This is a genomic window from Pseudoalteromonas sp. OOF1S-7 (genome assembly GCF_022347765.1).
GTDB lineage: Bacteria > Pseudomonadota > Gammaproteobacteria > Enterobacterales > Alteromonadaceae > Pseudoalteromonas.
Map to the genome: position 1 here is coordinate 1 of NZ_JAKRFZ010000003.1, position 115,343 is coordinate 115,343.

Below are 115,343 nucleotides of genomic sequence, written 5' to 3' on the forward strand. Positions count from 1 at the left end.
GGAGTGGACGAACCGCTGGTGTTCGGGTTGTCATGCCAATGGCATTGCCCGGTAGCTACGTTCGGAATCGATAACCGCTGAAAGCATCTAAGCGGGAAGCGAGCCTCGAGATGAGTTCTCACTTGGACTTTGAGTCCACTAAAGGGCCGTTGAAGACGACAACGTTGATAGGCGAGATGTGGAAGTGGTGTGAGCCATTAAGCTAACTCGTACTAATTACCCGTGAGGCTTAACCATACAACGCCAAAGTGGTTTTGTTTGTTAGAAGTTAAGAACTAAAGTAGACGAAGAATTTAATACGCTTTTCCAGATTTTACAGAATTTGCTTGGTAACCATAGCATTTTGGAACCACCTGACTCCATGCCGAACTCAGTAGTGAAACGAAATAGCGCCGATGATAGTGTGGGGTTTCCCATGTGAAAGTAGGACATTGCCAAGCACCTATTTAAAGAAAGCCCGATTCGAGAGAGTCGGGTTTTTTTGCGTTTATGGCTAAAATCGTGTGGTAGGAGGCATTTTGGAACCACCTGACTGGAAGGCCAGCCCCGCCCATGCCGAACTCAGTAGTGAAACGAAATAGCGCCGATGATAGTGTGGGGTTTCCCATGTGAAAGTAGGACATTGCCAAGCACCTAATTAAAGAAAGCCCGATTCGAGAGAGTCGGGCTTTTTTGCTATATGTGATTTAAAAAAGTTGCGTAACTTTCCGATCATAAAGCCCACACTAGCGTCATCCCGCACTTGATGCGGGATCTTCTAACAGGCCACACCGTGAGATGCACTGAGATCCGACAATTGTTATCAGATTTCAAACAAGAAAAGCTAGATTCGAAATAAGTAGGCTTTTTTGTGTTTAAGTCATTTAAAGCCGTTGTAGACGGAATAGTGTTGTCTATTCATCCATGAAGCTTGGTCCCATCGCGCATCTCGATAATTGCTCCTGCATTATTCTACTTCCCCACATCCATGTGGGTCCCTGCGCTCATCTCAATGAGCTGCGAAGCGTTGCTTCGGTCTCATTTCGTCCATGTGAAAGTAGGACATTGCCAAGCACCTATTTAAAGGTCGACGAAAGACATTCATCCATGAATATCATCGACATTTGTACCTCCTTGTACATCAAAGCCCGATTCGAAAGAGTCGGGCTTTTTTGTTATATGTGATTTAAAAAAGTTGCGTAACTTTCCGATCATAAAGCCCACACTAGCGTCATCCCGCACTTGATGCGGGATCTTCTAACAGGCCACACCGTGAGATGCACTGAGATCCGACAATTGTTATCAGATTTCAAACAAGAAAAGCTAGATTCGAAATAAGTAGGCTTTTTTGTGTTTAAGTCATTCAAAGCCGTTGTAGACGGAATAGTGTTGTCTATTCATCCATGAAGCTTGGTCCCATCGCGCATCTCGATAATTGCTCCTGCATTACTCTACTTCCCCACATCCATGTGGGTCCCTGCGCTCACCTCTTCGAACTGCGAAGCGTTGCTTCGGTTTCTCATCGCCCTTGCGCAAAGTAAATGTACTCGCGATGCTCGCTGTCATTGTACTTTGTACTTTCATTAACTTAGCTCTTTAATTGCTTCGCTAAGCCCATCTAAAGTTAACGGAAACATGCGACCTGCCATCAGCTCATCGATCAGGCCAATAGACTGGTAGTAGGGCCAGTGTGTTTTTGGCTGGGGGTTGAGCCAGGCGACTTTATCAAAATGCTGAGTGAGCCTTTGTAACCACACTGAACCGGCTTCCTGATTCCAGTGTTCAACACTGCCGCCGGGATAGGCTATTTCATAGGGGCCCATGGTGGCATCGCCGACAAAGATTAGTCGATAATCCCGGCCAAAGCGGTTGATCAGCTGATGGGTATCGAGCAAGGTGTTATCCAGCCTGTCGTTATCCTGCCAGACATGCTCGTACACACAGTTATGAAAGTAGAAAAACTCCAGGTGTTTAAACTCGCTGTGTGCGGCGCTGAACAGCTGTTCACAGATCTGAATATGATCATCCATAGATCCGCCGATATCAAACAACATAATGACGTTGACGGCATTGTGCCGCTCAGGGGCCATTTTCACATCCAGCATACCGCCTTGCTTAGCCGTAGCGCGGATGGTTTCGTTCAAATCGAGTTGATCGCTGGCGCCACTGCGGGCAAATTTACGCAACTGCTTAAGCGCCAGCTTGATAGTGCGGTTACTGATATCGCTGTCGGCATCTAAGTTACGGTATTGGCGTTTATCCCACACTTTGACTGCACGGCGGTGACGGCTGCCATCCTGGCCAATCCGCACACCTTCCGGGTTATAACCGTACGCCCCAAAAGGCGAGGTACCACCGGTGCCTACCCATTTATTGCCACCGGCATGGCGTTTTTGCTGCTCGGCGAGCCGCTGCTTTAAAGTGTCCAGTAACTTATCGAGTCCACCGAGTGCTTTCAGCTTAGCTTTTTCTTCTTCACTCAGGTGCTTTTCAAACTCTTTGCGCAACCAGTCCTGCGGCAGGGCGTTTTGCTGCAACTGGCTGAACAGATCCAGAGACTCCACCCCTTCAAAGTAATCGGCAAAGGCGCGGTCAAACTTATCGAACTGGGTTTCATCTTTGACAAAGATGGTTTTGGCCAGATGATAAAACCCGTCGGTGTCAGCGAAACACACGCCTTTATCGAGCGCATTGAGGCAGTCCAGCAGCTCCCGCAGGCTGGCTTTGACGCCATAGCGCCTGAGCGTGAATAAAAAGTCGATCAACATGATCAGCGCTTACCTAAAAAAGCCAGCTTCTCAAGCAAGGTCACATCCTGCTCATTTTTCAGCAGTGCGCCAAACATGGGCATTAATCCACCTTTGTGGCTGCGGTCTTGCAGTGTATCGGGGTCAATGTCTTCTGCCAGTAGCAGTTTAAGCCAGTCGAGCAGCTCACTGGTGCTGGGCTTTTTCTTCAACCCGGCCACGCTGCGTAATTCAAAAAACACTTCCAGTGCTTGTTTTACTAAGCGAGGCTTAATCGCCGGGAAATGCACATCAATGATCGCCTGCATTTCTTCTTTGTCCGGGAAGTCGATATAGTGGAAGAAGCAACGACGTAAAAATGCATCGGGGAGTTCTTTTTCGTTGTTGGAGGTAATGATCACGATTGGGCGAACCAGAGCTTTAACCTGTTCACCGGTTTCGTACACGTGAAACTCCATGCGGTCTAACTCTAGCAGCAGATCGTTGGGGAACTCAATGTCTGCCTTATCGATTTCGTCGATCAGCAGAACAGGGCGTTTTGCCTGAGTAAAGGCCTGCCACAGCTTGCCCTTAATGATGTAATTGCCAATATCGTGCACTCGTGCATCGCCCAGCTGGCTGTCGCGCAGACGCGATACCGCATCGTATTCATACAGGCCTTGCTGCGCTTTGGTGGTCGATTTGATGTGCCACTGAATAAGCTCTGTATCCAGGCTTTTGGCCAGCTCTTCGGCCAGCAGGGTTTTACCTGTGCCAGGTTCCCCTTTTATCAACAGTGGCTTTTCCAGGATCACGGCTGCATTCACAGCCTGTTGCAGCGCTGTGCTGGCAATATAAGACTCGGTACCTTTAAACATAAACTTCTTAACTCTGGTCTGATGAGTAATAGAGGTTCAGTGTGCCACAGCGCAGTCGGGCAGTGCAAATACGCGTCATTCGGCGGCCCCTAAATACGCAAAACGTGGGCGCTGCTGACCATCTACTTCAACCGTTTCGCAAAACATGCTGAGCGGTCTCACCCAATGATCAAAGTTGCCATACAAGGTCTGGTATACCACCATCGCTTCTTCGGTTTCACTGTGGGTGGCGACAAACAGCACCTGATATTTAGGGCCTTTGTAATGCTGGTAAATGCCGGGTTTAAGTTCTTTGCTCACGGTCGTTGCTCCAATTGGGTATAATGTCGGGGTTTTAATTAATAGGTATCTGACATGAATTATATTGCGCTCGATGCGTTCAAGAAAGCCTGGGTGTTTCGTCATCAGGACTTGCCCATTGAGGAGGCCGATCTGGCTCGGATCAAGCCGATGACGGAGCAACGTGCTGCGGTGCTGTGGACCACTATGGTCAGTCGTGAGCAGGATCACCCCGACTTTTTTACGCCCCATGACTGGCCAGGTAAAGAAGAAAATTGGCATGAAAGCCTGGACTGGGAAGGTCCGTGGGAAGCGGGTGAAGCCACCCTGCCAGACACCATTTGTGATTTCCTTAACTGGGAAGACAACACCACAGTGTACTTTTGTATGTCGCGTGAGCTGATCATTGAAACCCAGTTTGATGTATTTAAACGCACTTGGCAGAACTTTATGTTTCTGGCCGATGGCAGCCTGCTGCTGGGCAAAAAGCGCGATACGGCGGTGATGTTCAGTGAATCCGGAGAAGCCAGGCTCGGCAAGCGACCTAAAAACCTGTAATTGTGCTTGACCGCCTGATATCGGTGGCTTTCATGTTAGTGCGCTATATTTAACCGTGTGGTCGTGATATAACCTCTGTGTAAAGGAGGCATTTTGAACGGTCCAGGTCACACTAAGCAACAAAGCACGATATGGCAGGATGAGGCTACCCGGTTGGCGTATGCTGAGCTGGCGAATGTCTTTTATGCGCGTGAAATACCCGGCTTATCGGCAGAGCCCGACCCGGCGCGGTTGCAAAGGCGCTTAAACAGCTTGCCTTATTATGTAGAGCGAGCCGCTACGCACATTGTGCTTGGCGAAGTGCCCCTTGAGCTTGACAGCCACAATGGCTGCTGGCTGGCTAAGCAAGGCAAATGCCCCCAGTGGCAAGCTGAGCAAACCCAGGCATATTACGCCAATCAGGCCACGGTTGGGTTAGTGGTGCCGGTACTGGTCGTTGATGGCGGGATTACCAGCCTGTATTTAGACACGCTCGACCAGAGCCGTGACGGCTTTTGGCATTGCAATCAGTTTGGCTGGTTTGATAACTCAGGCAAAGCGCACGGTGATGATGAGTATGCCCAATTGCCAGCAACACGCTATTTACTCAAACCCAGTAAAGCATTAATGACGGCCGCCTGTTGTGGTCACCGCTGGCAATATCATAAAATGTTGCCACCCAGAACACTGGGATTACGTGAAATGTTACTGGCGAGCAGTATAAACTGGCCAAACGTCAGGAAAAAACAACAACGCAAGTAGTGCACATTGCCTGGGGCAATGCATGATCCTGTAAAGCAATTAAGGTAGCCCTGATGCGATATTTCCAACTTGCATTGCTATGTCTGTGTGCATACACCCAATACAATCTGTGGTTCGGGCATAATGGCCTGGAAGATTTCAGACGCATCAAAGCGGCGGTCGATAAACATCAGGCCGCCAATGCCGACCTGGCAAAGCGAAATAAATTACTAAAAGCTGATATCGAAGATCTTAAGCTCGGCCTTGAAGGGGTTGAAGAGCGCGCTCGCCATGAGCTGGGGATGATCAAACCCAACGAAACCTTTATCCGCGTATTATCAAAGAAGCATGATGAATAACATAACCATTGCAGCGGTTGTACCTGCTGCCGGCGTAGGGGCCAGAATGGGGCTGAATCACCCCAAGCAATACCTGAAAATTGGCGATAAAACCGTGCTTGAGCATACGCTCAGCAAACTGGCGAAGGTGCCCAAGCTGGATAAAATCTATGTCGCGGTGAGTGAAACCGATGGCTATTTTGCAGCGCTTGATTTAAGTGCGCTGGCTGTTACCCGGGTGACGGGCGGGCAGGAGCGCGCCGACTCTGTACTGAACGCTTTACTGGCCATGCAAGTTACACCACCTGATTGGGTGCTGGTCCATGATGCTGCGCGCCCGCTGGTAGAGGTCAGCGATATCACCAATCTGATTGAGCAATGCTTAACACATCAGGAAGGGGGTATCCTGGCGAGTAAAGTCAAAGATACCATTAAGCGCGGCACCAGCCACAGCGAAGAGACGGTGCCAAGAGAGACCTTATGGCAAGCCTTAACGCCGCAGTTCTTCCCTTATCAGCAACTGCTCACAGCATTGCAGCAGGCACGGCAAAACAAGTTACAGGTGACCGATGAGGCATCTGCCATCGAGCAGGCCGGGCAACCCGTACGGTTAGTCAGCGGCCGCTCAGACAATATTAAAATTACCACACCAGAAGACTACGCACTGGCCAGTTTTCTGATGTCACAACAAAGCAAAGCGAGGTCACTATGATACGCATAGGTCATGGGTTTGATGTTCATAAGTTCGGTGGCGAAGGCCCGCTAACCATTTGTGGCGAAAAGATCCCCTATAGTCAGGGGTTTATTGCACATTCCGACGGTGATGTGGCCATTCATGCCGTGTGCGATGCCTTACTCGGGGCACTGGCACTGGGCGACATTGGCAAGCATTTTCCTGATACTGCCGCTGAGTTTGAAAACATCGACAGCCGTATTTTGCTGCGCAGAGTAATGGAGCAGGTCAGCGAACTGGGTTATCAGCTTGGTAATCTGGACGTTACGATTGTGGCACAGGCACCAAAAATGCGCCCGCACATAGATGCCATGCGCGCCAACCTGGCGGCAGACTGTAATGCTGATCTTGGCCAGGTCAATGTTAAAGCCACCACCACAGAAAAACTAGGCTTTGAAGGGCGCAAAGAGGGCATATCCAGCCATGCCGTGGTGTTGCTGACGAAGGTGGCCTAGTGTGAAAACCTCTGTATCTGATCTGAATTACCTCTACGGTGAGCCATTAGCGCGGGCTGAGTTTAAGTCTCAGCCGGAAGACTTTATGGTCGACGAGATCCTCGACATTGAATTCACCGGGGAAGGGGAGCATGTTTGCCTGCAGATAGTTAAAAAAGGCGAAAACACCGCTTTTATCGCCCGTAAGCTGGCCGAGTTTGCCGGCGTCGCGCCAAGAGATGTCAGCTACGGCGGACTGAAAGACCGTCACGGTGTGTGTACTCAGTGGTTTAGCGTCCCGGTGCCAATCAAGCAGGAGCTTGATTTCAGCACGCTCAACTGCGATAGCCTGTTTGTGCTTAAGCAGGTTCGTCACAACCGAAAACTACGCACCGGATGCCACAAAGGTAATCGTTTTACGATCACACTACGTAATGTCAGTGAACCACTGGATCTGTTGTCACGCGTTAACGCGGTGCGTCAGGGCGTGCCCAACTATTTTGGTGAGCAACGCTTTGGTCATGATGGGTATAACCTGGAAATGGCGCAAAGACTGTTTGAAGGAGAGCGGATCCGTGATAAAAAATTACGAGGTCTGGTGATCTCGGCTGCCCGCTCACACATTTTTAATCAGCTGGTTTCAAGGCGGGTTGCTGAACATGGCCTGGCAAAGACCTGGCATCGCGAAGTCTTTATGCTTCGTGGCAGCAACGCGTTTTTTGAAGAAGACATCAGTGATGCGCTGATAGTCCGGCTGCTTGAAGCGGATATTGTGTTGTCGGCCCCATTACTGGGCAAAGGCGAAAAAGGCCTAACCGCACTTGAGATTGAATGGCTCAAACCGTTTTCCGATTGGTGGCAGGGGCTTGGCGCTTTGGGGCTTAAAAATGAACGCCGCGCCTTACGGGTGATCCCTGAAAACCTGACGGTGAAAACACTCGACCCAACAACCATTCAGCTTAGTTTTGACTTACCAAAAGGGTGTTACGCCACCGCAATACTGCGAGAGCTGGTGCATCATGAGGATGTCAGCCACCGCAACCATGATAAAAAAGGAAGCAACCAAAATGAAGATCCTGCTCAGTAATGATGACGGAGTACATGCAAAAGGAATAGAAGTACTCTACCAAGCTTTGTGCGAAATAGCGGAGGTAGTGGTGATTGCGCCAGACCGTAATTGCAGCGGTGCAAGTAACTCACTGACACTGATGAACCCCTTGCGGGCAACCACCCTGGAAAATGGCTTTATAAGCGTGAATGGGACACCGACCGACTGCGTACATCTGGGTGTGAACCAGCTGCTGGACGAAGCGCCGGATATGGTGGTCGCCGGTATCAATAACGGTGCGAATTTGGGAGACGATACACTGTATTCAGGTACCGTTGCTGCGGCCACAGAGGGGCGTCACCTTGGTTTGCCCGCCATTGCCGTATCATTGTGCTCTAAGCGCGAGGTCCACTACGAAACTGCCGCTGCCGTCACGGTTAAACTCATCAAAGCGCTAAAAAGTCATCCGCTACCTAAAGATCAGATCATTAATATCAATGTGCCCGATATTCCACTGTCGGACCTCAAAGGTATGCAAGTGACTCGCCTGGGAGCACGACACAAAGCTGAGACCATGACCCGGCAACTGGATCCCTGGAACCGCGATGTGTACTGGTACGGATCACTGGGTCAGGAACTGGATGCGGGAGAAGGCACCGATTTCTATGCGGTTAAGCAGGGATATGCCGCAATTACACCTCTAAAAGTAGATATGACAGCGCATGAAAGTCTGGACTCTTTATCAAGCTGGATCGCTGCGCAGGAGTAATCACATTGCTCAAAAACTACAAACGCAGCGCCGAGGCGCTGGTTGCGACCTTAGGTCGCCATGGGATAAGCGACCCTGAAGTATTAAATTGCCTTGAGATCACACCCCGGCATCTGTTTGTCGATGCGGTGTTGCAACATAAATCTTACGAGAATACCGCGCTGCCGATTGGTCAGGGACAGACGATTTCTCAGCCGCTGGTGGTGGCGAGAATGACAGAGTTGTTGCGTCAGGCTGGCGTGCGTAAAAAAGTGCTGGAGGTTGGTACCGGCTCTGGCTATCAAACCGCAGTGCTGGCGCAGTTGTTTGAACAGGTGTACAGCATTGAGCGGATCAAAGCCTTGCAATGGCAGGCTAAGCGTCGTTTACATATGCTGGACCTATATAATGTGGCCATGAAGCACGGTGATGGCTGGCAGGGCTGGGCGTCTAAAGGTCCTTATGATGGTATTATTGTCACTGCCGCGGCAGCGCAAGTTCCGCAGGCGTTACTAGAGCAACTTTCGGATGGTGGTGTGATGGTGATCCCCGTAGGTGAACAGTATCAGGTACTCACTATGTACCAGCGACAAGGCCAGCAGTATATTGAAAGCAAACTGGCTGAGGTGCGCTTTGTGCCTTTGATCCCGGGTGCGCTTAGTTAGAAGCTACAAAAAAGGCGAGAAAATCCAGACGAGTATGCTAAAGTGGATGGTCGAATTAACAAGCGGAAAGTAATTAAGGCATGAATCGGGCGCGCATCAATACTCTATTGCTATTGTGCTATTTTCTGGCCGCATGTACGACGCCACATTCCCCAGCACCGGTTGTTAACCTCTCCAAAGGTAAGACCAGTTATAAACAAAAAATTCAAATAAAAAATAATCAATATAAGGTTAAAAAAGGAGATACGCTGTTTGCTATTGCTTTTAGTGCAAATAAAGATGTTAGAACTGTTGCCAAAATCAATAAAATTAAGCCTCCTTACACCATTTTCCCTGGTCAACTCATTCTATTAGAATATCCGAAAAAGAAGTATAAACCGTCCAAAAAGCAGCCAGTTAAAACCGTAAATTTAACCGATAAAAAACAAAAAAATAACATTTCACCGAAAAAAGAGCTTGATCGACCTAAGCAACGAGAGTATGTTCAAAAGCAAGCCAGCGAAAAATCCAGTCATACCAAGCAGTTGTCAAATAATAAGGTACGATGGCGCTGGCCCGCAGTTGGTAAGGTGACCCGACGTTTTTCTGTCAAAGAAAACGGCTACAAGGGAATTCAGATTACAAATAAAAAGGGAACATCTGTTAAGGCTGCGGCAAATGGCGTTGTTGTATACGCAGGGAGCGCATTACGAGGATACGGCAATTTAATCATTCTGAAACATACTGATGATTATCTCAGCGCGTACGCCCACAACTCCAAATTGCTAGTAAGAGAGCAGCAGCAAGTTAAAGCCGGGCAAAAAATTGCCGAAATGGGAGATACAGACGCATCATCTGTTGCGTTACGGTTTGAGATCCGTTACCGGGGACAAGCCGTAAACCCTAGTAGGTATTTGCCTAAATAATAGCCTATCGACGTAATGATGGAAGACTGTCACTTATTCGCTTGGGGGGATGCTTATGGCTCAAACAGCAAAATTGAATAGTAAAGTAAATCCAGAGTTGGACGAGAAGTTTGACGATGTTTCAGTCGAGGAGCCCAAATCGGAGCTGCTTGAAGATATTGAAAACGATGAAGACCTTTTCGCCAAGGACGACAGCGTAAAGAATTTAGATGCAACTCAGTTGTATCTGGGAGAAATTGGTTTTTCGCCACTGCTCAGTGCTGAAGAAGAAGTCTACTTTGCACGTAAGGCGTTGAGAGGCTGCGAGGCATCGCGAAAGCGCATGATCGAAAGTAACTTACGCCTGGTTGTTAAAATTGCGCGGCGTTACAATAATCGAGGGCTGGCACTGCTTGACCTGATTGAAGAAGGAAACTTAGGTCTGATCCGGGCCGTTGAGAAGTTTGATCCGGAACGGGGTTTCCGCTTTTCTACCTATGCGACCTGGTGGATCCGTCAGACTATTGAGCGGGCCATTATGAACCAGACTCGCACCATTCGATTACCCATCCATGTGGTTAAAGAGCTCAATGTGTACCTTCGAACGGCTCGTGAACTGACCCAAAAACTGGACCACGAGCCGACCGCGGAGGAAATTGCAGAGTCACTCGACAGACCGGTTGAAGACGTCAGTAAGATGTTACGTCTGAATGAGAAAATTACGTCTGTAGACACGCCCATTGGGGGGGATAATGACAAGGCATTGCTCGACATTATTGCTGATGAGCGCGGTTACGAGCCGGAAAGCGAAGTTCAGAACAAAGACATTAACCGCCATATTGTTGACTGGCTGGGGGAATTAAACCCGAAACAAAGAGAAGTGCTGGCACGTCGCTTTGGGTTGTTGGGTTACGAGCCATCAACACTGGAGGATGTTGGCCGCGAGATTGGCTTAACACGTGAGCGTGTGCGTCAAATTCAGGTAGAGGCATTGCGTCGCTTAAAAGATATTCTGCAACACGAGGGGTTAAGCACCGACAGCTTGTTTGAACAAATGTAAGCTAAGTCGCAGCGCAGGTATTTCATTTTCTCATTTGTTTAGCGTTGCCAGAAACATACTCGTAGAGTCATTCTGTTGTTTGAATGGCTCACGCATCTCTCCAGCACGCTCCCTGTTATTACTTCATCTTTCATCGTTTGGTGACATTGCTTAAAAACAAGTTAGGCCTGACGATTCTGAGTGCGTGATTCAAACTGGTGCTCCGAATTTATAGACTAGACATTGCTCTGTACATAGCACATTGCTTTCTTTTACTCAAAATTCAGTCATCCCGGCCAGCGAGCAGGGAACGATTAGCAGGCGATTCAGAAAGCCAGTTATATGCACCGCATTTACATGCCACACCGTCATCCCGGCCAGCGAGCCGGGAACAATTAGCAGGCGATTCAGAAAGCCAGTTATATGCACCGCATCTACATGCCACACCGTCATCCCGGCCAGCGAGCGGAACTATTATTAGCTGGCTACTCAGAGAGTCAGTTCTATACCGCATCTACATGCTATACCGTCACCCCGGCCAGCGAGCCGGGAACGATTAGCAGGCGATTCAGAGAGCCAGTTCTATACCGCATCTACATGCCACACCGTCATCCCGGCCAGCGAGCGGGAACTATTATTAGCTGGCTACTCAGAGAGTCAGTTCTGTACCGCATCTACATGCCACACCGTCATCCCTGCCAGCTATCCGGAAGCCGCCAACACCAAATCACAATCAATAAAAAAGGGCTAAACCCTAAGGTTTAGCCCTCATTATAAAGCCCGGGGAAAAGCGCTTATTGAGCTTGTGCGCTCAGTGTTACGCCAGAGAATGAGCGATAAGCGTTAAGACCGAAGTACCAAGTACCCGCTTGCGGGTTAGTGAAGGTACAGGTTTCAGAGTTACCACCTTTATAAGGACGGCAGTCCCAGTTTGAGCTGCTAGGTACACTACCTTGCTTAACAAACAGGTCAGCATCACCTGTACCACCAGAGATGGTGACAGTCAGGTTGCTCATACCCGCTGGTACTTCTAGTGACTTCTGAACCCAGCCACCAGTGCTTGCAGACAGGTTAGACTCGTTTAATTCAACAGGACCCGTTGAACCACCGGCAGTTTCAGCTTTCAGGCTAACACCGCTGTATGCAGAGTAACCATTCATCATCACGTGATAAGTACCTGAAGATGGGTTATCAATGGTACAAACTTCGTTGTTACCGCCTTCGTACGGACGACAGTCCCAAACGCTGGTTGTAGGCTTAGCGTTTGCACGTACATACAAGTCAGCATCGCCCGTACCGCCACTCATAGTGAAGGTAACTTTGCTTACACCGCTGCCTACCTCAAAGGTGTAGAAAGTTTGGCTGCCTTTTGAGCCACTCAGGCTTGTTTTAGCAACGCCATCTTCCAGCTCGTTACCGCCAGTGTCGTTCAGTGCTGCATCTACCGCGGCTGACGCATCAATGATACCAGTACCACAGCTTGTGCAAGTAGCCGGGAAGCTACGTGTTGTGTTCTTCAGAATGCTTTCTACTTCGTCCGGCGTTGCAGTAGGCTTAGCTTGCTTGATAAGTGCCGCTACACCTGCAACGTGTGGTGCCGCCATTGACGTACCTTGTGAGTAAGCGTAGCTGTCGTTTGAAGGCGTGTTGCTGCCTGAGTTGTAAGTAGACAGAATACCTTCAGGGTCATTTGCGAAGCTTTGAGCACCACCTGGCGCCGCAACGTCGATGTTTGAACCGTAGTTTGAGTAGTAAGCACGGCCACCGTTACGACCTACAGACGCAACGTTGATGATGCCAGAACAGTTGCCCGGGTTATAGTTTGCAGAGTTGTCGTTGTCGTTACCTGCTGCAATAACAATAGTCGTACCGTTAGCGCGCGCTGTGTTGATCGCGCTCTGAGTGGTCGAGCTACATGCGCCGCTGCCACCTAAACTCATGTTGATAACGTCTGCTGGGTTGGCGTTTGCAGGTACACCCGATACTGAACCACCAGATGCCCAGATGATACCGTCTGCGATATCTGAAGTCAGACCACCACATTTACCTAGTACACGAACTGGTACAACTTTCGAGTTGTATGCAACCCCGGCAACACCCTCACCGTTGTTAGAAACCGCAGCAACTGTACCGGCTACGTGCGTACCGTGCCAGCTTGAATCACGTGCGCTGTGCGTATAACCACACTCGTTTGCAGAAACTGCATCACCCGGATCACGTGCATCGCTATCGCGACCGCCGCCATCGTTTGCCACAGACAGGTTAGAGATCATGTCGTAACCAGGCAGGATATTAGCGTCCAGGTCCGCATGAGGGCGGTAACCAGTATCCAGTACCGCGACTACAACGCCGCTACCGGTTGCTTTATCCCATGCTGCTGGTGCATTGATGCCGCCAGCGGCTTCAAAATAGTGCCACTGATCTGAGTAACGAGGATCGTTTGGTGTTGCGAAAGGCTGGAGCATTTGGTCAATTTCGATGTACTCGATGTTGCCAGTTGCTGCCATTTCTTGCATCAGACTTTGTGCTTCCGCCGCAGTCAGTTTTTTGTCAACACGCATAACGTGGTGGTTGCTCAGTGCCATCTTACGAACGTACTTAGTTTGCAGTGAAGATTTTTTCTTGCTTTTGAAGTTCTTCACGAAACTTTGAGCGCGTGAGTTCATCATGGCTGGTGACATATCAGCACCAGAAATAGACATAAGCTGGTTGCTGTTGTCTTTGTACTTGATGATGAACTGCGTACCGGCTGTGTTCTGGCTTTGCATTTTCTGGCTTAGTTGCGCCATGCTCACGCTGTTGTTAAGTGCTTCAACGTTATTAGCCATAGCAGTAGAGGCGGCAAACATGCCAGACATTGCCAGCGCTACTGCGCCGATTTTCAGGTTACGTGTTGTCATTGTTAGAATTCCCTAGTTTCTTACTTGTTGTTGTTCTGTTTGCGTGTGCAAGCAGATGGTTATCGAAGGTAAAGAGTTGGTTAAAGTATTTAAAGTGCTGTTTTGTTATTTACACTATTGTTTTGGTTATAAGCGGATGGCTAGATAGTTCGTTTATTGCAATAATCTGTTGTTTTTATTGCATAATTATTCTTTGTTACAGGATGAAGTATGATTTAGTTAGTATTGTAAATGATTGTAAATGGTTAATATTTTATTACTACTTGTGATAAATTTATGTGCCTTTGTTTGCTAAATAATCGCATTACTCCACCTCTGGGGCATAAGTTGATACAATGCGCGCATAACTTTTTCAGGACACAATATACAATGTTGAACTTTGATGTGGTGATCATCGGCGCGGGCGCGGCTGGCCTGATGTGCGCGGCACAGGCCGGATATCGGGGCCGCAGTGTGGCGGTGGTTGATATGGGCAAAAAAGCTGGCCGAAAAATACTCATTAGCGGCGGCGGTCGTTGCAATTTTACCAATGAGGGTGCCACACCACAGAACTATTTATGCGCAAACCCGCATTTTGTGAAGTCCTGCCTGAGTCGCTATACCCAGCACGACTTTATTGAGCTGGTGGACCGCCACGGCCTGGCTTATCACCATAAAACCCTGGGGCAGCTGTTTTGTGATAACAGTGCGCAGGACATAGTCGACATCTTATTAACCGAGTGCGAGTGGGCCGGGGTAGAGCTGTTCCTGCGCAATGAGGTCATTAAGGTAGAGCGTACCGAGGGCGGCGGCTATCGTGTGACCACCTCAGAGCTGGTATTCAGTTGTCAGTCTCTGGTGGTGGCCGCTGGTGGCCTGACCATGCCCAAGCTGGGCGCCACCCCCATTGGCTATAAAATTGCCGAGCAGTTTGGCCTGAAAGTATTGCCCACCATGGCAGCGCTGGTGCCGTTTACTCTGCATGACCACGACAAAGCCCGCTTTGATGGGCTCGCGGGCGTAAGCTTACCCTGCACTGCACAAAGTGAAGACGGCACCAGCTTCAAAGAAAACCTGCTGTTTACCCACCGAGGCCTCTCGGGGCCGGCAATTTTACAGATCTCCTCTTTCTGGCGCGCCGGGCAGGGGGTGATTGTTAACCTGCTGCCAGAGACCGATATGCAGGCACAACTGCACGACTGGCGTCATGAGCAAGGCAGTAAGTCTCTGAAAAACTTACTTAGTACTGTGTTACCTAAGCGTTTTGTTGAGGTCCTGATCAGCGAGCAAACGGTACCGGATAAAAATGCCAACCAGCTCAGCCACAGTGAAATCGACACGCTGGCCCACGCACTGCACCATTGGCACATAAAACCCAATGGCACAGAGGGCTACCGCACCGCCGAAGTCACCCTAGGCGGCGTCGACACCGACGAACTCAGCTCTAAAACTTTCGAAGCCAAAAAAGCCCCGGGCCTGTACTTTATCGGCGAAGTCACCGACGTCACCGGCTGGCTCGGCGGCTACAACTTCCAGTACGCCTGGAGCTGCGGCTGGGCGTGCGGACAGGCGTGTTAGGTGGGGCGTTATAATAAAGTTTGTATACTGCTAAGATGGGTCATCTAATCTTCTAGTTAGGTGACCCATTTTACTATGCCATTACAATCAGGTAAGTTGCTGGAATATGCTGAGGGCAACAACTTTAGCAGTGAACGTGTATACGGAAAAAGAGTATTAGCTTGAGTGCCTAATACTGAAAGGATTATAAAAATGAGAAAAATATCCGCTACGGCCTTGTCATTGCTATTGACGGGCTGCTTGTTTGACTCTCATTTTGACACACCAGCAAGTGCCCAAAAGAAACATGGCTCAGGATTAGTACAATCGTCAGACCTATCTCAAAACGGTGCTTTGTCTGTCATTGCAAGGCAAGATGACGTTTGCCTGTGGAGTAACATCTCAGATAAAAAAGTATTTCCCTGTATCGCGGAGGGCAACATTGAGTTGACCGATTTCGCTGACAACGCAAGTGTATTTTACATATCCAACAGGCTGTCTGTTAGCCTGTTTTCTGCCAAGTCGGGTAAGCTGTTAGGCGCGTGGACTAGCGGTGAAAATATTATTAGAGATATAGCGATATCCAGCGACGGTGAAACGCTACTGTTAGGCTACAGAAGCGGCATAACGGAAGTAATAAATGTCAGAAGCAATCGTCGATCACAACACACATTACACGACTTAGATGTAAACACTGTGGCGCTGTCAGCTGATGGGCGCACTGCGATGACAGGTTCCAGCGATAAATTCGTTAAATTGTGGGATGTGCAAACAGGCAAAGAATTACAGTCTTATAAATTTTCGACCAGAATCAACCATGTTTCTCTTAACGCAGATGCGACGATGGCGTTCGTACTGGACTCTGTGAATGCTCGTCAATTTATTGATTTAAAATCACAAGAGTTAAGCTCTTCTTTATCTACATATAGCAACTTTATCGAGTTTAATCAGTCGGCATTTATTAACAACGATCAGTGGTTACTCACCGCCTCGCCAAATCAAAAAGTGCAGATCTGGCGCGTTGCAGATGGAGATTTAATTGCAAAGTTTATGGCGAATAAAATCGATGGCCGAGATCGGGCGTCAGTATTAAGCATCGCAATGGATGAGTCCAGGCAAGTGGTCATCAGTGAAACAAATGATGGGGTTGTGGAAACTTGGCCAATCAAACCTCTACTTTAAGCTCATATGAGGGCAAAATGGTATGTCGTTTAAATTGTTCAAAAAGCTGATTTTGCTGTGATTCAATAAAACCGGACACGGGTTTAGAGGGCATTACTAGCACTCGAAAAGAAAAGTCTGTGTTCAGAGAACGTTGTACTTTTATATTGTAATTCAAAATTGGAAGCCGCCGTCTTGCGATGCCTCTTGCCGTATCAGCAGCACCAACAGCCGCTTGACCTGAGGGGATACTTGTCAGCTTGCTAAACATGAACTGTTTCGTTTTCCCTGCCAAATTAAAATAACTGTTGTTTCCAGTAGTGCTTAATTCGATGCATCAGGCAGCGCAATGGCGTTGCTGAGTCGTTATGCCTGGCGTTGCAGTCAAAGAGTTTTACGGAAAATGGGGGGTTGCTTTTGATTGCTGGCACAAATGCGGCCTCGGCGTGATTAAAGTGGTGCTCAAAAAAAGCGGCATTTAGTCTGGCTACGTCCAGGATAGCATTGAATTGAGGCGTGTCTTTCAGGCCGTTTTCTAGCCAGTTTTTTAGTACCACAATGTCAGAAAAACTGACGTGATTGAGCGATTCAAACAGCGCTAAGTAGCCTTTATTGTGTACGTTGAGAAAGATTTCGCTGAAGTATTCTTCTTCTGCTTGCACGTACATAAAAGGTTGTGTAATGGTGATGTCTTGCCAGCCAAATACAGTGCCATCCATATTAACAATAGCGGTTACTTCGGGGGTTTTTGCCGCGGTATAAAACGCCGCTGCACCACCGTAAGAATGACCCAGAATACCTACTTGGCCATTGAGGGCGTTGAAAAGCGGGCTTTGCGGGTCGTGATTCATGTGTTGTATTTTAGCCAGTACAAAACGCTGATCAGCAGACCACATAGGTAAATCAATACCCAGATCGTCTGATGGCAGGTCTATCGTTTTTATCGCTTTTGAATTGGGCGGCTGATAATAATCCGAGCCAAAACTGTGATTAATGGCAGCGACCAGGTATCCCCGGCTGGCGATATGTGCAGCCATGATGGTAAACAGCTCGGGGTTAAGATAATAACCGTGGGAAAAAATGATCAGGGGTAAAGCGTTGTGCGACAGCTGAATTTCGCTATCTGCTGCGATGTTCCATGTCATTGCGCTCAGCGGAGCGATATGTGTCATATCTGCGTCTGTATCATAAATCAGCCTGTGCGAGCGCGAAAACTGATTGCTTAACAGCGGTAATCTCTGGTTGCTGGCAGTTAGGTTGGTAGGGTAAAAAAATCGTACACCAAGTTGCCTGGACGCGTTTGGTTGTGTTCTGTGGCTGTGACGATCTAAGTCCTCAAAATGCATGTAATGCGTGCCAACCGGGTGCTCCAACGGCAGAATAAGTGTATTTTCAGTGTGGTCAATACTGAGCTGCGCAAATAATGGCTGTGTAGTTAGCTGGCAACATAGGCTGAATAGCAGGTAAAGTGATAGTCTTGGCATCAATAGATTTTTGTTATTTTTATCAGGCGTGTATAACGTTAGGTTATAACACTTTCAGGCATATTTCAGCTTCTTACGGCGCCTTCAGCTTGTGCAGAATCCTGCACTGGTCGACCTGCTCGGCGCTGCATGAGGTGAGGGTTTGCAGGGATTGCTCCTGTGGTGCGAGTTCACGTGGGTACCCAAAGCTATCTATTTTTTAATTCAAAATAACGAAGTTTTATAAAAACGGGACTTGATGTTGCTAAAATGGAAAAAGTTACCATTGTCAGGATAACTCTAATTACACGGAATATCGGGAATTACATGTCTAAAGATAAATTGAAAAAAAATACCTCTTCACCTGTTGAAGGGGTTGAAATATCGCGCCGAAAAATGATGTATGCTTTGCCTGTATTAGGTGGCGCGGCCATTTTGGGGTCGAAAAAGTCACAGGCATCAGAGTCAGAAGAATCAGATGCGAGCTCATTAATGGTCACGTCTTCGTTGGATGGTAAGTCGTCTACTACGCCCAGAGCATTAAGTGAACGCTTTACAGACCGAGTTTATGCCAAGGATTTTGGTGCAACCATGTGGCATCAAGACACCAGCGCCAGTTCAAATATCCCAGGGCTGAAAGCTGCTTTTGAGTTTGCGAATCAGGAAAGTCACAATGGAGAGCGCAAAGTTGTTGACTGTGGCCCGTCAAGAATATCGGTCAATAAGAGCACAACCGCAGCAGGGGTTGTGGACTTTAATTTGTTAGACTGGCCGAAAAATACGACGGTTAACTACACAGGCCCTGCAGGCGAACAGGTACTATTTCTAAATCATTTTAGCAACCCTTATGGAGGCTATCCAAATGGTGTCCCGGTTAATGAGCTAAATATCACTGCGCCTTATCACCCCGGGCTTATTTTAAATGTAAAGACTAAAGCGTCTTTTGGGCAATATGAGCAAAAAGCACATCAAATAGCCGAAGCGGCGGGATCAGACACCGTTGATTCTTCATCCATAGGATTTAGAATTGATGACGAAAACATCTGGCAGTGGACTGTTAATGGTGACAGGTCTTTCCATAAAAATTTGTGGAGTCAAGAACAGGGGTTACTGGTCTATCGTTTTGTTATGAGCGGTAATACGGGTGATGTGGGTATTCAAAGGCGCAATCCCCAATATCCGATGGATATTGCTGGTGGCATGCGAGTCATAGCAACAGATGAAAATGCTCCTGGTTACAATCAGTACGATAATGTAAAGCGTTTCCCTTCGCCAGAAATTGTCCTGGAAAACAACATACAAGGAAAAAGCAACGGTATAAAATTGGGAATAGATGAGACAGGAAAGACGCTTAAAATTGCCTCTCTTGACAAGGCATCGGCTCCCGAAATTGCCTTAGAAACCAAGGTAAAAGATGAAAGTAATGGCATAAAGCTGGGAATAGATGAGACAGGAAAGGCGCTCAAAATCACCTCTTTAGACAAGGCATCGGCTCCCGAAATTGCCTTAGAAACTAAGGTAAATGATGAAAGTAATGGTATAAAGCTGGGAACAGATGAGACAGGAAAGACGCTCAAAATCACCTCTTTAGACAAAGCATCGGCTCCCGAAATTGCCTTAGAAACCAGCGTCGAGGGCCAAAGTAAAGGAATAAAACTTGGTACCAGTCCAAATGGTGATATGCTCAGTATCTCTGCTTTACACAATGCCCCTCAGGGCAGTGCCTACCTCGGCCTGGACAGAGGCTATTTCTATACTGTTGACGGTTATTCCCCAAGCTGGCAGGGTGCAGCATTTAAATTAGGGCACAATACCGTGACCCAGAGATCTATCAATGTATCAGGCACAATCAATACGGATGGCAGAGATTATGCCGAGTATATGGTTAAGAATGAGACCTGCGGAGACATACGTAAAGGCGATGTGTGTGGTATTGATAGCAATGGGCAGCTTACCGACAAATGGCATGAAGCCGTATCCTTTGTTGTAAAGTCGACCAACCCTTCATTTGTTGGTGGAGATGACTGGCATGAAAATGGCTTTAGACCATTGCCTGATGCTTATACGGAAGAAGAGCAGAGACAGCACCTTGAAGCACAAAGGAAAAAGGTAGACAGAATCGCGTTCTGTGGACAGGTACCCGTCAATATCATTGGTGCGGAGCCTGGTTCCTATTTAGTGCCTGTAGATGCAAATGGCGGGATTGGTGTTGTCGCTAAGCGTAAGTCAGATTTATCTTTTAGCGAATATATGGATTGCATCGGCCAGGTAATTGCTGTTGAAGAAGATGGCAGGGCAAGGGTGATTGTGAAAGTCAGCTAAGATACATGAGCCATGTTTCAGGCATTACCTTTGAAGTATGGCCTGAACTTTCAGGTTAGGCATTTTTAATGATGATAACTCAAAGCGTTATATCACTTTTCAACCTCTTCCCGCGCCTTTAACTTATGCAAAATTGAACACTGGTCTACCTGCTCGGCGCTGCATGAGGCGAGGGTTTGCAGGGATTGCTCCAGCAGCGCGAGTTCGCGCTGGGCGCGTTGTACCTGAGCGAGTTGTTCGGCGATGATTTTATCGACGACGGCGCAGGAGGCGTTGGGGTCGGCCTGCACTTCTACCAGGCGCTTGATGTCGTCCAGCGGGATGTTGAGCTCGCGGCAGCGGCGGATAAAGATCAGGGTGTCTACGTCGCCCGGTTGGTAATGGCGATAGCCATTGCTGGCGCGTTGCGGTGCTTTGAGCAGGCCAACTTGTTCATAATAGCGGATGGTTTTCGCATTTATCTGGGATTTCGTCGCAAGTTCGCTGATTTTCATATTGACCTTCCTGTCGCTGTAACCTTTAGCATCGGCAGTATCATTTATTCCTGTCCTGAGGGTCAAGTAATTCGTTATGTCTGATACGTTTCGTTCTGCCGGTTTGGTTTTGTCTTTAAGTTGTTTATCACTGGGGATGTCGGTGAGTGTGGCGGCACCGCTGAGTCCGCTGGCCATTGCTGTGAGTGCTGCGCTGGTTGCGCCGGGGCCTGAGCATCAGGCACAGGAGCCTCATGCTGAAGAAAAGCATGAAAACGGGCATCATGATGCGCATGCTGACGATGAGCACCATGATCACGGTCATGAGATGGAAAAAATCGTTATTCAGGCAACGCGCTCTGGCCGGATTGCCGATGAGCAGCCGGTGCGGGTGGAGCTGATCAACCGCGAAGAAATCGAAGAAAAGGCGGCGATGCGCCCGGGCAATATCTCCATGCTGGTGGCAGAAACCGGCGGTGTTCGGATGCAAACTACCTCGCCAGCGCTGGGCAGTGCCAATATTCGATTGCAGGGCTTGTATGGTCGCTACACTCAGCTACTGGCCGATGGCCTGCCGCTGTATGGTAATCAGGCCGCGTCGATTGGTTTGTTGCAAATTCCACCCACGGATTTAGGTCGGGTGGAGATCATCAAAGGCTCGGCGTCGTCTTTATATGGTGGCTCGGCGCTGGGCGGGGTGATCAACCTGATCTCCCGTAAGCCGGGCGGCGAATTCAAGGGCGAGGTGCTGCTAAACCTGACCACTCGCGATGGGCAGGATCTCACGTCTTATATCGAAAGCCCGCTGAGCGATGACCTGAAAGGCTCACTGACGCTGGGTGCACACCATCAAAAGTCGGAAGACATAGACAACGATGGCTGGTTCGATTTGGCCGGCTATGAGCGCTACACCGCACGGCCGCGCTTGTTCTGGGAAGGTGAGCAGGGCGAATCTTTGTACGTGACGGCGGGTGCCATGACCGAGCAGCGCAATGGTGGTACTAAAGACGGGTTTACCATGGCGGATGGCAACCCGTACGTACAAACGCAGGACTCAGAGCGCCTGGATGGCGGGTTTGTGTATAGCCAGCCGATGTCCGACACGTTGACGCTGCATGCACGCTCATCGGCCATGGTGCAAAACCATGAGCACGGCTTTGGTCTGGTGCTGGAAGAGGACAGGCACGAGAGCTATTTGTTTGAAACCAGTGTCAGTGGTTACAACGACAAAACCGACTGGCTACTGGGGGTTGCCTATCAGTCGGATGTGTTTGAATCCGAGACGTTTCCGACCTTTGATTACAGCTATGACGTGCCGGGCCTGTTTGCCCAGCTGGATCACACCCTGAGCGATACGCTGACCGCTTCGGTGAGTGCACGAGTGGATGACCACAATGAATATGGCACTCAGTTTAGTCCGCGGATGACCTTGTTGTATCGTCCGGGTGAGCTGACGGTGCGCGGTGCCTATGCGCAGGGCTATTTTGCGCCAACGCCGTTTGTGGAAGACATTGAAGCGGCGGGGTTGTCACGCCTGGCACCGATAGGTAAATTGCATGCAGAAGAGGCTGAAACTGCCTCGCTGGACTTTACCTACACCTTTGATTCGGTTGAAACCAGTCTGACCCTGTTTGGCTCGAATGTGGATAACGTAACCGAGCTGGAGGTGGTGCCAGCATCGGATGGCACGCCACCGCCCCAGGTACGGCTAACCAATGCACTGGGCGAAAGTCAGATCCGTGGTTCTGAAGTGCTGCTGCGTTATTACTGGCGCGACGTCAAACTGACCGCCAGCTATTTATATCTGGATGCAACCCAAAGCGTGGATGGTCAGACCCGCACTGAGATTGCGCTGACGCCTAAACACTCGGCCGGGTTTGTGGCCATGTGGGAGCAACACGGTAACTTCCGCGCCGGGTTTGAGGCCTATTACACCGGGCCGCAGCGCCTGAATGCCAATCCGTTTGTCACTGAGTCCGATCCTTACTGGCACCTGGGTTTGATGGGCGAGATCACCACCGGGCGTTACAGCTGGTTTATCAACTTTGAGAACCTGCTGGATGTGAAGCAAACCGATGAGCATCCGCTGTTGTTGCCACAGCAGGCAGTCAGTGGTCAGTGGACAACCGATATCTGGTCACGCAACGATGGCTTTATTGTCAATGCCGGTGTGCGTATTAAGTTTGGTCATTGATCCCTGATGAGGCCGCTTGGATTCCTGACTTTACTGTTTTAAGTCTGAAACCTGGTGGCTTTCTTTATCCCGGCCAGCGAGCCTTTAGTCATCCCGGCCAGCGAGCCGGGAACAATTCGATTTCTCAGAGTAAGACTGCGAGTGGTATACTTTTTCCTAAAAAAGGGATAAAGGAAATATAAAATGCAGTTAGCCTCTGACACGCTGGCAGGAGAGTTGATCCATCGCCGGTTTTCAAGTGAGATTTACCCGGCCACAACTCGGGATTACTGGGTGTATATTCCGAATGGGTATCACGCTGATCACGCGTCGAACTTAATGATCTTCCAGGATGGTTATCAGTATATCAATCCGGACAAGCCGATGAACATTCCAGCGGTGTTTGATCAGCTGATCAAAACCGGCGACATGCCCCATACCATAGCGGTTTTTGTTAACCCGGGCGAAGTGGCCGTGCAGGAAAAACCGGACCATCATCCCGATACTCTGCGTAGCATTGAATACGATACGGTGAGCGATCAGTATGCTCGCTTTTTGCTAACCGAGTTACTTCCTGACGCATTAAGCGGCCTGAATGTCTCACAGGATCCAAAAAACAGGGCGATCGCCGGGTTTAGTTCGGGTGGGATCTGCGCCTGGACAGTAGCCTGGTATCGCAGCGATCAGTTTAGTAAAGTGCTCAGTCACTGCGGCAGTTTTGTGGATATCAGAGGTGGCGGCGTATACCCCTATCTGATCCGAAACGAGCACATTAAGCCGATTAAAGTATATCTGCAAAGTGGCGAGAACGATCTGGATACCCGCTATGGTAACTGGGCGCTTGGCAATCAGGCGATGGCATCAGCACTTAAATTTAAGGGTTACCACTATCAGTTCGCTTTTGGTCAAGGCGGACATACGCTGGAGCACGGTAGCAAAGTGTTAATCGATTCTCTCAAGTGGCTTTGGCATGATGAGCATCGTACCGCTAGTCAATCAGCACCAGCTCCTGCTCAATAGCAATAAACTGCTCCAGCAACAGCTGCGCCTGATGCACGTCGCTGATTTTCCAGGCGGTGGGCTTCAGGGGGCGCAGCGTGTTAAGCAGAGTACCGTCTAAGTCGTAGCGGTTCAGCGTCAGGTTTGTCTGATCCACGCTGTAAATATGCTTATCTTTTATGACCATAGCGCGCCCATTCAGGGTGGTAAGCACTTTGGCGTGGGCGGGGTCGTCACCCGGTGTAAAGCGTTTTACCTTGCCCTGTGCGTCACTATAGTACACCTGCTCACCTGCCTGCCATGCGCGGTGCACGCCATTAATCCCCAGTGTACTCAGCTCTCCACTTGCTAAATCATACAGATACAACCCGCCGGGCATTGGGTCGTTGATCAGCACCAGCGCTTGCCCCGGTTTATGCCAGGCCTGTACCGAATGAACTGGCAATTTTGTGCTCAGGCTGTGATGCTGACCAGATAAATCAGCGCGATACAGTTTGCCACCCTGTGCCCAGAGTAAGTGTCTGGCATCCGGCGACCAGGCAAAGCCATGAATAGGATGCGAAGCGCCGATGTTGCTGAGTGCAGTGGCCCGATCTTCTTTCCATATCCAAAGCTGATCCGCACCGTTGCGATTAGAAATAAAAGCAGTCTGCCGGCCGTCAGGTGAAAACTGAGCCTGCCGCTCCTGCGCCTGAGTGCGCGACAGGCTCGGGTAGGGCAGGGCGCGGGCGTTCAGATCGTGTACCGGATCAGCAGCCGAGTCTGCGTGGCTGAGCGGCAGTTGTGCAATATCAATGTCCTTCTGGCCATTTACAGCCAGCAAGGTTTGACGGCTCGGATGTTTGTCTGCCCCAAGCAGCCCAGTGGCGGGCGTAGGAAGCAGGCTTAATTTGCCACTCAGGGTAAGGCTGTACAGCTGGCCATTGCTGACAACCAGCAAAGTGCGGCCATCGGGGGCAAAACGACCGGCGAGGGAGGCGGTTGGGTCCATGTTCGGCAGCAACGCAATGGCGTTGCGCTGCACTGTTTGTGCGTTTTTATCCAGCACTGTCAGAACGTAATTAAGCGACTGATCCCGGCTAAACAGGGCAAAGTGCCGCTGGTGTGGATGATAGTCAAAGTGGTACAGGTATTCGTCCGCAGCGGAATACAGGGTGTCGACGGCCTTGGTCAGGTCGTTGTACTGCACCAGCCGGGTTTGGTTTTCGTCGCTGTGCAAATAGGCATACGCATGGCTGGGCAGTGCTTTGAGGGCGTGTGGCTGCCCTGCATCACACAAATAACGCGGCTCGATAGCCTGTGGCTTAGTGAGTGCCCGGGCAAAATCCACCGTCGCCAGTGCCCAGCAGGACTGGGCGCTTGGTTGCGCACAATCGGCTTTGGCGGCAAACACCAGCTCGCGGCCATCCGGGGTAAAAGCGGGCGCACCGAACTGTCCGGATGTGGCGCTGAGCTGATGCTCCTGGCCACTATTTATGTGCCGCGCCCATAAATGGCTGGTGCAGCTTCCGGCATAGCGGTTGAAGATCAGGTAGTTGCCATCCGGACTAAAAATAGCATGTGATTCATGGGCATCGGTGTGGGTTACTGGAGTCAGGCGGGTGTAACCGGGCGGCTGTGTGCCGGGCCACAGCAGATACAAAAATACACACAGTAAGAAAGTGCTTACTATCAGAGTGCGTGCTTTAAAATAAGGCTTTGCTGCTTTGTTTTTGGGCTGGTTTGTGGCAGACTCGGGCCAGCGAACGGGGACCAGCAAGCGGTATCCAATTTTGGGGTGCGTTGCGATTATGCTGGGGTTTTTGGCATTGTCTCCCAGTACCTTGCGCAAAATGGCAATGCAACGTTGCAGGGCATTGGGCACCACTTCAACACCTTGCCAGACATGCGTCATGATCTCTTCATGGGTGACCACCTGCTCGCCATGCTCACGCTGGCGCTGTGCCAGTAGCAGCAGTACCTGCAACACTTTGGGCTCAACCTGAGTATGCTGGCCGTTTTGGATCACCACACTGCGGGAGAGGTCGATTTCAAACTCGTTAATAAAGAATCTTGTCTGTGCCATCGTAATCCGCTACTGCCTGAATCCGGCATTGAGTGTACGGCGCAATATTATGTCTGTCGAGGTATACAAGCGCGGATCTGGTCCGGTGATGTGTGACAATGTGTTGCTGCGCGCAGTGATTTGAGGTGGTATTTGTCTGAGTAAAGAGACTGGGACGAAGTAGAAAAGAGCTTGGAACAACGAAGAATATAAAACTTATCTAATTTATTCAGTTGGTTAGCTGTTTTTTCAGAAGTTGGATCGGTCAATTACTGCCCCTCAGCAATTCATCAGCTTTTCATTAGGGGGGCTTTGTGGCCTTGCTCTGTGCCTTTGGGTTCAATGGCGGGCAAGTAATAACAACAGAGCGCAAAGCCTATGTACTGTAATAATAACAAACGTTTTATTTACCCTTTGGGACAGGTCTTCAATCATTTCGCCTGTGTGGCTGAGCACCTTAAGCCAGGGTTGAGCCTGTGTGCCAGGCGGCCATTCGTTCTGGTACTGATGTACGCCCTTGCCATGATGGGGATATCTCCATTCGTTCATGCGCAATCGCGCGAAGCACAGATCATTGAACGCACGGTAGCGGCTTATGGTGGTGAGCATTTACAGACCTTGCCGGGCATCTCGGTCAGCGAAACCTTGTATCACTATTCTCAATGGCTGAGCGGCCATGCTTTGCAGGGGCCCATGGTCACTTATTTAAGCGAGCTGCAAAATGACTATCGTATTGATTTTGTCGCTCAGCGTAAGGTATTTAAACAGGCTAATTCGCGCCGGGTGGGCAGTCATGGCAGTAATGCACCGGAAGTGATCCACCGGTTGTTTGCAGGCAACCAAGGGACGAGCATTGATCATGCACTACAACGTTACCAACCCAGGGCGCGTATCACCTTTGACAACACCACATTGGGCTATGAAGCCATGCTGGATACCCTGATCGTGCGTAAGCTGGCGCAGCTTAAGCAACCCAGCCAGTGGCTGGATACGGCGTATATTGCGGGTGTACCCCACGATGTGATAGCGGTACCGCTGGATGATAACCCGCAAACCAGTCACACTCTTTATCTCAACCAAAACAACGGGCTATTGAGCCGGATGATGACCGAGCAGCAGGGCAAAAAGCGCTTTTATGACTTTATGGCTCATCGCAACAGCGGGGCCATTCGCTGGGCATCACACGTGCTTGTCAGCACCGCGGATGGCCCGCAGTATCACAGTAAAGCACGCACTGTCACGGTCGGTAAGCCTGTGGATGCGTCGTTCCAGACTCCAGCGGCGTATCAGCGCGCACCTGCGGTAACGCCTTTTGATGTCTCTGAACTGACCGTGCGTGAGCTGGCAAGCGGTGTTTATTTTGTCGGCCAGGATTGGGGCTACAGCTTATTTGTTGATGCTGGTGATTATCTGATCTCGGCGGGTACCTGGCAGATGAACGAACAGGCTGGCGCCGGGACCGGGTCATGGGCAAAAGCTCTGGCCAGGTTAAGGCACAGCACCTCACTCAGCAAACCCGTGAAATACCATATTGTGACGCACCATCATACCGACCACCTGAGAGGGCTGCGGGATACGCTGGCTGAAAACACCACCTTGCTGGTGCACCCGGCAGACAAAAACGCAGTGGCGGAAGCGCTGGGCCCACACGTCAGAATGGAATCTATCCCGGCGTCTTACACCCTGGCCGGGGGAAAAATCCGCCTGCTGGATGTGCCCAACAGCCATGCCGCGCACAATCTGGTGGTGTACCTGCCGCGCTCGCAGATTCTGCTGACGGAGGATATGTTCGGCAGCAGCTTTGAGCTGGCATTGCATTCACCGGCACGCTGGCCGGATCTCGACACCTATTATCGCCTTGATGGACTGGTGGAGAGGCTGAACGAGCTGGGTATTAAAGTCGCTCGGTATGTGTCTTCCCATCATGGCAGAGTGCTGAGTCAGGCCGATATCGACCGCGCCATGGCAATGCCACGCACGGAGCGCCCGGTATTGTTGCAGCGTTTATTTGAGGGCGAGTAAGAAAAGCGGCGCACACGAGTAGGCGAGTGCGCCGCTTGGTTGTGGCTAACCGGGGCGGTTACTCATAACGGAGTATCAATGAAGGACGGGTGCTGGCGGCTTTAAAAGCCAGACAGGCCACAGTCAGCCAGGTAATGGCCAGCACGCCCAGCGTGGCGGCGGCGTAAACCCAGGCGGTCTGCTCAATGCGTTCGTTAAAGTTGCTCAGCCAGGTGTTCATCACCCAATAACTCACAGGTATGGCCAGCAGAGCGCCAATGCCAACGATACTCATGAACTCCCTGGATAAAATGGTCACTATGCTGATGCGAGAAGCCCCCAGCACTTTGCGTACGGCCACTTCTTTTTGCCGACGAATGGTAGCGAATGATGCCAAACCTAAAATGCCCATGCAGGTTAGTACAATCGACAGCGTGCTGAACAGCAGCACCAGTTGCTGCATTCTGAACTCATTGATATGAGCGCGCTGATAGTCGTCTTCAATCAGACTGATCTCCACCTCTGGCATCGCCAGCTCATCGCGTATAATTTGCCCGGCCTGGCGTACCACCTGCGCTTTGTTTGCGCCGGGTTGCAGCTTCATCACCAAAGTGCCAATGGCGACATTGATATCGCCAGCGGTCAGTAATACCGGGAGTTGCTGCTGACGCGCTGAGCCAATTTTGATGTCTCTGACAATGCCAACTACCGTAGCGCGGGCGCGGCCCGAGTGTGAGCTGAGGGTTTGACCAATCAGCACGCTGGGGTCGTCGTAGCCGGCTTGTTTTGCCAGGCTCTGTGACAGCAATACGGAAAATGACCGAATGTTATCATCGCTGGTCTGGATCCAGTCACTGGCAAACTGAGGAGAAAAATCGCGTCCGGCTATCAGCTCCAGTCCCAGGGTTTCAACCGCATGAAAGCCTGTGGCTATGGTCGGTTGCGTGCCTTCCAGGCGCTCACCATTTGGGAACACTAAAAACAGTTCTGAGGTCATGTCGTTTGTCAGCAAAGTATCCGACTGAGTGACCTGGGCAACGCCATCCAAAGCGCTCAGAGTTCTTAGTACCCGGGGCTGAGCTTCCTGATACAGTGCCTCTGCGGGCAGGTTTTTGATGATCAGCCGGTCGTTTTTCGCATACCCCACTGGCAGGTCGTTGATCAATGCCATCTGCTGGTACACCACGGCAGCCGCCACAATCAGCGCCACAGACAAGGCCCCTTGCAGCCCCAGTGTGAGTTTGCGCACCCAGATGGCGGTTTTACCACGTTGCAGATCGCCACTGAGCACCCGTTTGGCACTAAACGAGGCAATGAACAGTGCAGGATACAGACCAGATATCACCCCGATCAGCACGACCACGGCCATGACCGCCACCAAAAACAGCGGCGAAAAACTCAATGACAAGCTGCGCTCCAGCAATTGATTGGCGTAGGGGATCATCATTTCCACCAGCGCCAGCGCCACCAGCGCGGCAATCAGAACAATAAACAAAGACTCCGTTAAAAACTGGGTGATCAATTGTGTTTTACTGGCGCCCAACGCTTTACGCACGCCCACTTCTTTGGCGCGCTTTGCCGCACCGGCAATGTTGAGGTTAATAAAGTTCACACTGGCGATGACCAGCAGCAAAATGGTTAACGCAATACACACCTGCATCACCAGGCGCGAGCCTCCTTGTTTCATCTCAAACGGACCACTGCTGTTAAAGTGCAGCTCCGACAGGCGGCTAAGCTCCAGTGCTCTGAGTTTACGCCGGCCGGTCGATTGCGCGCGCATGGTTTCTGTCATCTGCTGAGCGATAAGTGCTGCATCTGCGCCCTCAGTCAGACGCATATAAACATAGCCGATAAAGGGCATTTTGGTCGCTTTGGGCAGCGCTGTGAGGGTGTCAAACACAAAGTGGGTGTTGTCCGGTAAGTCATCAAAGACGGCGGCAATCTCGTATTGACCGCGCTGGTACGACAGGGTTTTTCCCACCGCGTCAATGTTGCCAAACAGGCGTAGCGCCTCGGCGCGACTGATGGCCAACAGGCCCGGTCGGCTCAGGGCGGTGTTGAGGTCGCCGTGCAACACCGTCATAGAGATAAACTCCGGTAAATTGTCCGTCGCCAGATAGACCTTGCTCAGGCGCACCTGCTCTCCGGCCACACTGACATCCAGCGCCATCGGCTCGGCCGAGTAAGCCAGGTTGTCGGTTGAAACCAGCATCATCACGTCTTCCACCTGAGCATGATTTTGCATGTTCAGGGCATGCTGTGAATCGGACGCGGCGATCAGTTGCAGGCCCCAGGCGCGGTAGTCGGTATGCACCCGGTAGACGCGCTCGGCATTGGGGTGCTGCTTGTCAAAAGACAGTTCATAGGCGCCAAACAGCGCCACCATTATGGCTGCCGCCAGGCCGATGCTAAAGCCAGCCAGATTCAGGGCAAAGTGGCGGGTGTCTTTTTTAATCGCCCTGAGCGTGGTTTTAAAATAGTTCACTAACATAACGGGGTCTTCCTTCTTATTCCGGGCGTTAAGCGGCTGGCGAAACACTGTTGGCTTTGTCCAGCATTACCTGGCCATCAAGCAGCCTTACCAGGCGATCGGCATAAGCCCCTTCTTTTTCGGAGTGGGTGACCACAATCACTGTGGTGCCTTCGCGGTTCAGCTCTCGCAGCATGGCCATCACTTCTTCGCCATTTCTGGAATCCAGGTTACCGGTGGGCTCGTCCGCCAGGATCAGTTTGGGGTTGATCACCAGGGCCCGGGCAACGGCCACCCGCTGTTGCTGACCGCCCGATAACTGCTGCGGCAGGTGATCGGCGCGGTGATCAATGGCAACCCGTTTTAAAATCGCCTCAACACGTTGTTTTCGTTCGGCTTTAGAGATGTTTTGGTATTGTAGTGGCAGCTCGACATTTTCGAATACGGTCAGCTCGTCAATCAGATTAAAGCTCTGAAAAACAAAGCCGATGGAGGCTTTACGCAGCGCTGCAAGGCGTTTTTCGTTGTACCCGGCAATGTCGGTGCCGGCAAATTCAAACGCGCCGGAAGTGGGCGAGTCGAGCATACCCAAAATTGACAGCAGGGTTGATTTACCGCAGCCCGAGGGGCCCATAATGGCCAGAAACTCGCCTTCATTAACCTGTAGGTTAATCTCGCTCAGCGCTGTGGTTTCTACGTCTTCGGTACGAAATACCCGGCTTAGGTTGGTTAGTTTAATCATCTTCAATTCCTTCAGGCTGTTGTTATTCTGGTTCTAGTTCAGTTGTAATGTCTGTGCTTTATCAAACTGGCTGTAGCTGGAGGTGATCACCTGATCGCCCGGTGCCAGTCCTTCTAATATTTCAAAGTAATCGCGGTTTTTCTTGCCCAGTACTATGTCTTTGCGCACCGCACGGTCACCCGCCAGCACATAAACCCAGTTACCGCCGCTGCTGGTATAAAACGCGCCGCGGTTGATCAGCAGGGCATTGTTATTGCTGTCTCCCAGCATCAGCGCGACATCCAGGTTCTGACCGCGCTTGATGCCAGCCAGCCCCGCAGGCAGTGCCACTTCAACCTGAAACTGCGCGTTGGTGACCCGGCTGTCAATTTTGCTCACCCGCGCGTTAACCTGCTCGCTGCCCAGCGAGACCTGTACCGCCATGCCGCTGTGCACCTGGTTCAGATAAAACTCATCGAGACGCACTGTGAGTTTGTATTCGTCGGGGATATCTATCTGACCGAGGCGTGCGCCACGCTCTTTCGATTCGCCAATTTCAACGTCCAGCTCACTCAGATAGCCAGAGACCGGCGCTTTGATCAGCAGATTGTCCAGATTGTGGCGGGCAAACTTAAGGTTCTTTTGCAGCATCTCGGCGCTGTCTTCGAGCTGGGCAACCTGCACCTCACGTATGGTGTTTTCCTGCTTCTGGCGATCCAGTGTCAGCTCCTTGCGGGCCTGGTAGTAAGCGAGATCGTCTTTTATTTCATCCAGGGTGTCCTGCGCCAGCACGCCTTTTTCGGCCAGCTTAACCGACTGCGTGTAGCGCCTTTTCAGATGGTTGATCTGCAGCTCTATTTCCAGCAGGTCGCGACGCAGATTGAGGCGACTGGTTTCCATGTTCATTTGTGTGTTACGCAAAAAGTTAAGCTGCTCGGTCACCTGGGCTTCGCGGCTCATCACATCCAGTTGCAGGTTAGTGTTACTCAGGCGCACCAGTGGCTGCCCCTGTTCAACATACTCGCCCTGCTCAACCAGACGCTCTTCAACCCGCCCGCCTGCCACGGTGTCGAGGTAGATGGTGGTTTTTGGTACCACCTGGCCGCGCAGACTCAGCGCATCAATAAACTGGCCTTGCTGTACGGTGCTGATGGTCAGGCTGTTAAGCGCCACCGTCTGACTGCGCCCGGTGCTGCCGGGTTGGGTAAAGGCATAGGCCAGAGCGGTGGCCAGTATCAGACCGACGGCCACGCCCGTTTTCAGGTGTTTTTGTAATCCTGAACGTTCAATTTTCTTATCCATAGTGCCACTCCTGTTGTCGATTCTTTGCAGGTATATGTACTCAGTTAATCAAGCGGCGTGCCAAAAGTTAAAAATCAATAAATACAGTTGGTTATTGGGTTTTTGTAAGAGGGTGCTGAGCACAAGTGTCCGCTAATAGAACAGTGCTGTTTGTGCAACTGCCCATAAATGGACACATCCATGTGCAATGCGCTAAGCTAGCAGGCAAATAAAAATAAAACAGGGACAGCGTGTGAGTGCAAAACAACCCGGGACCATTTTAGTGGTGGACGATAATCCGGATATTCTGATTGCGGCAAGGCTGCTGCTCAAACAACACTACCAGGTCGTAAAAACCACCGACAACCCGTTCGATATAGAAGACATGGTCAAGGCCCATGGCATTGAAGTGATCCTGCTGGACATGAACTTTAATCGCGATGCCATTAGCGGTCAGGAAGGGTTTTACTGGCTGAAGAAAATCATCCACCAGGACCCCAGTATTGTGATACTACTGATGACTGCCTATGGCGATATTCAGCTGGCGGTCGATGCCATCAAGGCCGGGGCGGCGGACTTTATTGCTAAGCCCTGGCAAAACGAGCAGTTGCTAGGCGCCGTAGCGGCGGCATTTGCCCATGCTAAAGATAAGCAGCAGCTGGGTAAGCTGACCCGCCAGACGCAGGGGCTCAATCAGGCCTTAACTGAATCTTCAACGGGCCCGGCGTTTGATTTTCTGGGCCAAAGTGCGGCCATGCAGCAGGTGTTTGCCACCATAGACAAAGCGGCTCAGTCAGATGCCAATATTCTGATCACCGGGGAGAGTGGCACAGGTAAAGAGCTGGCCGCCCATGCCATTCATCGCGCCAGTCTGCGTTCAGCGCAGCCGATGATCAGCCTGGATATGGGGGCGATTTCCGAAAGCCTGTTCGAAAGCGAGCTGTTTGGCCATAAGAAGGGCGCGTTTACCGACGCCAAAACTGATAAAATAGGGCGCTTTGAACTGGCCAGTGGCGGCTCACTGTTTCTTGATGAGCTGGGGAACCTGCCTTTACAGCAGCAGGCCACCTTGCTGGCAGCGCTACAAAATCGCTGTGTAACGCCGGTGGGCGGCACAAAAGCGCTCGGGGTCGATATCCGGCTGATCTGTGCAACCAACGACAACCTGCAACAGGCGGTTAATGAAGGGCGTTTCAGGCAGGATCTGCTGTATCGTATTAACACTGTCGAAATTCGTCTGCCGCCGCTGCGTGAGCGCAGCGAGGATATTCCGTTGCTGGTGAACTATTATCTGACGCACTTTGCACACAAATACAAACGCACATTGCAGATCGCTGAGCAGGATATGGTCGCGCTGTGTGGCTACACCTGGCCTGGCAATGTGCGCGAGCTGGCCCATGCCATTGAGCGCGCGGTGATCCTGTCTGACGGTGGCAGGCTGGATATCAGCTCAGTGCTAGGTGCAAATTCGGCGGCTCAGAGCGAGCCGGACAAAGGCCCTGATGGCGATTACGATACATTCGATTTAGAGGTGCTGGAGCAGCGGGCAATTCGCGCTGCGCTCAAGCATTATCAGGGTAATGTCAGTCATGCCGCCAAAGCACTGGGATTAACCCGGGGTGCCATGTATCGGCGCCTGGAAAAATATGGTTTGTAGGGTCTGGTTATGCATAATCTGAAACGCCACCCCCGCTGGTTGTTGGCCATACAGCTGGGTGTTTTGTGCATGCTGGTCAGCGGCGCAACGGGGCATTATCTTCAGGGGGGGCTCAGTGCCAGCTGGTTGTTATTGTTGTTGCTGATAGCCGTGTGTGGGGGCGCGGTGTTTACCCTGTTTGGCCAGCAGCAAAGGCAAAGCACGGCGGTGATCCGGGCGCTGGTAAACGGCGACAGCACGTTGCGGCTGGGCCCCAGCCATCCGCTCAATCAGGAGTATGACGAGATCCGCCACACCTTGCAGGCAGCGCGTTTTAAAGCCGAGCAGCAGGCGCAGTTTTTTCAGGCTTTATTGCTGCACATTGAACTGGCGGTGCTGGTTTGTGATAACGACGGTAAGGTGATTGAATCCAATCCGGCAGTGGCGCGCTTGCTGGGTAAGCCGGTAAGCTGTGTGCGGGAGCTTGAACACCTGGGCGAATTAATTCAGCGCTGTGATACCCAGTTAAAAACCAGTGCGCCCTGGCAGCGTGGTGAGCAGCAGGATACCTTGTCGGTGCAGATCAGCGTGGCACAAATTCAGGGCCAGATCCGCAAGGTGATCACACTGACATCCATCCACAATGCACTGATCAACAAAGAGCAGCAGGCTTATAAGCGTCTGACCCGGGTATTAACTCATGAGGTGGCTAATTCTATTACCCCTTTGTCCTCGATTGCTCAGTCCTGTCGTGGGCTATTACCCGATACGTTATGTTTTGATGATGAGGACGATAAAGACGACCTGGTTTTGGCGCTGAACACATTGGCGGCCCGTACCGAGCATTTAGGGGAATTTATCACCCGCTTCAGAGCGCTCAGCAGTTTGCCGCGCCCGAGCCTGAAGCCCACCGCTTTGGCACCTTTGCTGGAGCGGTTAGTCGTGCTGCACAAAAAGCAGCTTGATGAGGCGGGGATCCGCTGTGAGCTGACGTTCTCAACTAAACTGTTAGTAATGCTGGATCCCGGACAGGTTGAGCAGGTGTTGATCAATCTGTTCACGAATGCCATTCAGGCCATGGCACAGACACAGCCGGGGAGCGCGCAACAAACAGGCGATCCGGTTATTCACCTGACGCTGGCTCAGAACGACGCGCAGCAGGTGTATGTGGAAGTTCGCGATAATGGCCCGGGTGTGGAGCCCCATGTGGTGGATATGATGTTTGTGCCTTTTTTTACCACCAAACAGCAGGGCTCGGGTATTGGCCTGAGCCTGTCGCGGCAGATCATGGTCAGTCATGGCGGCGACCTTATCTATCTGCAAAAACCTCAGGGTGCCTGCTTTCGTTGTGTGTTTGGCTGAGCCTTGTGCGCGCTAATAGTTAATATGCAGGCTCAGCTCAACGGTTCTTGGTGAGGCAATGGCAGCCTGCGCCGGGTAAAAAATATCTGCCCAGGGTACATAGGCTTCGTTTAGCAGGTTGCGCACATTGAGGTTGATCCTGGCGTGCTCAAACTGATAGGCGGCGAACAGGGTAACCGTTTCATAGCGTGCAAAGGTCACTGAATTTTGAAAGTTACCGTAGCGGTCACTGACATGGCGCACACCACCGCCAATCTCCAGCGGTAAGCCCATAATCTGATCCCAGCTAAACCAGGCGTTGGCCACAATTTCAGGCACATTCGGTGGAATATGCCCGCTGGCATTGACGCCAAAATCCGGATCGACAAAGGATTCATAGCGGGCGTCGGTATAGGCAATATTACCTCCCAAGCGAAAATGCTCGGTTGGCTGGCTGGTGATGGCCAGCTCCAGTCCACTTGCCACATGAGTCCCTGAGTTGCCCACGGTATCGTGGGATGTGAGCAGCAGGATATTGCGCCGCGCGATATCGAACCAGGCTACGGTCAGCTCGCTCTGCCATGCGCTCAGTAGTGCTTTGATGCCAAATTCGTACTGACGAATATCGGTGAAATCAAAGTTCTCATTGGCATTGACCAGGTAAATATTAGATCCCACAGGGTCGTGTCCGGTGCTCCAGTGGGCATACGCGCTAAGCGATTCGCTGAGTTGATAGCTGGTGCCCAGCTGATAGGCAAGTGGCGTAAAGGTGCGTTCAAAACTGTCATCGGCAAGAAAATTGCCAGATACGTCATAATTGTCCCGGTCCAGCCGGATGTGGTCGCGGCGCAGCCCGCCAAACAGACGCCAGCCCGGGGTGACGGACAGGGTATTGTTAAGATAGATGCCCCACTGGCGAATGTCGGTTGGGCTGAGGTGTTTGTCTAAGGTGCCGAACTGACCGGCAACGGGGGCAAATAAAGAGACGCTGTCGCCCTCGGGAAAGCCCCTTTCGCGGCTAAAGTCGGTGGCTTTAAATTCCGCGCCAAAGGCCAGCTGGTGGGGCTGGTTCGCGATTTTGTGGCGATATACCACTTCAAACTTATTGCCATAAAAGGTGTGGTCGTGAAAAACAAAAAAACGGTCCCGCTCAACCAATCCGCTGGCCGGGTTAAAGACATAGCTTTCGGCGTTTTGCCAGGCGCGATCGGCTTTAAAATGGAACAGCGTATTGCTGAGCGACAGCGCGTCTGTGAGCTGCCAGTTGACACTCAGGCGCGACCACAGGTGCTCGGAGTCAGAGCGGCTGTCTGCCACATTGTAGTTGAGATAACGAGTTTGCAGATCCAGCACCCGATCGTCGGTGCTGGTGACGATGTCGCTGACCGGATCCCTGGCTGCATCAACCGGGACTAACGGGGTACCCCAGTAAGCAGGGAGGTCATCCTCCAGATAATCAAAGCTCACCAGCCAGCTGAGGTCCGCTGTGGGTTGCCAGAGCAGAGATGCTGTCGCATTGAGAGAATGAGACTGAGTCTGCGCAACCCAGCCATCGGACTGCGTTTTATTCACATCGACCCGCGCAGCAGCGCTTGACGACATGGGCAGGTTCAACCCTACTCCCCATTCCCGGGTGTCAAAGCGTGACTGAGATACAAAGGCTTCGCCGCTTACTGGCGCGTCCAGCTGCGGCTTACGGGTGATCATGTTGATCACACCGGATGCGGTGCCCTGGCCAAATTGTAGTGTGGCTGGCCCTTTGACGACCTCGATTTGTTGCAGGTTAAAGGTATTGTGGGGGCGCATGGTCATCGAAACCGGGCCGAGTTTAATGCCATCGCGCACTACAGAGACAGAATCGCGAATATAGCCACGCATGGCAAAGCTCGAAGGCTCGGCGGGTGACTCGCCCGATATGACGCCCACCAGGTTCTCGACTGCGCCGGTCACTGAGGTCAGGCCGCGCGCACGCATGGTTTTACGTTCGATGACATCGATACTGAAGGGCAGATATAGCGTGCTCAGGTTAAATGGATTGGCACTGACTGGGGTGGTCTCCAGGTTCAGGTCGCGCACGGCCGAGCCACTGAGGGTGACATTGAGTAATTCATCGAGGCTCAACTCGAATAGGTCTGTTTCCTCGGTGGCTCGAATAGTGGCAGCAAATAGCCAGAGACAGCACAGCAGTAGCGCATGACAGGCCTTCAGCGCATGGGGTATTATCATTCAGAATCATATTATTAAACTTATGTTTACTTAGTGTAGCTCAGGATATCAAAGCCGTGTCAGTGCTTCTGTCAATTGCGCGCAACTTATTCGTCTGGCCCCGAAGGTGCTGTCATCTCATAACAGGGGGAGCTGCAAAGTAAAACAGGCGCCTGACAGCGCATCCGAGTCACGGACACTGAGTTCCCCCTGGTGCCATTGCGCTATCCGCTGTGCCAGTGCCAGACCAAGCCCGAAACCACTGCGTTGTGTGTTGATTGCGCTGGTGGCGCGGACAAACGGCTTGAAAATATGTAGAGCGTCTGGTGGGGAGATACCCATGCCGTTGTCATGCACTGCCAGTATGGCGTGTTCGCCCTGGCAGGTTAACTCCAGCCGCACTTGTCCCCGGCCATATTTTTGCGCATTCCCCAGCAGGTTATTGAGCAATGTGCTGAGATAAAAGGCATCCCCGCTCAGTTGTACGGGCGTATCAGGGAGGATGAGGTCGATTGTCAGTGAGGACGTTTCAAACGCCGCGCAGGTTTTTTTGATCAGCTGGCACAAGTCGAGCGGCTGACTGGATCTGTTATGTATGGTCTGATCCAACCTGGCGTAATTCAGCAAAGTATCAATGAGCCTGGAGAGGGTATCCAGATCGCGGTTGATCCTGGCTTCATAGTGACGCCGTTTGTCGGGATCGGTGGTTTCTTCCAGTGTATCCATACCGAGACGGATCCGCGCCAATGGTGTGCGCAGCTCGTGTGACATGGCACCGCTGAGCAGTTTGACGTCCTGCACCAGGTACTCAATGCGTTCAGCCATGTGGTTAAAATCACGCTCCAGGTCGCGTAAATATAGTACAGATCCAACCTGTAGGCGTTGCGACAGGTCGCCGGCACCAAATTGCTGGGCAGCCCGACGTAGTCTGAGCAGCCGCAGTAAGAAGGGCAGCAGCCAGATCAGTATCAAGGCCATGACAGCCGCGTAAAACAAGCCCGTCAGCCACCAGGCCAGGCCACTGTGAGGTGCTACCTGGTCGCTTCGAATGACTAACAAATCATGGGTATTTGGCAGTCGATGCAAAAACAGTCGATGTTGATCGGTTTCCAGTTGGATCTGTTCATTGGCTTGTAACTTAGTTTGCAGTGCTGCGGGGAGCGGGAATGCCGCTGCCGGGACAATCTGTGGCTGCAAAAGCGACTGAGCAGGCCAGTGGTTCAGCAAAGAGTGCGGCGAATCTGTTGCAGCAACCAGGGCATGTATGTCCCGAGCCAGGTGCGCAAGCTGCGTCTGAGGCGTGTGTTGTAGCTGCTGGATTGGTGTGAAAACCTGGTAGAGGTGGTCAAACAGCCAGCTGGTGGCAATGGAAATGACCACGATGGCCAGCAGCAGTGACAGGGCAAAATGACGCATTACCAGGTTTCCCGAACCAATTGATACCCCTGCCCCCAGACAGTTTTGATGCGAAAGGGCGCAACCGGGTTGTCACCGAGTTTTTTGCGTAACCGTGAGATGCGCAAATCGATGGAGCGATCAAATCCATCGTATTCAAATCCGCGTAACGACTGGGTGAGGAAGTCCCGGGTGACCAGCTCGCCGGCTGACTTGGCTAACAGCCAGAGTAAATCAAACTCTTTGGACGAAACGTCAATCGTCTGGCCCTGTAAGGTCACGGTTCGGGCGCTTTTGTCCACTAACAGGCCTTGTATCTGGATACTTGCAGTATTCTGAGGGGCATCAGGTTCAGCATTGGTTGCGCCGTGGCGACGCAGTAGTGCACGGATGCGGGCGAGTAATACCCGTGCTCGCACCGGTTTGGTGAGGTAATCATCGGCACCCATTTCCAGCCCCAGCACTTCGTCCATATCTTCATCTCGTGCCGTTAGCATCAGAATTGGACCGGGATACTGAGGCCTGACCTGTTTACAAACGTCCAGTCCATCCAAACCGGGCAGCATGCCGTCAAGAATGACCAGATCCGGATTCAGGTTCAGGATCTGCTGCGGAGCAGCATCGCCACGATGGCACAGGCTGACGGTAAAGGACTTTTCCGTCAGGTAGTCACAGATCCAGTGTGCCAGTTCGTGGTCATCCTCTATCAGTAACAGGTGTGTATTTGGTGTTGTTGTCATCAGAACATTCGCCATCTTACGCGTGTGTTTTTACTTTTATTATAGACCCAGGCATAGGTTAACTGGGTGCTGGCCAGCGTGTTTTGCTGGTTATCTTGCAGGGCAAAGCGTACATTTTGGTTGAATTTAAGCGCCAATGTCAGTGTGCCTGCCGTGGTCTTTTGCCAACATTTTAGCGGTTGTTCACGATTGGATTGAGTCAGGCAGTAGTGCCCCTGAGTATCGGCTTGCCAGTGGAGTGTCAGTTCGCTATGGCAGTACTCACCCTGGTGCAGCGCGACACATTGTTGCGGGCTCAGTGTCAGTGTCACCGGCGTACTCGCATCGGCCGGGTAATGGACTAGGGTTATGCCAGTAAAGGCTAAGGTGAAGATAAATTTATGCATTATCGGCCCCCTAAAAAACATAGCTGACGGACAGACCTAATCCCAGCGCGTTGCGACTGCGATTATCACCTCGTGCCAGATTACTCTGTATGATTGGGCTATCGACAATGGCGCTGGGGGTATGGTAGTAGCGTAAAGAGGCATCAAACAGCCAGTGCTCAGTGAGCGGATAGGTGACGCCGAGGTGCAGGCTGTGAGATAAGCCGCTACTGGCGATGTACTCGGGCAACCCGCTGATCCGGTTATTACTGTTATTCTCTGTGTTGTTGACGCCATAATAGTAATTCAGCATATCACCTGACAGATAATTAACCCGGTAAGCACTGAACACATGCCAGTTTTTTATTGTCCAGTGTTTACTGATCTGCGAACTCATGTAAGCACCCCGGTCATCACTCAGTTTCGGGGTGGCAATTAACTGAAATCGTAACCCGGACCAGATCCCACGAAAACGGACACCCAGATAATTAGTCGGATTTTTTGTAAAACGTAGCTCGGAGCCGTCCTGTTGAATGTATTTGGTATCGGCACCTGAGTGTGCCGATGAGGCCAGAAAATCCACATCCCAGTGTGCGTTGCGATACAAGTTGTAGCCCACGCTGGTGCTGCCGAGAATATTATTGGGCCCGCCCGGGACTTCAACAAACAGCCCGTTATCCCATTCATAGGCACCATTGATAAAGTAACCCAAGCCCGCACTGGCATCGCCAAATGGGCCTTGTCCGGCAAAAGCGCCAACGCCAACCGCGATAAACCCTTTGCTCTCGGTGTGTGGGTCCTGTGGTGACTCTGCCGCCTGTAGTGTTTGACTTATCAGCCCGGTCAGAGACAAGCAGCCTGCCAGGGTACGTATCATTACCTTGTTCATTGTTTTTATTCCTGTGGTCACATTTGATACGAACAGCTTAGCGAGCAGCTGAGGGGAAAACCGTAACAGTCACTACCAAAATGTATCAAAGTGTAGCGCAGGTTATATATAATTTAGGGACATACGTCTATCCCTCGAAATTGCCATTCTGGGTTATAACGCACACCGTGTGCTTATTTCAGGACCGCCGGCTCGGGCATCGCATCGGTCACAGGTTGAGTCTGTAAGGTCAGCCTTAGCGCCAGGCCTGGTGTCATCCGGTGGGCTGTTATCTGGCCTTGCTGAGCACTGATCAGTTGTGCGACCAGCGCCAGGCCAATCCCGGTTCCCTGAGTCGTGCGGGTTAGTTCATTGCCTCCCCGATAAAATAACTCAAATAGCTTATCACATTGCTGTTGCGACACACCGGGACCGTAGTCGCGGAACTCCAACTCCAGTTTGTCTCGACTGTGGTCGTTGCGTCTAAAGGTAATGTCGAGTTGTCTGCGTACCGGGTCGATGATGCCCTCGGCAGCAAAGAACTTGACGGCGTTTTCAGTAATGTTAATCACCACCTGCGCGAAGGCATCCTGATCAACTAACACGGCTGTCTCCTCAGACAAAGGAGACTCAATGACCATATTCAGGGTAAAGGCGTGTTTATCTAACAAGGTTGACGTCTTTGAACGAATAATATCGGCCAGCATAGTGACTGGCACGTAATCGGGATTAACCTGGCTCAGCCCGTCCTGATTTTGATGATTTAACCGTGTCAGGAGCAGGATATTGTCGATCAGACGGCTTAGCCGTTCACTTTCACTGTGCATAAAGCCGTAATAGTCCTGCCGGGCATCCGACGAGACCACAGTACCTGAGCGCAGCATTTCGGCATACATACGAATGGCGGTCAGGGGGGTTTTGAGTTCATGGCTGACCGAAGACACAAAATTCATTCTTTGCTCTGCAAGCGCCAGCTGCTTGACACTCAGTCGATAAAATCCGTAACAAGCACCGAGAATCGTCAATATCAGCAACAGGGCAAACACACTGCTGTACAACATGGTCGGACTCATTGGCAAAGAATGGGTCGTAAAGTGCAGTGTGAAGTTGTTAAATGGCCAGCGCAGGGGGCTGCTATATATGAACTGTTCATGCAGCTCTGCGGGGATCTCGGTTTGCGCCAGGCGGCGAGCAGATGACTGAGAACGGGTAAATAAAAAATGCACAGGCTCCGGCTGAGCTGCCATTGCGTTATACAATGTGTTGGAGCCGCTTGAACTATTTGCATCCAGCGTCAGTAGAACCGGGAGGTTAAACTGACTTTGGCTCAGATACTCACTGACAAGATTCAGTAAATAAGGCTCTCGCCTGACCAGGTAACCTTGTAACTTGCGCTGCGCGCCAACTTTGGGCAGACGATAGAAAATAAAGTAACCAGGCACATCAAACCACAGCTGGTACAGGCCGCTTTCTTTGCTTAACCCTTGCGACAGCTTACTCTGTAATGCTTCGGATTTCGCCAGGATCTGGTATATAAATTTTGCCCGATCGTAACGCTGTTGTAACTCGGGTGAGGCTTTCTTTTGCTCTGAACCAGGCTTCGCAATGTCTTTATCCGACAGGGGCTCTGGCCAGATTGGACTGTTGAACCGGCCTTGCGCATCAAACTGAAAATAACCGACCAACCCCTGAATAGGGCGGGTGGCCGTTGGTCTGGCAGGATCCAGATGTGATAGCACTGAGGGCATCTGCAGGGTTGCGTCGGTGAGTGGGTTGTACACCGCCTGATAGTAGTCAAATGCATTGACTGGCAGCGCATCGGTAAGCAATCGGCGTTTAAACATCTGGCGGTCAATTTGTAATATCAGATTGCGAGCCTGTTCCTGATAAGTGTGAAGCTGGTTCTGTTTAAGTTGTGCAAAACCAAAGTAGAGCACAATACCCAGTGGTAATAACAGGCATAGTAAAAAGGTATAGGCTTGCCAACGCAGTCGCTGTCTGCGTTGTGGATAGCTCATTAGTTGAGTGTTTTTAAACCACATCGCGATGCCGTTACTGAGTGTGCAATTGATAGCCTTCACCACGATGGGTGACCAGATGGCGTGGTGATTTAGGATCCTGCTCTATTTTTTTGCGCAACTTGGCAATATGAATATCGACCGTACGCGTATCTATGTCCCCCACGGTTTTATAGCCCCAAACCTGATGTAATAGCTCATCACGGCTGACGGGTTTGTTCTGACGTAGCAGGTAACTTAATAAACTGACCTCACGACGCGTGTACTTTACGGGCAGCTGATAAGATGTTCCGGTCAGTGTGTGTGGACAAACACTGACGTCTTTGCTCAGGATCAGCTCTCCGTCATGCTGGCTCCAGCCCGAGCGGCGTACCAGCGCATTGACGCGCAACACCAGTTCCGAGGTTGAAAAGGGTTTGGCCACATAGTCATCGGCGCCGAGGCTCAGGCCATTGATAATGTCCTGCTCAGTGCTTTTGGCCGTCAACATCATAATGGGTTGCGTTGCAGAGGTTTGTCTGAGCGCTTCGCAGATCTCAAAGCCGCTCATTGATGGCAACATGACATCCAGCAAAATACAGGCATAGTCGTTCTGTTGTGCACGCTTAAGGCCTTGTGCACCGTCCATTTCACTGTCGACGTCATAGCCATGAAAGACAAATAAATCGGTCAGACCACGCAGGATGGCTGGTTCATCTTCTACGATCAGCAGGGTGGGCTTCATCTTGTTGTTATTCCCTTTTTAGTCGCGGCCAGTGATGTGAAAAATCTAGCTGGTCCGGCGCCAAAGCGCACGTAAACTTTTGTAAAACCTGCGCCGTTTTATTTTACATAGCCTGCCTGTTGTCACGCCCATACGCCCACTAAAGTAGAGTGCATCGTCCCGTTGGAGAAGTCACCATGGATATAGTGAGAACGAAGAAAAGCCCCCTGTTAAGACATAGAGGCAAAGCGATGAGTGCACTGGGCTTGGTTGTGATGGCCAGCCTGGCTGTGTTTTTTAACCGCCATACTAGCGCGACCAACCTGGTAGATAAAGCCCCGTTGTTGATTGATACCGTTCGCCGGGGCGAGCTAAAAGTCACGGTACGAGGCAGCGGCGTGCTGGTACCCGCTCAGATCCGCTGGATAACGACCCCGGTAGATGGCCGGGTGGAACAGGTATTTAAGAAAGCCGGTGCGCAGGTAAAACAGGGGGATGTACTGCTGCAACTGAGTAACCCTGAACTGAAAGAGTCGCTTGAACAGGCGCGTTGGCAGCTACAGGCACTGGAGGCACAGATCCACGCGGAGCAGGTGACGCTGGAGTCTGCTTTGCTTGACCAGGAAATTGCGGTGATTGATGAAAAGCTAAACCTGGAACGCGCCGAACTGACCCTGGCTGCACAGGAAAAGCTGCTGGCTCAGGGGATCGTTGCCGTCTCTAAGATTGATTTTGAAGAAGTCAAAATCAATGTGGCCCAGTTTCGCCAGCGTTTTTTACTTGAGCAGCAGCGCCTTGATAAGCGGCGCGAAAACCTGGCAGCGCAGTTACGCGCTGGTAACGCAAGACTCAACAGTTTGCGCAAACAGGTCGAGCGCATTGAACAGCAGGTGAATGGGCTTACAGTGATAGCCACTATGGATAGTATTGTCCAGGCCATGCCTCTGGAGCCCGGACAGCAGATCAGTGCCGGGAGTAACCTGGCTATGCTGGCCAGAAATGATCAGTTTGTTGCCCAGCTGCGCGTACCGGAAAGCCAGATCAAAGATGTACAGATTGGTCAGGCTGTTGTGCTGGATACCCGGGCAAGTCAGATCAATGGCGCTGTACAGCGCATTGATCCGGCCGTCAGCGATAGCGCGGTGCTGGTGGAAGTTGCGCTCAGTGGAGCACTGCCCAAAGAAGTCCGTCCGGCCTTGAGTGTGGATGGGGTCATAGAGATAGCAACGCTTGCTGATACCTTGTTTGTTAAACGCCCGGTCATGGCCAGTGGATTTAGTCAGGCCAGCCTCTACCTGCTGGATCAGTCTGGCGAGCAGGCCAGTCGTCAGCCTCTGACATTTGGTCACATGTCCAGTCAGTACATTGAAATTGAACATGGTGCGACGGTCGGCACCCGTATCATTTTGTCGGACACGTCACACTGGCAGCACAGCAATGTGCGCTTTAGTCAGCCGTTTTCTGCGCAGTATTAGCCCTCACTCTACAGGAGCACCGAGTATGTCAACTCAACACCCAAACCATGAAATGCTGGTTGAGCTAAACCAGTTAAATAAAGTCTTTGTCAGCGATGATGTTGAAACCTGGGCGCTGAACAACATCAATTTGCGGATCTCAAAAGGGGAGTACCTTGCCATCACAGGGCCATCCGGCTGTGGTAAGTCGACCTTGCTGGCTCAGCTTGGCTTGTTGGATACCCCGACCGATGGTACCTACTGGCTGGCAGGGCACGATGCCGCACAGATAGACAAAAATGAACGCGCACGGATCCGGAACAAGGAAATTGGGTTCATTTTTCAGGCATTTAATTTGATCAGTGACTTGAATGTTGAGGATAACGTGGCCTTACCACTGACATATCGTCAGGACCTGAGCCGGGAGCAGCGACGTGCACGTGTCGCGGCGGCACTTGAGCAGGTGGAGATGGTTCACCGCGCCGGTCATTTTCCTGCTCAGTTATCTGGGGGGCAACAGCAACGGGTGGCCATCGCGCGGGCCATTGCCGGGGAGCCTGCGATTATTTTAGCGGATGAACCAACGGGCAACCTGGATTCCAAAAATGCCGCAGCTGTGATGGCACTGTTAGATACCCTGCACCATAACGGCGCGACGATTTGCATGGTAACCCACGATATGTCATCGGCATTACGTACCGGGCGGATCATCGAAATGAAGGACGGCGCAATTGTGTCGGACAGTCCCACGTCTGCCCGTGCTGCCCTTGCAGTGTAGTTAGCAATTTGCTGAAGAGGAATTGAGAATGCCTGCCTGGATAGATATCCGATATGCAGCTCGGCTGCTGCTGAAAAAGCCCCTGTTTACCCTGACCACCACCGCCATTGTGGCGGTGGGACTGGCACTGACGTTGTACACCTTTACGCTGATGCAGCAGCTGGTGTTTAAGCCCCTGACCTTAGGTCAGGATACGCAGCTTATCGCCATAGCGGGTGAATTTAAGGCTGCCCATGGTGTCCGCCAGCGTGTTGATCCCTATCATCTGAATCGAATCCAGGCGCACAGTACGTTGTTACAGAGTATGAGTCTGTATCAGTCGGCAGTGCGCACTGTGGGCAGGCTGGGCAATGAAGCCATGTCGCAAAAAGTGCATCTGAGCTACGTGCAGTGGGATATATTTGAGGTAGCAGGTGTGCAGCCTCTGCTGGGCCGCAGCTTTAGCCCTGCTGATCAGCAAAATGAAACACAGTCGACGGTGGTGCTGAGCCATGATATCTGGCAACGGGTCTTCGATGGCAATGAAGCTATTATTGGCCAGGTGATTCAGGTTGAGGCAATCCCCGTACAAGTGATAGGTGTCATGCCGCCTGGGTTTGCTTTTCCAACTCAGGCTCAGGTTTGGCAAATTATGACCCAGACCCGGCTATCGCCTGCCAGCCCGTCGAACCGGGGAGGGTTGCATGCAATAGCCAGGCTGAAGCCTGATGTTGCTCTGACACAGTTTCAACATGAGCTGGCCACTTTGTTGCAGCGCCAGATCCAGGCCTTGCCGCAGGAGTTTGCCTGGCGCGCTGATGTGCCAGGGGGCTACCTGCAGGCGGTACCGTTTAAACTCAGCGTTGATGTGCTGTATCAGCACTATTCCGTGTTGGTGGCCATGATGTTGGTGGTGTTACTGATCTTACTACTGACCTGTATCAATGTCGGTAATTTACTGCTGGCCCGGGTGAATGAGCAGATCCGCGATGTGGCTATTCGGGTTGCGCTGGGTGTGCCACAGCGGCGTTTAATTTTGCAGATGTTGTGGGAAAGCACGTTGATTTGTTGTATTGGCGGAGTACTGGCACTGGGGCTGGCACACTGGGGGATGACACTGACCAATCAGGCATTAGACGAAATCTTTGCATTGAGCGGCGCGCGCCCTTTCTGGTGGACGATCAATTTGTCGCAGGACTCCGTCTGGATGTTACTTGGCGCTGTTTTACTGATGATACTTATCACGGGGTTAATTCCGGCATGGCGTGCTTTGCAAGGAGATATGAATGGCATTTTACGTGATGGAACCCGGGGCGCGGTAAGTAAACGTGCAGGCAGAATAAACCAGGTATTGGTGATTACAGAAATCGCTTTGTCCTGCGTTGTATTGGTCATTGCAGCAATGCTCCTGGGGAGTAGTTTGGCTGCACAACAGGCTGATTATGGTGTACAAACCGAGCAGCGCCTGACAGCGTCAGTGCGTCTGGCATGGGGGAGTTATCGCTGGAATGGGGGTGAGCCACAAGCGCGAAAAAAGCGCAACGATTTTTACTACGGACTTAAAGAAAAGCTGGAACAGCTTCCAAACGTGCGCAGTGTCGCTTATTTCAGTAGTCTGCCCGGCACCGGCGGGGGCACCTCACACTTTGAGATCCAGGGACAGGCGGCAGAGGTTTTTAGTGACAACCCAATGTGGAATTTTGAAGTAGTCAGCCGCGATGCCTGGGGTACAGTGGGTATGCACTTACTCGAAGGCCGGGATTTCAATCTAGGGGATTTGGCTGTCGACAGTCGAGAGCTGCGCAATCAGGGATCTGTGGTCATTATTAATGCGGCTATGGCACGAGAGTTGTTTCCGCAAGGGAGTGCTGTAGGGCAGCGTATTCGCACTCTGGATGGAGAAGGCTGGCATACGGAATGGCGGACCATAGTCGGTGTGGTGTCCGACAGCATTCATGGCCCAACACTGAATGCCACCAGTACTGCGTATACCGGGTATGGCCTGATGGATCTGCGGTCATGGTGGATGAATATTGTCGTGCATTATAGTGGCGCTGAATCAGAGGCCATTGCTGCGTTGCAGCAGATTATGATTGATCTGGATGCGGATGCAACGGTGCACCAGATCCAGAGCTACCAGAGTTTAATTAAACAGCCACTGCTATTGATGGAATCACTTAATCAGGTGTTCTTAGTCGGTGGGCTGATCGCCTTGTTTTTAGCGGCCAGTGGCATTTATGCGATGTCTGCCAACAGTATTACTTTGCGCAGTCAGGAGATTGCCACCCGGCGCGCCCTTGGCGCACCGGATAAACAAGTGGTTGGCTTGTTTGTCAGACAGGCGCTTGTGCAGCTGGCAGTAGGGCTGGTCATCGGAGTACTCGTGGCATTATGGCTAAGTAGACAGCTTAGTGCTGCAATGATTATCGACCCTGAAAGTTATGTATTGGCGCTACTGGGGATCCCCGCCTTTATCGTCTTACTTGTATTGCTGGCCACTTTATTGCCAGTCTCACAGCAGGTTAAAGCGCCGCCGGCACAAGCATTACGACAGAGTTAACTGTAGAGATATGTGGTGGACACCGTAACAGGGTTGCGGCACAGTAGGGTTTTTTGATCACTGTAAACTCCTATGCTTGCTCATTTTATTACGCGTGTTCACCACGTCGCGATTATTTGCTCAGACTATGCGGCATCAAAAACTTTTTATACCGATATTATTGGCTGTCGAGTCGTTGCTGAACATTATCAGCCAGGACGTGAGAGTTATAAGCTGGACCTGTCACTACCCGACGGTACTCAGATTGAATTGTTCCACTTTGCCTCGGCACCTGCGCGGCCCAGTTACCCGGAAGCTCAGGGGCTGCGTCATCTTGCGTTGTCTGTCACCGACATCGAGGCGGCACGCAATGCGCTGCTTGCCCTCGGGGTGAGTTGTGAATCTATCCGAGTCGATCCATATACCCAGCATCGTTTTTGCTTTTTTGCTGATCCAGATGGCTTACCCCTGGAACTGTATGAAATGGCGGCCCGGTGAAATACGATTGTGGACGAGGCGCTGAGGGTTCGATTGTTCCTTTTTTAATTCCATTTAATACCATCGGGATCTCGTCATATCGTGGCCAAAGGCGATAAAAACGACAAAGAAATAGCCAGACAAACATCATCAAACCAGCCTGCCGACAATAACAACATAAAAAGGGCCGCATCGATATGCGGCCCTGTCGTGATTTATTCGAATGACGTTAATCAAACGAGATTAATCGAACCAGGTTACTGGAATGAAGTTAATCAAACCAGGTTACTGGAACGAGATTACTCGAAACTCACACTCACTTCGTTCGAGCAGATATCACTTGACTGACAGATCTTGTAAGTGAAACCGGTTACAGCAGGGTCACGACCGAAATCACGGAACTGGCCTGAGTTATTAACCGTGCGCAGCAATGCACCATCGCGGTAGACGTCGACTTGTTCAGCGCTGCTGCCAGACCAGGACAGTGACACCCGGTAGAAACCAAGACGAGACTTGTTGGTGCGTACCACTTCCAGTGCGATATCGTCTGAGCTGACGGTGACTTCCTGCGTGGTGCTATTGCTGTTGCCTTCACTGTCAGTGACGGTCAGTGTGGCAGAGTAAGTGCCCGATGTGGTGTAGATATGCGTTGGGTTAGCGTCACTGCTGCTGTTGCCATCACCAAAGTCCCACTGCCAGCTGACGATATCGTTGTCGGCATCAGTACTGCTGTCAGTAAAGGCAACGCTCAGGCCGTTTTTCTCGAAGCTGAAACCGGCAACAGGAGGCTGTGCCGACACTTCGCCAAGGCCGGTCAGCGTCAGCGTCCAGTTATTCAGCGTGCCGGTATCTACTCCTGCATTGTCTGACACACTCAGTGTCCAGTCACCGCGCGCAGCTTCGCCATTAAAGGCTGCTGAATTGAAGGATTCAACCAGATTATCAGCGCTGCCACCGGCACGATTGTGCAGAGTCACTGAGGTACCTGCCGGAGAAGTCAGGGTCACCAGTAGATCGCCAATAAAGGTGTGAGTGATATTCACCAGCGTGTTGCTGTCAAAGATAGTGATGTCATCGGCTACTGTAATAACAGAGCTAATCCCGGTGGCATCGTTATCAGGAATATCCACAGCCGTTGTGTTGTCATAGCTGAAGTCGCTCAGTCCCTGTGGCAGCACAGACAGGCTAACAGCTTTGCTCTCAGCCAAATCGCCAGATGTGGCGTTAACAGTGAAGCTGTAGTCGCCCCACTGAGTATCTGCTGTGGTAGGAACAGTCAGGGTGACTGTATTACCTGGTGTTACCGTATTTTGTGATAGCACAGCACCTGGCAACGGGCTGTCCAGTGTCAGGGCAATGTCGCCCTGCCAGTCAGCCACTGAAGTAAAGCTGAACTCATAGCTGGCGGTCTCGCCTGCAGTGATCTCCTGCGCACCGGGTGTTACACCCACTCTGAAACCGGGAGCCGGATCGGCATCGATCAGTGCCTGGTGTGCGTTCAGACGCGTGCCTGCCACCGTTTTACCTTGCAGCGCGGCATTCGCATCACCGCTTTGCATCAACAGATTTTTCAGTGAAAGAGTATCCAGCGTCGGGTCGATAGACAGCACCAGAGCGGCAACACCGGCAACGTGTGGGGTGGCCATTGAAGTACCAGAGAAGCTGCTGTAGCCGTCGCCCGGTACCGTTGACAGAATGGCGCTACCAGGCGCCCCCATATCAACCGAAGTCAGGCCCCATTGCGAGAAAGATGACATAGTATCGTTGTCAGTGGTTGAGGCGATTGAGAACACGCTGTCATGCTCATAGCTTGAGGGGTAGTGCGGGTTGCTGTCGTTATCTACCGCGCCGTTACCTGCCGCTGCGACAAACAGGATATCTGCATTTTCACTGGCGGTAATGGCATCTGCCAGCGTCTGGCTGAAACCGCCGCCGCCCCAGCTGTTGTTCAGAACGCGAACGTTGTGGCCTGCCTGCTTCAGTGCAACCATGTAGTCGATACACTCAATGGCGTCCGATGTTGAACCGCTACCAGAAGAGCTTAAGAATTTACAGCCCACAATGGATACTTCGTGGTTTACACCCACGACACCGGTGGCATCGTTACCGGTTGCACCTATGGTACCTGATACGTGTGTACCATGGCCCTGATCATCCATAGGATCGCCCGAACCTGTGATGGCATTGACACCATATACGTCATCGATGTAGCCATTGTTGTCGTTATCTATGCCGTCTCCTGGGATCTCACCCGGGTTCTGCCACATGTTTGCCGCCAGGTCCGGGTGGGTGTAGTCAACCCCCGTATCGATAACACCGACAATTACGTCACGTGAACCGATGCTGATGTCCCAGGCTTCAGGCGCATCGATGTCAGCATCTTCAACACCGCCAGTTTGTCCTGTGTTGTGCAGGCCCCACAGTTCGCCGAAGCGCGCATCATCAGGAATGCCCAGCGCCTGAACCTGATAATCCGGCTCAACATAATCTACCGCAGGGTGCTTGGCCAGTTTGGCAATGGCCTCTTTGCTGCTGATCCCGTCCAGCTTGAAATTGGCAAGACGGCCCGCCAGTACATGCTTGTAGCGATCATCGACTTCGTCAGCATTATTATCCGAGATACGTGCTTTAACCAGATTACGAGCCTGGGCGCGCAGCGCACTGGATGCATCCTTTTTGAAGACCACCATGACGCTGTTGTCATTGGTTTTTTCTGTTGCTGTGATTTGTACTGCAGCTTGAGCTGCGCCGCTGAAAACTGGCAGTAATGCCAACGTTAAGGCAGAAAGTTTTAATTTCATCATTTGTCCTAGATAGTAAGTTGAGTTATTGGCCATGACGTCATGGCGTGTGCTCGACTAAGTGGGCATGATGGGTGCTCCGCCAGGCCCTGAGGCAGACGGTTGATAACTCGGTTTGGCAACTCAGGCCACGCTAAAACAGCCTGAATTATGGATGCAATTTTAAAGCGTGTTTTAGTCGTAAAAATCCGACTTTATTGCCAGTGGGATGAGTTTTAGAGGAGGGTTCTCATACTTTTTTGTTGGATACGTTGCCAGGTTTTGGCCATGCTCAGACTCATACTATTTTGTGAGATTGCGTCGTACCAATATCGGTAATTTTGGTGTTTTATCTTTAAGTTAATGAATTGTATAGAGTTACAAGATTCAAGATTATTTCTAATTTCCCTGCCTCGCGCGGCGCTCTAGAGTGATTGTATGAGTCCATAAAATGAAACGTGCAAATACTGCGCAGCCAGGTGCTGGGCAGTGGACTCTGGCTTTAATGGCTAAGCGAGTATGAATGCGGCCCGGTTGATAGCGATATCGGGTTTCGTGACATACGGGAAGCTGCAGATAACCCGGGTTAGATTGTACTGTGTCTGCCTCAGCGTATGCGTCAGGAGCTGGCAACCTCCACCAAGACGGTGCGCTTAACACATCCAGGCAGGCTGGGGTGCAAGTTGAAGGATATTGCAAAAATGACTAATAACTCTAAGGAGAACCAGGTGAAATTTTCGAAATCACTGACCTGCTGTGCAATTGCATTGGCATTATCTGGTGTCAGCGTGGCACAGGCTGCCGACACAGAAGCAAAAGCGGCTTCAACGTCTGAGCTGGCACAGCTGATCCAGGTAGACAACACGGGCAATACGCTGACGGTGACCCAGCGTTCTAATAATGGTGCAGGCAATGTGCTAACCAGTTCACAGCAAGGCGAGTCCAATGTCAGCGAACTGTCGATTGAAGGGGATAGCAATATCACCACAGTATCGCAGGCGGGCACGGGCAATTTGACCAAAGTGACTGCAGCGGGCGATGGCAATACGCAGGAGTATAGCCAGGATGGTGAGGCCAATGGGTCACTGACTGAGCTCAATGGTAACGACAACAGTTTAAACATCACGCAACGTGGGGTTGGTTACCTGGGTATCAATAACGAAGTCATAAACACCATTAATGGTGACGGCAACCGTATCCATGTTGAGCAAAGCAGTGGTGGTCACTGGTTCTACAATACCGACATGCAGGGTAACAACAACCAGATCACGGCAACTCAGCAAGGTACCTGGGGCGAAGTGAATATTGACCGTGTTCAGGGCGATCAGAACAGCATTGAGGTCGATCAAAACGGGACTTACAACGAGCTGAACCTGGCCAATTTGCAGGGCAATGACAATGATCTGAGCTTGTCTCAGGAAGGCAACTACAACAAGTTCACCATTGATGCGTTAACTGGCAATGACAACGAACTCCAGGTAGAGCAAAGCGCAGGTAATGGTAATCGGGTTGAGCTGGCTGAACTGCAAGGTGAGAGTAATCGCGTTGACCTTGAGCAGGAAGGTAATGACAATCGCATGACGTCGACCCTGTTTAGCGGTGACAGCAACTATGTTACGGTGGCGCAGCTGGGTGACAACAACCAGACAACGTTTGATGTGATTGGCAATGACAACGACTTCGATGCACAGCAACGTGGTAACGACAATCAGGCTTACCTTGGCGCTGCGGGCAATGATAATGAGTACAGCACGCTACAATTGGGTGATAACAACCAGTTGCACATTGCAAAATTTAACAGCAATGGCAGTGAAGTCGGTGTCATTCAAAATGGTACCAGCAATGAGGTGGTGCTGCAGTCATCGCATCCTGACAATTCGCTGACCAGTAACAACAACATGCTGAATGTTGCGCAAACGGGCAGCAATAATGGTGTGTCGGTCACGCTTGCTTCTGTGGCCGAAAGTGGGCTGAATCAGCTTGACCTGGTACAAAGTGGTGAGCTTAATGCCATCGACCTGATGCTAGAGGGCAGCAGTAATGACATCGCCATTGAGCAAACCGGTGGTGCTAACTTTGTGGTCGGTGTTGACTCTGGTGCGTTTGTTGTCAGTGGCAGCGATAACAACATCCAAATCAACCAGGATGGCTTTGGCAACCTGGTTGAAGGTGGCGTTAACGGCAGTGGCCAGACTATCAACATTACTCAGGTCGGCGACTATAACGTCGCGACCGTGACTCAGCAGTAATCACAATGGCCACAAAGCCTGATGGTTTTGTGGCCAAGTTGTCTATATGAAGATATCTATATTTGTTTTGGCTGTCATACTGGGTAGTTTTATACCGTACAGCCATGGAGCCGACGAAGAGGTTGAGCTGGGTGGACTGGTCATCGACCAGAGCATTAGCCGTTTTGGCTATCAGTTTTACTTTGATTTTTCTCAGTTGTGGCGTGATGTACCGACGACCGCCGGTGTGAATATCACGATTAAAGAAACCGTGCTGCCGCGCGCAGGCACTCGGTTACAGGTCTTTATGAACAACCAGCTGGTGTATGCCACAGCGATGGGGCGTCGCGGCGGGCCGCTTAGAGCACGCGTCGAGGCGGCGCTATTTGCCATCATGGATGCGATGGCCAGCGCACAGCATCAGCAACACTCTCCAGATTTAGCAACAAGCGGGTGGTAACAATGAAAACAACAATAATATGCTGCTTTGGTATGCTATGCAGCCTGTCGCTGCATGCCACGGAATTAGTCTACAAGCCCATTAACCCGTCGTTTGGCGGCAATCCTCTCAATGCCAATATGCTACTAAATAAGGCACAGGCGCAAAATAAGCATCGTGCGCCTGTCATTGAAAAATCCTATGGTGACCGCTTTCAGGAGTCCCTGGAGCGGACTTACCTCAACCGCATGGTGCGGGAAATTACTTCCACAGCTTTTGGCGATGAAGTTGAGGACAGTATTTTTGATAAAGACTCGACCTTTATGAGTGGCGATTACGAAATTCAGGTGATCACCAGCACACCGGATTCCATTACGGTGCAGATCACTAACACACTGACGGGCGATATTACGACACTGGAAGTACCGAGGTTTGGTTAATGAAGTACCTGAGTATTATGTTTATGATGTTACTGTTGAGTGCCTGTAGCACTCTACCGGTGCTGCCGCCGCCGATGGCAAAAGCACAGCCGCTGGCAGCCACTGACGTGTTCAGTGAATTAAAAGCACTGCCAGCACCACGCGGCCCAATCCCGGTTTCTGTGTATTCGTTTCGCGACCAAACCGGGCAATATAAACCTCAGGAAAATGTCAGTTCATTTTCAACGGCGGTGACGCAGGGGGCCAACTCGATCCTGATGCAGGCACTGCACGAAACCGATTGGTTTATTCCCATTGAACGTGAGGGTCTGCAAAACCTGCTGACCGAGCGTAAGATCACCCGGGCTGCGATACAGGATCAGGAAAACTCAAGCAGCCTGCCGCCACTGACGCATGCCAAGCTGATCTTTGAAGGTGGCATTATCAGTTATGATGCCAACATTAAAACGGGTGGTATGGGAATGGAGTACTTTGGGATAGGTGCCTCCGAGCTATACCGAGAAGACACCATCAGTATCTATTTACGGGCGGTTGATGTACGCACAGGACAAATTTTGTTGTCGGTAGCCACCAGTAAAAAAGTACTGTCAAAAGAAATGCGTGCGGGCTTTTTCCGCTATGTCAGCTATAAACGTCTGGCCGAAGCGGAAGCAGGGTACAGTGAAAATGAGCCCATGCATATTTGTGTCACTCAGGCGATTGAAAAGGCCCTGACACTACTCGTTCATCAGGGCCTCGAAAAAGGGGTTTGGGCGGCAAAACCCGCACAACAGCAGGCTGGCTAATTCGCCAGTCCGCCGAAAGGGATATGTTGCTGGGCCCAGTTGGCCAATTCAATCCGGTTGCGCGAGTTGGTTTTTTTAAACGCGCTGTAAATGTGGGTTTTGACGGTATGGCTGCTGATATTCAGAGAATCGGCAATATCGTCGTTCTTGGCCCCATCGGCCAGCAATCGGATCACGGATTTTTCGCGTTTGGTAAGCGAAGCCAGTGTAATATCACGCTGCTCGTCTGACAACCCGGGCAGGGTTTGTGGCAGGCGCTGCATCAGGGCACTGAATGCCAGTGAAATAGCACCTCTGCCAAACCACAGCTCACCACCCAATACTCGCTGAATGCCTTTAAACTGGCTTTCCGGAGAAGCCCCCTGATAGAGCACCCCTTTGACATTGGCGAGCAGAGCGGTTTGTTCGTTCAGGGTGTCCGGGCAGGCATTGAATAACAACACACTGTGATGTTGAGCCAGCGCCCTGAGCTGTGCGCTAAGTAAATCGCGACACTCACGATGGCTGACATCGACCAGAAACAGCTGGTACTGTGATCGTTGCTCAGTGGTGGGCAGGCGGGTATCGACCTTGATATTGTTACCGCAAGCCTCAAGCATTTTGACAAACATGAGGAAATCCTGACTCAGCGTGTTGGTCTTTTGGTCTGTCAGGACAAACAGAGCACCACGCGTTTGGTTGTCTGAATACATCATTTTCTCGACTGTCCTTTTGTTGTTCCGTTAACCCAAATATACATATTTTTTACAAGATGTTTAGTACTTATTTTCAATTTTTGGAACTGACCAGAATTGTATGTCTTATTGGAACATTCCATTTTGTTACTGACAATACTGTGATGAATTGGCGAATGGCTATTCAGAGCTGGGCAGGCGTCACGATGTGACGCCTGAAATGGGATGATGGGCTATACTGGCCCGACCACCCTGAGGTGTTACCGGTAGAGTGCCCGCCAGGCACAGGTACGATAACCATTACGTTCAAAATAAAAGCGACTGCAATTGTCGTCGTAATTGTAATTACCGACATCTACGCGATAGCCACTGATATAGGTATTGTGTAAAGACACAAAGCGACCGTTGTACAGTAAGGAAAAGTGCAAATGTGGGCCGCTAGACTGACCACCCTGACACAGTGCGGTGTTGTAGTCACTGGCATAGCGACCTAGCCAGGCACCGGCATCGATCACATCGCCGCTTTGATATTGCAGTGCGTCCATGTGGTAATACTGAGTGGCATAGCCACTGGGGTGAGTGACGCGAATATTACAGCGAGAATAACGAGTGACTGTACCACCATGTGCCGCCTGAACCCAGGGGGTGTTCGACCCCCAGCCACCGGAGTTATTATTGAAATCCAGCGATGAATAAGGGTAGCCGGAACCGGTGTTGGAGTGCGCTCCGCCACTGTACCAGGCATAGCCTGATGGCCAGGGGAAGTTGAGATAAAATTGATTATTGGCGGCAGCGGATTCTGAGGCTGGGGCGGCGATGCGTGCCGCCGGGTTGAACAAGGCATCACCAAAGTACAGCTGATAATGTTTAGCTACACTGGCAAGCCTCGATGTATTACCCAGCAGTGCATTGAGTGCAAACGAAGCCGCACTGGCAGCATGCAATTGGCTGCGTGTTTCTGCGGATGTGCTCGTGTGCTGCTGATTTTGCCATTGTTCATAGGCATAGAAACGCTGCGAGAGTGCAGTGGTGACGGCCTCCAGCTGAGCTGAAAATCCGGATTGTGCGACCAGCGACCCAAATGGTCGTTCGAGCGCTTTGGCTGAGGGCGCGGATAGCAGCTGACTGTGCTGCTCCATCAATGCCAGTAACAGCTTGGGGTTAATACTGGCGTGACCTGCCCAGTGCAACAGGGTTTCCTGGTGCGCCAGCAAGTGCGGTGCATGGGTTGCCAGTATGGCCGTCCAGTCGGTTTGCTGCATAGAATTAGTGAACAGAAATTGCTGTATGTCTATGTTCAGCAATGGGCTAAGGGTGTGCTTTGCCAGGGCTTCTTTGGAAAGCTGATAGGCTGTCTGATCATGATGCTGACCCTGAGCGTGGACGGGTAAATTCGCCACCCCGGCTGCCAGTAAAGCGTATTGTAGTGTTTTCATGTTGTATCCTCATTGGGTTGAGTGCACAATCAGATATATCCTTTTGTTGAATAAATGTACAATTTGAGTTTTTACTCTGTAATTTGTTTTTGTTTCTTAATGTTTACAAATTTGTTTCATTTTTGGCGGCAAGGACGCCAATAAGTAAGAGGATGAGTCTGGCCGGGCTCAGCTGTTCAGTCAGGGGCTTATATTAGGGGTAATGAGGTTTGCTGGCAGGCCTGATAGGTGTTGGCCATCAGGCGCTGAGATTACGCTGAGTTACGGGTGGGCTGCGCCAGCAGAAAAGGCAGTGACTGAGTTTTGGCCTCATACATGGTTTTATCTGCGCAATTCAGCAGGGCGGTTGGCGCATCGCCATGATCCGGAAACAGCACGGCACCAATACTCAGGTCCAAAGTCACTTCGCGCATGTTACCTTGCTGATCCTGTAAGCAGTAGCTGTCTGCCAGCAGAGTGTGCTTATAGCGGGTGAACAGCTCCAGCTGGGCCGGGTTATCTATATTCGGGGCAATCACCACAAACTCATCACCCCCATAGCGCGCCACAAAATCTGAACTGCGCTTGTACATTTTGAGTTTGGTGGCGAGCAACTTGAGTAACTGATCGCCCGCCTGGTGGCCTAACTCATCATTAATGGCCTTAAAGTTATCAAGGTCGATAAACAACATGGCAAACTGTTTGCCATAACGCAGGGCATCCTGTACCAGCGTGTGTAAATGCTTGTCCAGTGCCCCGCGGTTACTGAGCATAGTGAGCCTGTCCAGGCTGACCAGGTTTTCCAGGTTGCGCTGCATATCAAAGCGCTCCTTGGAAAACACAATGGTTCGTCTGAGTAAATGGGTGCTGAGTTCGTGTTTGGGTATATAATCCTGTGCCCCCAGTTGGATGGCTTTTTCACCAAACATTTCATCAGACATCCCCGTCAGCACGATGATAGGGATATGTGCGGCAAAATCTTTGACGCGCAGTAAGGTTTCGAGCCCCCGGCTTTGTGGCAGATTAAGGTCCATTAAAATGATTTCTGGATTAAGCTGGGCGACGGCATCACGCAGTGACTCTATGGTTTCAAAGGCGTTGACGGCGTAATGGTGTCTCGCGTTGTGCTGACTCAGGAGTTCTTTCACCAGATAGATGTCATCCTGATTGTCTTCGAGCAAATAGATTAATCTGGCATTCATAGCTTATCCTGTGCGTTGTTGGTTGTACTGAAACCAGTACTTAATGAGGGTCTGGACCAGATCGGTCAATTCCGTCAACCGGTTCGGCTTGGTTAAGTAGGACTTGGCACCCAGACGATACGCTTTGGCGATATCTTTGGGGCTGTCCGACGTGGTGTAGCAGATCACCAATAAGGAATTCACCAAACCCTGCTGTTGTAGTTCTTCCAGCGCTTCCAGCCCGCCTTTGTGTGGCATATTCAGGTCAAGCAGATATACCGGCATTTGGTTGTCGCTTTGCTGCACATGAGAGATAAACTCAACGCCGTTGTTTAGTACTGTAACTGCCGGTTCTTCAGGCAGCTCGGCGCAGGCTTGCTGAAAGAAATAAATGTCATCCGGGTCGTCTTCTACCAATACAATTTCCATCATAGCTCCCGTTGTTTAAGCGTGATCACAAAGCGTGCACCGGTTTGTTCGCTGTCGGTGCAGGCGATCTGTCCGCCATGCAGATCAACTATCTTCTTACACAAGGATAGACCAATCCCGCTGCCTTTGTGACTGTCGCCGTGTAAACGTCGGAAGGGTTCAAAGATCTGCTGTCTGAATTGCTCAGGCACGCCTATGCCATTGTCCCGGTAAGTCAGTGTCAGTGTTGCACCTTCACGGCTGGCACTGATCCGTATGCTTGGCGCATCCGCGCCACAGAATTTAATACTATTGGCAATCAGATTCTGCCAGATTTGAATAAACAAAGAGGCATCCACCTCCAGTTCACACTCCGGGTGTTCACAGGTAATTTGCGCATGACTTTCCTCAACTTTAAAGCTCAGCTGATCGCAGGCTTCGGTTATTAAGCTATTGAGGGATACCCGGGTTAGCTTAAGCTGGTGCGCATTGAGCCTCGAAAGCTTCAGCAGATCCTGGATCATGGTACGCATGCGCTCAGTTGCATCCAGTAATCGGTCCATTTCAAAACAGGCTTTATCGTCTTCTTTCAGAGCCGGTGCCAGCCGCTGTGACAAGCTGTCGGAGAAGGCGGAAATCTTGCGTAGTGGCTCTTGCAGGTCATGGGATGCAATAAATGCAAAATGCTCCAGGCTGGCATTGGACTCCTGCAATTCGCGTAGCAGGTTTGTCTGCTCCGTGATATCCACAAAGGTGCCCAGCATCAGCTCAGGTGCGCCCTGCTCATCACGGGTGACTATGGTATCCAGAGAGTAACACCAGACCCAGTGTCCCTGTTTGTGCTTAAAGCGATATTTTAAGGGGATCAGCTCATCGCTTTGGCTGCTGGCAACCTCTTTGGTGTGGGCCTCCAGCAACGCGTGCTCATCAGGGTGGAACAGGTTCATCATGCTGAGGCTTTCCAGTTCCTGAAGGGTATAGCCGAGCAGCTGCGTGTATCTGTGGTTGATTTTCACATTAGTTTGCTGTTTCAGATCGAACAGATATAAACCACACACGGCGGAGTCAATAATGCGCTGCAAAAACTGCTGGCTGTCGCGCAGCTCGGTTTCGGCATATTTACGCGCTGTGATGTCAATGGCGGTGCCCACCAGTTGTGTTACTTTGCCCTGACTGTCGAGCAATGGGTAAAGGGTGGTCTGATACCACAGCTCCTGGCCATGCATCGGTAACATCTCGATATATTCCAGTGGCTTTTTAAGCTCGCAGCAGGTCCGGTAGTTGTCCTGAATGTGATTGATTATCTGATCATCAAACACTTTGCCGCGCAGCGCAGACAGGCGTTTGAACTGAATGTCCTCAAGCTTAACGGCTGCCCGTTGGCAGGCGGTGGGGTTAAACTCCAGGAAGGTAAAATCTTCATCTTCTTCTACTTGTAACAGCCAGATGGCCTGGCTGGTGCCGTTGTAAATCGCATTTAAGATATTGGTTTTCTCACTGACCTGACGCTCCAGTATTTTGCTGGAGTCGATATTACGCAGGGCGCCAGACATCAGCAGTGGTTTGCCCTGTTCATCAAACTGGCTATTGCCCACTGCCATAAACCAACCGTATTCGCCACGTTCGTTTCGGCCCTGATATTCTACCTGGTACTGCTCTTTGCTTTGAAAGTGTTGTTCAATGGCCTGCTCCACTCGCTGGCGGTGATCCGGGTGAATATGTTCATACCAGTCGTCATAGCTCGGGTGTTCGATACTGGCTTTGCCTATCATCGCCATCAGACGAGGTGAATAACTGACCTCGCCGGTCACCACATTCCACTCCCAGATACCATCAGCAGTGGCATTGATGGCCCGGCGCATTTTTTTGTCCGACTCTTTGAGCGCCCGCTCGGTGTTTTTCAGGGTGCTCAGGTTGTTAAACAGGGCCAGCACTACACTTTGTCCTTCAAACTGCGCTTTAACCAGTTTCATTTCCATGGGGATTGCTGCTTTAGCTTGTACTTTGACCTGACATAAGGTTGCCAGCTCTGCCGTATCGGTATTGCCCAGTTTATGGGCCAGCGTATCTATGGTGGTAAAGGGATCGCTGAATTCAATTAATTCGCTCAGAGGCTGACGGTCAACTTGATCATTACTCGTACCTAAGGCATTCAGAAAATGCGAATTACACTGGGTGATTTTAAAGTTTTCATCAAGTACCACGATACTGGCAGGCAGGGTGTTGAGAATGAAGTAGGTTAATTCATGCTCAGCCAGTTTTGAATCCAGCAGATGCTTTTCCTGCGTGACCTTATCGAGTTTGCGCGACACCCCCTGAAACTGATTTGGTGTGGGAATGGCAATGGCATTGGGGATCAGGCGGAACAGGTACACTGCTGTGGTAATAGAGACCAGCGCAGTGGCTATTTTTGCCAGGGCATGGATGCCATAGGCACCTTGCCAGACGGTGTAAATGCCTATCAGGTGGGTCAGCCCGCACAGCAAAATAAAGCTTGAAAACAAGACGAACAGCCAGTGGCCACCGACGTCCGGTCGTTTTTTGGCAAAAATCATGATGGCAATGGGAATAGAAAAATAGGCAGTGGCTATGGTTAAGTCGGAGATGACATTGCCCCACAGCAAATGGGGTTGCCATAAATAACAGTGCCCGTGAGGCATATAGGCATCATGAAAAAATGACTCAATACTGTTGGATTCCATGGCGTGGTCCTTACTCGGTGTGCTCAGCTGGCTCCGTGGGAAAGCTGGGTTGAGGTAAAGTGGCAATCACAGGCTTGGCAAATAAGTAGCCTTGCATCAGGTAAACGCCTAAATCGCACAGACAACGGTAGTCCGCCAACGTTTCGACGCCTTCGGCAATCAGGTCTATATTCAGTCGGCGTGCCATCAGGCATACGCCATCCACGATAGCCTGCTTGACCGGGTCTTGTGCAATGCCGCTTGCCAGCGCAATATCGAGCTTAATGATGTCGGGCTGAAAGCGGTGTAGCACTTCTATGCCGGCGTAACCAGCACCAAAATCGTCTAGCGCAACCTTGAAGCCGTTTTTATTATAGGTGTTGGCAATGTCGATGAGTTTCTCATGGTCGGTAAGGTGTTCCTGCTCAGAAACCTCAAAGATAATACGCTCTTTTGCCAGCCTGAACTTATCGGCGGCTTCGAGCGTCTTTCGCAAACAGGTTTGGGGATCGTAAATGGCGTTGGGTAAAAAGTTAATCGACAGCTTAGCGGTGTTGCTGAGTCCGGCCATTATTTCAATGGCGGTAGTGCGACACAGCTGGTCGAAATAATACTTACTGTCTTCTGTGATCTGGGTAAGCACCTGTCCGGCCGACTGCCCCTGTGTGCCTCTGACCAAAGCTTCATAAGCATACACTTGTCGGGTGCGCAGGTTCACTATGGGTTGCATGGCCATAGTGATGTCCATCTTATATTCGGTGTGGCAACGACAAGTTTTGCAGCCTGGCATAGAGACGCTCTGTTTAATAGTTAGATGTTCTAACAAGTCTGGCACAGGCCATGGGTTTTGCAATTGAACTGCGCACGGGTTTACAGGGAAAAGTCATGTTATCAGGCACGCCCGGGTTTACTTTGTTGTGCAGATATTCGAATGATAATAAAAAGAAAAAGCGCCCATGGACGCTTTTAGCAGAGATTAGCTTTGGCCTGTGAGCTTGAGAAACTTCTCGGCCAGGGTATCGAGGCTCTCGCGATGTGCAGGGTCGGGTTTAATACAATCAATCGGGCAGACACTGACGCAGGTTGGCTGGTCGTAGTGGCCGACACATTCAGTGCATTTATCCGGGTCTATCTCATAGATTTTTTCACCCATGTAAATTGCCTGATTAGGGCATTCCGGGTCGCACATATCGCAGTTAATACATTTACTGTTGATCAGTAATGCCATTTTTCACACTCCGTTCTGGCCGGTTCAGGCTTTTTTAAACGGATTACGGGTGTCTTCCTGTGCACCCAGGTTACGCATCAAAATAGCATGGCTCAGGTCAATGTCTTCGGGGAGTGGGATTTTCACAATATGGCCCGAACCCTTGGCATCACTGATCTGCTCGCCTTTTTTGTTTTCCATGTGCTCAAGGTTAAAGCTGATATTGCCCTGTGGGGTCATCAGCTCCAGGCTGTGGCCGGTACAGAACTTGTTTTTAACGTCAATTTCCACCAAACCATTGTCGTGGCGCCCCAGGATCTCGCCAACAAACTGCTGTTGATCCGATACGGAATGACCATACTCGTAATTCTGGTATTCCTGATGGGCATGGCGTTTGAGGAAGCCTTCTGTGTAACCACGGTGTGCCAGGTTTTCCAGCGTACGCATCAGTGAAGGATCAAAGGGTTTACCAGCGACGGCATCGTCAATGGCACGACGATACACCTGCGCGGTTCTGGCGACATAGTAGAAGGACTTAGTACGGCCTTCAATTTTCAGGCTGTGCACGCCCATCTTGGTCAGCTGATCAACGTATTGCACGGCACGCAGGTCTTTGGAATTCATAATGTAAGTGCCATGCTCATCTTCAAAAGCCGGCATATACTCTCCCGGGCGACCTTGCTCTTCAAGCATAAACACCTGATCGGTCGGCTGTCCGTCGCCTAAAGTTGGGATCACCTGTTGCGGATCTATTTTGTGAACTACGTCACCTGTGGCCGTTTCTTCTCCCGGCTTAACGTCGTAGCGCCAGCGGCAGGCATTGGTACAGGTGCCCTGGTTCGGGTCGCGCTTATTGATGTAGCCAGAGAGCAGACAGCGCCCAGAGTAGGCCATGCACAGCGCACCATGCACAAATACTTCCAGCTCGGTATCTGGGCACAAAGTGCGGATTTCGGCAATTTCTTCCAGTGACAGCTCCCGCGACAGGATCACGCGCTCTATACCTTGCTTTGCCCAAAACTGCACCGCTGCATAGTTTACGGCGTTGGCCTGAACGGACAGGTGAATGGGCATATCGGGCCACTTTTCGCGTACCAGCATGATAAGGCCCGGGTCGGACATGATCAGCGCGTCCGGTTGCATGGCAATGACTGGCTCAATATCGCGCAGGTAAGTTTTGACCTTGCCGTTATGTGGTGCAATGTTAGAGACCACATACAGCTTTTTATTTTGCTGGTGGGCTTCGTTAATGCCAATTTCGAGATTGGCCAGGTCGAATTCATTGTTGCGCACGCGCAGGCTGTAGCGTGGCTGGCCGGCGTACACGGCATCGGCACCGTACGCAAAAGCGTAACGCATATTCTTTAAACTACCGGCGGGTGAAAGGAGCTCAGGTACAAACATCTCAAAAACCTCATACATTGAACTGATTACGGGTCAGCTGTTGGGGTAAATCAATCGTCTGCGCGCCCTGCATTGCAGTGAACCGGACGATTGGGTTAAATCAAAAAGCGGCGCAGTATAGGGCAAGCCGCCGAGGTGTTTTTTGACTTGGATCAGGTTTTGCCGGGTCCCTGACAAATTGCCCAACCTGCGGCCACATAAGGCCTGGTTTCACACAAAATCATCGCGGGACGGAAATAGTAGGTTTTTACATCTAAAACGCGTATAATTCGCGCCCGTATAAATTCATTAATTTCATTTTGGAGCAAAAAAGATGGCTTTAGAGCGTACTTTTTCAATCGTTAAGCCTGATGCGGTCGCTAAAAACCACATCGGTGCAATCTACAACCGTTTCGAGTCTGCTGGTCTGAAGATCGTTGCAGCTAAAATGATCCACCTTTCTCAAGAGAAAGCGGAAGGTTTCTACGCAGAGCACAAAGAGCGTCCTTTCTTCGGTGCTTTGGTTGAGTTCATGACATCTGGTCCGGTAATGGTTCAGGTTCTTGAAGGTGAAGATGCAGTTCGTAAAAACCGTGAAATCATGGGTGCAACTAACCCAGCTGAAGCGCTTGCGGGTACGCTACGTGCTGACTATGCTGACAGCATCGACGAAAACGCGGTACACGGTTCAGACGCTCCAGAGTCTGCTGCACGTGAAATCGCTTACTTCTTCACTGAAGAAGAGTTGTGCGCACGTACTCGTTAATTCGGGCACGGTGACAGGAAAGAAGGGCCTTAGCGCCCTTTTTTCGTCCCTGATGCACTTTGCTAAGCCTGAATGCAACACACAGCAGGCTTAGCAAAGTATTCAGATTTGAAAGCGTCGGTTAAATTTTGTACAATTCGGCGTTTTATTAAATTTGCACTGGCCGTCATCTGATCTGGGGTTGTTTCATGACTACGACTGAGAAAAAAATTAACTTACTTGATTTAAATCGCGAGGGGATGCGCGAGTTGTTTGCATCATACGGCGAAAAGCCGTTTCGCGCCGATCAGGTCATGAAATGGATTTACCACTTCGGCATCGATAACTTCGATGATATGAGCAACATCAATAAAAAGCTGCGCGCTAAATTGCAGGCCGAATGCGAGATCCGTGCACCGGAGATCTCGGTGCGTCAGCAGGCCAGTGATGGCACCATCAAGTACGCGCTTGTGCTGGATGGCGGACAGGAAGTGGAGACCGTGTGGATCCCGGAGAAAGACCGCGCCACCTTGTGTGTCTCGTCTCAGGTGGGCTGTGCACTGGAGTGTACCTTCTGCTCAACGGCGCAACAGGGCTTTAACCGTAACCTTAAGGTCAGTGAGATCATTGGCCAGGTGTGGCGCGTAGCCAAAGACATCGGCTTGCATGATGGCGACAGCACTAAGCGTCCGATCACCAATGTGGTGATGATGGGCATGGGTGAGCCGCTGCTCAACATCAACAACGTAGTGCCTGCGATGGAACTGATGATGGATGACTGGGCATTTGGTCTGTCTAAGCGTCGTGTCACTCTGAGTACGTCAGGTGTGGTACCAGCGTTGGACATTCTGAAAGAGAAAATCGATGTGGCACTGGCGATTTCTTTACACGCGCCAAACAACCCGCTGCGTGATGAGTTAGTGCCGATCAATAAAAAGTATCCGATTGAAGAGTTCCTGGCGGCCTGTCGTCGTTATATCGATGGCTCAAAGGCCAACAAAGACGTCACCATTGAATATGTGATGTTGCAGGGCGTGAACGACAGCACTGACCATGCCCATGAACTGGTTCAGGTATTGAAAGGTACGCCGTCTAAAATCAACCTGATCCCATTCAACCCGTTCCCGGGCAATGAATATGGGCGTTCGAGCAACAGTCGTATCGACCGATTCTCTAAAGTACTTCAGGCAGCCGGGTTAACCTGTATCGTGCGCCGTACCCGTGGCGACGATATTGATGCCGCTTGCGGTCAGCTGGTGGGAGACGTGGTCGACAGAACCAAGCGCATGGCGAAGAAAAAGCAGCTGCAAGACAACGCCATAGCGGTGAAGGTTGGCTAAAAAAAGGGTGAAACTCGAACGCATTCGGGTAATATATGGGCATAGATCAACAGCGCTCTGGTGAGCTATGCCTGCGGCCTTGCGCCGACTGTCACCTGTCAGTGCGCGCTTCTAACTAAAGTGTTTAGTTTAGCTATGTTTTCATTGGTAAAAAGTTTCTCCTCTGAGGTCTCAAAGCGCACTGTGGCCGGACGTGCCGGATTGCTGTTATCGCTGGGCGTATTGCTCAGCGGTTGTGTGACCGAAACCCGCTATGCCAACAGTGACAAGCCCGTCGTGCAAAGCAAGGCAAGTCGCGAAGACGCTGCTAAAACCCGTATCTCGCTGGCTCTGCAATATCTGGCCAACGGCAATAACACTCAGGCCAAGTACAATCTTGAGCGGGCGCTGACACTGGCGCCGCAACTTCCTGAAGCCCATTATTCGCTGGCTTACTACTATGAGCAGGTGGGCGAGAATGCCCGTGCCGAGCAGGCCTATCAAAAAGCTCTGGCACTGGCACCGAAAGATCCCAATACGCTTAATAACTACGGCACTTTTTTATGTCGTATCGGCAAATATGATGAAGCGACGGAGCAGCTGTTCAAAGCCATTGAGATCCCAAGCTATATTCGCGTTGCACAGAGTTATGAAAATTTAGCCCTGTGTGCATTGCGTCAGGATAACTTCGAGCTGGCGCTGGAATATCTGGGTAGTGCCGAGAAACACAATGGTCAGCGTCAGTCGACCCTGCTGCTCATGGCTGGTCTGCACTATGCAAAGAGTGAGCTGCATCGCTCGGAAGAAATACTCAAAGTCTATGGTGATCGTGGCTTTGTGTCGGCGCGTGGCTTATTACTGTCTCATTTACTGGAGCTGCGCAAAGGTCATCTGCAGCAGGCCGAAGAAACGGCCGCTTTGCTGTTGCAAACCTACCCGGAGTCTCCTCAGGCGGCCCTGGTGATCCAGCAACGTCTGAAGGACAGCGAGTTTGAACGCCTGAAAGAGCAATACCGTCAGGCTCAGTTGACTAAAATCACCCATAAGTCGCCAACGCATTTGGTGGCTGAGCCCAAGATCAAGGTGCGTCGAAAGGTTGAGCCTGACCGTGTCCGGGCCCAGGTGTCTGAGCCGAAGTCTGTGGCAGCTGAACCCGCAATTGCACCGGAGCAAGCCCGCTCGTTGCGTGCGCAGCAATTCACTGAGTATTCACCCGGGCAGGATACAGTAGATGCCCCGGCAACGACCTCGGATAAGGCTGCTCAGCGCATTCAGCCGGTTGCCCCGCGCACTCAGGGAGCGGTTGTCTTTTATGAGCCTGATCCGGCTGATATTGCTTTTTCGGCACCCTCCTCACGTACCCGCGGCGAAGTTGCCCGAACAGACAGCTGGCTTGCGCAGCTGCCTGAGCAGAGTGCGGATGAAGGCGCTCAACGCCGCGCATTTGGAGGCTTATTGAACAGCGATATTATGCTACCCAGTGTTCCTCAGCACATCATTCGTTTGGGGGAAAACCTGTTTAGTGTCTCAGTGAAGTATAACCTTAAGTTAGACAAACTGATGGCATGGAATAATTTACGTGAGTCGGACCAGTTGTCGATTGGCCAGGTGGTGTATTTAAACGATCCCAAAATAGTACATACCATAAGCGAGGGCCAGTCGCTGTTCGACATTGCAATGGAATATGATCTTCAGATTGACGACCTGATGCGGTGGAACAAATTGACCCCGGATATCGTCTTACAACCAGGACGACATCTCTTAATCGTGGATCCAGATAACTATACTTTATGAACGAAGCAGAAATAGACACAGAGAATAGCAGCGACTTACTGTCGCTCGGACAAACACTGGCCAAGGCCAGACATGATAAGGGCGTTAGCTATGAGGAGATCACCGCGCGGCTGAAGCTCAGTGAAAGCCAGATCAACAAACTGGAACAGGACGACTATCATAAGCTCGGCCCTGAGACTTTTGTACGCGGCTATATAAAGAGTTACTGTGGTTTGCTGGGCCTGGATGCTCAGGCAACAATGAAGTTGTACCAATCTCCTGTTGTGCCTGAGCAAAAAGGTAAAATGAAGAGCTTTTCACGCCGCACGGAAAAAGAGGCCCACGACAATCGCCTGATGTGGTTTAGTTATGCAGTGCTAATTCTGGTGGTGGGCTGCTCAGCGATTTGGTTCTGGCAAAATAGCAGTACGCAGAGCGAGATCACCCCGGGTGATGCCCGTGACATACCCCAGGCCAGCGCGGCAACCCGTGATGTAGAGGATGACATACCAATCACTTTGGACACAGAGCGCACTAATTCGGTTACAGACAATGTGCCACAGAGCGTACCTGATGCCGAACAGCCTGCTGTGGCAGTGCTTCCTGACTCAGTGACTGAGGCACCCAAGCCACAGCCTGAACCTGAGCCGAATTCAAATGGACAGAGCCGTGACACAGCCGAGGTGCAAGCAGCGTCCACAGCGGATACCATCACAGCTGGTAATGCTCAGTCTGAACTTACACAGAGCACCATTGTTATGGTGTTCAAAGAAGACAGTTGGGTCGAGATCTTCGACGCCAGTCAGGAACGAGTCGCGTTTGGTGTTAAAAAAGCGGGATATACTATGACTGTCAGTGGACAGGCCCCGTTTTCCGTCGTTCTGGGCAAACACCTGGCCGTAAGCATCACACTGGATGGCGCAGCCGTGGACATTTCCGGCCTGCCGCGTAATCGTTTAGCCAAATTTAATTTACCGTTAGCAGAGTAACCGTCATGTTTTCAGAATCACCGATCAAACGTAGAAAATCCACGCGTATTAATGTGGGGAATGTGCCCATCGGAGACGGGGCACCGATCGCCGTGCAGTCGATGACCAACACCAATACCCTGGACGTAGACGCCACTGTGGCTCAGATCCGAGCGATTGCCGATGCCGGCGCAGACATTGTGCGAGTCTCTGTGCCGACCATGGAAGCCGCAGAAGCGTTTAAGAGCATCAAAGAACAATCTGAGATCCCTTTGGTAGCGGATATCCATTTTGATTATCGTATCGCCCTGAAAGTCGCCGAGTATGGCGTGGATTGTTTGCGCATTAACCCGGGTAATATCGGCAACGAAGAGCGAATTCGTGCGGTGGTAGACGCAGCCCGTGACAAGAACATTCCCATTCGCATCGGGGTCAATGGTGGTTCACTGGAGCGCGATTTACAGGAAAAATATGGCGAACCGACGCCAGAAGCCTTGCTTGAGTCAGCGATGCGTCATGTTGAGATCTTACAGCGACTCGACTTTGACCAGTTTAAAGTTTCGGTAAAAGCCTCAGACGTTTTTCTCGCGGTCGGTGCCTATCGTCTGCTGGCCAAAGAGATTGACCAGCCACTGCATTTAGGGATCACCGAAGCCGGTGGGATGCGTGCCGGTTCGGTGAAGTCGGCAGTGGGCCTGGGGATGCTATTGGCAGAGGGGATAGGTGATACGCTGCGTGTATCTTTAGCGGCCGATCCTGTTCAGGAAGTCAAAGTCGGCTTTGATATTTTAAAGTCGCTGCGTATTCGCTCTCGCGGTATTAACTTTATTGCCTGCCCAAGCTGTTCTCGCCAGGAGTTTGACGTGGTCAACACTATGAATCAACTGGAAGAGCGCCTTGAAGACATTACTGCGCCGATTTCCGTGTCTGTCATCGGCTGTGTGGTCAATGGTCCGGGTGAAGCCCTGGTGAGCGATCTGGGTCTGGCCGGGGCAAACCGTCGCTCGGGCCTGTACATCAATGGCGAGCGCCAGAAACTGCGTATTGATAACGACCATATCGTCGAGCAGCTGGAAGAGCAGGTACGCAGCTATGTTGAAAAACAACAAAACGAACCCAAAATCGACGTCAAGATAGTCGAGTAAGTAACGCAAGCCCGGCAAACTAAGCGTTTACGTTTTAGCCGAGCTGGGTATAATAGCGGGTTTATCAGGAATGGCTAGCCATCGGGCATAGCCACCCATTTCGTGTAAAAAATTAGATTACTAGGAATTTCAGTGGCAAAACAAATTCAGGCAATTCGAGGTATGAACGATTGTCTGCCGGGTGATACGCAAGTCTGGCAGAAGGTAGAATCTATCTTACGTGACACAGTGGCATCTTTTGGATATCAGGAGATCCGCTTTCCCATCGTGGAATCCACCGAGTTATTCAAGCGCTCAATTGGTGAAGTCACCGACATCGTTGAAAAAGAAATGTATACCTTCGAAGATCGCAATGGCGATCTCCTGACCTTGCGTCCTGAAGGCACCGCAGTTTGTGTGCGGGCTGGTAACCAGAATGGCTTACTGTATAACCAGGAGCAGCGTTTGTGGTACATGGGACCGATGTTCCGTCATGAGCGTCCGCAAAAGGGCCGTTACCGCCAGTTCCATCAGTTTGGGGTAGAAACCTTTGGCGTAGCCAGTGCCGACATGGACGCCGAAGTGATCCTGATGACAGCGCGCCTGTGGCAGCAGTTTGGGATCAGTGAATTTGTGCGTCTGGAGCTGAACTCTCTTGGCTCAAACGAAGCGCGTGCAACTTATCGTGACGCCTTGATTGCCTTTTTGGAACAACACGAAGCGCACCTGGACGAAGATTCAAAGCGCCGTATGCATAGCAATCCATTGCGTGTACTGGACAGCAAAAATCCGGATGTGCAGGCCATTTTGGTCAACGCGCCAAAACTGTCTGAATATCTGGACGAAGAGTCGCGTCAACATTTTGCAAATTTATGTGAACGTTTAGACGCTGCGGGCGTCGAATACCAGATTAATGAAAAACTGGTACGCGGCCTGGATTATTACAACCGCACAGTATTTGAATGGGTGACGGACAGCTTAGGCGCGCAGGGTACTGTGTGTGCCGGCGGGCGTTATGATGGCTTGGTAGAGCAGGTTGGTGGTAAAGCCACGCCGGCTGTAGGCTTCGCCATGGGCATGGAGCGTCTTGTACTGATGTTACAAGAGCTTGAGCGTATTGGCACATTACGCCGTAATGCAGATGTGTTCGTTGCAGCGATGGGTGAGCAGGCTGGCATTCAGGCTCCGGTCATTGCGCAACAACTACGCAGTGACATTCCAGGCCTGCGCGTACTGGTCAATGCCGGTGGCGGCAACTTCAAAAAACAACTGAAACGTGCGGACAAAAGCGATGCTGTGGTTGCGCTGATTTTCGGTGAAGATGAATTAGCCGAAGGCAAGGTCACCGTAAAGTATCTCCGCGAACATAAAGAACAAGTTACCCTGACACTGGCAGAGGCAAAAAGCTTGCTGTCGGCGTTAGTGGATTAAGCGCTGCGGCGCAGTAAAGTCAGGCCAGATATCTGAAAAACTGGCTTTACGCTATTAATTAAGAGGTCAGAATGGAAATTTATTCAACAGAAGAACAACAAGCCGAAGCAATAAAACGATTTTTCCGCGAAAATGGAACATCTTTGATCATCGGCGCGGTGCTGGGCCTGGGTGGCCTGTATGGTTGGAAAGCGTATAACCAGCATCAAATCGATACCGCAGAAGCAGGTTCTGAAGCCTATAACCAGTTGGTTGATAGTGGTGACGTTCTGACCAAAAGCGATGACTTTTTAGCAAACAATGGCGAGTCGAGCTACGCGGTACTGGCTGCCTTTGTGGCGGCAAAAGAAGCGGTTGAACAAGGCAAGCTGGACGTGGCACAAGAAAAGCTCACCTTTGCGGCAAATACCGTCAAAACCCCAGAGCTAAAAGCAACGGCGTATCTGCGCCTGGCGCGTGTTCAGGCTGCGCGTGAAGATTACAGTGCGGCACTGGCCACCTTAGGCAATCCAATGCCACAGAGTTTCGTTGCGCAGGTCGCTGAAGTCAAAGGTGATATTCTGCTGGCGCAAGGCAAAAAAGACGCTGCGCGTGATGAGTATCAAAAAGCAGTGACTGCCGGTGGTAGCGACAACAACCCTCTGCTACAAATTAAACTGGACGACCTGGCTGGCACAACAGCACTGTAAGGAGTAGCCATGAAGAAGTTGACTATGGCCTCTTTGGCGTTGTGTATGGCGTCATTGCTGGGGTGCTCCTCAAGCAATGATGAAGAAGAACTGGTGCTGCCTGAAATCGTAAACCAGTTTGAAACCGACGTCCTCTGGCAGGAGTCGATCGGTGACGGCGTTGAGCATTATTTCTCTCGTCTGACACCGACCTTTTACCAGAGTACGGTCTATGTGGCTGAACGCAATGGTCTGGTTGCTGCGTTGGATGTCAGCAGTGGTGATACGCTGTGGGAAGTCGATACGCGCGAGAACCCGGCTTTCTGGCCCTGGGAAGACGATGACACAGCAAAGCTGTCGGGCGGCATTTTACAGGCTTATGGCAAGCTGTATATCGGCTCTGAACACGGTGAAGTGATTGCACTGAACCGTGACACCGGGGATATCGTCTGGCGTAAGTCTGTGCCTGGTGAGGCGCTGTCTACACCGGCTGCCGGAGATGGCTTAGTCTATGTCAACCTGGGCTCAGGTAAACTGCTGGCATTACACCCGGATACTGGTGAAGAACGCTGGCAGTTTGAGCAGGAAGTACCGGCACTGACATTACGTGGCCTGAGTTCACCGACGTCGGCCAATGGCGGTGTGTTAGTTGGCGAAGAAAGCGGTAAGCTGTCGGTATTGATCGCTGAGAATGGTTTTATGGCCTGGAGCACGGATATTGCTCTGGCAAAAGGCGCTTCCGAGTTCGAGCGTTTAGTTGATGTGGATACCAAACCGGTTGTGGTAGGCACGACCGCGTATACCATTGCCTACAATGGTAAACTGGCTGCCCTGGATGTGCGCAATGGTAATGTACTCTGGGACCGAGAATATAGCAGCTACCGCGACCTCAGTGTTGAGCTGAATACCATTTATTTGGTAGATAGTGAAGGCGTACTCTATGCTCTAGATAGAGAGTCAGGCATTGAGCGTTGGAGTCAGTCTGCTTTACGTGGTTGGTATCTGACGACGCCTGCGGTGGCTGGCAACTATCTGGTGGTGGGTGATCAGGAAGGTAATCTGCACTGGCTAGACAAGCAAACTGGTCAGCTGGCTTCGCGCGAAGAGTTTGATAGTTCAGGCTTTTTCGTTGAGCCTATCGTGGTTGATGACACGCTGATCCTGTACACCCGTGATGGTGAAGTCAGTGCGGTAAAAGTTCCGTAGTCGCCACACACTGAATGAATAGAAGTAAGGCTTCGCGGTGCGAAGCCTTTTGTTGTTTTTAAAAGAGGTAGTCTATGCTTCCTGTGATCGCTCTCGTCGGGCGACCCAATGTGGGTAAATCCACTTTATTTAACCGTCTGACCCGCACGCGTGATGCGTTGGTGGCGGACTTTCCGGGCCTTACACGTGACCGTAAATATGGCCAGGCGAATTACGATGGCTATGAGTTTATCGTGGTCGATACCGGCGGTATTGATGGCAGTGAAGAAGGCATCGAAACGGAAATGGCAGAGCAATCATTGCTGGCCATTGAAGAAGCCGACGTCGTCTTATTTTTAGTTGATGCCCGCGCTGGTATGACTGCGGCCGATCAGGCCATTGCCCAGCATTTGCGTAAGCAACAAAAGAAAAGCTTTGTCGTTGCAAACAAAACCGATGGCATTGATGCAGACTCGAACTGCGCCGAGTTTTACCAGCTTGCGCTGGGTGAGGTGTATCATATCGCAGCGGCCCATGGTCGCGGTGTCACTCAGTTACTTGAAGCCACACTGGGTCCGGTGATCGCCGAGCTGGCTGGGGAAGAGGATGACATTGAGCAGGACGATGAACTGCTGACCGAGCTTTACCTAGAAGGGGAAGAGGCCCCGGAAGACGGTAAAACCGGTTTTGAAGACAAGCCGATCAAGCTGGCTATCATAGGTCGTCCTAATGTCGGTAAGTCAACACTGACTAACCGTATCCTTGGTGAGGAGCGGGTAATTGTATACGATATGCCGGGCACGACACGTGACTCAATCTATATCCCGATGACCCGCAATGAGCGTGATTATGTGTTGATTGATACCGCAGGTGTGCGTAAGCGTAAGAAAGTCAGCGATGTGGTTGAAAAATTCTCTGTCATAAAAACCCTTCAGGCCATTGAAGATGCCAACGTGATCCTGTTAGTGATCGATGCCCGTGACGGTATCTCTGATCAGGATCTCAGCCTGCTGGGCTTTGCACTGAATGCAGGTCGCTCTTTGGTGATCGCCGTGAACAAGTGGGATGGTCTGGATGACTACGTAAAAGAGCGTATCAAGTCTGAACTGGATCGTCGCCTGGGCTTTATTGACTTTGCGCGCCTGCACTTTATTTCGGCATTGCATGGCACGGGGGTTGGCCATTTATTTGAGTCGGTTGAAGAAGCGTATGAGTCGGCAACCAAGCGGGTAAGCACCGCGATGCTCAGACGGATCATGGACATGGCGCAGGCAGATCACCAGCCACCGTTGGTGCGTGGTCGTCGGGTTAAGCTGAAATATGCGCACGCCGGGGGTTATAACCCGCCACGTATCGTGATCCATGGTAACCAGGTCCATGATCTGCCTGACAGTTACAAGCGCTACCTGATGAACTATTATCGCAAAGCGCTAAATATTATGGGGACGCCCATTAAGATCGAGTTCCGCGAGGGAGATAACCCATACGCCGGTCGTACCAATAAAATGACCCTGTCGCAGAAGCGAAAGCTCAGGGCATTTACCAAAGAACAGAAAAACAAGCAGTAACTGCAAGCAGTAACTACTTGAAAAAGGGCGCCAGTGGCGCCTTTTTTACTGCTTTTTAATTCCCACCCTGGCGCTAAATCGGTTTACGCTGAACGAAAAATATGCTTTATTTATATTTATTTAGCCTGAAAACTAGCCATGCAGTTTCTGAAAACCGTGATCTACGTCGACAGTGTCGAAGAGGTACTGGACTTTTATTATCAGGCCTTCGGGCTCAGTGCCTGTGGCCTCAGCGAGGACGGAGACTATGGTGAGCTGGACACCGGGCAGGTGTTACTTGCGTTTGCTACCCATCCGGTAGCTCAGGCGCAGTTTAAGCAAAGTTATATCCGCAGCCAGCCTAAGCAGCCCGCACTGGGGTTTGAACTGACATTAGGGTGTGAAAACGTGGCAAAGAGCTATGACAAGGCGGTGGCAGCCGGTGCCGAGCCTTTATCGCCTCCCGCGCAAAAAGGAGAGCACACACAGGCATATGTGCGCTCAATTGAAGGCACCTTAGTGGCACTGATAAGCGCCGAATAAGCGCTTATTCTGACAGGGCACGAGCCAGACCGACAGGTTCAATCTCGGTACAGACGTTATCGTCATTCCAGTTCAGGCCGAGCAGTGCGTTGTCATCACGCAAGTCTTCAACCCACTCGTCGAGCAGCTCATCCAAAGGAATGGCAACAGGTTTAAAATCAGCCCATTCGTCACGACACTGCGCTTGCGCATTGTCTTCGCTATCCCAAAGTAATAATACGTCCGATTCTTCAAACTGGTTTGAGTCAACCACAACCAGGCCGCCATCGTCTGAGCCGAGTGCCCAAACCTGCTCTTGCTCTTTCGCTGTAACGACAAAATTGACTACTTCCGATTCTAATTCGATGTCACTCATGGTGTATTTCCATAGTTGTCAGAGCTGATACCAATTTCACTTAATACCTGTTCAATTTGAAGGAGTAAATACGACGCTAACAGCGTTAAAAATTTCTCATTTAGAGCGACTAAACATCAAAATTTTCGCCTTGTTATCGACCCTATTTTCTCGCCTCAAGATAGAACACTTAATTAAGCAAATTGGTATTATGCTCTGGGATCTGTAAGACGCGCCTCATCAAGAGGCTGCCATTGGTCATAAAACTGCTTCAGCGCGGTGTAGGGCGTTAAGTCGAACAGGCTTCTGAAGCGGATCCAATCAAGCAGGCAGTATAAACTGATCTGTACATACTCGCAGTTTAAAAATACATTTTCATGACAACTTTGCTCCAGTACGCGCAGAGTTTCGGCAATCCGGCCTCGTTGCAGATTAAAGAACAGTTTGTCATCATCCGTATCAAACTCTGAGCGCTGACACAGTAGCAGTTCAACCAGTGAGTCATTACAGGCATTAATGATAGTGAGCAGGTTTTCCTGTTCCCAGTTGAGGTGAGGCAAAGAAAATTTTTGTTGCAGATACCGGGCAATGACATTTGAATCCAGTATCGCCTGTTCATCGGCCAGTAAGAACGGCAGTTTTCGCGCCGGATTATGCTGGTTAAGAATTTCTCTGCCTGGCTCACTAAAGATGTCCAGTTTGCGGTAGTCCAGGGTAATGTTATGGCGAAGACAATAAATGCGGATGCGTCTGACATACGGAGACGTATCCGAGCCGTATAAGATCATCACTCAATCCTTATGTTGTGGTTAGATGCGCAATGACTATAGCACTACTTTTAGGCAGGTAGAAACAGGGCCGATTCCACAAATCATAAGCAAAGCTACCGACAGAGGTAAACTGCCAGTAGCAACTAGGCGTAGAGGGTTTAGTCGACCCGACTGGTGACCTCTAACAGGTGGTAACCAAACTGAGTCTGAACAGGCCCTTGTACTTCATTGAGCGGTGCCGAAAAAACCACCTTGTCGAATTCGGGAACCATCATCCCGGGGCCAAACTCACCGAGCTCTCCACCGTCCTGACCGGATGGGCAACTGGAATACTGTTTGGCGATATCGGCAAAGTCTTCACCGGCTGCAATACGTTGCTTGAGTTCAAGGCATTGGGCTTCGTTATCGACTAAAATGTGTCTTGCGCTGGCTAGTGTCATTATCTCTCCATGGGTGGTTAATTATTGCTCATACATTATTCTAATATACTTAGTTTTAAAGCGCATTATTTAAGATCAAGTTCTTTTTCAATGGCGGCAATCATAGGCTCTGACATTGGCTTTGTACGGCTGTTGAACTGCTGAATCGTCTTACGATCGGCCGAGATCAGGTATTTATAGAAATTCCACATCGGGGCGCCACTTTGTTCACCAAGGTGTTGAAACACAGGGTTGGCGTCGCTGCCGCGCACCGCGCCAGTTGCCAGCATGGTAAAGGTTACGCCATAGTTGATAAAGCACACCTCGGCGGTGTCTTTTTCGTCATTTTCTTCCTGAAAGAAATCATCTGACGGGAACCCGAGTACAACTAACCCTTTGTCGACATAGGCTTTATGGAGTTTTTCCAGGCCATCGAATTGGCCGGTAAAACCACAGTTACTGGCGGTATTGACCACCAGTAAAGGTTTACCTTTAAAGGCACACAAATCGACAGTGTCTTTTGATCTCAGCTTTCTGAACTCATAACCTGTGAAGTCATCACAGGCCGCACTTTTAGAAAAATTTGGTGTGTCGCTGGCCTGAACGCCGCTGCTGGCAAGCAGTGCCATGGATATCAAAAGTGGTTTAATCATAAGGGGCTCCCTGAAACGGTTTTAAATGCGATGCCTGTTTATACGTGAAACGCGCTGGCTTAGTTCACAGTGTAACTGCTGCACAGGCCGATTCAACCAGGCCAGGTATCCAAGTGGCGATTTTTGACTAAACTGAATGCTATTGGCCACGTAAATCAGCACAGTAAGTTGCCTTATTAAAATAGGATTTCGTTATGGAAAACAACAAGGTATTGATTATTGATAGCAGCAGCGTGTTGGCCATGCGACTTAAAGTTCTGTTTGAGTTACTTGGTTGTGACGTTGTGCACTTACATTTTCAGATGCTGTACAAAGTGAAGGACTTTTTAAGTTATCATGTGGTTGCTATTGCTCATGGTCTGCCCGACAGCGCGTTTGATGCCTTGTCTGCGCTCAAAGACCATGATCGCCTGATTCTGCTTGCCCCGAAACCAGAGAACTCTGAGCACGTAGATGCGTTCAGTCGCCTGAACCGAATGTTGTGTAATGCCATCGTGATCTACCCTTTCTTTGGCAATAAAGAAATTACCGGATTACTGGAGCGGGTACTTGAAACCGGCGATCATGGTCGCCTGGAGCTACCAAAAATTCTCCTGGTGGATCATCGGGAAGAACGACTCGAACGTTTGACGGCCAGTTTGCGGGGAGCACAACTCACCGTGGTGACCGCGCGCTGTCTCTCCGAGGCAATTCAGCAAGCGAGCAGTCATGACGTTGATCTGCTGATCTGCGATTTCAATCTGGAACAGGGCAGTGGCCTGGACGTATTTAAAAAGGTTCGGCAGATCCACCGCGATGCGCGCTGTTTATTGATGACGTCACGACAAAATCAGGTCGATATGATGGAAGCGATCCGTCAGGGCGTAGAAGACGTGTTGACGAAACCCATAGATGAAGGGTCGCTGCTGCAATCATTGCATAAATTGTGGCAAAGTGAACTACTACGTCGGCATAATCAGGAGTTGGTTGAACGATTACAGGATACGGTGGATGCACTGATTGAAAGAGACAGTTTGCTGAGGGTGATTTACAAGCATACCCCGGACCCAATCATGTTGTTCAATCTGGATGGGTATGTGATTGAGGCCAATGATGGCTGTACCACCTTGTTGCGATTGCCCAGTGATCAACTACAGCAGCATTCGATATTTGATTTGTTTGATCCCTCGTCGGTCGCGGCACTCAAAGAGGCCATTAATAATGGCGGGATCCTGCGCCACTTTAACTGTGAACTGGTGTTGCCGCAGGCGGATGGACCGAGTATCCCCCTGATGGGCACTTTTATTGAAATTGATCATCACGGGGAAATTGCGCTGGCCGCAATCTTTAAAAACGTGGCCCAGCTAAAGCGCAAACAGCAGTTACTGGAAGAAGCCAAAGAAGTACTGGAGGTGGAAGTACAGGCACGCACTGCACAGCTGCAGTCAGCTAAAGAAGCTGCCGAAGCCGCGAACATCAGTAAATCAGAGTTTCTGGCCAATATGTCTCATGAACTCAGAACCCCGATGCATTCGATATTGAGCTTTGCCCGCTTCGGGCTGGATAAACTGGCATGCGGTGAGATACCGGTGGGTAAGCTGGAGAAATACCTGTCGCGCATTGAGACCAGTGGCGAACGGCTGTTACTACTGCTCAACAACCTGCTCGATTTGTCTAAACTGGACGCCGGTCGCTTTCCTTTTAATCCTTCATCGCACAACTTGCTGACCTTAGTACAGACCGCAAGGGAAGATGTGTCTGGCCTGGCAATGGCACGTCATATCCATATTGAGCTGGAGGCGCCAGGGGACGCAATTATGCTGTTTTGTGATGCTGAGCAGCTTACTCAGGTGATCAGAAACTTGCTTGGCAATGCCCTGAAGTTTAGTCCCGAACACAGTGAAGTAACAGTGTCCGTGATGCTTAAAGCCGGGTATGTACACATTCTGGTGTGCGACAAAGGTGTTGGCATACCAGAGGATGAACTGGAGCACATATTTGATAAGTTTGCCCAGAGCAGCAAAACCAATAGCGGTGCCGGTGGCACCGGGTTGGGTCTGGCTATCTGCAAGGAGTTTGTGTTGCTGCACAAAGGCTGTATTTATGCTGAAAACAACCCGGATCAGGGCGCCTGTATTCATATTGAACTGCCAATTCAGGCTGAGCACTAGCGCCATTGGTGATCACTGTCTATAACTAACAGAAGGGTGTCACTGCTGGTTTAACGGCAATATCACGGGCTGGCAGATGACGACACTTTGGCAACGGAAAAGGAACTGTGTTATGGCATTGCAAAGAATCCTGGCAGTGGATGATGAACCTTTCAACCTTGAAATCATAGAAGAGATACTTGAAGATCTGGACTTTGAACTGCTTTCGGTCACCAGCGGGCAACAGTGCCTGGATGTCATTGAAGAGTTTGCACCACAGGTTGTGTTACTGGACGTCAGTATGCCAAAAATGAATGGCTATGAGGTGTGTAAAAAAATCAAGGCAAACCTGGCGACTCAGGACATTATAGTGATGTTTGTGTCAGCACGGGGCTCGGTAGAAGAACGCATGGAAGGCTATGCGGTGGGGGCTGAAGACTATATTGTCAAACCCTTCGGTCACAATGAACTAAAAGCAAAACTACTCAATTTGGGGCAAATGTTGCTTGAGCGCGATATTCTGGAGCAGCAGGTGGAAGATGCCACTTCCACCGCCTTTAATGCCATGGCGACCAGCAGTGAAATGGGCTTTATTGTTAATTACATCGAGCAGATCGGTGTGATCAATGATATCCAGGCGTTAGCAAAGGCCTTGATCCAGTGTCTCAACAATTTAGGGTTAAGTTGTAATATTGAGTTTCGGGTGGATGAGCAGCGCCACCACTTTGCAACCGCAGGACTGTGCTCTCCTATTGTACTGGAATTGTTTGAAATATTGCGCTCGAAAGGGCGCCTGCATGAATTTACCAGCCGGATCTTGGTGAACTACAATCTGGTCAGTTTATTGATTCTGAATATGCCATCAGAGGATGCCGACAAGCATGGCAGGCTCAGAGATCATATTTGTTTTATCGCCAGTGTGACCGAGCAACAGTTACTGGCTATCCTGACGCGTAAACAATTGCTCTGCCAGCAGGCGGAGTTAAATGAAGCGATTTCCATGATCCACCGTAAGTTTACCGGGTTGCTGGCCCTGCTCAACAATAACCGCAGTCAGAATGAATCAATCTTTCGCAGCCTTCAGGAGGTGTTCGAGCAGCGGATCCCCACCATGGGGCTGGATGAAGATCAGGAAGTGTTTATTTATCAGCACATTGATGAGGCCATTCAAAGCTCCATAGCCCGGGAAGAGGCCATCATGCAGGTCCGGGAAGCCTTCAGTGAAATTGAAAGTGACTTGTCGTTACTGAGTAGTGCGGACAAACCATCCTGAGACGGTGTCCTACAGGCAGCAACAAGGCAGGATTAAGCCCGCTTTGGTTGGCTCAGGCATCTCGTGGCAAGCCTTTTTCGACTATCCGGATCAGTCGGGCGTGTTTTCGCTGCTGCTGAGCGTGTTTAGTGCGCTGCTGCACCAGTGCCCAAGTGATGTGCTCCCGGACCAATTCGGATGCCGATGTCAGGCGTGCTTCCAGCGCCTCAATAATGTGTGCATCGGGCTCGGCATTGCCTAGTCCAACGGCCAAATTACGCAGCCAACGCTCGTGACCAATACGACGTATGGGGCTGCCTTCGGTGTGTTTCAGAAAGGTTTGCTCGTCCCACTGAAATAAGGTCAGCAGTTCTTTATCTTTAAGTTGTTGACGTGGATGAAAATCTTGCTCGTCAGTGAGCTGGCCATAGCGGTTCCATGGACACACCAGCTGGCAATCGTCACAGCCGTATACCCGGTTGCCCAGTAAGGAGCGATACTGCTCGGGGATTGGGCCTTGTAACTCTATGGTCAGATAAGAAATGCACTTGCGCGCATCGACGACATAGGGTTCGACAATCGCCCCAGTCGGACACAAAGTCATACAGGCGTTACACTTGCCACAGCCTTCCTCCTGGGGATTGTTATCAACCGGCAGGGGCAGATCCACAAATAGCTCACCCAGAAAAAACCACGAACCGGCCTGTTTGTGGATCAGTAAACTGTTTTTACCGCGCCAGCCCAGCCCGGCTTTTTCTGCGAGCTGGCGTTCCAGCACCGGTGCAGAGTCAACAAAAGGGCGAAAGCCAAACTGTCCTATCTCTTGTTCAATACGCTGTCCGAGTTTCTTCAACCGGTTGCGGATGACCTTATGATAGTCGCGACCCAAAGCATAGCGGCTGATATAGGCGGTTTGCTTGCTTTTGAGCGCCCGGGCGAAACTGGCATCGGGTGGCAGATAGTTCATTTTGACTGAGATCACCCGTTGTGTACCGGGCACCAGCTCTGCAGGACGGGCACGTTTCATGCCATGTGCTGCCATGTAGTCCATCTCGCCATGATAGCCCTTATCAAGCCAGCGCTGCAATTGTGCTTCGTGTTCGCTGAGGTCGATATCGGCGATGCCAACCTCGGCAAAGCCAAGTTCTTTGCCCCAAAGCTTAATTTTTTGCGCAAGTTCAGTATAGTTAATATCAACAGAAGAATGAATAGTGGTCGTCACGGCATGTCTATATCACAAGCAAAATACCTGACTAATTTACCACAAGTTGCCTATACGGCCCAAGCGGTACAAACGAATGAAGCCGAGGCAGCGCGCCTCGCCGGGTCGACCTTAAGTATGCTGATGCAGCGCGCCGGTGCCGCGTTGTTTGACTATGTCAGTCATTTGTCGCTCAGCGGCCCCATTTTGATCCTGACCGGAAAGGGTAATAACGGCGGCGATGGCTATGTGCTGGCACATCTGTGTAAGCAGGCTGGCATTGCTGTTGAGGTACTTGCATTGTTTGACCCCGAGCAGCTTGAGGGAGACGCGCGCGCGGCTTATCGTCAGTATCAGGGCTACGGTGGTAAGGTGTTACGACATTGTGCCGACTGGCATGAACCAGAGACGGTGCCCGCTTTAATTGTGGATGCTGTGTTTGGCAGCGGCTTTCGTGGTCGATTGCCTGAACATGTCGCAGCAGTTTTTAGACAGCTTGCTTTATGTGCGTCACATCGGCTTGCCGTGGATATTCCCAGTGGCGTGAATGGCTCGACCAGTGAAGTTGCCTGTGATGCCTTTGTTGCTGATGTCACTATGACGTTCATTGCGCTAAAGCAAGGTCTGCTCACCGGTTCCGCCAGGCATCATACCGGGGCTGTGTATCTGGCAGAACTGGGTGTCGGGGAAGAGTTTTCGCAACTGGTATCTCCCTCTAGTCACTACTTTTCGCCAGAGACTTTACTGGCAAAGCGGCCGTTGCGTCCCGCAGACACCTATAAAAACCGCTGTGGTCATGTGTTGTTAATTGGTGGGGGCCCCGGTATGGCTGGGGCAATACGTCTGGCTGCCGAAGCCTGTTTACGGGCTGGCGCGGGGCTGGTCAGTGTGGCAACACATCCGGATAATCAGGCCATGGTATTACAGGGGCGTTATGAGCTGATGGTACATGGCATTGCCAACGCCGATGCGCTGCAACCGCTACTGGATAAGGCCGACACCTTAGTAATTGGTCCGGGGCTGGGTCAGTCACCTTGGGCACAGGCCTTGTTTGATACAGTGTGTCGCTGCTCTCAGCCAGTGGTAGTCGACGCCGATGGGCTAAATTTACTGGCGGGGCATCCCATGCAGTGGCAAAATGCTGTTTTGACCCCGCATTGGGGAGAGGCAAAGCGCCTGAGCGCGGCCATTGAAACAGACCCTGAAACCTGTGATCGCTTCGGTATGAGCAATGTGCTTACTCAATATTATCAGGCATGTGTAGTGCTAAAAGGGCCCGGTACATTGGTTCAGCAGGCACAGCGAGTAAATATCAATCGCTCGGGGTGTGCAGCCATGGCCAGTGCTGGGATGGGCGATGTATTATCTGGTATAATTGCCGCCTTGTTAGCGCAAGGCCTGAGTAAATTTGATGCGGCTATGTTAGCGGTGTATATTCATGGTCTTGCGGCCGAAAAAGCGGCACATGATGGCGCACATGGGTTGCTGGCAAGTGATTTATTTGTCCATATTAGAGGTATTATCGGATGAGTGTCGATACGACATTAGAAATTGATCTGGCTGATGAAGCCGCAACGATTGCCCTGGGAAGCCAGCTGGCTAAGCTCATTGATTCAGGTGCGGTATTTTATTTGCATGGTGATTTGGGCGCCGGTAAAACAACACTGACACGCGGTATCGTTCAGGGGCTGGGTCATCAGGGGAATGTTAAAAGCCCGACCTATACCTTAGTTGAACCTTATGAGCTGGGCGAGGTCTGTATTTATCATTTTGATTTGTATCGCCTGGGTGACCCGGAAGAGCTGGAATTTATGGGGATCCGGGATTATTTTGCGCCGCATGCCGTTTGTATTGTCGAATGGCCGGAGAAGGGCGCAGGCGTGATCCCAACGGCAGATATGGACATTGACCTGGCTTATCATGGCGAAGGGCGCCGTGCCGTATTAAGGCCACACACAGAACGAGGAAGGCAGCTTGCTCAAGCTATAAGTCGATATGCGTAGTGCGATAATAAAAATTAGCTTTACCCTGTTTGCGCTGAGCGCGTTACTGCTCGCCAGCGCAGCGCAGGCAAAAAACAAAATCAACGGTGTGCGTGTCTGGCCTTCACCAGAAAGCACACGCGTGGTGTTTGACCTGTCAGAAAAACCCGAATACAGCTATTTTATGCTGAAAAACCCGCTGCGACTGGTAATTGACCTGGAAAATACCAGCAAGCTCAAGCAGCTCCCAACCTTGCCTAAAGAACATAAAATCGTAGAAAAACTGCGTTACAGTCAGGCCAAAAGCCGTAACAGCACTCGGGTGGTGATGGAGCTGAGTCGTACCGCTAAACCGGTGATATTCGCGCTCGCACCAACCGGACCATACAAAGACCGCCTGGTCGTCGACCTGTACGGGCAGCAAAAAAGCCTCTATGCCAGTAAGTCCAAACAAAGCAAAAAGCGCGAGCTGGTAAAAGACAGAGACATTATCATTGCCATTGATGCGGGCCACGGTGGGGAAGATCCCGGTTCAATCGGACCCTCCGGGACCTATGAAAAAAACATCACACTGCCTATTGCTAAACGACTTGCGCGCTTAATTGACAAAGAGCCGGGCATGCAGGCACGTCTGACCCGCACCGGTGATTACTACATTAAACTCAACACCCGTACCGCGCGAGCCAGAGAGCGCCAGGCCGATTTCTTTGTGTCTATTCACGCCGATGCTTTTTCGCGCCCGGAACCTCGCGGTGCTTCGGTTTGGATCTTGTCATTACGCCGGGCCAATTCCGAAGTCGGTAAATGGCTGGAAGACAAAGAAAAGCACTCTCAGCTACTGGGTGGTGCGGCGGACGTAATCAAAGACACGGCGAACGAAAAATATCTGGCTAAAGCCCTGCTGGATATGTCGATGGACCACTCGATGAAAACCGGCTTTACAGTGGCAGAAGAAGTGGTGAGTGAGCTGAAAAAAGTCACCAAGTTGCATAAAAAGCGCCCTCAGGCGGCCAACTTTGGAGTGCTGAAGTCACCGGATATCCCGTCTATTTTGGTTGAAACCGGGTTTATTTCTAACCCTCAGGAAGAAAAGCAACTTAGAACCAGTTATCACCAGCAGCGACTGGCGAACGCCATTTTCAAGTCGATTAAGCGTTACTATCAGCACAATCCGCCAGATAATACTTTATTTGCAAGCCTGAAAAACAATAAGCCTGTGCGTCATAAAGTACAGCGGGGGGAATCTTTAAGTGTTCTGGCTGCGCGCTACGGCACCACAGTGTCGGCGCTGAAAAAGGCCAACCGCTTGACCAAAAATACCTTGTATATTGGTCAGGTGCTAACTATTCCTAAGGCTTAGACCGTGAGCATTGAAATTTTACCAGCCAGACTGGCCAACCAAATAGCAGCGGGAGAAGTGGTCGAGCGGCCCGCTTCTGTGGTGAAGGAGCTGGTTGAAAACAGCATTGATGCCGGGGCGACACGCATTCAGATAGACATTGAGCGAGGTGGTCACAAACTGATCCGGATTAGGGACAATGGTGCGGGCATCGTCAAAGACGAGCTGACTCTGGCGTTGTCCCGTCATGCAACCAGCAAGCTGAAAACTCTGGACGATCTGGAATGCATTTCATCGCTGGGATTTCGTGGAGAGGCACTGGCCTCAATCAGTTCGGTATCCCGGCTGACCCTGAGCTCTAAGCCTGCTGAGCAGGAAACAGCCTGGCAGGCATTTGCTGAGGGGCGTGATATGACGGTTCAGATCCAGCCAACAGCGCACCCCGATGGCACCACCATAGAAGTCAAAGATCTGTTTTTCAACACTCCGGCGAGGCGTAAGTTTTTACGCACCGAGAAAACCGAGTTCAGTCACATTGATGAGCTAATCAAACGTATCGCGCTGAGTCGTTTTGATCTGGCCCTGACGCTGACTCATAATCAGAAAGTAGTCAGGCAATTTCGTGCACGGCCCGATCCATATAGTGTTGAGCGGGTGGCACAGGTGGCCGGTAAGGTATTTGCGCAACAGGCCAGTTTTGTAGAGTCCGGGCATGATGGCCTGAAGTTATATGGCTGGGTACTGCCGCTAGGCAGTAGTAATCAGACTCAGTACACCTATGTGAACGGGCGGATGATGCGTGACAAATTAATCTTGCATGCCATTCGACAGGCGTTCGAAGAAACGGTTGGCGCGGTTGATACACCCGGGTTTGTGATTTACCTGGAACTTGACCCTACTCAGGTCGATGTCAATGTGCACCCTGCCAAACATGAGGTGCGTTTTCATCAGGCGCGTCTGATCCACGATTTCATTGTGCAGGCCGTTAAACAAGTGGTCCTCAGTGAGCGACCTGATTTGCCATTATCCGAAACTGACGATAATAGTACGGAGGACACCACAGCGCACGCTGAATCGGTGAAGACTGAGCAGTTCACATTGCAGGATGCGCGTCAGCACCAGGCTTATCGTTCACCGCTGCAAAGTGAGTATGGCACAGTGCAGGACAGCGCCTATACCCCTGTTTCCGCACCTGCTTTCGGCGTGAGTGGGTCAAATTCAAGTTATCGCAGTGGTGGCAAAAGCAGCAACAGTTCAGGCCCAGCTAAGTCGCGGCAGGTTAATGTCAATGAACTGTATCAAGGTATGGCAACGCCAGCCGATATGTCGCAGCCGGTCACTGTGAGCACACAGCAGACGCAGTCACGACAAACAGAAATAAGCCGTTTCTTATTGCTCGCGCAAGGGGCTGTGTTGTTTACCCAGGCAGGCGAGCTCAGGTTGGGGCATTGCCGGGATGGCCTGGTCGAGACCTGGCAGGCACAGATTGAGCAAGATGGCACCTTGCAGGGAAAAGCGCTGCTGTTGCCGGTGCGGGTGAATCTGAGTACGGAGGAAATATCTGTGCTGATGCAGCAGGAATCCTGGCTGACATTACTGGGATTTGCGATTGTGGCTCATGAACGTTATGTGATGGTCAAAAAGCTACCACTGAGTCTCTACAGTCTGGATGTACCACAGTGCCTCGACAAAGTGCTCAGTGCCTGTACCACACAGGAACAGACTCTGGCTGCCTGGCTGAATTGGCTACAAGTCACCACGCCTGCAGGGTATTTTAGTTCGCAACACTTTGCTGCAGTGACAGAAAAAATCATAAAAAATGCCAGAAGCTGTGCTGAAATCGAAGCAAAAGCGGTTACAATAGATCAAAGCAAGTTATTAAGCTTGTCCCTGCAAGAATTGTGAGTTCTTGTCCTGGCTGTAACCTTCGATGCGTTACAGCACCAACAGCAGTAGAGAAACAGCGTGCAAGCAAAACCCGTTATTACCTTGATGGGGCCAACCGCCGCCGGTAAGACCGCGCTGGCCATTGAGCTCTGTCAACAGTTAAACAGTGAGATCATCAGTGTGGACTCCGCACTGGTTTATAAAGGTATGGACATAGGAACGGCCAAGCCTGATGCTGCTGAGCAGGCATTGGCCCCGCATCACCTGATAGACATACTGGATCCGGCTGACAGCTACTCGGTTGCAGACTTTCGCCGAGATGCTATCGCGTGTATCGACCGTTTACACCAGCAGGGTAAAATCCCGGTACTGGTTGGCGGCACTATGATGTATTTTAAAGGCCTGATAGAGGGGTTATCGCCTTTGCCTGAGGCGTGCCCGAAGATCCGCGAAGCGCTGGAACAAGAAGCAAAAGCGGTAGGCTGGCCGGCTCTACATGCTCAGCTGGCGGCGATTGACTCACAAGCGGCAAGTAAAATCAGCGAAAATGATTCTCAGCGGATCAACCGAGCGTTGGAGGTCTATCGTCTGACCGGCAAAACCATGACTGAATTGCAAAAAGCCAAACAAGCGCCTTTGCCTTATCAGTTTCATCAGTTTGCAATTGCCCCGAAGGATCGTAAGATACTCCACGAAAGAATAGAAAAAAGATTTAAAATAATGCTGGATCAGGGCTTTAAAAACGAAGTTTTGGCCTTATATCAGCGGAATGATTTGCATCCGGATTTGCCTTCCATTCGTTGTGTGGGATATCGGCAGATGTGGGAGCATTTGGCTGGTGAGTGCGATTATGAAGAAATGCTCTTCAAAGGGATCGCAGCAACCAGGCAGTTAGCGAAGCGCCAATTAACCTGGTTACGTAGCTGGCCAGATGTCACCTGGCTGGAAACCGACGGGCAAGAAAACTTGCAACGTGTATTAAGTTCGCTAAGCTAATAGAGGTTGGGGAAATCTTTTTATTCAGATTAATTCAACTATCTCAACATAATAACACCTAGAACGAAGGATAAGAACATGGCAAAAGGCCAATCGTTACAAGACCCATTTTTGAATGTCTTACGTCGTGAGCGCATTCCCGTTTCCATCTTTTTAGTTAACGGTATCAAATTACAAGGCAAGATCCAGTCCTTTGATCAGTTTGTCATCTTGCTTGAAAACACTGTAAATCAAATGGTTTACAAACATGCCATTTCCACTGTGGTGCCTGCTCGTGCTGTAAATTTCCAGAACACTCAGGGTAGTGACAGTGCTGAACATGGCGAAGATGGCAACTTTTAATCGTTTTTAGTCGATAGTAGGAGCGTAATGCTTGTTTGACCGTTATGAAGCCGGCGAACAGGCAGTCTTAGTACATATAGAGTTTCCAAATGAAGGAGATCGAGAAGATCTTCGCGAGCTGGAAATGCTAGTGTCTTCTGCTGGTGTTAGTTGTTTGACGGTTGTGCAAGGCAGCCGTCAGGCGCCTCACCCGAAGTTATTTGTCGGGACGGGGAAAGCAGAAGAAATCGCTGAGATTGTCAGAACTCACAATGCAGATGTCATCATCTTTAATCATCAACTCAGTCCCTCTCAAGAGCGCAACTTAGAGCGTGTCTGCCGTTGCCGGGTATTAGATAGAACGACTTTAATTTTAGATATTTTTGCTCAACGTGCACGGACCCACGAAGGTAAATTGCAGGTTGAGCTGGCGCAGTTACGACATATTTCAACTCGCCTGATCCGCGGCTGGACTCACCTTGAAAGGCAAAAGGGCGGGATTGGCTTGCGAGGGCCGGGTGAAACGCAGCTGGAAACCGACCGGCGGTTACTCCGGGAGCGGATTAAAAGCATCCGTAAGCGACTCGAAAAAGTGGCAACAGTGCGAGAGCAAGGGCGTCGTGCCCGTAGCCGTAATGAAATTCCGACAGTGTCTTTGGTTGGTTATACCAATGCGGGCAAATCAACCTTGTTTAACCACGTCACCAATGCTGATGTGTATGCGGCGGATCAACTTTTTGCGACTTTGGATCCAACGTTGCGTAAGCTGGAAATTACAGATGTCGGTCCAGTCATCTTTGCCGATACGGTTGGCTTTATCCGCCATTTACCCCATGATTTGGTTGCCGCTTTTAAAGCGACTTTGACCGAAACCCGGGAAGCAGACTTACAGCTGCATGTTGTCGATGTGGCAGATCAGAGAAGAAAAGAGAACATAGAAGAGGTACAATCGGTCCTCAAAGAAATTGAGGCGGATGAGATCCCTCAGCTGTTGGTTTACAACAAAATTGATCTGGTTGACGAGATCAACCCTAAAATAGACAGAGACGATCAGGGCGTGCCAGTGCGTGTCTGGTTATCGGCACATACGGGTGAAGGCAGTGAGTTGCTTGAACAGGCAATTTCAGAGCTGCTGGCGAAGAAAATTTTTGCCAGTAAGCTGTTGGTACCGCCTGCATTTGGTAAGCTGCGCGGCGCGCTGTTTAATCTTAATGCGGTAAATGGCGAGTCCTATGACGAGGCTGGAAACTGGCTGTTGGACGTCAGATTACCGCAGGCAGATTGGGAAAGATTAAAGAAAGAGCAGGGGCTGGAAATAGAGCAATTTGTGGTGGAAGATTGAAAAAGCCGCTTATTGCACGCATTTCTCTATTAGATCTCTGTGTTTTTTGTTAGATTTAAATTAATTCATTTTATAACAATGGAGTATAGCTATGGCCTGGAACGAACCGGGTAATAATGGCAATGATAACGACCCGTGGAAGAACCGTGGTGGTCGTGATCAGGGGCCACCTGACTTAGACGAAGTATTCCGCAAATTCAACAACAAGTTTGGCGGCATGTTTGGCGGTAAGCCAGGCAAAGGCGGCGGTATTGGCGGTGCCGGTATGGTGTTTGTGCTGTTAATTGCTTTTGTTGTTTGGGCGTTAAGCGGTATTTACACAGTGAAAGAAGCCGAGCGTGGCATAGTGCTTCAATTCGGTGAATTTAACCGTATCGCCGAGCCGGGTCTGCGCTGGAAAATGACCTTTATTGAACGTGTTATCCCCATTGATATTGAAGCGGTTCGTTCTTTGTCTGCATCGGGTTTTATGCTGACTGAAGACGAGAATGTCGTGAGTGTTGAGTTCGAGGTTCAGTACCGGGTCGTTGATCCTACCTTGTATCGCTTCAGCGTAACCGATGCCGATCACAGCTTACAGCAGGCACTGGATAGTGCGTTGCGCTATGTTGTGGGTCACTCTCGCATGGACCAGGTATTAACCACGGGCCGTGAATTGGTACGTCAGCGTACCTGGGATGAACTGACCAAGATCATCGAGCCATACAACCTGGGTATCATCGTCACCGATGTGAACTTTAAAGACTCACGTCCGCCTGCGGAAGTAAAAGATGCATTTGATGACGCCATTGCAGCACAAGAGGATGAAGAGCGCTTCATTCGTGAAGCAGAAGCGTATGCGAGAGAAATCGAGCCGCGTGCCCGTGGTCAGGTGACGCGTATGACGCAAGAAGCAGAAGCGTACCGAGAACGCATCACACTGGAAGCACAGGGTGAGGTTGAGCGTTTTGAAAAGCTGCTGCCAGAGTATCAGGCTGCCAAGCAGGTTACCCGTGAACGTTTGTACATCGAAACCATGGAACAAGTGCTGGGTAACAGCTCTAAAGTGCTGGTTGATGTTAAAGGTGGCAACAACATGATGTACCTGCCACTGGATAAGATTATGCAGCAGACTAAGTCGGGCACGCAGGTTACCCTGCCAAGCCAGAGCGACATCAATCAGCTGCGTCAGTCACTGGGCCAGTCACGAAACAGCACAGTGAATAGCAGTGATGATCGTTTTTCACGTGACCGTTTTAACAATGGTGGGAGGTAGCTGACATGAAAAACATGACTATCGTAGGATTGATCATTGCCGCATTTATGACGTTTTCATCGGTGTTTGTTGTTACAGAAGGGCAACGGGCGATTGTTTTACTGTTCAGTAAAGTACAAAAAGACAGCCAGGATAATGCTGTGGTATACGAGCCGGGTCTACATCTGAAAGTGCCATTTTTCAGTCAGGTACGTCGCATTGATGCGCGTATTCAGACGCTGGATGGCGCACCAGACCGTTTCGTTACCAGTGAGAAAAAAGACTTAATCGTTGATTCATTCGTGAAGTGGCGTGTCAATGATTTCTCCGCTTACTATCTGCGTGCCAGAGGTGATAAGCAATACGCAGAGACCCTGCTGAAACAAAAAGTGAATAACGGCCTGAGAACGAACTTTGGTTCGCGTACCATTAAAGAGATTGTCTCGGGTGAACGTAGTGAACTGATGGAAGAAGCGCTGGTACAGGCCTCTGAGAGTGCTCAGGAGCTGGGTATCGAGGTGCTGGATGTGCGGGTTAAGCAAATCAACCTGCCAAACGAAGTCAGTAACTCAATCTTCCAGCGGATGCGTGCAGAGCGTACCGCAGTGGCTAAAGAGCACCGCTCAGAAGGTCAGGAAAAGGCGGAGATCATTCGCGCTGAAGTTGACCGTCGGGTAACCGTTATGCTTGCAGATGCGGAGCGTAATGCCCGTGCTGTGCGCGGTCAGGGTGATGCACTGGCGGCAAAGATTTATGCTGATGCCTACAACAAGGATCCGGAGTTTTTCGGTTTTGTTCGCTCGCTCGAAGCATATAGAAACACCTTCACCAGCAAAGGCGATGTGATGGTATTGTCACCGGATAGCGAGTTCTTCGATTATATGAAGGCTAAAAGAGTGGATAACACGCGTTAGGTATTTTAGAAGCCTGATAATCAATAAAAAGCCAATCCTGTTACATGGGTTGGCTTTTTTTATGCGTTGAGTCAGCGTAACTTTGGCTACCCAGCAATCAGTAAGTCAGCTTGTTGTCTGGCCGATTGCAGAATTTCCTGTTGCAGACGCTGTGAATCTACGCTGCGAGCAATCATAATGCTGCCTGCCAGCAAAGAGATCAACGCCAGCGCACCTGCTTTGCCTTGCTCTGGTGTCGATTGACTGATTTGTGTCGCTACTTGCTCGAGCAGGGCTGAATAGATCGCTTTAGTTTGGTCATCAGCTCGCATCACGTCACATGACAGAGCGGGTACCACACAACTGTTGGCAATATCACTTAAATGTTCCTGACTAAGATAGAAATCCAGGAAGTGCTTTGGCCAGTCTTCCTGGTAGAGTTTTTTAAACTGTGCAACTGAGTCCCTGTAGTCACACATGCCTTTTTCGACGACCTCATGAAACGCCTGGCTTTTAGAGGGGAAGTGGCCATAGAAGGCGCCAGATGTCATGCCCGCACGTTTGGCCAGCGCATTGATCCCTAAACCCTGATATCCCTCTTCACGAAACCCTTGTCCGGATGAGTCAAGAATATGCGCACGTATTTTATCCATATGCTCTTTTGAGGCTCTCATATTTTGTCCAGTCATAGAAATAAATAATGATCATTATATTTAACTTGAATTAAATAGCGATCGCTATTTATAATCTAATGGATAGTGATCGCTATCTAAAATTTTTCAATCAGATTAAAAGGAAAAGATCATGCCGATTCAAATTATTATGTCTGAAGGCCTCGTGTCTAAGCGTTCCGCACAGGTGCTGCATCAACAGTTAGGTCAGGCGTTTTTAGACAACCATGAAATCAGTGACAACCGGTTTATGCTGCCTAATATTGTGGGGGAAGTCGTGTTTATCGACAGTGAGCTGACGTTTTCAGGCTTAGCAGTTTCTCCACTGGCCATCGTAGAGCTCAGAGTGCCCGCTTTTACCTTTGCCACAGAGGTTCAGAAAGAGCGTTTTGTAAGCGAAGCGACAGAACTGGTTTTAAGCCATACACAGGGTAAGCTAAGCAAGGAGTCAATCTGGGTGAATGCGGTATACACGGTAGATGGCATGTGGGGAATAGCAGGTCAGGCATATACCAATGCTCAGCTTGAACAGGCCATTGTGAATGCTAAGTAGAAGCTGACACAATCGTGTTTCGCTTTATCAGGAAGGCCGCTGACACGGCCTTTTATTATTGCTAAAATCGGGTTGCCCTTATGCTCTCAGAACGCGTTCAGTGGGCCCCGTGTAATCGCTGTGTAATCACAAATTGCATTAATATAATCCCCTTAAATTCATCAGGATCCCTGTAAGTGCGGAAAAAATAGCCGTAATGGGGTGTTTTGAACGTGCTTTTCTGATAAAATCTGCGCCTAATTTTTTCTAAGTGATTTTGCAATGGGTAAAAACGTCGTTGTATTGGGCACCCAGTGGGGTGACGAAGGTAAAGGCAAGGTTGTAGACCTGCTGACAGATAAAGCTTCTTTGGTTGTTCGCTATCAGGGCGGGCATAACGCGGGCCACACACTGGTGATCAACGGTGAAAAAACCGTTCTGCACCTGATCCCGTCAGGCATTCTGCGTGACAACGTAAAATGTATTATCGGTAACGGTGTGGTATTAGCGCCAGACGCACTAATGAAAGAAGTGCGTATGCTGGAAGAGCGTGGCGTACCAGTTCGTGAGCGCTTGCTTATCAGTGAAGCATGTCCGTTGATCCTGCCTTACCATGTTGCTTTGGATCAGGCACGTGAACTGGCTCGTGGTAACAAAGCAATCGGTACAACCGGTCGCGGTATCGGCCCAGCTTACGAAGATAAAGTAGCGCGTCGTGGTCTGCGAGTTGGCGACCTGTTCAACCCAGAGCAGTTTGCAGCCAAGCTGAAAGAGGTGCTTGAGTACCACAACTTCACCCTGGTTAACTACTACAAAGTCGACCCGGTCGATTTCCAGAAGACCTATGATGATGCGATGGAAATTGCGCAGATCCTGAAGTCTATGGTCGTTGACGTGACTGAGTTGCTGGATCAAACGCGTCTAAAAGGCGACAACATTCTGTTTGAAGGTGCTCAGGGTACCCTGCTTGATATTGACCATGGTACCTACCCTTATGTTACTTCGTCTAACACCACAGCCGGTGGTGTTGCGACGGGCGCTGGCTTTGGTCCTCTGCATCTGGATTATGTACTGGGTATTGTTAAGGCTTACACCACGCGTGTAGGTTCAGGTCCGTTCCCGACAGAACTTTACGACGGCCTGGACAAGCAAGACCCGGTTGGTAAGCACTTAGGTGAGAAAGGTCACGAGTTCGGTGCAACCACGGGACGTCTGCGTCGTACCGGATGGTTTGATGCCGTTGCAATGCGTCGTGCAATCCAGATCAACAGCATTTCAGGTTTCTGCCTGACTAAGCTGGACGTACTGGATGGTCTTGAAACCATCAAGATCTGTACTGGTTACCAGCTGGAAGATGGCACAGTGACTAACGTGACGCCACTGGCAGCGGAAGGCTACGAGAAAGTGACGCCTGTTTACGAAGAAATGCCAGGCTGGTCTGAGAACACCTTTGGTGCAACAACCGTTGAAGCGCTGCCTGAAGCGGCCGTCAACTACATCAAGCGTCTTGAAGAGTTGACCGGTGTGCCAATCGACATCATTTCAACCGGCCCGGACCGCGTTGAAACTATGATTGTTCGCAACCCATTCGGCGAATAAGCATTGAAAATAAAAAAAGCTGCTTCGGCAGCTTTTTTTATGTCTGCTAAGACATACAGCATGTCTGAAACACGGTCCGCGTAGTGGCACATTTATTGTATACTTAAAGTCAGTGTGTCATTGATACGTATTGAATATGAACAAGCATCCTAGTATTTTATCGGCGCTTATTGTAAGCGCTTGCTTATTGATGAGCTTTGATTCTAAAAGCGATGAGGCGATTGAGGCTGTCCCCCTGTACAGCCAGGCAGAGTTGCTGGAACTGATCAGTCGCAACGCACACCTGAAGCGAGTGAAAGACGATGATTGTCAGTTGGTTCAGGATATTGAAGCCCGTGCCGAAATAATGGCGCTGCCGTCGTATCAGTTCCTTTATGGCGATATGCTGGCCTACGCGGTCTGTGTTGATCGTAATGTTGAGCTTGGTCTGTATTATATGCGCAAGGCGGCTGAGCAGGGTTTGGCAGCAGCGCTGGAGCAGCTTGGCCGCTATTATGACCTTGGCAAGCTGGTGCAGATGGATAAGCGCATGGCCATCACCTACTTGCGAGAGGCCTCGGTGCTGGGGAATTTAAAAGCTCAGTTACGTCTGGTCGATTTGTTCAATAAGGGTTATGGCAGCCCAAGAGATTACGAAGATGCTTATCGCTGGCTGTTTCACGCTGCTGTCGCAGACAAAAAACTGCATAAGCGCATTGAAACGGCGCTGGCGTTACTGGCGCAGAAAATGCCGGACAGCGTGGTGAAACGTGCCCGGTTACCGATATAATACTAATCTCCCAGCTTTTCTCCGATGGGCGCTTCTTTTTGCGCGGGATCTTTGAGCACCGACAGTTTAGGCGGTTGTAATGCCAATACCCGCTCTCCGCTGCCAGGGGCATTTTTCATCTGCGGGGTAAAGGGGCGCACTGGCAGGCCATCATCATTTTTGCCTGCTTCTCCTATGATGAACAAGGGAATGGCTTCTTTATTTACTTCCTGATACTGCGTCCAGGTAAACTCTTCCGATAGCCGGGTCGCGCTGACCTTGCCGCCTTTGGCCATCATGCTACTCAGCTTGGCATAATTGCCTTCATCCCCAAACAACAGCTGGCGTGACAGGAATGTGGCGCTGTCTTTGTTGGCTTTGGCATGGTTTGTCGAGGATTTCAGTGAGTAGACGTTCTGATCGCCCAGCAGGTGAGAGAAGTATTGTACGCCCAGTGCATTATGGTGACGGTTAGGCGACAGTGCCATCACCGATTTAAGGCTGGTCAGTGGCAGGTAGCGTTCGGCATGCTCAGATTGCGGGTTACCATAGTAACAGGGCAGGCCATCCATACGAGCCATTTTGCAGTTTTCCCATGCCGGATCCGACAGATAGACATCCACATTTTGTTCTTTTAAGCCCCGGGCTATCGCGCGCGATACATGGTTGGCACCAATCAGCAATAAAGTATTAGGCGCAGGCTGACGCACTTTAAGTAAGCGAGCCAGTGGAGTCGCAGTAAGGCTTTGTAAGATCACGGTAATGATGATCACGGTAAAGATCAGCGGGACCATCTTATTGGCATCGGGGTAGCCCGATTGCATCATACTCAGTGCGAATACAGAGCCTACGGCCGCCGCAACGATGCCTCGTGGCGCAATCCAGGCAAGCAGCAGCCGCGAGCGTAGCGGTAAATCGCTGCCAAAGGTAGAGACCGCGATACTCAGGGGGCGGGCGACAAACAGCACAATGGCCAGAAAGATGAACACATCACCGTCTAGCAGCATCAGATCTTCCAGTTGCAGGCGAGCAGCGAGCAGTATAAATAAACTGGAGATCAGGATCATCGACAAGTCTTCTTTGAACTCCAGGACCGAGTCAATTTCTAAATCGTCCTGATTGGCCAACCAGATCCCAAAAATGGTGACGGCCAGAAGTCCTGACTCATGACTCAGGTGGTTCGCCAGGGTAAAACTGAACAATACCAGCGCAAGAATGCCAAACTTGTGGAGCTCGTACGGTAGCCACTCCCGGCGGATGATGGTGGTGGTCAGCCAGCCTGCCACAATCCCCACAGAGGTCCCCACCCCCAGCGTTGAAAACAGCGCCAGCATCGTATGGCTGAATACGGCGGCTTCCCCGACCTGGTTGACCGCCTCGAACACCAAAACCGCGAATAACGCGCCTATGGGATCAATAACGATGCCTTCCCAGCGCAGGATCCGATCAATGTCTTTTTCCGGTCGCATGGCGTTAAGCATCGGGGCTATCACGGTTGGTCCAGTGACCACCAGTACCGCCCCCAGTACCGCTGCCACCCGCCAGTCCAGCTCCAGCAGCCAGATAGCGCTGGCGGTGAGGATTGCAAAGGTGGTTAGCATGCCGATTGAGCACAGATTGCGTACGACTTTTCCTATGCCTTTCAGTTCATGAAAGTGTAGTGTTAATGCCCCCTCGAACAAGATAATGGCAACGGATAGTGAGACAACGGGAAAGAGTAAATCGCCGAGCAACAGATCTGGCTGTAACTGACCAGAAACGGGGCCCAGCAACAAGCCAGTAAGAAGTAAAAATAAAATAGCCGGAACCCGGCAAACCCAGGCAAGCCATTGGGCTAAAACAGAAAATAACGCAATCCCGGCAATATAAATAGCTGACATAGCTGCTCCCGCAGGTTGGGGTAAATTTAATTATAGTGTTTGCTTGGTTATAGCACAGTCAAACCACAAATAAAGTGTTAGTGCAGTTTACAATGCCAATCAATGTCACTTTTTCACAGTCAATTTGTGCAGTAAAAAATCTGAAGTGAGTGTGGTAGCGATCTGATAAATAAGCACTATCAGTTAGGTTTATGGCGACTATAAATCATTTACATCCGAACGGGTTGCAATTTGAACCGGATCCGCGCTAAGGTATATAGCGTTTATTCGAGCGGGCTTTGCGCCCATCATCAATCTACTCATGTGCGCAATTATTCATTGCGATCAGGCCTTTTTTGCCGCACCAAACCATGGTGAGCCTGCAAAAAACGGCCCGACCCAAAGAGCTGGTCTCTTAGGTCACAATCAATCTTTCTTAGTTTTCGCAGCCACAGTTGCTTGTTAGTACTGAATAATTCAGTGCGTGCATGTCAGGGGTCTGTCTGTTTGCCGTTTCGAAATGTATGCTGTATTCGTATGAGTGGGTATTTCGAAGCCGTTGTTATCTTATCTTTTGTGGTCGCGTATGCTGACAAAGAAGCGTTGTAGTATCAACCTGGATACTGCGCGCATGAGGGTATAAGGTAAAACGGAAAAAACATGTCAATTGAAACATCTCAACGCATCGTAATAAAAATCGGCAGTGCGTTAATCGCACCAGAGCAGGACGGTTGCCGCTCACGTTACCTGCTTAACATTGCACAGTTTATTGTGCAGTGTCGCGCCAAAGGCAAAGAGGTGCTGCTGGTGTCATCCGGCGCTGTGGCGGCCGGGTCGCACCTGTTCAAAAATAAAGACAAAAGCTCTGTGGCGGTGAAAAAGGCCATGGCGGCGGCAGGGCAGACAGAAATGATCTCGACCTGGGAACGTTTTTTTGACTTTCCGTCGGCCCAGCTATTACTGACCCACGGCGATTTGCGTGACCGCGATCGTTACAACAGTATTCGTGAAACATTGTTCACTTTACTGGAGCAAGGGATCCTGCCTATTATCAACGAAAATGATGCGGTGACGACGGACAATTTGAAGGTCGGTGATAACGACAATTTATCTGCCATGGTGGCGGCGGCAGCCGATGCGGATTGTTTGATCATCTGCTCTGACGTCAACGGATTGTACGATAAAGATCCCAATAAAAATCAGGATGCCAGATTGCTGGATACCGTGGGCGAGTTGACTCCGGAAATTTATGCCATGACTGGCGGGCCAACCAGCAGTGTTGGCACAGGGGGAATGAGAACTAAACTACAGGCGGCAGAAAAGGCCACATCCCATGGTATTGTGACTTATATCGTGAACGGCTTTAATGAAGACACTTTCTCTGAGCTGCTCAATGGAGCGAATCCGGGGACGCGTTTTCTGCCCTATGACACGCCGATGCAGGAGGCTGTGCACTGGATGACACACACGGCATCGGAGCAGGGCGAGTTGATCGTCGAGGCAAATGAATTTGATGAACTGAGCTGTGACGATATCGTGGCGGTTAATGGTGATTTCTCGGCGGGCGAAACCGTACTGGTGAGAAACGAAGACGGTCAGAAACTGGCCAAGGCAAACAGTAATTACAGCAGCTGTTTGCTTAACTTTATTGCCCAGCAGGATAAAGATATCGTGACTGAGAAAGTTCAGGACAGCATAGGCCCGGTTATCTCACAAAATGATATTGCAGTATTTGAGGAAAGAAAATCATGAGCTTAATTACAGACATTGCACACAATGCAGCGCAGGCGGCAAAAACCCTGGCGCTGTTATCCACAACACAAAAAGACGCAGTTTTGCGTGGTATGGCAGGCGCGCTCAGAGTCAGTATGGATGACATCATTCATGCCAATCAACAGGATCTGGAGGCTGCACGTGACAATCAGTTGCCAGCAGCCATGATAGACCGTCTGACACTGACGCCTGAGCGTATCGAAGACATGGCACAGGGGATTGAAACCATCATCGAACTACCCGATCCGGTTGGCACAGTAAGAGACTTGGGCACACGACCCAACGGCATAGAGATCAGAAAAATGCGCGTGCCATTGGGCGTGGTGTGTATGATTTACGAAGCCCGTCCGAACGTCACGGCCGATGCCGGTGCTTTGTGTTTTAAATCGGGCAATGGCGTGATCCTGCGTGGCGGTAAAGAAGCGCTGCAAAGTTCACTGGCTATCGCCAAAGTACTGCACGGCGTGCTGGAAACCCACAGCCTGCCGACGGCACTGATCAGTGTGATCCCGGACCCGGATCGCAGTCTGATGATGGAGTTGATGCAGCAAAAAGACTATATCGACCTGATCATCCCACGTGGCGGTGAGGGCCTGATCCAGTTTGTAACGCAAAACAGTACGGTCCCAGTGATCCAGCACTTTAAAGGGGTGTGCCACTTGTATGTAGATAAAGCCGCCGATCTCGACAAGGCACTGCAACTGCTGCTTAATGGTAAAACCCAGCGTACCGGCGTGTGTAATGCACTCGAAGGTTTGATTGTTCATCAGGACATTGCCGGGCAGTTTTTAGCGCAAGCCGCAGAAGCCTTGCAGCAGTGCGGCGTCAAGATCAATGCTGATCAGGCGAGTGCCGGCTATTTCGAGAATGCCACTGTGCTGGCTGACGATGAGTTTGGCGAGGAGTATCTGAGCCTGGAGATAGCAGTGAAACAGGTCGCGGATTTCAGTGCGGCAGTCGCACATATTGACCGCTTTGGTAGTCATCACACCGAAGTGATCTGTACTCAGGATGCACAGACCGCAGAACTGTTCCAGCGCAGTGTTGATGCCTCTGTTGTGATGGTAAATGCCTCTTCACGTTTCAGTGATGGCGGTCAGCTTGGACTGGGCGCAGAAATTGGTATTGCAACGACCAAGCTTCATGCTTATGGTCCGATGGGGCTCGAATCGCTGACAACAGAGAAATACCTGGTCAATGGTGAAGGTCAGATCAGAAATTAAAGTGTATGGGTACAAGGATGTACTCTAAATTGAATACAGATGAATGGGTTACATATCACCGTGTGGTTTTCGAGTTTGGGATTGATTTATCAGGAAAGGCGGAAAGTGGTGGAGCTAAGCAGGATCGAACTGCTGACCTCCTGCGTGCAAGGCAGGCGCTCTCCCAGCTGAGCTATAGCCCCACTTCCGGTGTCGATTTGACGCTGAGAATTTAAAACATTTTTCTACTGAGCGTCAAGTCCTGGTTATAAAAAACTTGCCAAACAGCCGCTTTGCTTTGTTACACTGGGCGAAAAACACAGAGAAATTTATGATACGTGCAAGTCTACTGATGAGTGCTACACTGCTGCTTGGGGCTTGTAGCAGCAAGCCCGATGTGCCAGAGCTGGAAGTCGAAAGCCAACAATTACACCAGCGTGTGAACACCAAAGGGCAGGATGAATTTGCGTTTGTTGTTACGGTTAAAGCCACCCCGCAAATGAATTTGGATACCAGTAAACCGGTATCGCGACGCGCGCTGAAGCGCTTTGCGGATCAGCAAAGGGTGGAAGATTCGCCTGAGCTGAAACTCAGGCTGGAAGATGAAGCCGTTGTCAGGCTCAAAAAGGCACTCAAAGAGGCGCGTTATTGTGAGTCTGGCTACAAGATAGAGCGGGTATTTTGGCGCGACCGCAGTGTGCAGTTGCGGGGGATCTGCCAATGAATACAGTCTCTGTAGCACAACTGGCAGAGCTGCTCAGCTCACTCGGGATCGCCTACCTGAGTTATCAGCATCCGCCGCTGGCAACCTGCCAGGATGCCGACAGGCTGGCGCTGGAGCGTGAGGGCACGCGCCTGAAAAACCTGTTTTTGCGAGATAATTACGGCCGGCAGCATTTTTTATTGATCACAACCGCAGATAAACAGCTGGACCTCAAGGCACTGTCAAAGCAGCAAGGCCTGTCTCGGTTGGGATTTGCCTCAGATAACCGCTTGCAACAGTATCTGGGGGTAAAACCCGGATGTGTGTCGGCACTGGCAACGGTCAACGACTTAGGACTGAATGTTCAGCTTTGGCTAGATGAGACGCTGCGCGATGCCACTTTGTGGCAATGTCACCCCTTTGATAATGATAAAACCTGGGTGCTGTCTTTACCTGATCTGCAACGTTTCTGGCAGCACACCGGCCATCAGCCGCTGTGGCTGACACTGCCAGAGCGTGCACAAGTACCTGAAACAGGTCAATGAGACTCCCGCGGTCGCGCTGTTTTGCCGGACAGTCCCCGGCGATGATTGCGCCACACCAGCAGCAAACCACCGCTGCAGACTAACAATATCGAGAGTAAAAAATAGACCAGCCCCCAGCGCTGATAGATGAGGCCGGGCAGATAAGAGCCCAGCGCACCGCCACAATAGTAAAACGACACATAGGCGCCATTGGTTACCGTGGCTTCGGCTTTGCTCAGCTGGTTGGCCAGTGGTGCGGCGCTGGCATGGATCATAAACATACAGGCACAGAACAGGGTGAACAGTGCCAGAAACAGCCAGAAGTGATGCCACAGCATGCCCACAATGGTCAGGCAATACACTGCAAATAGGCCACTGAGGATCTGCCACATACTGTTTGAGAGCTTGCTCAGGAGTGGGGTAAACAAAGACAGACAAGCGCCGATCAGATACCCCGTATAGACCCAGCCAATCAGGCGCGGATCGCTTATCTGGTAGTCGTTACTGAGAATAAATGGCAGGAAGTTGAGCAGTGCTGCAAAGCAAAAAAACATACAAAACACAGCGCCGTAGAGGCTCAGTAAGTTTGCCTGTTTCAGTGGTTTAAGATAAGCCAGTGGCCGTCTCGCTGTACTATGTACGAGCTGAGCATGTTTGGGTTTGATCCACCATGCCAGCAAGGCAAGTGTCACCGCGTTGAGCAGGTAAAAGCTTTGCCAGTTAAACCAGACCGAAAAGTTGGCAGCCAGTGTGCGGCCCAGGTAGCCACCTGCTATGGTGCTGCCAATATACCAACTCATGGTACGTTTTAGCTGGTTATGCTGATAGGTACGTCCAAGATAACCTGTCATCGCAGTCAGGGCTGCCGGGAGCAATAATCCTTCGGCAAAACGTATTGCCAGCATCCATTCAAACTGGCCATTGTAAGCGAACCCGATACAGCACAGCGCCAGCAGCAGCATGACCGTTTTGATGATCTTCAGCGGATTACGGTTCGTAAATATTAACCCATAGCAAATCGGGGCGACGGCCAACGGCAACATGGTAACCGACATTAGCATACCCGCTTTTGCAGGGGTGATCTGGTAGTGCTGTGCAAACAGCGACAATAATGGCTGGGGAGCATACAAAACACAAAAGATAGCGACGGAGCACAATAGCAAGTGCGGCAGAGACATAATGCATTCACAATGACCAAATAACGGCCAAATTATGCCTGTTGACCAGATGAATTGCGACGCCAATTAGAGATAACTTGCGGTAAATCATATTTTTTAGTGCAGACTCTGCTAGATTTTCGGCTAACAAAATTTTTCTTGTGTTACGGCCTGCAGCAGTGGTCAAATTCGTCCACTGCGTTAAAATAGCGTCAGTCTAGTTTTATGGAGTGGCATTATGGGATCTCTACAAGATCAACTTTTGAAAGCGGGCCTGACCACCGAGCACAAAGCCAAAGTTGCGAAGAGCGAGAAACGCAAAGCGCAAAAGAAAAAGAAGAAAAAAGGCGCAACCAGCGACGTCAGCGATCTGCAAAAGCACATTGAACAAACCAAGCAAGCGCAGCAGCAAAAAGCGGAAGAGCTGAACAAAGCCAAACAGGCTGAACTGAAAGAGCGCGAGCAGGTAGCAAGAGTGAAGCAAATTCTGGAGCATCACAACCAGGAAGAGATCCGCGGCAATGTGACCTTTAACTTTACCTTTGAAGGTAAAATCAAAGAGCTGGATGTCAATGCACAGACTCAACAGGCACTAGCGAAAGGCCGGCTGGCCATATGTGTACTGGAAGGCCAGTTCTACGTGTTACAAGATGAGCCAGCACGCAAAATTGCAGAAGTAGACGAAAAGTACATTGTCTTTCATGTGGAAGATGGTCAGGGTAATAAGGACGAGGACGATCCTTATGCAGACTTCGAAGTGCCGGATGATCTGATCTGGTAGGCATGACGGCCGTACCTGTATGCTCACAGTCAATGGCATATGGATAACAGCAAGGCATAGACTACACTTGAATTGATCCGTTATATAAAAAGAGAAAAGATATGAGCAAGATGAAACAACTAATGTTAGCCAGCGGCCTGGCCGTTGCAGCCCTTTCTGCCGGTACTGTAAACGCTGCAGATGGTAAGGCTTTGTACACGGCGAAAATGTGCCAGACGTGTCATGGCGCAGAAGGTAAAGCACCTATCATGCCTGTGTATCCAAAACTGGCTGGCCAGAACAAAGAATATTTGCTGGCTCAGATGAAAGACATTAAATCGGGTGCACGCAGCAATGGCATGTCGGCAGCGATGAAGGCCATGACAGCAAACGTCTCAGACGCAGAGCTTGAAGCGATTGCCGATTACCTGTCAAAAGTTCAGTAAGACTGGCGACCTGAAAAAACCACCGCTTGTCGGTGGTTTTTTGATCCACATCGATAATTGTGCTTTCTTCCGGATAGAACCATTGCATCCCGGAGGGGAGTGTTTTAGACTTCTATACATCCAAATTTAATTGGGCTTTATAACAAAAGGAAGAGCCATGTTTGAATTGCCGAAACTCAATGTAAAAAACAAAGTCAGTGAGGAAGAATGGCGGTTACGAGTTGATTTGGCGGCGTGCTATCGTCTTGTTGAGCACTTTCGCTGGGGCGATCTGATCTATACTCATATGTCTGCGCGACTGCCCGGCACAGATCATTACCTGGTCAATGCGTTCGGTCTGAGCTTTGATGAAGTCACTGCGTCTAATCTGGTCAAGGTTGACCTGCAAGGCAATATTCTTGACGACACGCCTTTTGAAATAAACCCGGCCGGCTTTACCATTCATAGCGCGATCCACGAGGTACGCGAAGATGCACACTGTGTCATTCACTTGCATACCAAAGAAACCATTGCGGTTGCCAGTCTGGAAGGGGGCCTGTTACCGCTCAGCCAGCACAGCATGTTTTCGCTGCCTTCACTGTCTTATCATGAGTACGAAGGCCTGGCTGTGAATGAGGCAGAAAAAGCCCGCTTACAGAATGACCTTGGTACCACCAATCATATGTTACTGGTCAATCATGGCGGTTTAACCGTAGGGCCGACGGTAGGGGATGCGTTTATGCGCTTTTTCGATTTGCAACGTGCCTGCGAGATCCAGGTCGCGATTCAGGCAACCGGTCGCCCGGCCATCGAAGTACCACAGCCCATTCAGGACAATATTTATAATCAAGCAAAGGTAGTGCACAGTGGTAGCACCGGTGGCCAATTAGCCTGGCCCGCCATGTTAAGAAAGGCATACCGCCTGGATCCTGGCTTTGCCGAATAGGAGTCAAAATGAAAGTTAATCGCGTTGAAGTGTTTGATATTCACTGTCCGGACAGACCAGCCTGGACCCCGGTATTTGTTCGTGTTCACACCGATGAAGGTATTTCGGGTGTGGGTGAAGCGGGCCTGGCCTACGATTTGGGGCACAGCGCCGCTGCGGCGATGATTAAAGAGATGGCTGAAGCCTTTTTGATTGGCCACGACCCGTTCCAAACCGAAATGTTGTGGGCCCGCATGTTGCGTGAAAGTTTCTGGGGGCTTGGTGGCGGTCCGGTGGTGTATGCAGCCATGAGTGCCATTGATACGGCCCTGTGGGACATCAAAGGTAAAGCGCTGAACCTGCCTGTGTATCAGCTACTTGGTGGTAAGGTGAACGACGAGCTACGCACCTATGCATCACAACTTCAGTTTGACTGGGACAGTGAATTCAAAGCGCTGGTACAGCCACATGAATATGCTGAGGCAGCTCACAAAGCGCTGGCTGAAGGCTATGATGCCGTTAAAGTTGACCCTATCATGTACGACAAAGACGGCAATACTTATTACGACCGCACGAAACTGATTTCGCGCGGTGAAATGAAGTTATACCGGGCACGTATGCAGGCGATCCGCGAGGCGGTGGGCGATGAAGTCGATATCATTTTCGAATGCCACAGCCTGCCAGGTGCAACCTCTGCGATTCAAATTGCTGAAATTGCAGAAGAGTTTGACTGTATGTATTACGAAGAGCCGGTCAACTACCTCAATCACTCATTGCATGCCAAAGTGGCTAACAAAACGGCTGTGCCGATCGCCGGTGGTGAGCGTCTGTATCATCGCTGGGATGTCCGCCCTTACTTTGAAGATCAGAGTATTGACGTATTACAGCCGGATATAGGCTTGTGTGGTGGTTTTACCGAGACGAAAAAGGTCTGTGATTACGCCGATATTTTTGATATCCGCATTCAGGCGCATGTCTGTGGTGGCCCGGTTGCGACGGCAGCTTCTTTGCATCTTGAAACGGCCATTCCTAACTTCCTGATCCACGAGCATCACACTTATGCGATTAAAAAGTGGAACCGGGAATTGTGTCTTCAGGATCCACAGCCGGAAAAAGGCGTGTTTAAGGTGTCTGAAGCGCCGGGGATTGGCATTGAGTTGAATGATGAAGTAGTGATGCGCTCAGCCCGCGTTGAAATCAAGTAACTTAGGTTTAGCGTCAGACATAAAAAAACCCAAACACGTGTTTGGGTTTTTTTAATTCTGCATCCAGCTTACTTAAGCAATGACTCAGTCAGCACAGGACGAATTTCTTTTACAATCGCCTGACACAGCTTAGGTGCGCCACATACGATGTTACCGCTGTTGTTGTAGTTGGCACCGCCAGCGAAGTCCATCAACATACCGCCCGCTTCTTTGATCAGCAATTCGCCTGCCGCTGTGTCCCACGGCTTAAGACCAATTTCATAGAAACCATCGATGCGACCCGCTGCCACATAGGCCATATCCAGTGCAGCAGAGCCGGCACGACGGATATCAGTCGTCTGGATAAACAGGGCTTTAAAAGCTTCTGTGTAGGCATCCAGGTGATGCTTTTGTTTGAACGGGAAGCCAGTGGCCAGTACAGAGCCTGCTAACTCATTGCTCTTAGTGACGCGAATACGCTTACTGTTTAACTGTGCACCCTGACCACGCGAGGCAGTAAATAGTTCATCGCGGATTGGATCGTATACAACGGCTTGCTCTACTCGGCCTTTTACTTTCAGCGCGATAGAAATAGCAAAATGAGGAATGCCCTTGATGAAGTTGGTGGTGCCATCAAGCGGGTCAATAACCCAAAGGAAATCGGCCTGCTTACCATCTGTATGGCCAAGCTCTTCACCGACAATTGCATGCTCCGGGTAGGCTTTTAAAATTGTGTCACGGATAACCAGTTCCGCTTCTTTATCTACGTTTGTTACGAAATCGTTTGAGCCTTTCTGTGAGGTCTCAACCTGAGACATATTTTCACACGCACGTAGGATCACCTTACCCGCGTTACGCGCAGCGCGTACCGCAATGTTTAACATTGGATGCATAGCATTACCTTTGAATTGTAAAAGAACTAAAATTTTTGAGCCGGCGTATTCTAGCGATTTTTCCTGCAAAGTAAATAACCCAGGGTCAAAAAGCGTGTGTTTTTTTTAATCAAAATAGGGAAGTGATTTAAATTCAGACAGTTCTATTGATACGCCATCATGATTGCTTTTCCCCTGTGCCATCCTTTTGATGATCGACCTGAGGTTGGCCCGGATTTTACTATCTGGCCAATTCACGTTTGTGCTAAACTCCGCCATTATTTTTTCCTGAGGCTTAAGACATGGCATTAGAAGACATTCGCATTGTATTGGTTAATACCTCTCATTCTGGCAATATCGGCTCAGTTGCGCGCGCAATGAAAACCATGGGGTTATCGAAACTCTATCTGGTAGACCCGGCATGTGTGGTGGACAGCCACGCCAGTGCGCTGGCAGCTGGCGCAACCGATGTGCTTGGTAATGCAGTGCAGGTGGATAAACTCGAGGACGCCATTGCAGACTGTGCCTTAACCATAGGCACCAGTGCCCGTTCACGCACTTTATCCTGGCCTATGGTTGGCCCGCGAGAGTGTGCCCAAAAGTTGGTTGATGGTGCTGAGCAGACCCCGGTTGCGCTCGTGTTTGGTCGTGAAAATAGTGGCCTTACCAACGAAGAACTACAGCTGTGTAATTACCACGTCTGCATTCCGGCAAATCCGGAATATAGCTCACTGAATCTGGCGATGGCGGTGCAAACGCTGGCCTATGAAACCCGCATGACTTACCTGGATCGACAAGAGCAACCCGTTGAGCAGGATGAGGTTCAATACCCGACATCTCAGCAAATGGCGCTGTTCTACGAGCATCTCGAGTCCACTCTGAATGATACCGGCTTTATTGTTAAGCAGCACCCAGGCATGGTGATGACCAAGCTTAAACGTCTGTTTAATCGCGCGCGCCCGGAAGATCAGGAGCTTAATATTTTACGTGGCATTTTAAGCTCGATAAATAAGTCAATAAAGTGAGTGGGTTAGCGCTTTGGTATGAGATATGCCAAAGTGCTGCAATAATCTCATACGTAAATACTTGACTAAAATACTCAGGTAATTACAATGTCCATAATACCTGAGGAAATTAGTCGGGTATTTTCATAAACGCAGATTGAACACGCTAGGTAAGTACCTACCTACGTGTAATCCGCATAGTGCAGGGCGATTGGTTGTTGGTTAATACTTGACTATCTTAGTCAGGTAATTACAATTTGCGCCTTGATAACTTTTCTGGGGGCACGCATGAAACTGACTTCAAAAGGCAGATATGCAGTGACAGCGATGCTGGACGTCGCACTACACGCAAATATTGGGCCCGTGCCTCTGGCGGATATTTCCGAACGTCAGGAAATATCTCTGTCATACCTGGAACAATTATTTGCCCGTTTGCGTAAACATGGCTTAGTGAGCTCTGTTCGCGGACCGGGTGGCGGCTATTTATTGGGCCGCGACGCGCATACTATTTCGGTCGGCGATGTGATTGCTGCGGTGGATGAATCCGTAGATGCAACCCGGTGTCACGGGGAGGGCGGTGGCTGCCAGAGCGGCATGCGCTGCCTCACGCACACCCTGTGGTCAGATTTAAGTTTGCGTATTGAAGAGTTTTTAAACAGTATTTCCCTCGCCGAGTTAGTCGCCAATTCTGATGTGCAATCTGTTGCAACACGTCAGGACAATGGGGTTAACAGTGCAATGAAGCAATTAGAGAATATTCAAGTGAGTTGCCAGCTGTAAACTGGCGTCTAGCGGAGAAAGAAATGAAATTACCGATATATTTAGATTATGCAGCGACCACTCCGGTTGATCAGCGTGTTGCAGACGAAATGATGCAGTGCCTGACAATGGATGGTAATTTTGGTAATCCAGCCTCACGTTCGCACCGTTTCGGGTGGCAGGCAGAGGAACTGATTGACCAGGCGCGTAACGATATCGCTGATTTGATCAACGCGGATCCACGTGAAATTGTCTTCACCTCAGGGGCAACAGAATCAAATAACCTGGCAATCAAAGGTGCGGCTAATTTCTATCAAAAGAAAGGCAAGCACGTCATTACTGTTAAGACCGAACACAAAGCTGTGCTGGATACCTGTCGTGAACTAGAGCGCCAGGGCTTCGATGTCACTTATATGGAAGTCGAGGAAAACGGCCTGCTGGATCTGAAAAAGCTAGAAGCAGCAATCCGCGAAGACACCATTCTGATCAGCGTTATGCACGTGAATAACGAGCTGGGTGTGATTCAGGATATCACCACCATCGGTGAGATGTGTCGCGAGCGCAAAATCATGTTCCACGTCGATGCCGCGCAAAGTGCCGGTAAAGTACAGATCGACCTGCAACAGCTGAAAGTAGATTTCATGTCTTTCTCTGGTCACAAAGTATACGGTCCTAAAGGGATTGGCGCACTGTATGTCCGTCGTAAGCCGCGTGCACGCCTTGAAGCGCAAATGCACGGTGGTGGCCACGAACGTGGTATGCGTTCAGGTACACTGGCAACCCATCAAATCGTGGGCATGGGTGCAGCTTTCCGTGTTGCTAAAGAAGATTTCGAAAAAGATCATGCCCACATCAGCACGCTGCGCAAGCGTTTGCTGGACGGCGTGATGGATATGGAAGAAGTGTATTTCAACGGTGCGATTGACCAGTCCGTACCTGGCATTGTTAACCTGAGCTTCAACTTTGTTGAAGGTGAGTCGCTACTGATGGCGGTTAAGGACATTGCCGTATCATCGGGGTCAGCGTGTACTTCAGCAAGCCTGGAGCCGTCTTATGTATTGCGTGCCCTGGGTCGCAACGATGAACTGGCACACAGTTCTATTCGTTTTAGCATTGGCCGTTTTACTACTGAAGAAGAAATCGATTATACCGTTAAGCTCATTAAAGACTCGATTGGTCGTCTGCGTGAGATGTCACCGCTGTGGGAAATGTTCAAAGATGGCGTGGACTTAGATGCAGTTGAATGGGCACACCATTAAGCAAATCCGTGTATAGCAAGTTAATACTATAGGCAGGTAGTGAGGAAAGAATTATGGCGTACAGTAACAAAGTAATTGACCACGTGGAAAACCCACGTAACGTGGGTTCATTAGACAAGAATGATCCGAGTGTCGCAACGGGTATGGTTGGCGCACCGGCCTGTGGCGATGTGATGAAGCTACAGATCAAAGTATCTGGTGAAGGTATCATCGAAGATGCGAAATTCAAAACCTACGGCTGTGGTAGTGCCATTGCGTCATCGTCGCTGGTGACTGAGTGGGTGAAGGGCAAGACGCTTGACGAAGCCGGTGAAATCAAGAACACCGATATCAGCGCCGAACTAGAGTTGCCACCAGTGAAAATCCACTGTTCAATTCTGGCAGAAGACGCAATTCAGGCTGCTATCGCAGACTACAAGAGTAAACAGGCAAAGTAAGAGATAACTATGGCAGTGACACTGACAGAGTCGGCAGCAGGCCGAGTACAGACTTTTTTGGCCAACCGCGGTAAAGGCATTGGACTGAGAGTCGGCATTAAAACGACCGGCTGTTCAGGTCTTGCCTATGTACTTGAGTTTGTCGATGAACTGGATGAAGGCGATGAGGTCTTTGAAGAAAAGGGCGTCAAGCTCATCGTCGATGCCAAGAGCTTAGTTTATATCGACGGTACTGAGCTAGACTACACCAAAGAAGGTCTGAATGAAGGGTTTAAGTTCAATAACCCGAATCAAAAGGACGAGTGTGGCTGCGGCGAAAGTTTCACCGTTTAATCTCTCTTGTGATTAATAATTCTAAAGCCCTGCCTTGGTAGGGCTTTGCTGTATTGGATGCGTATGCGATATTTTGAATTATTCGATTTACCTGTCAGCTATCAGGTTGACCTGAACGTTTTAAACCAGCGTTATCTTGACCTGCAACGCGCGGTTCACCCTGACAAGTTTGCCCATCTTGGCGAACGCGAAAAACGGTTAGCGGTGCAACAAACTGCAGAGATCAATGACGCACTGGCGGTGCTGAAACACCCGCTAAAGCGTGCAGAGTACATGTTGAGTGAGCGCGGTGTGGATATTCGTGCCGAGCAACAAACCCTGCAGGATCCGGCCTTTCTGATGCAGCAAATGGAGCTGCGCGAGGCACTGGAAGATATCCAGCATAGTGGCGACCCTGAAGCTGAAATCGAGTCATTTGAAGCGCAAGCCAAACAGCTAGAGCAGCAGTATAGTACTGGTCTGGGTGAGCTTTTAGCGAGCAGCGACGAAAGTGACCTGCATCGCGCGGCGGATCATATTCGCAAACTTAAGTTTGTTTATAAGTTGAAAGACGAGTTGTCTCGAATTGAAGACAGCCTGTTCGACTGATTGATACGGTGTGGCTGCCTATTGCAGCGACAACCAGCTTCACCAAAGTGAAAGAGCATTATGGCATTATTGCAAATTGCTGAGCCGGGGCAGAGCGCGGCACCTCATGAACATAAACTAGCCATCGGGATAGACCTGGGAACCACCAACTCGTTGGTTGCTACGGTCCAAAGTGGCGAAACCAAAACCCTGACCGACATCAATGGCGAGGCGATGTTGCCCTCTGTGGTTCGTTATCACGGTGAGCAGGTAAGTGTTGGTCAGTCGGCGCAGCAAGAAGCGGCACTGGATCCGGAAAATACGCTGATCTCAGTAAAGCGCTTTTTGGGTAAAACGGCCGAAGAAATTGCCAGCAGCTATGGTCAGCTCCCTTACACCTTTGTTGAGCATCAAGGCAGCCTGGCGGTTCAGACCTGTGCGGGCCCTGTCAGTCCGGTTCAGGCATCGGCTGAAATACTCAAATCACTCCATCAGCGCGCGGTTGAAAGCTTTGGTGGTGAGGATGTGATGGGGGCAGTGATCACGGTACCGGCCTATTTTGATGATGCACAGCGTCAGAGCACCAAAGACGCTGCTGAAATTGCGGGTCTTAAAGTACTTCGCCTACTGAATGAGCCAACCGCAGCGGCGGTGGCTTATGGCCTGGATTCAGGTCAGGAAGGCGTCATTGCCGTTTATGATTTAGGCGGTGGTACTTTTGATATTTCTATCCTGCGTCTGAATAAAGGGGTATTTGAAGTGCTGGCCACCGGCGGCGATTCAAGCCTGGGCGGTGACGACTTTGATGCGCTGCTGGTGAGCACTTTTAAACAGCAAACCGGATTAACCGACCTGACTGCCAAAGAGCTGCGCCTGTTCATCAACAAAGCCAAGGCGTGTAAAGAAGCGCTGACCAGCTATGAAACGGTGAACGTGAAGTTGCCTGTGCGCGAGCAGGAATTCACTGTGACCATTACCCAAGCTCAGTTTGCGGACCTGGCAGAGGAATTGGTTAAGAAAACATTGCGTTCGTGCCGCCGCGCGCTCAAAGATGCAGGCGTTGAAAAAGAACAGGTGCTGGAAGTGGTGATGGTCGGTGGTTCAACCCGAATGCCGGTGATCCGCAGCGCCGTTGAAACCTTCTTTGCCAAGCCGCCTTTGACGTCGATTGACCCTGACAGAGTGGTTGCACTGGGTGCTGCAATTCAGGCGGATATTCTGGTCGGCAACAAGCCGGATTCGGATATGCTGTTGCTGGATGTGTTGCCATTGTCGTTAGGCCTTGAGACCATGGGTGGGCTGGTTGAGAAGATCATTCCACGTAATACCACCATACCGGTTGCCCGTGCGCAGGAATTTACCACCTTTAAAGATGGTCAGACGGCCATGTCACTGCATGTGTTGCAGGGCGAACGAGAGCTGGTTGATGACTGTCGCTCTTTGGCCAAGTTCAGTCTTAAAGGCATTCCGCCCATGGCGGCTGGTGCGGCACATATTCGCGTCACCTTTAAGGTCGATGCAGATGGTCTTCTGAGTGTCTCTGCGATGGAAAAATCCACAGAAGTACAGGCTGAAATTCAGGTCAAACCGTCATTTGGTCTGAGCGACGATCAGGTGGCGCAAATGCTCAAAGAGTCTATGAGCAATGCCAAAGAAGATATGCAGGCGCGTATGCTCAAAGAACAGCAGGTTGAAGCGCTGCGTGTACTGGAAGCACTGGAAGCCTCACTGGCGACAGACAGCGAGCTGCTTAATGAGCAAGAGCTGGCTGCACTGCGCAGTGCTATGGCGGAGCTTGACAAAGCACGCTTAACGGCCACCGATCCACAAGCGATCAAAGCGGCAATCGAACAGGTGGATGAAGCAAGCAGTGAGTTTGCATCACGCCGTATGGATGTATCAATTAAACACGCACTGCAAGGTCAGTCGGTAGACGAGGTGTAATATGCCACAGATTATCTTTTTACCCCATGAAGAACTTTGCCCGGAAGGGGCTGCCATTGAGGCTGAATCAGGCAAAACCGTACTGGATGTGGCGCTGAAAAATGGCATCAGCATTCCGCATGCCTGTGAAAAATCCTGTGCCTGTACGACCTGTCACGTGGTGATCCGTGAGGGGTTTGACTCGCTTGAAGAAAGCGATGAGCTGGAAGACGATATGCTGGATAAGGCCTGGGGGTTAGAGGCAGAATCCCGGCTGGGTTGTCAGGCGGTGATTGCCGACGAGGACCTGGTTGTGGAAATCCCTAAATACAATCTCAATATCGTCAACGAAGAACACTAATCTTTGCTGAAACAGGGCCGCATAATGCGGCCCTGTTTAGTTATGGAAGGAGCGCTTGCTATGACACTTATCACCGAACAAGCCCATTCCTGGGTGAATGGCAATCCCTGGCAATCACAGCGGCAGTTAACGGTCCATAACCCGGCTAACGATGTGCCCATTGCGACTGTTTCCATTGCCGACCACGAGGCGGCAGAGCAGGCACTGAATGCCGCACAGGCTTGTTTCGACATCCTCAAACAGCGCCCGGCCCAGCAGCGGGCAGAGGTGTTGTTGCGCTGGTACCACCTTATACTGGACCATCAGGCTGCACTGGCAGAGCTGATGACCACTGAGCAGGGAAAACCGCTCAGTGAAGCACTGGCCGAAGTCAGATATGCGGCGGGATTCGTGCAGTGGTTTGCTGAAGAGGCCCGGCGTGCCTATGGGGAGGTGATCCCATCGCATAGTGCAGGCCATCAGCTGATAACAGTAAAACAGCCGATAGGTGTCGTGCTGGGGATCACGCCCTGGAATTTTCCACTGGCTATGATCACCCGTAAAGTGGCACCCGCTTATGCCGCTGGCTGTCCGTTTATTCTTAAACCTTCCGAAGAGACACCACTCAGTGCCATTGCGCTGGCAAAACTGGCGTTGGAGGCCGGATTTGAAAGCGCCGCTTTTCAGGTTCTGGTGAGCGACGATGCGGCGGCGCTGGTTGCCCCTTTACTGGCCAGTCCGGTGGTGCGTAAACTGACCTTCACCGGCTCTACAGCGGTGGGTAAAAAGCTGCTGGCACTCAGTGCCGATACGGTAAAGCGCACTTCAATGGAACTGGGTGGCAATGCGCCCTTTATTGTGTTCTCCAGTGCTGATGTGCACGAGGCTGTGGCTGGTTTGATGATTGCTAAGTTCAGAAATGGTGGCCAAACTTGTGTGGCAGCCAATCGGGTTTTCGTCCATCAGGATATCCATGAAGCGTTCACAGATGCACTCATTGAGGCGGTCGAGAAACTGCGAGTCGGTGACGGATTAGAGGC

General features: G+C 50.6%; 102 protein-coding genes, 1 tRNA gene and 2 rRNA genes (1 of these 105 running past the window's edge). 69 read left to right on the forward strand and 36 right to left on the reverse strand.

What is annotated here, in order from left to right; translation table 11 throughout:
• Both MHN33_RS05105 and rrf read left to right on the forward strand, forming a co-directional pair.
• Positions 1–237 (forward strand): 23S ribosomal RNA (locus MHN33_RS05105); the annotation flags it as partial.
• 88 nt (positions 238–325) lie between these two features.
• A 5S ribosomal RNA gene (rrf, locus tag MHN33_RS05110) occupies positions 326–440 on the forward strand.
• A gap of 1,122 nt (positions 441–1,562) precedes the next feature.
• Here the strand turns inward: rrf and MHN33_RS05115 are convergent.
• The 3 genes from MHN33_RS05115 to MHN33_RS05125 all read right to left on the reverse strand — a co-directional run bounded on the left by MHN33_RS05115 (position 1,563) and on the right by MHN33_RS05125 (position 3,883).
• Entirely contained in the window at positions 1,563–2,747 is a 1,185-nt protein-coding gene (locus tag MHN33_RS05115; protein WP_239396696.1) for a VWA domain-containing protein, read from the reverse strand.
• A 2-nt stretch (positions 2,748–2,749) separates the two neighbouring features.
• The gene (locus tag MHN33_RS05120; protein WP_239396698.1) at positions 2,750–3,583 is read right to left on the reverse strand and encodes a MoxR family ATPase; all 834 of its coding nucleotides are present in this window, start codon (positions 3,581–3,583) and stop codon (positions 2,750–2,752) included.
• Positions 3,584–3,658: 75 nt separating this feature from the next.
• Complete coding sequence (locus MHN33_RS05125) at positions 3,659–3,883, reverse strand: DUF1653 domain-containing protein (protein WP_239396700.1); 225 nt, start codon at positions 3,881–3,883, stop codon at positions 3,659–3,661.
• A 54-nt stretch (positions 3,884–3,937) separates the two neighbouring features.
• Between MHN33_RS05125 and MHN33_RS05130 the strand changes: the two genes are divergently transcribed.
• From MHN33_RS05130 to rpoS, 10 genes are all read left to right on the forward strand, one after another.
• Positions 3,938–4,420, forward strand: coding sequence for a DUF2947 domain-containing protein (locus MHN33_RS05130; protein ID WP_125721900.1), 483 nt, complete (start codon positions 3,938–3,940; stop codon positions 4,418–4,420).
• A gap of 93 nt (positions 4,421–4,513) precedes the next feature.
• Positions 4,514–5,161, forward strand: coding sequence for a hypothetical protein (locus MHN33_RS05135; RefSeq protein WP_239396702.1), 648 nt, complete (start codon positions 4,514–4,516; stop codon positions 5,159–5,161).
• 53 nt (positions 5,162–5,214) lie between these two features.
• A complete protein-coding gene (ftsB, locus tag MHN33_RS05140) occupies positions 5,215–5,499 on the forward strand; it encodes a cell division protein FtsB (RefSeq protein WP_239396713.1) in 285 nt (94 codons plus the stop codon).
• Positions 5,489–6,190, forward strand: coding sequence for a 2-C-methyl-D-erythritol 4-phosphate cytidylyltransferase (ispD, locus tag MHN33_RS05145; protein WP_239396715.1), 702 nt, complete (start codon positions 5,489–5,491; stop codon positions 6,188–6,190). Before ftsB ends, ispD begins: the two co-directional genes overlap by 11 nt.
• Positions 6,187–6,666: a 2-C-methyl-D-erythritol 2,4-cyclodiphosphate synthase gene (gene ispF, locus MHN33_RS05150; protein ID WP_239396724.1), complete on the forward strand. Its 480-nt coding sequence runs from the start codon at positions 6,187–6,189 to the stop codon at positions 6,664–6,666. The genes ispD and ispF overlap by 4 nt, the downstream gene beginning before the upstream one ends.
• A gap of 1 nt (position 6,667) precedes the next feature.
• On the forward strand, positions 6,668–7,732 hold the full coding sequence (locus MHN33_RS05155) for a tRNA pseudouridine(13) synthase TruD (protein WP_239396726.1): 1,065 nt from the start codon (positions 6,668–6,670) through the stop codon (positions 7,730–7,732).
• Positions 7,713–8,462, forward strand: coding sequence for a 5'/3'-nucleotidase SurE (surE, locus tag MHN33_RS05160; RefSeq protein ID WP_239396728.1), 750 nt, complete (start codon positions 7,713–7,715; stop codon positions 8,460–8,462). The genes MHN33_RS05155 and surE overlap by 20 nt, the downstream gene beginning before the upstream one ends.
• A gap of 5 nt (positions 8,463–8,467) precedes the next feature.
• Positions 8,468–9,106 carry a protein-L-isoaspartate(D-aspartate) O-methyltransferase gene (locus tag MHN33_RS05165; protein ID WP_239396741.1) on the forward strand — a complete coding sequence of 213 codons (639 nt, stop codon included), beginning with the start codon at positions 8,468–8,470 and terminating at the stop codon, positions 9,104–9,106.
• 80 nt (positions 9,107–9,186) lie between these two features.
• Positions 9,187–10,011, forward strand: a complete 825-nt coding sequence (locus MHN33_RS05170; RefSeq protein ID WP_239396743.1) for a peptidoglycan DD-metalloendopeptidase family protein — start codon at positions 9,187–9,189, stop codon at positions 10,009–10,011.
• Positions 10,012–10,066: 55 nt separating this feature from the next.
• Complete coding sequence (gene rpoS, locus MHN33_RS05175; RefSeq protein WP_239396755.1) at positions 10,067–11,050, forward strand: RNA polymerase sigma factor RpoS; 984 nt, start codon at positions 10,067–10,069, stop codon at positions 11,048–11,050.
• Between the two features lie 773 nt (positions 11,051–11,823).
• Here the strand turns inward: rpoS and MHN33_RS05180 are convergent.
• The gene (locus tag MHN33_RS05180; RefSeq protein ID WP_239396757.1) at positions 11,824–13,929 is read right to left on the reverse strand and encodes a S8 family peptidase; all 2,106 of its coding nucleotides are present in this window, start codon (positions 13,927–13,929) and stop codon (positions 11,824–11,826) included.
• A 369-nt stretch (positions 13,930–14,298) separates the two neighbouring features.
• Here MHN33_RS05180 and MHN33_RS05185 point away from each other — a divergent pair, with 369 nt between their 5' ends.
• Positions 14,299–15,486: an NAD(P)/FAD-dependent oxidoreductase gene (locus tag MHN33_RS05185; protein WP_239396759.1), complete on the forward strand. Its 1,188-nt coding sequence runs from the start codon at positions 14,299–14,301 to the stop codon at positions 15,484–15,486.
• Between the two features lie 165 nt (positions 15,487–15,651).
• Complete coding sequence (locus MHN33_RS05190; RefSeq protein WP_239396761.1) at positions 15,652–16,647, forward strand: hypothetical protein; 996 nt, start codon at positions 15,652–15,654, stop codon at positions 16,645–16,647.
• 275 nt (positions 16,648–16,922) lie between these two features.
• Here MHN33_RS05190 and MHN33_RS05195 read toward each other — a convergent pair whose 3' ends face one another.
• Positions 16,923–18,110 (reverse strand): alpha/beta fold hydrolase, encoded by a 1,188-nt coding sequence (locus MHN33_RS05195; RefSeq protein WP_343224816.1) that lies wholly within the window; start codon positions 18,108–18,110, stop codon positions 16,923–16,925.
• A gap of 306 nt (positions 18,111–18,416) precedes the next feature.
• On the opposite strand from MHN33_RS05195, the gene MHN33_RS05200 reads away from it, so the two are divergent.
• Positions 18,417–20,411 (forward strand): hypothetical protein, encoded by a 1,995-nt coding sequence (locus MHN33_RS05200; protein WP_239396763.1) that lies wholly within the window; start codon positions 18,417–18,419, stop codon positions 20,409–20,411.
• A gap of 92 nt (positions 20,412–20,503) precedes the next feature.
• Here MHN33_RS05200 and MHN33_RS05205 read toward each other — a convergent pair whose 3' ends face one another.
• A complete protein-coding gene (locus MHN33_RS05205; protein WP_239396765.1) occupies positions 20,504–20,905 on the reverse strand; it encodes a MerR family transcriptional regulator in 402 nt (133 codons plus the stop codon).
• A gap of 76 nt (positions 20,906–20,981) precedes the next feature.
• On the opposite strand from MHN33_RS05205, the gene MHN33_RS05210 reads away from it, so the two are divergent.
• Both MHN33_RS05210 and MHN33_RS05215 read left to right on the forward strand, forming a co-directional pair.
• Complete coding sequence (locus MHN33_RS05210; RefSeq protein ID WP_239396776.1) at positions 20,982–23,078, forward strand: TonB-dependent receptor; 2,097 nt, start codon at positions 20,982–20,984, stop codon at positions 23,076–23,078.
• Between the two features lie 183 nt (positions 23,079–23,261).
• Positions 23,262–24,077 carry an alpha/beta hydrolase-fold protein gene (locus tag MHN33_RS05215; protein ID WP_239396778.1) on the forward strand — a complete coding sequence of 272 codons (816 nt, stop codon included), beginning with the start codon at positions 23,262–23,264 and terminating at the stop codon, positions 24,075–24,077.
• Here the strand turns inward: MHN33_RS05215 and MHN33_RS05220 are convergent.
• Positions 24,046–26,121, reverse strand: a complete 2,076-nt coding sequence (locus MHN33_RS05220; protein WP_239396788.1) for a winged helix-turn-helix domain-containing protein — start codon at positions 26,119–26,121, stop codon at positions 24,046–24,048. The genes MHN33_RS05215 and MHN33_RS05220 overlap by 32 nt on opposite strands.
• Before the next feature lie 357 nt (positions 26,122–26,478).
• Here MHN33_RS05220 and MHN33_RS05225 point away from each other — a divergent pair, with 357 nt between their 5' ends.
• Positions 26,479–28,122 (forward strand): MBL fold metallo-hydrolase, encoded by a 1,644-nt coding sequence (locus MHN33_RS05225; RefSeq protein WP_239396790.1) that lies wholly within the window; start codon positions 26,479–26,481, stop codon positions 28,120–28,122.
• 58 nt (positions 28,123–28,180) lie between these two features.
• Here the strand turns inward: MHN33_RS05225 and MHN33_RS05230 are convergent, their stop codons facing one another.
• Genes MHN33_RS05230 through MHN33_RS05240 form a run of 3 tightly spaced genes read right to left on the reverse strand, consistent with a single transcriptional unit; the run spans position 28,181 to position 32,594 of the window.
• Positions 28,181–30,592 (reverse strand): ABC transporter permease, encoded by a 2,412-nt coding sequence (locus MHN33_RS05230; RefSeq protein WP_239396799.1) that lies wholly within the window; start codon positions 30,590–30,592, stop codon positions 28,181–28,183.
• 28 nt (positions 30,593–30,620) lie between these two features.
• Positions 30,621–31,313, reverse strand: a complete 693-nt coding sequence (locus MHN33_RS05235) for an ABC transporter ATP-binding protein (RefSeq protein ID WP_239396801.1) — start codon at positions 31,311–31,313, stop codon at positions 30,621–30,623.
• 33 nt (positions 31,314–31,346) lie between these two features.
• Complete coding sequence (locus MHN33_RS05240; protein ID WP_239396803.1) at positions 31,347–32,594, reverse strand: HlyD family efflux transporter periplasmic adaptor subunit; 1,248 nt, start codon at positions 32,592–32,594, stop codon at positions 31,347–31,349.
• Positions 32,595–32,826: 232 nt separating this feature from the next.
• Between MHN33_RS05240 and MHN33_RS05245 the strand changes: the two genes are divergently transcribed.
• Both MHN33_RS05245 and MHN33_RS05250 read left to right on the forward strand, forming a co-directional pair.
• On the forward strand, positions 32,827–34,230 hold the full coding sequence (locus MHN33_RS05245; RefSeq protein ID WP_239396805.1) for a sigma-54 dependent transcriptional regulator: 1,404 nt from the start codon (positions 32,827–32,829) through the stop codon (positions 34,228–34,230).
• Positions 34,231–34,239: 9 nt separating this feature from the next.
• Positions 34,240–35,571 (forward strand): ATP-binding protein, encoded by a 1,332-nt coding sequence (locus tag MHN33_RS05250; protein ID WP_239396816.1) that lies wholly within the window; start codon positions 34,240–34,242, stop codon positions 35,569–35,571.
• A 12-nt stretch (positions 35,572–35,583) separates the two neighbouring features.
• Here MHN33_RS05250 and MHN33_RS05255 read toward each other — a convergent pair whose 3' ends face one another.
• From MHN33_RS05255 to MHN33_RS05285, 7 genes are all read right to left on the reverse strand, one after another.
• Complete coding sequence (locus tag MHN33_RS05255) at positions 35,584–37,776, reverse strand: TonB-dependent receptor (protein WP_239396818.1); 2,193 nt, start codon at positions 37,774–37,776, stop codon at positions 35,584–35,586.
• A gap of 117 nt (positions 37,777–37,893) precedes the next feature.
• Positions 37,894–39,171, reverse strand: a complete 1,278-nt coding sequence (locus MHN33_RS05260) for an ATP-binding protein (protein WP_239396831.1) — start codon at positions 39,169–39,171, stop codon at positions 37,894–37,896.
• Complete coding sequence (locus MHN33_RS05265; protein WP_239396833.1) at positions 39,171–39,890, reverse strand: response regulator transcription factor; 720 nt, start codon at positions 39,888–39,890, stop codon at positions 39,171–39,173. Before MHN33_RS05265 ends, MHN33_RS05260 begins: the two co-directional genes overlap by 1 nt.
• Positions 39,890–40,276 carry a DUF3019 domain-containing protein gene (locus MHN33_RS05270; RefSeq protein WP_239396835.1) on the reverse strand — a complete coding sequence of 129 codons (387 nt, stop codon included), beginning with the start codon at positions 40,274–40,276 and terminating at the stop codon, positions 39,890–39,892. Before MHN33_RS05270 ends, MHN33_RS05265 begins: the two co-directional genes overlap by 1 nt.
• A gap of 10 nt (positions 40,277–40,286) precedes the next feature.
• The gene (locus MHN33_RS05275; protein ID WP_239396837.1) at positions 40,287–41,144 is read right to left on the reverse strand and encodes a MipA/OmpV family protein; all 858 of its coding nucleotides are present in this window, start codon (positions 41,142–41,144) and stop codon (positions 40,287–40,289) included.
• Positions 41,145–41,317: 173 nt separating this feature from the next.
• A complete protein-coding gene (locus tag MHN33_RS05280; protein ID WP_239396839.1) occupies positions 41,318–43,141 on the reverse strand; it encodes a HAMP domain-containing sensor histidine kinase in 1,824 nt (607 codons plus the stop codon).
• Positions 43,142–43,175: 34 nt separating this feature from the next.
• Entirely contained in the window at positions 43,176–43,865 is a 690-nt protein-coding gene (locus MHN33_RS05285) for a response regulator transcription factor (RefSeq protein WP_239396841.1), read from the reverse strand.
• A 176-nt stretch (positions 43,866–44,041) separates the two neighbouring features.
• Here MHN33_RS05285 and MHN33_RS05290 point away from each other — a divergent pair, with 176 nt between their 5' ends.
• The 4 genes from MHN33_RS05290 to MHN33_RS05305 all read left to right on the forward strand — a co-directional run bounded on the left by MHN33_RS05290 (position 44,042) and on the right by MHN33_RS05305 (position 49,092).
• Positions 44,042–45,319: an HlyD family efflux transporter periplasmic adaptor subunit gene (locus MHN33_RS05290; protein ID WP_239396843.1), complete on the forward strand. Its 1,278-nt coding sequence runs from the start codon at positions 44,042–44,044 to the stop codon at positions 45,317–45,319.
• A 25-nt stretch (positions 45,320–45,344) separates the two neighbouring features.
• Complete coding sequence (locus MHN33_RS05295) at positions 45,345–46,076, forward strand: ABC transporter ATP-binding protein (protein ID WP_239396845.1); 732 nt, start codon at positions 45,345–45,347, stop codon at positions 46,074–46,076.
• Between the two features lie 28 nt (positions 46,077–46,104).
• Complete coding sequence (locus tag MHN33_RS05300; protein WP_239396855.1) at positions 46,105–48,615, forward strand: FtsX-like permease family protein; 2,511 nt, start codon at positions 46,105–46,107, stop codon at positions 48,613–48,615.
• A 72-nt stretch (positions 48,616–48,687) separates the two neighbouring features.
• Positions 48,688–49,092, forward strand: coding sequence for a VOC family protein (locus MHN33_RS05305; RefSeq protein WP_239396857.1), 405 nt, complete (start codon positions 48,688–48,690; stop codon positions 49,090–49,092).
• Positions 49,093–49,370: 278 nt separating this feature from the next.
• Here MHN33_RS05305 and MHN33_RS05310 read toward each other — a convergent pair whose 3' ends face one another.
• On the reverse strand, positions 49,371–51,872 hold the full coding sequence (locus MHN33_RS05310) for a S8 family serine peptidase (protein WP_239396859.1): 2,502 nt from the start codon (positions 51,870–51,872) through the stop codon (positions 49,371–49,373).
• Between the two features lie 707 nt (positions 51,873–52,579).
• Here MHN33_RS05310 and MHN33_RS05315 point away from each other — a divergent pair.
• Genes MHN33_RS05315 through MHN33_RS05330 form a run of 4 tightly spaced genes read left to right on the forward strand, consistent with a single transcriptional unit; the run spans position 52,580 to position 55,743 of the window.
• A complete protein-coding gene (locus tag MHN33_RS05315; protein WP_239396861.1) occupies positions 52,580–54,100 on the forward strand; it encodes a curlin in 1,521 nt (506 codons plus the stop codon).
• Between the two features lie 46 nt (positions 54,101–54,146).
• Positions 54,147–54,539, forward strand: coding sequence for a curli production assembly/transport protein CsgE (locus tag MHN33_RS05320; protein WP_239396863.1), 393 nt, complete (start codon positions 54,147–54,149; stop codon positions 54,537–54,539).
• Between the two features lie 2 nt (positions 54,540–54,541).
• Entirely contained in the window at positions 54,542–54,958 is a 417-nt protein-coding gene (locus MHN33_RS05325; protein WP_130245764.1) for a curli assembly protein CsgF, read from the forward strand.
• Positions 54,958–55,743: a CsgG/HfaB family protein gene (locus MHN33_RS05330; protein ID WP_239396865.1), complete on the forward strand. Its 786-nt coding sequence runs from the start codon at positions 54,958–54,960 to the stop codon at positions 55,741–55,743. Before MHN33_RS05325 ends, MHN33_RS05330 begins: the two co-directional genes overlap by 1 nt.
• On the opposite strand, the gene MHN33_RS05335 is transcribed toward MHN33_RS05330, so the two are convergent.
• From MHN33_RS05335 to yegQ, 8 genes are all read right to left on the reverse strand, one after another.
• Positions 55,740–56,438: a response regulator transcription factor gene (locus tag MHN33_RS05335; RefSeq protein ID WP_239396867.1), complete on the reverse strand. Its 699-nt coding sequence runs from the start codon at positions 56,436–56,438 to the stop codon at positions 55,740–55,742. The genes MHN33_RS05330 and MHN33_RS05335 overlap by 4 nt on opposite strands.
• A 239-nt stretch (positions 56,439–56,677) precedes the next feature.
• On the reverse strand, positions 56,678–57,853 hold the full coding sequence (locus tag MHN33_RS05340; protein WP_239396869.1) for a M23 family metallopeptidase: 1,176 nt from the start codon (positions 57,851–57,853) through the stop codon (positions 56,678–56,680).
• Positions 57,854–58,104: 251 nt separating this feature from the next.
• Positions 58,105–59,034, reverse strand: a complete 930-nt coding sequence (locus MHN33_RS05345) for a diguanylate cyclase (protein WP_239396877.1) — start codon at positions 59,032–59,034, stop codon at positions 58,105–58,107.
• Between the two features lie 3 nt (positions 59,035–59,037).
• Positions 59,038–59,445: a response regulator gene (locus MHN33_RS05350; RefSeq protein WP_239396878.1), complete on the reverse strand. Its 408-nt coding sequence runs from the start codon at positions 59,443–59,445 to the stop codon at positions 59,038–59,040.
• Entirely contained in the window at positions 59,442–62,123 is a 2,682-nt protein-coding gene (locus MHN33_RS05355) for a PAS domain-containing protein (RefSeq protein WP_239396880.1), read from the reverse strand. Before MHN33_RS05355 ends, MHN33_RS05350 begins: the two co-directional genes overlap by 4 nt.
• Before the next feature lie 10 nt (positions 62,124–62,133).
• Positions 62,134–62,850, reverse strand: a complete 717-nt coding sequence (locus tag MHN33_RS05360; protein ID WP_239396882.1) for an EAL domain-containing protein — start codon at positions 62,848–62,850, stop codon at positions 62,134–62,136.
• A 228-nt stretch (positions 62,851–63,078) separates the two neighbouring features.
• A complete protein-coding gene (locus tag MHN33_RS05365; RefSeq protein ID WP_046005076.1) occupies positions 63,079–63,330 on the reverse strand; it encodes a YfhL family 4Fe-4S dicluster ferredoxin in 252 nt (83 codons plus the stop codon).
• Positions 63,331–63,354: 24 nt separating this feature from the next.
• Entirely contained in the window at positions 63,355–64,713 is a 1,359-nt protein-coding gene (gene yegQ / locus MHN33_RS05370) for a tRNA 5-hydroxyuridine modification protein YegQ (protein WP_239396884.1), read from the reverse strand.
• Positions 64,714–65,026: 313 nt separating this feature from the next.
• On the opposite strand from yegQ, the gene ndk reads away from it, so the two are divergent.
• The 10 genes from ndk (at position 65,027) to MHN33_RS05420 (ending at position 75,995) form a co-directional block, all read left to right on the forward strand.
• On the forward strand, positions 65,027–65,458 hold the full coding sequence (gene ndk / locus MHN33_RS05375; RefSeq protein WP_239396886.1) for a nucleoside-diphosphate kinase: 432 nt from the start codon (positions 65,027–65,029) through the stop codon (positions 65,456–65,458).
• A 188-nt stretch (positions 65,459–65,646) separates the two neighbouring features.
• Entirely contained in the window at positions 65,647–66,777 is a 1,131-nt protein-coding gene (locus MHN33_RS05380; protein ID WP_239396888.1) for a bifunctional tRNA (adenosine(37)-C2)-methyltransferase TrmG/ribosomal RNA large subunit methyltransferase RlmN, read from the forward strand.
• Positions 66,778–66,912: 135 nt separating this feature from the next.
• Entirely contained in the window at positions 66,913–68,550 is a 1,638-nt protein-coding gene (pilW, locus tag MHN33_RS05385; RefSeq protein WP_239396898.1) for a type IV pilus biogenesis/stability protein PilW, read from the forward strand.
• On the forward strand, positions 68,547–69,518 hold the full coding sequence (locus tag MHN33_RS05390; protein ID WP_239396900.1) for a RodZ domain-containing protein: 972 nt from the start codon (positions 68,547–68,549) through the stop codon (positions 69,516–69,518). The genes pilW and MHN33_RS05390 overlap by 4 nt, the downstream gene beginning before the upstream one ends.
• A gap of 5 nt (positions 69,519–69,523) precedes the next feature.
• The gene (gene ispG / locus MHN33_RS05395; RefSeq protein ID WP_046005072.1) at positions 69,524–70,642 is read left to right on the forward strand and encodes a flavodoxin-dependent (E)-4-hydroxy-3-methylbut-2-enyl-diphosphate synthase; all 1,119 of its coding nucleotides are present in this window, start codon (positions 69,524–69,526) and stop codon (positions 70,640–70,642) included.
• Positions 70,643–70,774: 132 nt separating this feature from the next.
• Positions 70,775–72,052: a histidine--tRNA ligase gene (hisS, locus tag MHN33_RS05400; protein WP_239396902.1), complete on the forward strand. Its 1,278-nt coding sequence runs from the start codon at positions 70,775–70,777 to the stop codon at positions 72,050–72,052.
• Between the two features lie 71 nt (positions 72,053–72,123).
• Positions 72,124–72,741 carry a tetratricopeptide repeat protein gene (locus tag MHN33_RS05405; protein ID WP_239396904.1) on the forward strand — a complete coding sequence of 206 codons (618 nt, stop codon included), beginning with the start codon at positions 72,124–72,126 and terminating at the stop codon, positions 72,739–72,741.
• 9 nt (positions 72,742–72,750) lie between these two features.
• Positions 72,751–73,926, forward strand: coding sequence for an outer membrane protein assembly factor BamB (bamB, locus tag MHN33_RS05410; protein ID WP_239396906.1), 1,176 nt, complete (start codon positions 72,751–72,753; stop codon positions 73,924–73,926).
• A gap of 74 nt (positions 73,927–74,000) precedes the next feature.
• Positions 74,001–75,473 (forward strand): ribosome biogenesis GTPase Der, encoded by a 1,473-nt coding sequence (der, locus tag MHN33_RS05415; protein WP_239396915.1) that lies wholly within the window; start codon positions 74,001–74,003, stop codon positions 75,471–75,473.
• Between the two features lie 138 nt (positions 75,474–75,611).
• Entirely contained in the window at positions 75,612–75,995 is a 384-nt protein-coding gene (locus MHN33_RS05420) for a VOC family protein (protein WP_239396917.1), read from the forward strand.
• Positions 75,996–75,999: 4 nt separating this feature from the next.
• On the opposite strand, the gene MHN33_RS05425 is transcribed toward MHN33_RS05420, so the two are convergent.
• The 4 genes from MHN33_RS05425 to MHN33_RS05440 all read right to left on the reverse strand — a co-directional run bounded on the left by MHN33_RS05425 (position 76,000) and on the right by MHN33_RS05440 (position 78,171).
• Complete coding sequence (locus MHN33_RS05425; RefSeq protein WP_239396920.1) at positions 76,000–76,350, reverse strand: DUF2750 domain-containing protein; 351 nt, start codon at positions 76,348–76,350, stop codon at positions 76,000–76,002.
• A gap of 188 nt (positions 76,351–76,538) precedes the next feature.
• The gene (locus tag MHN33_RS05430) at positions 76,539–77,117 is read right to left on the reverse strand and encodes a glutathione S-transferase family protein (protein ID WP_239396923.1); all 579 of its coding nucleotides are present in this window, start codon (positions 77,115–77,117) and stop codon (positions 76,539–76,541) included.
• A gap of 140 nt (positions 77,118–77,257) precedes the next feature.
• Entirely contained in the window at positions 77,258–77,539 is a 282-nt protein-coding gene (locus MHN33_RS05435) for a peptidylprolyl isomerase (protein WP_239396925.1), read from the reverse strand.
• Positions 77,540–77,604: 65 nt separating this feature from the next.
• Positions 77,605–78,171 carry a glutathione peroxidase gene (locus tag MHN33_RS05440; protein ID WP_239396928.1) on the reverse strand — a complete coding sequence of 189 codons (567 nt, stop codon included), beginning with the start codon at positions 78,169–78,171 and terminating at the stop codon, positions 77,605–77,607.
• Positions 78,172–78,365: 194 nt separating this feature from the next.
• On the opposite strand from MHN33_RS05440, the gene MHN33_RS05445 reads away from it, so the two are divergent.
• Both MHN33_RS05445 and MHN33_RS05450 read left to right on the forward strand, forming a co-directional pair.
• The gene (locus MHN33_RS05445) at positions 78,366–80,321 is read left to right on the forward strand and encodes an ATP-binding protein (RefSeq protein ID WP_239396943.1); all 1,956 of its coding nucleotides are present in this window, start codon (positions 78,366–78,368) and stop codon (positions 80,319–80,321) included.
• Between the two features lie 112 nt (positions 80,322–80,433).
• Positions 80,434–81,573 carry a response regulator gene (locus MHN33_RS05450; protein WP_239396946.1) on the forward strand — a complete coding sequence of 380 codons (1,140 nt, stop codon included), beginning with the start codon at positions 80,434–80,436 and terminating at the stop codon, positions 81,571–81,573.
• 52 nt (positions 81,574–81,625) lie between these two features.
• On the opposite strand, the gene queG is transcribed toward MHN33_RS05450, so the two are convergent.
• Complete coding sequence (queG, locus tag MHN33_RS05455) at positions 81,626–82,774, reverse strand: tRNA epoxyqueuosine(34) reductase QueG (protein ID WP_239396947.1); 1,149 nt, start codon at positions 82,772–82,774, stop codon at positions 81,626–81,628.
• A gap of 3 nt (positions 82,775–82,777) precedes the next feature.
• On the opposite strand from queG, the gene MHN33_RS05460 reads away from it, so the two are divergent.
• The 9 genes from MHN33_RS05460 (at position 82,778) to hflC (ending at position 92,768) form a co-directional block, all read left to right on the forward strand.
• A complete protein-coding gene (locus MHN33_RS05460; protein ID WP_239396950.1) occupies positions 82,778–84,283 on the forward strand; it encodes an NAD(P)H-hydrate dehydratase in 1,506 nt (501 codons plus the stop codon).
• Positions 84,280–84,756, forward strand: coding sequence for a tRNA (adenosine(37)-N6)-threonylcarbamoyltransferase complex ATPase subunit type 1 TsaE (gene tsaE, locus MHN33_RS05465; protein WP_046003677.1), 477 nt, complete (start codon positions 84,280–84,282; stop codon positions 84,754–84,756). The genes MHN33_RS05460 and tsaE overlap by 4 nt, the downstream gene beginning before the upstream one ends.
• Positions 84,749–86,095: an N-acetylmuramoyl-L-alanine amidase gene (locus MHN33_RS05470; protein ID WP_239396952.1), complete on the forward strand. Its 1,347-nt coding sequence runs from the start codon at positions 84,749–84,751 to the stop codon at positions 86,093–86,095. The genes tsaE and MHN33_RS05470 overlap by 8 nt, the downstream gene beginning before the upstream one ends.
• Before the next feature lie 3 nt (positions 86,096–86,098).
• Entirely contained in the window at positions 86,099–87,979 is a 1,881-nt protein-coding gene (gene mutL, locus MHN33_RS05475) for a DNA mismatch repair endonuclease MutL (protein WP_239396953.1), read from the forward strand.
• Between the two features lie 60 nt (positions 87,980–88,039).
• Complete coding sequence (gene miaA / locus MHN33_RS05480) at positions 88,040–88,957, forward strand: tRNA (adenosine(37)-N6)-dimethylallyltransferase MiaA (RefSeq protein WP_239396954.1); 918 nt, start codon at positions 88,040–88,042, stop codon at positions 88,955–88,957.
• A 78-nt stretch (positions 88,958–89,035) separates the two neighbouring features.
• Positions 89,036–89,299: an RNA chaperone Hfq gene (gene hfq / locus MHN33_RS05485; protein ID WP_239396957.1), complete on the forward strand. Its 264-nt coding sequence runs from the start codon at positions 89,036–89,038 to the stop codon at positions 89,297–89,299.
• 31 nt (positions 89,300–89,330) lie between these two features.
• Positions 89,331–90,620 (forward strand): ribosome rescue GTPase HflX, encoded by a 1,290-nt coding sequence (hflX, locus tag MHN33_RS05490; protein WP_239396961.1) that lies wholly within the window; start codon positions 89,331–89,333, stop codon positions 90,618–90,620.
• A gap of 91 nt (positions 90,621–90,711) precedes the next feature.
• Positions 90,712–91,875 carry an FtsH protease activity modulator HflK gene (gene hflK / locus MHN33_RS05495; protein WP_239396965.1) on the forward strand — a complete coding sequence of 388 codons (1,164 nt, stop codon included), beginning with the start codon at positions 90,712–90,714 and terminating at the stop codon, positions 91,873–91,875.
• A gap of 5 nt (positions 91,876–91,880) precedes the next feature.
• The gene (gene hflC / locus MHN33_RS05500; protein ID WP_239396969.1) at positions 91,881–92,768 is read left to right on the forward strand and encodes a protease modulator HflC; all 888 of its coding nucleotides are present in this window, start codon (positions 91,881–91,883) and stop codon (positions 92,766–92,768) included.
• Positions 92,769–92,854: 86 nt separating this feature from the next.
• Here hflC and MHN33_RS05505 read toward each other — a convergent pair whose 3' ends face one another.
• Positions 92,855–93,400 (reverse strand): TetR/AcrR family transcriptional regulator, encoded by a 546-nt coding sequence (locus MHN33_RS05505; RefSeq protein WP_239396970.1) that lies wholly within the window; start codon positions 93,398–93,400, stop codon positions 92,855–92,857.
• Between the two features lie 151 nt (positions 93,401–93,551).
• Between MHN33_RS05505 and MHN33_RS05510 the strand changes: the two genes are divergently transcribed.
• The 3 genes from MHN33_RS05510 (at position 93,552) to MHN33_RS05520 (ending at position 96,318) form a co-directional block, all read left to right on the forward strand.
• A complete protein-coding gene (locus MHN33_RS05510) occupies positions 93,552–93,971 on the forward strand; it encodes a hypothetical protein (protein WP_239396971.1) in 420 nt (139 codons plus the stop codon).
• 261 nt (positions 93,972–94,232) lie between these two features.
• Positions 94,233–95,549: an adenylosuccinate synthase gene (locus tag MHN33_RS05515; protein ID WP_239396972.1), complete on the forward strand. Its 1,317-nt coding sequence runs from the start codon at positions 94,233–94,235 to the stop codon at positions 95,547–95,549.
• 190 nt (positions 95,550–95,739) lie between these two features.
• Complete coding sequence (locus tag MHN33_RS05520; protein ID WP_239397336.1) at positions 95,740–96,318, forward strand: tetratricopeptide repeat protein; 579 nt, start codon at positions 95,740–95,742, stop codon at positions 96,316–96,318.
• 2 nt (positions 96,319–96,320) lie between these two features.
• On the opposite strand, the gene MHN33_RS05525 is transcribed toward MHN33_RS05520, so the two are convergent.
• The gene (locus tag MHN33_RS05525; RefSeq protein ID WP_239396979.1) at positions 96,321–98,177 is read right to left on the reverse strand and encodes a sodium:proton antiporter; all 1,857 of its coding nucleotides are present in this window, start codon (positions 98,175–98,177) and stop codon (positions 96,321–96,323) included.
• A gap of 639 nt (positions 98,178–98,816) precedes the next feature.
• Between MHN33_RS05525 and proB the strand changes: the two genes are divergently transcribed.
• Both proB and MHN33_RS05535 read left to right on the forward strand, forming a co-directional pair.
• Positions 98,817–99,908, forward strand: coding sequence for a glutamate 5-kinase (proB, locus tag MHN33_RS05530; protein WP_239396986.1), 1,092 nt, complete (start codon positions 98,817–98,819; stop codon positions 99,906–99,908).
• Positions 99,905–101,152: a glutamate-5-semialdehyde dehydrogenase gene (locus MHN33_RS05535; protein WP_239396987.1), complete on the forward strand. Its 1,248-nt coding sequence runs from the start codon at positions 99,905–99,907 to the stop codon at positions 101,150–101,152. The genes proB and MHN33_RS05535 overlap by 4 nt, the downstream gene beginning before the upstream one ends.
• Positions 101,153–101,258: 106 nt before the next feature.
• Here the strand turns inward: MHN33_RS05535 and MHN33_RS05540 are convergent.
• Positions 101,259–101,334, reverse strand: a tRNA-Ala gene (locus MHN33_RS05540).
• Between the two features lie 128 nt (positions 101,335–101,462).
• Here MHN33_RS05540 and MHN33_RS05545 point away from each other — a divergent pair.
• Both MHN33_RS05545 and MHN33_RS05550 read left to right on the forward strand, forming a co-directional pair.
• Positions 101,463–101,855: a hypothetical protein gene (locus tag MHN33_RS05545; RefSeq protein WP_239396988.1), complete on the forward strand. Its 393-nt coding sequence runs from the start codon at positions 101,463–101,465 to the stop codon at positions 101,853–101,855.
• Complete coding sequence (locus MHN33_RS05550) at positions 101,852–102,379, forward strand: prolyl-tRNA synthetase associated domain-containing protein (RefSeq protein WP_239396989.1); 528 nt, start codon at positions 101,852–101,854, stop codon at positions 102,377–102,379. Before MHN33_RS05545 ends, MHN33_RS05550 begins: the two co-directional genes overlap by 4 nt.
• Here MHN33_RS05550 and MHN33_RS05555 read toward each other — a convergent pair.
• The gene (locus tag MHN33_RS05555) at positions 102,373–103,536 is read right to left on the reverse strand and encodes an MFS transporter (protein WP_239396990.1); all 1,164 of its coding nucleotides are present in this window, start codon (positions 103,534–103,536) and stop codon (positions 102,373–102,375) included. The two genes, MHN33_RS05550 and MHN33_RS05555, sit on opposite strands and share 7 nt — an antisense overlap.
• Before the next feature lie 217 nt (positions 103,537–103,753).
• Here MHN33_RS05555 and MHN33_RS05560 point away from each other — a divergent pair, with 217 nt between their 5' ends.
• The 4 genes from MHN33_RS05560 to MHN33_RS05575 all read left to right on the forward strand — a co-directional run bounded on the left by MHN33_RS05560 (position 103,754) and on the right by MHN33_RS05575 (position 106,830).
• Complete coding sequence (locus tag MHN33_RS05560) at positions 103,754–104,296, forward strand: DUF2058 domain-containing protein (RefSeq protein WP_239396993.1); 543 nt, start codon at positions 103,754–103,756, stop codon at positions 104,294–104,296.
• Between the two features lie 101 nt (positions 104,297–104,397).
• A complete protein-coding gene (locus MHN33_RS05565; RefSeq protein ID WP_239396994.1) occupies positions 104,398–104,721 on the forward strand; it encodes a c-type cytochrome in 324 nt (107 codons plus the stop codon).
• A gap of 157 nt (positions 104,722–104,878) precedes the next feature.
• Positions 104,879–105,646, forward strand: coding sequence for a class II aldolase/adducin family protein (locus MHN33_RS05570; RefSeq protein WP_239396995.1), 768 nt, complete (start codon positions 104,879–104,881; stop codon positions 105,644–105,646).
• Between the two features lie 8 nt (positions 105,647–105,654).
• Positions 105,655–106,830, forward strand: coding sequence for a mandelate racemase/muconate lactonizing enzyme family protein (locus MHN33_RS05575; RefSeq protein WP_239396996.1), 1,176 nt, complete (start codon positions 105,655–105,657; stop codon positions 106,828–106,830).
• Positions 106,831–106,898: 68 nt separating this feature from the next.
• Here the strand turns inward: MHN33_RS05575 and suhB are convergent, their stop codons facing one another.
• Complete coding sequence (gene suhB / locus MHN33_RS05580; protein ID WP_239396998.1) at positions 106,899–107,702, reverse strand: inositol-1-monophosphatase; 804 nt, start codon at positions 107,700–107,702, stop codon at positions 106,899–106,901.
• 281 nt (positions 107,703–107,983) lie between these two features.
• Between suhB and trmJ the strand changes: the two genes are divergently transcribed.
• The 9 genes from trmJ to MHN33_RS05625 all read left to right on the forward strand — a co-directional run.
• Positions 107,984–108,706: a tRNA (cytosine(32)/uridine(32)-2'-O)-methyltransferase TrmJ gene (trmJ, locus tag MHN33_RS05585; RefSeq protein ID WP_239396999.1), complete on the forward strand. Its 723-nt coding sequence runs from the start codon at positions 107,984–107,986 to the stop codon at positions 108,704–108,706.
• A gap of 267 nt (positions 108,707–108,973) precedes the next feature.
• Positions 108,974–109,465 (forward strand): Fe-S cluster assembly transcriptional regulator IscR, encoded by a 492-nt coding sequence (iscR, locus tag MHN33_RS05590; protein ID WP_239397000.1) that lies wholly within the window; start codon positions 108,974–108,976, stop codon positions 109,463–109,465.
• A gap of 23 nt (positions 109,466–109,488) precedes the next feature.
• Complete coding sequence (locus MHN33_RS05595; RefSeq protein ID WP_239397001.1) at positions 109,489–110,703, forward strand: IscS subfamily cysteine desulfurase; 1,215 nt, start codon at positions 109,489–109,491, stop codon at positions 110,701–110,703.
• 53 nt (positions 110,704–110,756) lie between these two features.
• Positions 110,757–111,140, forward strand: a complete 384-nt coding sequence (gene iscU / locus MHN33_RS05600; RefSeq protein WP_010384017.1) for a Fe-S cluster assembly scaffold IscU — start codon at positions 110,757–110,759, stop codon at positions 111,138–111,140.
• Between the two features lie 9 nt (positions 111,141–111,149).
• On the forward strand, positions 111,150–111,473 hold the full coding sequence (gene iscA / locus MHN33_RS05605) for an iron-sulfur cluster assembly protein IscA (RefSeq protein WP_046003656.1): 324 nt from the start codon (positions 111,150–111,152) through the stop codon (positions 111,471–111,473).
• Between the two features lie 63 nt (positions 111,474–111,536).
• Positions 111,537–112,061 (forward strand): co-chaperone HscB, encoded by a 525-nt coding sequence (gene hscB, locus MHN33_RS05610; protein WP_239397002.1) that lies wholly within the window; start codon positions 111,537–111,539, stop codon positions 112,059–112,061.
• Positions 112,062–112,121: 60 nt separating this feature from the next.
• Entirely contained in the window at positions 112,122–113,984 is a 1,863-nt protein-coding gene (gene hscA, locus MHN33_RS05615; RefSeq protein ID WP_239397003.1) for a Fe-S protein assembly chaperone HscA, read from the forward strand.
• Between the two features lies 1 nt (position 113,985).
• Positions 113,986–114,324 carry an ISC system 2Fe-2S type ferredoxin gene (fdx, locus tag MHN33_RS05620; RefSeq protein ID WP_010384025.1) on the forward strand — a complete coding sequence of 113 codons (339 nt, stop codon included), beginning with the start codon at positions 113,986–113,988 and terminating at the stop codon, positions 114,322–114,324.
• Between the two features lie 60 nt (positions 114,325–114,384).
• Positions 114,385–115,343, forward strand: partial view of an NAD-dependent succinate-semialdehyde dehydrogenase gene (locus MHN33_RS05625; protein WP_239397004.1) — the 5' portion only. It continues 478 nt past the right edge of the window; 959 of the gene's 1,437 nt are visible here — the first part of the coding sequence; its start codon is at positions 114,385–114,387; its stop codon lies off the right edge, out of view.

Excerpts from the sequence above, each read along its gene's own strand:
- MHN33_RS05115 (WP_239396696.1), bottom strand. The coding sequence starts at position 2,747 with ATGTTGATCGACTTTTTATTCACGCTCAGGCGCTATGGCGTCAAAGCC.
- MHN33_RS05120 (WP_239396698.1), bottom strand. The coding sequence starts at position 3,583 with ATGTTTAAAGGTACCGAGTCTTATATTGCCAGCACAGCGCTGCAACAG.
- MHN33_RS05130 (WP_125721900.1), top strand. The coding sequence starts at position 3,938 with ATGAATTATATTGCGCTCGATGCGTTCAAGAAAGCCTGGGTGTTTCGT.
- ftsB (WP_239396713.1), top strand. The coding sequence starts at position 5,215 with ATGCGATATTTCCAACTTGCATTGCTATGTCTGTGTGCATACACCCAA.
- ispD (WP_239396715.1), top strand. The coding sequence starts at position 5,489 with ATGATGAATAACATAACCATTGCAGCGGTTGTACCTGCTGCCGGCGTA.
- ispF (WP_239396724.1), top strand. The coding sequence starts at position 6,187 with ATGATACGCATAGGTCATGGGTTTGATGTTCATAAGTTCGGTGGCGAA.
- surE (WP_239396728.1), top strand. The coding sequence starts at position 7,713 with ATGAAGATCCTGCTCAGTAATGATGACGGAGTACATGCAAAAGGAATA.
- MHN33_RS05170 (WP_239396743.1), top strand. The coding sequence starts at position 9,187 with ATGAATCGGGCGCGCATCAATACTCTATTGCTATTGTGCTATTTTCTG.
- rpoS (WP_239396755.1), top strand. The coding sequence starts at position 10,067 with ATGGCTCAAACAGCAAAATTGAATAGTAAAGTAAATCCAGAGTTGGAC.
- MHN33_RS05180 (WP_239396757.1), bottom strand. The coding sequence starts at position 13,929 with ATGACAACACGTAACCTGAAAATCGGCGCAGTAGCGCTGGCAATGTCT.
- MHN33_RS05185 (WP_239396759.1), top strand. The coding sequence starts at position 14,299 with ATGTTGAACTTTGATGTGGTGATCATCGGCGCGGGCGCGGCTGGCCTG.
- MHN33_RS05195 (WP_343224816.1), bottom strand. The coding sequence starts at position 18,110 with ATGCCAAGACTATCACTTTACCTGCTATTCAGCCTATGTTGCCAGCTA.
- MHN33_RS05200 (WP_239396763.1), top strand. The coding sequence starts at position 18,417 with ATGTCTAAAGATAAATTGAAAAAAAATACCTCTTCACCTGTTGAAGGG.
- MHN33_RS05205 (WP_239396765.1), bottom strand. The coding sequence starts at position 20,905 with ATGAAAATCAGCGAACTTGCGACGAAATCCCAGATAAATGCGAAAACC.
- MHN33_RS05210 (WP_239396776.1), top strand. The coding sequence starts at position 20,982 with ATGTCTGATACGTTTCGTTCTGCCGGTTTGGTTTTGTCTTTAAGTTGT.
- MHN33_RS05215 (WP_239396778.1), top strand. The coding sequence starts at position 23,262 with ATGCAGTTAGCCTCTGACACGCTGGCAGGAGAGTTGATCCATCGCCGG.
- MHN33_RS05220 (WP_239396788.1), bottom strand. The coding sequence starts at position 26,121 with ATGGCACAGACAAGATTCTTTATTAACGAGTTTGAAATCGACCTCTCC.
- MHN33_RS05225 (WP_239396790.1), top strand. The coding sequence starts at position 26,479 with ATGTACTGTAATAATAACAAACGTTTTATTTACCCTTTGGGACAGGTC.
- MHN33_RS05230 (WP_239396799.1), bottom strand. The coding sequence starts at position 30,592 with ATGTTAGTGAACTATTTTAAAACCACGCTCAGGGCGATTAAAAAAGAC.
- MHN33_RS05235 (WP_239396801.1), bottom strand. The coding sequence starts at position 31,313 with ATGATTAAACTAACCAACCTAAGCCGGGTATTTCGTACCGAAGACGTA.
- MHN33_RS05240 (WP_239396803.1), bottom strand. The coding sequence starts at position 32,594 with ATGGATAAGAAAATTGAACGTTCAGGATTACAAAAACACCTGAAAACG.
- MHN33_RS05250 (WP_239396816.1), top strand. The coding sequence starts at position 34,240 with ATGCATAATCTGAAACGCCACCCCCGCTGGTTGTTGGCCATACAGCTG.
- MHN33_RS05255 (WP_239396818.1), bottom strand. The coding sequence starts at position 37,776 with ATGATAATACCCCATGCGCTGAAGGCCTGTCATGCGCTACTGCTGTGC.
- MHN33_RS05260 (WP_239396831.1), bottom strand. The coding sequence starts at position 39,171 with ATGCGTCATTTTGCCCTGTCACTGCTGCTGGCCATCGTGGTCATTTCC.
- MHN33_RS05265 (WP_239396833.1), bottom strand. The coding sequence starts at position 39,890 with ATGACAACAACACCAAATACACACCTGTTACTGATAGAGGATGACCAC.
- MHN33_RS05270 (WP_239396835.1), bottom strand. The coding sequence starts at position 40,276 with ATGCATAAATTTATCTTCACCTTAGCCTTTACTGGCATAACCCTAGTC.
- MHN33_RS05275 (WP_239396837.1), bottom strand. The coding sequence starts at position 41,144 with ATGAACAAGGTAATGATACGTACCCTGGCAGGCTGCTTGTCTCTGACC.
- MHN33_RS05280 (WP_239396839.1), bottom strand. The coding sequence starts at position 43,141 with ATGAGCTATCCACAACGCAGACAGCGACTGCGTTGGCAAGCCTATACC.
- MHN33_RS05285 (WP_239396841.1), bottom strand. The coding sequence starts at position 43,865 with ATGAAGCCCACCCTGCTGATCGTAGAAGATGAACCAGCCATCCTGCGT.
- MHN33_RS05290 (WP_239396843.1), top strand. The coding sequence starts at position 44,042 with ATGGATATAGTGAGAACGAAGAAAAGCCCCCTGTTAAGACATAGAGGC.
- MHN33_RS05295 (WP_239396845.1), top strand. The coding sequence starts at position 45,345 with ATGTCAACTCAACACCCAAACCATGAAATGCTGGTTGAGCTAAACCAG.
- MHN33_RS05300 (WP_239396855.1), top strand. The coding sequence starts at position 46,105 with ATGCCTGCCTGGATAGATATCCGATATGCAGCTCGGCTGCTGCTGAAA.
- MHN33_RS05305 (WP_239396857.1), top strand. The coding sequence starts at position 48,688 with ATGCTTGCTCATTTTATTACGCGTGTTCACCACGTCGCGATTATTTGC.
- MHN33_RS05310 (WP_239396859.1), bottom strand. The coding sequence starts at position 51,872 with ATGAAATTAAAACTTTCTGCCTTAACGTTGGCATTACTGCCAGTTTTC.
- MHN33_RS05320 (WP_239396863.1), top strand. The coding sequence starts at position 54,147 with ATGAAGATATCTATATTTGTTTTGGCTGTCATACTGGGTAGTTTTATA.
- MHN33_RS05325 (WP_130245764.1), top strand. The coding sequence starts at position 54,542 with ATGAAAACAACAATAATATGCTGCTTTGGTATGCTATGCAGCCTGTCG.
- MHN33_RS05330 (WP_239396865.1), top strand. The coding sequence starts at position 54,958 with ATGAAGTACCTGAGTATTATGTTTATGATGTTACTGTTGAGTGCCTGT.
- MHN33_RS05335 (WP_239396867.1), bottom strand. The coding sequence starts at position 56,438 with ATGATGTATTCAGACAACCAAACGCGTGGTGCTCTGTTTGTCCTGACA.
- MHN33_RS05340 (WP_239396869.1), bottom strand. The coding sequence starts at position 57,853 with ATGAAAACACTACAATACGCTTTACTGGCAGCCGGGGTGGCGAATTTA.
- MHN33_RS05345 (WP_239396877.1), bottom strand. The coding sequence starts at position 59,034 with ATGAATGCCAGATTAATCTATTTGCTCGAAGACAATCAGGATGACATC.
- MHN33_RS05350 (WP_239396878.1), bottom strand. The coding sequence starts at position 59,445 with ATGATGGAAATTGTATTGGTAGAAGACGACCCGGATGACATTTATTTC.
- MHN33_RS05355 (WP_239396880.1), bottom strand. The coding sequence starts at position 62,123 with ATGGAATCCAACAGTATTGAGTCATTTTTTCATGATGCCTATATGCCT.
- MHN33_RS05360 (WP_239396882.1), bottom strand. The coding sequence starts at position 62,850 with ATGGACATCACTATGGCCATGCAACCCATAGTGAACCTGCGCACCCGA.
- MHN33_RS05365 (WP_046005076.1), bottom strand. The coding sequence starts at position 63,330 with ATGGCATTACTGATCAACAGTAAATGTATTAACTGCGATATGTGCGAC.
- yegQ (WP_239396884.1), bottom strand. The coding sequence starts at position 64,713 with ATGTTTGTACCTGAGCTCCTTTCACCCGCCGGTAGTTTAAAGAATATG.
- ndk (WP_239396886.1), top strand. The coding sequence starts at position 65,027 with ATGGCTTTAGAGCGTACTTTTTCAATCGTTAAGCCTGATGCGGTCGCT.
- MHN33_RS05380 (WP_239396888.1), top strand. The coding sequence starts at position 65,647 with ATGACTACGACTGAGAAAAAAATTAACTTACTTGATTTAAATCGCGAG.
- pilW (WP_239396898.1), top strand. The coding sequence starts at position 66,913 with ATGTTTTCATTGGTAAAAAGTTTCTCCTCTGAGGTCTCAAAGCGCACT.
- MHN33_RS05390 (WP_239396900.1), top strand. The coding sequence starts at position 68,547 with ATGAACGAAGCAGAAATAGACACAGAGAATAGCAGCGACTTACTGTCG.
- ispG (WP_046005072.1), top strand. The coding sequence starts at position 69,524 with ATGTTTTCAGAATCACCGATCAAACGTAGAAAATCCACGCGTATTAAT.
- MHN33_RS05405 (WP_239396904.1), top strand. The coding sequence starts at position 72,124 with ATGGAAATTTATTCAACAGAAGAACAACAAGCCGAAGCAATAAAACGA.
- bamB (WP_239396906.1), top strand. The coding sequence starts at position 72,751 with ATGAAGAAGTTGACTATGGCCTCTTTGGCGTTGTGTATGGCGTCATTG.
- der (WP_239396915.1), top strand. The coding sequence starts at position 74,001 with ATGCTTCCTGTGATCGCTCTCGTCGGGCGACCCAATGTGGGTAAATCC.
- MHN33_RS05420 (WP_239396917.1), top strand. The coding sequence starts at position 75,612 with ATGCAGTTTCTGAAAACCGTGATCTACGTCGACAGTGTCGAAGAGGTA.
- MHN33_RS05425 (WP_239396920.1), bottom strand. The coding sequence starts at position 76,350 with ATGAGTGACATCGAATTAGAATCGGAAGTAGTCAATTTTGTCGTTACA.
- MHN33_RS05430 (WP_239396923.1), bottom strand. The coding sequence starts at position 77,117 with ATGATCTTATACGGCTCGGATACGTCTCCGTATGTCAGACGCATCCGC.
- MHN33_RS05435 (WP_239396925.1), bottom strand. The coding sequence starts at position 77,539 with ATGACACTAGCCAGCGCAAGACACATTTTAGTCGATAACGAAGCCCAA.
- MHN33_RS05440 (WP_239396928.1), bottom strand. The coding sequence starts at position 78,171 with ATGATTAAACCACTTTTGATATCCATGGCACTGCTTGCCAGCAGCGGC.
- MHN33_RS05445 (WP_239396943.1), top strand. The coding sequence starts at position 78,366 with ATGGAAAACAACAAGGTATTGATTATTGATAGCAGCAGCGTGTTGGCC.
- MHN33_RS05450 (WP_239396946.1), top strand. The coding sequence starts at position 80,434 with ATGGCATTGCAAAGAATCCTGGCAGTGGATGATGAACCTTTCAACCTT.
- MHN33_RS05460 (WP_239396950.1), top strand. The coding sequence starts at position 82,778 with ATGTCTATATCACAAGCAAAATACCTGACTAATTTACCACAAGTTGCC.
- tsaE (WP_046003677.1), top strand. The coding sequence starts at position 84,280 with ATGAGTGTCGATACGACATTAGAAATTGATCTGGCTGATGAAGCCGCA.
- MHN33_RS05470 (WP_239396952.1), top strand. The coding sequence starts at position 84,749 with ATGCGTAGTGCGATAATAAAAATTAGCTTTACCCTGTTTGCGCTGAGC.
- hfq (WP_239396957.1), top strand. The coding sequence starts at position 89,036 with ATGGCAAAAGGCCAATCGTTACAAGACCCATTTTTGAATGTCTTACGT.
- hflK (WP_239396965.1), top strand. The coding sequence starts at position 90,712 with ATGGCCTGGAACGAACCGGGTAATAATGGCAATGATAACGACCCGTGG.
- hflC (WP_239396969.1), top strand. The coding sequence starts at position 91,881 with ATGAAAAACATGACTATCGTAGGATTGATCATTGCCGCATTTATGACG.
- MHN33_RS05505 (WP_239396970.1), bottom strand. The coding sequence starts at position 93,400 with ATGGATAAAATACGTGCGCATATTCTTGACTCATCCGGACAAGGGTTT.
- MHN33_RS05510 (WP_239396971.1), top strand. The coding sequence starts at position 93,552 with ATGCCGATTCAAATTATTATGTCTGAAGGCCTCGTGTCTAAGCGTTCC.
- MHN33_RS05515 (WP_239396972.1), top strand. The coding sequence starts at position 94,233 with ATGGGTAAAAACGTCGTTGTATTGGGCACCCAGTGGGGTGACGAAGGT.
- MHN33_RS05520 (WP_239397336.1), top strand. The coding sequence starts at position 95,740 with ATGAGCTTTGATTCTAAAAGCGATGAGGCGATTGAGGCTGTCCCCCTG.
- MHN33_RS05525 (WP_239396979.1), bottom strand. The coding sequence starts at position 98,177 with ATGTCAGCTATTTATATTGCCGGGATTGCGTTATTTTCTGTTTTAGCC.
- proB (WP_239396986.1), top strand. The coding sequence starts at position 98,817 with ATGTCAATTGAAACATCTCAACGCATCGTAATAAAAATCGGCAGTGCG.
- MHN33_RS05535 (WP_239396987.1), top strand. The coding sequence starts at position 99,905 with ATGAGCTTAATTACAGACATTGCACACAATGCAGCGCAGGCGGCAAAA.
- MHN33_RS05545 (WP_239396988.1), top strand. The coding sequence starts at position 101,463 with ATGATACGTGCAAGTCTACTGATGAGTGCTACACTGCTGCTTGGGGCT.
- MHN33_RS05550 (WP_239396989.1), top strand. The coding sequence starts at position 101,852 with ATGAATACAGTCTCTGTAGCACAACTGGCAGAGCTGCTCAGCTCACTC.
- MHN33_RS05555 (WP_239396990.1), bottom strand. The coding sequence starts at position 103,536 with ATGTCTCTGCCGCACTTGCTATTGTGCTCCGTCGCTATCTTTTGTGTT.
- MHN33_RS05560 (WP_239396993.1), top strand. The coding sequence starts at position 103,754 with ATGGGATCTCTACAAGATCAACTTTTGAAAGCGGGCCTGACCACCGAG.
- MHN33_RS05565 (WP_239396994.1), top strand. The coding sequence starts at position 104,398 with ATGAGCAAGATGAAACAACTAATGTTAGCCAGCGGCCTGGCCGTTGCA.
- MHN33_RS05570 (WP_239396995.1), top strand. The coding sequence starts at position 104,879 with ATGTTTGAATTGCCGAAACTCAATGTAAAAAACAAAGTCAGTGAGGAA.
- MHN33_RS05575 (WP_239396996.1), top strand. The coding sequence starts at position 105,655 with ATGAAAGTTAATCGCGTTGAAGTGTTTGATATTCACTGTCCGGACAGA.
- suhB (WP_239396998.1), bottom strand. The coding sequence starts at position 107,702 with ATGCATCCAATGTTAAACATTGCGGTACGCGCTGCGCGTAACGCGGGT.
- trmJ (WP_239396999.1), top strand. The coding sequence starts at position 107,984 with ATGGCATTAGAAGACATTCGCATTGTATTGGTTAATACCTCTCATTCT.
- iscR (WP_239397000.1), top strand. The coding sequence starts at position 108,974 with ATGAAACTGACTTCAAAAGGCAGATATGCAGTGACAGCGATGCTGGAC.
- MHN33_RS05595 (WP_239397001.1), top strand. The coding sequence starts at position 109,489 with ATGAAATTACCGATATATTTAGATTATGCAGCGACCACTCCGGTTGAT.
- iscU (WP_010384017.1), top strand. The coding sequence starts at position 110,757 with ATGGCGTACAGTAACAAAGTAATTGACCACGTGGAAAACCCACGTAAC.
- iscA (WP_046003656.1), top strand. The coding sequence starts at position 111,150 with ATGGCAGTGACACTGACAGAGTCGGCAGCAGGCCGAGTACAGACTTTT.
- hscB (WP_239397002.1), top strand. The coding sequence starts at position 111,537 with ATGCGATATTTTGAATTATTCGATTTACCTGTCAGCTATCAGGTTGAC.
- hscA (WP_239397003.1), top strand. The coding sequence starts at position 112,122 with ATGGCATTATTGCAAATTGCTGAGCCGGGGCAGAGCGCGGCACCTCAT.
- fdx (WP_010384025.1), top strand. The coding sequence starts at position 113,986 with ATGCCACAGATTATCTTTTTACCCCATGAAGAACTTTGCCCGGAAGGG.